The sequence below is a fragment of the Citroniella saccharovorans genome (assembly GCF_035481615.1).
GTDB classification, from domain to species: Bacteria; Bacillota; Clostridia; order Tissierellales; family Peptoniphilaceae; genus Citroniella; species Citroniella saccharovorans.
The window spans coordinates 1,038,083-1,153,425 of sequence record NZ_JAYKOT010000003.1; the positions used below are offsets into that span (position 1 = coordinate 1,038,083).

115 protein-coding genes, 1 tRNA gene and 1 pseudogene (2 of these 117 running past the window's edge) are annotated in these 115,343 nt (G+C 29.3%); 11 read left to right on the forward strand and 106 right to left on the reverse strand.

The genetic code is table 11. From position 1 onward, the window contains the following. Positions 1-594, reverse strand: partial view of a GTPase HflX gene (gene hflX / locus VLK81_RS07545; protein WP_324620015.1) — the 5' portion only. The gene continues 24 nt to the left of window position 1, outside the view; the window shows 594 of its 618 coding nt (coding positions 1-594); it begins with the start codon at positions 592-594; the stop codon falls past the left edge of the window. Between the two features lie 135 nt (positions 595-729). Here hflX and VLK81_RS07550 point away from each other — a divergent pair, with 135 nt between their 5' ends. Then, positions 730-3,564, forward strand: a complete 2,835-nt coding sequence (locus VLK81_RS07550; protein WP_324620016.1) for a penicillin-binding protein 1A — start codon at positions 730-732, stop codon at positions 3,562-3,564. 155 nt (positions 3,565-3,719) lie between these two features. On the opposite strand, the gene VLK81_RS07555 is transcribed toward VLK81_RS07550, so the two are convergent. The 9 genes from VLK81_RS07555 to hydE form a co-directional block, all read right to left on the reverse strand. After that, on the reverse strand, positions 3,720-4,019 hold the full coding sequence (locus tag VLK81_RS07555) for a hypothetical protein (RefSeq protein ID WP_324620017.1): 300 nt from the start codon (positions 4,017-4,019) through the stop codon (positions 3,720-3,722). Then, on the reverse strand, positions 4,000-4,572 hold the full coding sequence (locus VLK81_RS07560; RefSeq protein ID WP_324620018.1) for a tetrahydrofolate dehydrogenase/cyclohydrolase catalytic domain-containing protein: 573 nt from the start codon (positions 4,570-4,572) through the stop codon (positions 4,000-4,002). The genes VLK81_RS07555 and VLK81_RS07560 overlap by 20 nt, the downstream gene beginning before the upstream one ends. A gap of 397 nt (positions 4,573-4,969) precedes the next feature. Continuing rightward, on the reverse strand, positions 4,970-6,253 hold the full coding sequence (locus VLK81_RS07565) for a C40 family peptidase (protein WP_324620019.1): 1,284 nt from the start codon (positions 6,251-6,253) through the stop codon (positions 4,970-4,972). A gap of 140 nt (positions 6,254-6,393) precedes the next feature. Then, positions 6,394-8,133 (reverse strand): NADH-dependent [FeFe] hydrogenase, group A6, encoded by a 1,740-nt coding sequence (locus VLK81_RS07570; protein ID WP_324620020.1) that lies wholly within the window; start codon positions 8,131-8,133, stop codon positions 6,394-6,396. Between the two features lie 11 nt (positions 8,134-8,144). Continuing rightward, a complete protein-coding gene (locus VLK81_RS07575) occupies positions 8,145-9,719 on the reverse strand; it encodes an NADH-ubiquinone oxidoreductase-F iron-sulfur binding region domain-containing protein (protein WP_324620021.1) in 1,575 nt (524 codons plus the stop codon). A gap of 1 nt (position 9,720) precedes the next feature. Further along, on the reverse strand, positions 9,721-10,179 hold the full coding sequence (locus tag VLK81_RS07580) for an NADH-quinone oxidoreductase subunit NuoE family protein (protein ID WP_324620022.1): 459 nt from the start codon (positions 10,177-10,179) through the stop codon (positions 9,721-9,723). A 19-nt stretch (positions 10,180-10,198) separates the two neighbouring features. After that, complete coding sequence (hydF, locus tag VLK81_RS07585) at positions 10,199-11,335, reverse strand: [FeFe] hydrogenase H-cluster maturation GTPase HydF (RefSeq protein WP_324620023.1); 1,137 nt, start codon at positions 11,333-11,335, stop codon at positions 10,199-10,201. After that, positions 11,332-12,759 (reverse strand): [FeFe] hydrogenase H-cluster radical SAM maturase HydG, encoded by a 1,428-nt coding sequence (gene hydG, locus VLK81_RS07590; RefSeq protein ID WP_324620024.1) that lies wholly within the window; start codon positions 12,757-12,759, stop codon positions 11,332-11,334. The genes hydF and hydG overlap by 4 nt, the downstream gene beginning before the upstream one ends. After that, a complete protein-coding gene (gene hydE / locus VLK81_RS07595; protein WP_324620025.1) occupies positions 12,756-13,760 on the reverse strand; it encodes a [FeFe] hydrogenase H-cluster radical SAM maturase HydE in 1,005 nt (334 codons plus the stop codon). Before hydE ends, hydG begins: the two co-directional genes overlap by 4 nt. A gap of 179 nt (positions 13,761-13,939) precedes the next feature. Between hydE and VLK81_RS07600 the strand changes: the two genes are divergently transcribed. Further along, entirely contained in the window at positions 13,940-14,434 is a 495-nt protein-coding gene (locus VLK81_RS07600; protein ID WP_324620026.1) for a QueT transporter family protein, read from the forward strand. A gap of 55 nt (positions 14,435-14,489) precedes the next feature. Here VLK81_RS07600 and folK read toward each other — a convergent pair whose 3' ends face one another. From folK to VLK81_RS07710, 22 genes and pseudogenes are all read right to left on the reverse strand, one after another. Then, positions 14,490-15,311: a 2-amino-4-hydroxy-6-hydroxymethyldihydropteridine diphosphokinase gene (gene folK / locus VLK81_RS07605; protein WP_324620027.1), complete on the reverse strand. Its 822-nt coding sequence runs from the start codon at positions 15,309-15,311 to the stop codon at positions 14,490-14,492. Positions 15,312-15,322: 11 nt separating this feature from the next. Next, positions 15,323-15,814 (reverse strand): HD domain-containing protein, encoded by a 492-nt coding sequence (locus tag VLK81_RS07610; protein WP_324620028.1) that lies wholly within the window; start codon positions 15,812-15,814, stop codon positions 15,323-15,325. After that, positions 15,815-16,370 (reverse strand): annotated as a pseudogene (gene folE, locus VLK81_RS07615) (GTP cyclohydrolase I FolE). 8 nt (positions 16,371-16,378) lie between these two features. Then, a complete protein-coding gene (locus VLK81_RS07620; RefSeq protein ID WP_324620029.1) occupies positions 16,379-17,236 on the reverse strand; it encodes a ribonuclease E/G in 858 nt (285 codons plus the stop codon). Beyond that, a complete protein-coding gene (locus tag VLK81_RS07625) occupies positions 17,233-17,559 on the reverse strand; it encodes a hypothetical protein (protein WP_324620030.1) in 327 nt (108 codons plus the stop codon). Before VLK81_RS07625 ends, VLK81_RS07620 begins: the two co-directional genes overlap by 4 nt. 40 nt (positions 17,560-17,599) lie before the next feature. Next, the gene (locus VLK81_RS07630; RefSeq protein ID WP_324620031.1) at positions 17,600-17,926 is read right to left on the reverse strand and encodes a TIGR03936 family radical SAM-associated protein; all 327 of its coding nucleotides are present in this window, start codon (positions 17,924-17,926) and stop codon (positions 17,600-17,602) included. Beyond that, a complete protein-coding gene (locus VLK81_RS07635) occupies positions 17,917-19,770 on the reverse strand; it encodes a TIGR03960 family B12-binding radical SAM protein (protein WP_324620032.1) in 1,854 nt (617 codons plus the stop codon). The genes VLK81_RS07630 and VLK81_RS07635 overlap by 10 nt, the downstream gene beginning before the upstream one ends. Next, positions 19,767-20,339: a hypothetical protein gene (locus VLK81_RS07640; RefSeq protein ID WP_324620033.1), complete on the reverse strand. Its 573-nt coding sequence runs from the start codon at positions 20,337-20,339 to the stop codon at positions 19,767-19,769. The genes VLK81_RS07635 and VLK81_RS07640 overlap by 4 nt, the downstream gene beginning before the upstream one ends. Next, complete coding sequence (locus tag VLK81_RS07645) at positions 20,336-23,665, reverse strand: penicillin-binding transpeptidase domain-containing protein (protein WP_324620034.1); 3,330 nt, start codon at positions 23,663-23,665, stop codon at positions 20,336-20,338. The genes VLK81_RS07640 and VLK81_RS07645 overlap by 4 nt, the downstream gene beginning before the upstream one ends. A gap of 9 nt (positions 23,666-23,674) precedes the next feature. After that, positions 23,675-24,169 (reverse strand): rod shape-determining protein MreD, encoded by a 495-nt coding sequence (gene mreD, locus VLK81_RS07650; RefSeq protein WP_324620035.1) that lies wholly within the window; start codon positions 24,167-24,169, stop codon positions 23,675-23,677. Continuing rightward, complete coding sequence (mreC, locus tag VLK81_RS07655; RefSeq protein ID WP_324620036.1) at positions 24,162-25,013, reverse strand: rod shape-determining protein MreC; 852 nt, start codon at positions 25,011-25,013, stop codon at positions 24,162-24,164. Before mreC ends, mreD begins: the two co-directional genes overlap by 8 nt. A 6-nt stretch (positions 25,014-25,019) precedes the next feature. Then, the gene (gene mreB, locus VLK81_RS07660; RefSeq protein WP_324620037.1) at positions 25,020-26,042 is read right to left on the reverse strand and encodes a rod shape-determining protein; all 1,023 of its coding nucleotides are present in this window, start codon (positions 26,040-26,042) and stop codon (positions 25,020-25,022) included. Positions 26,043-26,051: 9 nt separating this feature from the next. Continuing rightward, entirely contained in the window at positions 26,052-26,879 is an 828-nt protein-coding gene (gene radC / locus VLK81_RS07665) for a RadC family protein (RefSeq protein ID WP_324620038.1), read from the reverse strand. After that, the gene (locus tag VLK81_RS07670; RefSeq protein ID WP_324620039.1) at positions 26,857-27,393 is read right to left on the reverse strand and encodes a Gx transporter family protein; all 537 of its coding nucleotides are present in this window, start codon (positions 27,391-27,393) and stop codon (positions 26,857-26,859) included. The genes radC and VLK81_RS07670 overlap by 23 nt, the downstream gene beginning before the upstream one ends. 1 nt (position 27,394) lies before the next feature. Continuing rightward, positions 27,395-27,787, reverse strand: a complete 393-nt coding sequence (locus VLK81_RS07675) for a NusG domain II-containing protein (protein WP_324620040.1) — start codon at positions 27,785-27,787, stop codon at positions 27,395-27,397. 219 nt (positions 27,788-28,006) lie between these two features. After that, on the reverse strand, positions 28,007-28,576 hold the full coding sequence (locus tag VLK81_RS07680) for a GNAT family N-acetyltransferase (protein WP_324620041.1): 570 nt from the start codon (positions 28,574-28,576) through the stop codon (positions 28,007-28,009). A gap of 90 nt (positions 28,577-28,666) precedes the next feature. Further along, positions 28,667-28,921 carry a hypothetical protein gene (locus VLK81_RS07685; RefSeq protein ID WP_324620042.1) on the reverse strand — a complete coding sequence of 85 codons (255 nt, stop codon included), beginning with the start codon at positions 28,919-28,921 and terminating at the stop codon, positions 28,667-28,669. A gap of 440 nt (positions 28,922-29,361) precedes the next feature. Next, a complete protein-coding gene (locus tag VLK81_RS07690; protein WP_324620043.1) occupies positions 29,362-30,174 on the reverse strand; it encodes a putative ABC transporter permease in 813 nt (270 codons plus the stop codon). A 123-nt stretch (positions 30,175-30,297) separates the two neighbouring features. Then, complete coding sequence (locus tag VLK81_RS07695) at positions 30,298-31,392, reverse strand: ABC transporter permease (RefSeq protein WP_324620044.1); 1,095 nt, start codon at positions 31,390-31,392, stop codon at positions 30,298-30,300. After that, positions 31,379-32,116 carry a hypothetical protein gene (locus VLK81_RS07700; protein WP_324620045.1) on the reverse strand — a complete coding sequence of 246 codons (738 nt, stop codon included), beginning with the start codon at positions 32,114-32,116 and terminating at the stop codon, positions 31,379-31,381. Before VLK81_RS07700 ends, VLK81_RS07695 begins: the two co-directional genes overlap by 14 nt. 155 nt (positions 32,117-32,271) lie before the next feature. After that, on the reverse strand, positions 32,272-32,490 hold the full coding sequence (locus VLK81_RS07705; protein WP_324620046.1) for a hypothetical protein: 219 nt from the start codon (positions 32,488-32,490) through the stop codon (positions 32,272-32,274). Further along, positions 32,483-33,415 carry an ABC transporter ATP-binding protein gene (locus VLK81_RS07710; protein ID WP_324620047.1) on the reverse strand — a complete coding sequence of 311 codons (933 nt, stop codon included), beginning with the start codon at positions 33,413-33,415 and terminating at the stop codon, positions 32,483-32,485. Before VLK81_RS07710 ends, VLK81_RS07705 begins: the two co-directional genes overlap by 8 nt. Positions 33,416-33,542: 127 nt before the next feature. Here VLK81_RS07710 and VLK81_RS07715 point away from each other — a divergent pair, with 127 nt between their 5' ends. Continuing rightward, complete coding sequence (locus tag VLK81_RS07715; protein ID WP_324620048.1) at positions 33,543-34,601, forward strand: sensor histidine kinase; 1,059 nt, start codon at positions 33,543-33,545, stop codon at positions 34,599-34,601. Beyond that, positions 34,598-35,215, forward strand: coding sequence for a response regulator transcription factor (locus VLK81_RS07720; protein WP_324620049.1), 618 nt, complete (start codon positions 34,598-34,600; stop codon positions 35,213-35,215). The genes VLK81_RS07715 and VLK81_RS07720 overlap by 4 nt, the downstream gene beginning before the upstream one ends. A 205-nt stretch (positions 35,216-35,420) precedes the next feature. On the opposite strand, the gene tnpA is transcribed toward VLK81_RS07720, so the two are convergent. The 16 genes from tnpA to pepT all read right to left on the reverse strand — a co-directional run bounded on the left by tnpA (position 35,421) and on the right by pepT (position 49,111). Then, a complete protein-coding gene (gene tnpA, locus VLK81_RS07725) occupies positions 35,421-35,894 on the reverse strand; it encodes an IS200/IS605 family transposase (RefSeq protein WP_324618628.1) in 474 nt (157 codons plus the stop codon). A gap of 188 nt (positions 35,895-36,082) precedes the next feature. Next, positions 36,083-36,394, reverse strand: coding sequence for a YerC/YecD family TrpR-related protein (locus VLK81_RS07730; RefSeq protein WP_324620050.1), 312 nt, complete (start codon positions 36,392-36,394; stop codon positions 36,083-36,085). Between the two features lie 18 nt (positions 36,395-36,412). Continuing rightward, positions 36,413-38,083: a formate--tetrahydrofolate ligase gene (locus VLK81_RS07735; protein WP_324620051.1), complete on the reverse strand. Its 1,671-nt coding sequence runs from the start codon at positions 38,081-38,083 to the stop codon at positions 36,413-36,415. 51 nt (positions 38,084-38,134) lie between these two features. Beyond that, complete coding sequence (gene purD, locus VLK81_RS07740; protein ID WP_324620052.1) at positions 38,135-39,415, reverse strand: phosphoribosylamine--glycine ligase; 1,281 nt, start codon at positions 39,413-39,415, stop codon at positions 38,135-38,137. A gap of 9 nt (positions 39,416-39,424) precedes the next feature. Then, positions 39,425-40,948 (reverse strand): bifunctional phosphoribosylaminoimidazolecarboxamide formyltransferase/IMP cyclohydrolase, encoded by a 1,524-nt coding sequence (gene purH / locus VLK81_RS07745; RefSeq protein WP_324620053.1) that lies wholly within the window; start codon positions 40,946-40,948, stop codon positions 39,425-39,427. After that, complete coding sequence (gene purN / locus VLK81_RS07750; protein ID WP_324620054.1) at positions 40,938-41,516, reverse strand: phosphoribosylglycinamide formyltransferase; 579 nt, start codon at positions 41,514-41,516, stop codon at positions 40,938-40,940. Before purN ends, purH begins: the two co-directional genes overlap by 11 nt. After that, positions 41,507-42,532: a phosphoribosylformylglycinamidine cyclo-ligase gene (gene purM, locus VLK81_RS07755; protein ID WP_324620055.1), complete on the reverse strand. Its 1,026-nt coding sequence runs from the start codon at positions 42,530-42,532 to the stop codon at positions 41,507-41,509. Before purM ends, purN begins: the two co-directional genes overlap by 10 nt. Continuing rightward, positions 42,516-43,874, reverse strand: a complete 1,359-nt coding sequence (purF, locus tag VLK81_RS07760) for an amidophosphoribosyltransferase (RefSeq protein WP_324620056.1) — start codon at positions 43,872-43,874, stop codon at positions 42,516-42,518. Before purF ends, purM begins: the two co-directional genes overlap by 17 nt. Continuing rightward, the gene (gene purE, locus VLK81_RS07765) at positions 43,875-44,363 is read right to left on the reverse strand and encodes a 5-(carboxyamino)imidazole ribonucleotide mutase (RefSeq protein ID WP_324620057.1); all 489 of its coding nucleotides are present in this window, start codon (positions 44,361-44,363) and stop codon (positions 43,875-43,877) included. 86 nt (positions 44,364-44,449) lie between these two features. Continuing rightward, entirely contained in the window at positions 44,450-44,764 is a 315-nt protein-coding gene (locus VLK81_RS07770; RefSeq protein ID WP_324620058.1) for a hypothetical protein, read from the reverse strand. 7 nt (positions 44,765-44,771) lie between these two features. Continuing rightward, a complete protein-coding gene (locus VLK81_RS07775) occupies positions 44,772-45,830 on the reverse strand; it encodes a cation:proton antiporter domain-containing protein (protein WP_324620059.1) in 1,059 nt (352 codons plus the stop codon). Then, a complete protein-coding gene (locus tag VLK81_RS07780) occupies positions 45,809-46,318 on the reverse strand; it encodes a cation:proton antiporter domain-containing protein (protein ID WP_324620060.1) in 510 nt (169 codons plus the stop codon). The genes VLK81_RS07775 and VLK81_RS07780 overlap by 22 nt, the downstream gene beginning before the upstream one ends. Positions 46,319-46,363: 45 nt before the next feature. Next, positions 46,364-47,227 carry an NAD(P)/FAD-dependent oxidoreductase gene (locus VLK81_RS07785; protein WP_324620061.1) on the reverse strand — a complete coding sequence of 288 codons (864 nt, stop codon included), beginning with the start codon at positions 47,225-47,227 and terminating at the stop codon, positions 46,364-46,366. Continuing rightward, a complete protein-coding gene (locus tag VLK81_RS07790) occupies positions 47,184-47,690 on the reverse strand; it encodes an FAD-dependent oxidoreductase (protein WP_324620062.1) in 507 nt (168 codons plus the stop codon). Before VLK81_RS07790 ends, VLK81_RS07785 begins: the two co-directional genes overlap by 44 nt. Then, entirely contained in the window at positions 47,671-47,898 is a 228-nt protein-coding gene (locus tag VLK81_RS07795) for a hypothetical protein (protein ID WP_324620063.1), read from the reverse strand. Before VLK81_RS07795 ends, VLK81_RS07790 begins: the two co-directional genes overlap by 20 nt. A 1-nt stretch (position 47,899) precedes the next feature. Further along, positions 47,900-49,111, reverse strand: a complete 1,212-nt coding sequence (gene pepT / locus VLK81_RS07800) for a peptidase T (RefSeq protein ID WP_324620064.1) — start codon at positions 49,109-49,111, stop codon at positions 47,900-47,902. A gap of 106 nt (positions 49,112-49,217) precedes the next feature. Here pepT and VLK81_RS07805 point away from each other — a divergent pair, with 106 nt between their 5' ends. Both VLK81_RS07805 and VLK81_RS07810 read left to right on the forward strand, forming a co-directional pair. Then, positions 49,218-50,231 (forward strand): threonine aldolase family protein, encoded by a 1,014-nt coding sequence (locus tag VLK81_RS07805; protein ID WP_324620065.1) that lies wholly within the window; start codon positions 49,218-49,220, stop codon positions 50,229-50,231. Positions 50,232-50,368: 137 nt separating this feature from the next. Further along, positions 50,369-51,277: a DMT family transporter gene (locus VLK81_RS07810; RefSeq protein ID WP_324620066.1), complete on the forward strand. Its 909-nt coding sequence runs from the start codon at positions 50,369-50,371 to the stop codon at positions 51,275-51,277. Between the two features lie 50 nt (positions 51,278-51,327). Here VLK81_RS07810 and VLK81_RS07815 read toward each other — a convergent pair whose 3' ends face one another. From VLK81_RS07815 to lepB, 15 genes are all read right to left on the reverse strand, one after another. Next, positions 51,328-51,804, reverse strand: a complete 477-nt coding sequence (locus VLK81_RS07815; protein ID WP_324620067.1) for a hypothetical protein — start codon at positions 51,802-51,804, stop codon at positions 51,328-51,330. A 26-nt stretch (positions 51,805-51,830) separates the two neighbouring features. Continuing rightward, entirely contained in the window at positions 51,831-52,817 is a 987-nt protein-coding gene (floA, locus tag VLK81_RS07820) for a flotillin-like protein FloA (protein WP_324620068.1), read from the reverse strand. Then, positions 52,802-53,629 (reverse strand): NfeD family protein, encoded by an 828-nt coding sequence (locus VLK81_RS07825; protein WP_324620069.1) that lies wholly within the window; start codon positions 53,627-53,629, stop codon positions 52,802-52,804. The genes floA and VLK81_RS07825 overlap by 16 nt, the downstream gene beginning before the upstream one ends. A 116-nt stretch (positions 53,630-53,745) precedes the next feature. Further along, complete coding sequence (gene rpsU / locus VLK81_RS07830; RefSeq protein WP_324620070.1) at positions 53,746-53,925, reverse strand: 30S ribosomal protein S21; 180 nt, start codon at positions 53,923-53,925, stop codon at positions 53,746-53,748. Positions 53,926-54,007: 82 nt separating this feature from the next. Further along, positions 54,008-54,352: a histidine triad nucleotide-binding protein gene (locus VLK81_RS07835; protein ID WP_324620071.1), complete on the reverse strand. Its 345-nt coding sequence runs from the start codon at positions 54,350-54,352 to the stop codon at positions 54,008-54,010. A gap of 10 nt (positions 54,353-54,362) precedes the next feature. Then, positions 54,363-55,655 carry a tRNA (N(6)-L-threonylcarbamoyladenosine(37)-C(2))-methylthiotransferase MtaB gene (gene mtaB, locus VLK81_RS07840; protein ID WP_324620072.1) on the reverse strand — a complete coding sequence of 431 codons (1,293 nt, stop codon included), beginning with the start codon at positions 55,653-55,655 and terminating at the stop codon, positions 54,363-54,365. 1 nt (position 55,656) lies between these two features. Then, complete coding sequence (locus VLK81_RS07845) at positions 55,657-56,370, reverse strand: RsmE family RNA methyltransferase (protein WP_324620073.1); 714 nt, start codon at positions 56,368-56,370, stop codon at positions 55,657-55,659. Further along, positions 56,363-57,271, reverse strand: a complete 909-nt coding sequence (locus VLK81_RS07850; RefSeq protein ID WP_324620074.1) for a 50S ribosomal protein L11 methyltransferase — start codon at positions 57,269-57,271, stop codon at positions 56,363-56,365. Before VLK81_RS07850 ends, VLK81_RS07845 begins: the two co-directional genes overlap by 8 nt. An 8-nt stretch (positions 57,272-57,279) precedes the next feature. Next, positions 57,280-58,395 (reverse strand): molecular chaperone DnaJ, encoded by a 1,116-nt coding sequence (dnaJ, locus tag VLK81_RS07855; protein WP_324620075.1) that lies wholly within the window; start codon positions 58,393-58,395, stop codon positions 57,280-57,282. Between the two features lie 150 nt (positions 58,396-58,545). Beyond that, entirely contained in the window at positions 58,546-60,387 is a 1,842-nt protein-coding gene (dnaK, locus tag VLK81_RS07860) for a molecular chaperone DnaK (RefSeq protein ID WP_324620076.1), read from the reverse strand. Positions 60,388-60,406: 19 nt separating this feature from the next. Then, the gene (grpE, locus tag VLK81_RS07865; protein WP_324620077.1) at positions 60,407-60,985 is read right to left on the reverse strand and encodes a nucleotide exchange factor GrpE; all 579 of its coding nucleotides are present in this window, start codon (positions 60,983-60,985) and stop codon (positions 60,407-60,409) included. Then, positions 60,982-62,004, reverse strand: coding sequence for a heat-inducible transcriptional repressor HrcA (hrcA, locus tag VLK81_RS07870; RefSeq protein WP_324620078.1), 1,023 nt, complete (start codon positions 62,002-62,004; stop codon positions 60,982-60,984). The genes grpE and hrcA overlap by 4 nt, the downstream gene beginning before the upstream one ends. Before the next feature lie 294 nt (positions 62,005-62,298). After that, positions 62,299-63,468 (reverse strand): radical SAM family heme chaperone HemW, encoded by a 1,170-nt coding sequence (gene hemW, locus VLK81_RS07875; protein WP_324620079.1) that lies wholly within the window; start codon positions 63,466-63,468, stop codon positions 62,299-62,301. Beyond that, positions 63,461-65,272 carry a translation elongation factor 4 gene (gene lepA, locus VLK81_RS07880; RefSeq protein WP_324620080.1) on the reverse strand — a complete coding sequence of 604 codons (1,812 nt, stop codon included), beginning with the start codon at positions 65,270-65,272 and terminating at the stop codon, positions 63,461-63,463. The genes hemW and lepA overlap by 8 nt, the downstream gene beginning before the upstream one ends. A gap of 10 nt (positions 65,273-65,282) precedes the next feature. Then, on the reverse strand, positions 65,283-65,885 hold the full coding sequence (gene lepB / locus VLK81_RS07885) for a signal peptidase I (RefSeq protein ID WP_324620081.1): 603 nt from the start codon (positions 65,883-65,885) through the stop codon (positions 65,283-65,285). Positions 65,886-66,019: 134 nt separating this feature from the next. On the opposite strand from lepB, the gene rpsT reads away from it, so the two are divergent. Then, positions 66,020-66,289 carry a 30S ribosomal protein S20 gene (rpsT, locus tag VLK81_RS07890; RefSeq protein ID WP_324620082.1) on the forward strand — a complete coding sequence of 90 codons (270 nt, stop codon included), beginning with the start codon at positions 66,020-66,022 and terminating at the stop codon, positions 66,287-66,289. A gap of 85 nt (positions 66,290-66,374) precedes the next feature. Here the strand turns inward: rpsT and holA are convergent, their stop codons facing one another. The 3 genes from holA to VLK81_RS07905 are packed head-to-tail and all read right to left on the reverse strand — an operon-like array spanning position 66,375 to position 69,707. Next, positions 66,375-67,394 (reverse strand): DNA polymerase III subunit delta, encoded by a 1,020-nt coding sequence (gene holA, locus VLK81_RS07895; RefSeq protein ID WP_324620083.1) that lies wholly within the window; start codon positions 67,392-67,394, stop codon positions 66,375-66,377. Next, complete coding sequence (locus VLK81_RS07900; protein ID WP_324620084.1) at positions 67,363-68,880, reverse strand: DNA internalization-related competence protein ComEC/Rec2; 1,518 nt, start codon at positions 68,878-68,880, stop codon at positions 67,363-67,365. Before VLK81_RS07900 ends, holA begins: the two co-directional genes overlap by 32 nt. A 29-nt stretch (positions 68,881-68,909) precedes the next feature. Continuing rightward, on the reverse strand, positions 68,910-69,707 hold the full coding sequence (locus VLK81_RS07905) for a ComEC/Rec2 family competence protein (protein ID WP_324620085.1): 798 nt from the start codon (positions 69,705-69,707) through the stop codon (positions 68,910-68,912). A gap of 80 nt (positions 69,708-69,787) precedes the next feature. Here VLK81_RS07905 and VLK81_RS07910 point away from each other — a divergent pair, with 80 nt between their 5' ends. Continuing rightward, positions 69,788-70,924: a hypothetical protein gene (locus VLK81_RS07910; RefSeq protein WP_324620086.1), complete on the forward strand. Its 1,137-nt coding sequence runs from the start codon at positions 69,788-69,790 to the stop codon at positions 70,922-70,924. A gap of 107 nt (positions 70,925-71,031) precedes the next feature. Here VLK81_RS07910 and VLK81_RS07915 read toward each other — a convergent pair. The 19 genes from VLK81_RS07915 to VLK81_RS08005 form a co-directional block, all read right to left on the reverse strand. Continuing rightward, positions 71,032-71,128: transfer RNA gene (locus VLK81_RS07915), tRNA-Sec, on the reverse strand. Positions 71,129-71,188: 60 nt separating this feature from the next. Then, on the reverse strand, positions 71,189-71,905 hold the full coding sequence (locus VLK81_RS07920) for a response regulator transcription factor (protein WP_324620087.1): 717 nt from the start codon (positions 71,903-71,905) through the stop codon (positions 71,189-71,191). Between the two features lie 10 nt (positions 71,906-71,915). Next, on the reverse strand, positions 71,916-73,817 hold the full coding sequence (gene selB, locus VLK81_RS07925; protein WP_324620088.1) for a selenocysteine-specific translation elongation factor: 1,902 nt from the start codon (positions 73,815-73,817) through the stop codon (positions 71,916-71,918). Positions 73,818-73,820: 3 nt separating this feature from the next. After that, positions 73,821-75,206: an L-seryl-tRNA(Sec) selenium transferase gene (gene selA, locus VLK81_RS07930; RefSeq protein WP_324620089.1), complete on the reverse strand. Its 1,386-nt coding sequence runs from the start codon at positions 75,204-75,206 to the stop codon at positions 73,821-73,823. Positions 75,207-75,215: 9 nt separating this feature from the next. Further along, positions 75,216-76,262, reverse strand: coding sequence for a selenide, water dikinase SelD (selD, locus tag VLK81_RS07935; protein ID WP_324620090.1), 1,047 nt, complete (start codon positions 76,260-76,262; stop codon positions 75,216-75,218). Positions 76,263-76,284: 22 nt separating this feature from the next. Further along, on the reverse strand, positions 76,285-76,968 hold the full coding sequence (locus VLK81_RS07940) for a DUF655 domain-containing protein (RefSeq protein ID WP_324620091.1): 684 nt from the start codon (positions 76,966-76,968) through the stop codon (positions 76,285-76,287). A gap of 86 nt (positions 76,969-77,054) precedes the next feature. After that, a complete protein-coding gene (locus VLK81_RS07945; protein WP_324620092.1) occupies positions 77,055-77,945 on the reverse strand; it encodes a diacylglycerol/lipid kinase family protein in 891 nt (296 codons plus the stop codon). A 170-nt stretch (positions 77,946-78,115) separates the two neighbouring features. Continuing rightward, positions 78,116-78,490 carry a Rid family detoxifying hydrolase gene (locus VLK81_RS07950; protein ID WP_324620093.1) on the reverse strand — a complete coding sequence of 125 codons (375 nt, stop codon included), beginning with the start codon at positions 78,488-78,490 and terminating at the stop codon, positions 78,116-78,118. A 1-nt stretch (position 78,491) separates the two neighbouring features. After that, positions 78,492-78,818: a ribosome silencing factor gene (rsfS, locus tag VLK81_RS07955; RefSeq protein ID WP_324620094.1), complete on the reverse strand. Its 327-nt coding sequence runs from the start codon at positions 78,816-78,818 to the stop codon at positions 78,492-78,494. After that, complete coding sequence (gene yqeK, locus VLK81_RS07960) at positions 78,815-79,393, reverse strand: bis(5'-nucleosyl)-tetraphosphatase (symmetrical) YqeK (protein WP_324620095.1); 579 nt, start codon at positions 79,391-79,393, stop codon at positions 78,815-78,817. Before yqeK ends, rsfS begins: the two co-directional genes overlap by 4 nt. Continuing rightward, positions 79,383-79,979, reverse strand: a complete 597-nt coding sequence (nadD, locus tag VLK81_RS07965) for a nicotinate (nicotinamide) nucleotide adenylyltransferase (protein ID WP_324620096.1) — start codon at positions 79,977-79,979, stop codon at positions 79,383-79,385. Before nadD ends, yqeK begins: the two co-directional genes overlap by 11 nt. Further along, positions 79,972-80,175 carry a hypothetical protein gene (locus VLK81_RS07970; protein WP_324620097.1) on the reverse strand — a complete coding sequence of 68 codons (204 nt, stop codon included), beginning with the start codon at positions 80,173-80,175 and terminating at the stop codon, positions 79,972-79,974. Before VLK81_RS07970 ends, nadD begins: the two co-directional genes overlap by 8 nt. Before the next feature lie 20 nt (positions 80,176-80,195). Further along, a complete protein-coding gene (locus VLK81_RS07975; protein WP_324620098.1) occupies positions 80,196-80,498 on the reverse strand; it encodes a cysteine hydrolase family protein in 303 nt (100 codons plus the stop codon). Next, on the reverse strand, positions 80,491-81,420 hold the full coding sequence (msrB, locus tag VLK81_RS07980) for a peptide-methionine (R)-S-oxide reductase MsrB (protein ID WP_324620099.1): 930 nt from the start codon (positions 81,418-81,420) through the stop codon (positions 80,491-80,493). Before msrB ends, VLK81_RS07975 begins: the two co-directional genes overlap by 8 nt. A 13-nt stretch (positions 81,421-81,433) precedes the next feature. Beyond that, complete coding sequence (locus tag VLK81_RS07985) at positions 81,434-81,877, reverse strand: threonine/serine exporter family protein (RefSeq protein ID WP_324620100.1); 444 nt, start codon at positions 81,875-81,877, stop codon at positions 81,434-81,436. Position 81,878: 1 nt separating this feature from the next. Next, positions 81,879-82,664, reverse strand: coding sequence for a threonine/serine exporter family protein (locus VLK81_RS07990; protein WP_324620101.1), 786 nt, complete (start codon positions 82,662-82,664; stop codon positions 81,879-81,881). A 161-nt stretch (positions 82,665-82,825) separates the two neighbouring features. Beyond that, entirely contained in the window at positions 82,826-82,990 is a 165-nt protein-coding gene (locus tag VLK81_RS07995; RefSeq protein WP_324620102.1) for a FeoB-associated Cys-rich membrane protein, read from the reverse strand. Beyond that, the gene (gene feoB, locus VLK81_RS08000) at positions 82,991-85,381 is read right to left on the reverse strand and encodes a ferrous iron transporter B (RefSeq protein WP_324620103.1); all 2,391 of its coding nucleotides are present in this window, start codon (positions 85,379-85,381) and stop codon (positions 82,991-82,993) included. It abuts the gene before it with no gap. 2 nt (positions 85,382-85,383) lie between these two features. Beyond that, positions 85,384-85,605, reverse strand: a complete 222-nt coding sequence (locus VLK81_RS08005; RefSeq protein WP_324620104.1) for a FeoA family protein — start codon at positions 85,603-85,605, stop codon at positions 85,384-85,386. Between the two features lie 139 nt (positions 85,606-85,744). Here VLK81_RS08005 and VLK81_RS08010 point away from each other — a divergent pair, with 139 nt between their 5' ends. Then, positions 85,745-86,113, forward strand: a complete 369-nt coding sequence (locus VLK81_RS08010) for a metal-dependent transcriptional regulator (protein ID WP_324620105.1) — start codon at positions 85,745-85,747, stop codon at positions 86,111-86,113. A gap of 86 nt (positions 86,114-86,199) precedes the next feature. On the opposite strand, the gene VLK81_RS08015 is transcribed toward VLK81_RS08010, so the two are convergent. The 13 genes from VLK81_RS08015 to ypfJ all read right to left on the reverse strand — a co-directional run bounded on the left by VLK81_RS08015 (position 86,200) and on the right by ypfJ (position 107,927). Continuing rightward, positions 86,200-87,600, reverse strand: coding sequence for a sensor histidine kinase (locus VLK81_RS08015; protein ID WP_324620106.1), 1,401 nt, complete (start codon positions 87,598-87,600; stop codon positions 86,200-86,202). Beyond that, on the reverse strand, positions 87,597-88,292 hold the full coding sequence (locus tag VLK81_RS08020) for a response regulator transcription factor (protein ID WP_324620107.1): 696 nt from the start codon (positions 88,290-88,292) through the stop codon (positions 87,597-87,599). Before VLK81_RS08020 ends, VLK81_RS08015 begins: the two co-directional genes overlap by 4 nt. A 126-nt stretch (positions 88,293-88,418) precedes the next feature. Next, positions 88,419-90,197 (reverse strand): ABC transporter ATP-binding protein, encoded by a 1,779-nt coding sequence (locus VLK81_RS08025; RefSeq protein WP_324620108.1) that lies wholly within the window; start codon positions 90,195-90,197, stop codon positions 88,419-88,421. Between the two features lie 17 nt (positions 90,198-90,214). Beyond that, complete coding sequence (locus VLK81_RS08030) at positions 90,215-92,410, reverse strand: zinc ribbon domain-containing protein (RefSeq protein ID WP_324620109.1); 2,196 nt, start codon at positions 92,408-92,410, stop codon at positions 90,215-90,217. After that, positions 92,400-92,651 carry a hypothetical protein gene (locus VLK81_RS08035; RefSeq protein WP_324620110.1) on the reverse strand — a complete coding sequence of 84 codons (252 nt, stop codon included), beginning with the start codon at positions 92,649-92,651 and terminating at the stop codon, positions 92,400-92,402. The genes VLK81_RS08030 and VLK81_RS08035 overlap by 11 nt, the downstream gene beginning before the upstream one ends. A gap of 5 nt (positions 92,652-92,656) precedes the next feature. After that, positions 92,657-92,986, reverse strand: a complete 330-nt coding sequence (locus VLK81_RS08040) for a zinc ribbon domain-containing protein (protein ID WP_324620111.1) — start codon at positions 92,984-92,986, stop codon at positions 92,657-92,659. Between the two features lie 9 nt (positions 92,987-92,995). Further along, on the reverse strand, positions 92,996-94,738 hold the full coding sequence (gene pepF / locus VLK81_RS08045; RefSeq protein WP_324620112.1) for an oligoendopeptidase F: 1,743 nt from the start codon (positions 94,736-94,738) through the stop codon (positions 92,996-92,998). Further along, positions 94,731-96,221, reverse strand: coding sequence for a hypothetical protein (locus VLK81_RS08050; RefSeq protein WP_324620113.1), 1,491 nt, complete (start codon positions 96,219-96,221; stop codon positions 94,731-94,733). The genes pepF and VLK81_RS08050 overlap by 8 nt, the downstream gene beginning before the upstream one ends. 130 nt (positions 96,222-96,351) lie before the next feature. Further along, entirely contained in the window at positions 96,352-101,832 is a 5,481-nt protein-coding gene (locus VLK81_RS08055) for a lectin like domain-containing protein (protein WP_324620114.1), read from the reverse strand. A gap of 444 nt (positions 101,833-102,276) precedes the next feature. Beyond that, the gene (locus VLK81_RS08060) at positions 102,277-103,476 is read right to left on the reverse strand and encodes a toxic anion resistance protein (protein ID WP_324620115.1); all 1,200 of its coding nucleotides are present in this window, start codon (positions 103,474-103,476) and stop codon (positions 102,277-102,279) included. Positions 103,477-103,498: 22 nt separating this feature from the next. Next, on the reverse strand, positions 103,499-104,152 hold the full coding sequence (locus tag VLK81_RS08065) for a 5-bromo-4-chloroindolyl phosphate hydrolysis family protein (protein ID WP_324620116.1): 654 nt from the start codon (positions 104,150-104,152) through the stop codon (positions 103,499-103,501). A gap of 237 nt (positions 104,153-104,389) precedes the next feature. Further along, entirely contained in the window at positions 104,390-106,957 is a 2,568-nt protein-coding gene (locus VLK81_RS08070; RefSeq protein ID WP_324620117.1) for a heavy metal translocating P-type ATPase, read from the reverse strand. A 115-nt stretch (positions 106,958-107,072) separates the two neighbouring features. After that, positions 107,073-107,927, reverse strand: a complete 855-nt coding sequence (gene ypfJ, locus VLK81_RS08075; RefSeq protein WP_324620118.1) for a KPN_02809 family neutral zinc metallopeptidase — start codon at positions 107,925-107,927, stop codon at positions 107,073-107,075. A 124-nt stretch (positions 107,928-108,051) separates the two neighbouring features. On the opposite strand from ypfJ, the gene VLK81_RS08080 reads away from it, so the two are divergent. Beyond that, on the forward strand, positions 108,052-108,735 hold the full coding sequence (locus VLK81_RS08080) for a glycosyltransferase (protein ID WP_324620119.1): 684 nt from the start codon (positions 108,052-108,054) through the stop codon (positions 108,733-108,735). Continuing rightward, a complete protein-coding gene (locus VLK81_RS08085) occupies positions 108,692-109,288 on the forward strand; it encodes a glycosyltransferase (RefSeq protein ID WP_324620120.1) in 597 nt (198 codons plus the stop codon). Before VLK81_RS08080 ends, VLK81_RS08085 begins: the two co-directional genes overlap by 44 nt. A 70-nt stretch (positions 109,289-109,358) precedes the next feature. Here the strand turns inward: VLK81_RS08085 and VLK81_RS08090 are convergent, their stop codons facing one another. The 8 genes from VLK81_RS08090 to VLK81_RS08125 all read right to left on the reverse strand — a co-directional run. Then, the gene (locus tag VLK81_RS08090; RefSeq protein ID WP_324620121.1) at positions 109,359-109,577 is read right to left on the reverse strand and encodes a rod shape-determining protein; all 219 of its coding nucleotides are present in this window, start codon (positions 109,575-109,577) and stop codon (positions 109,359-109,361) included. 13 nt (positions 109,578-109,590) lie between these two features. After that, positions 109,591-110,424, reverse strand: coding sequence for a rod shape-determining protein (gene mreB / locus VLK81_RS08095; protein ID WP_324620122.1), 834 nt, complete (start codon positions 110,422-110,424; stop codon positions 109,591-109,593). 15 nt (positions 110,425-110,439) lie between these two features. Beyond that, positions 110,440-111,621, reverse strand: a complete 1,182-nt coding sequence (metK, locus tag VLK81_RS08100; RefSeq protein WP_324620123.1) for a methionine adenosyltransferase — start codon at positions 111,619-111,621, stop codon at positions 110,440-110,442. After that, a complete protein-coding gene (gene ispF / locus VLK81_RS08105) occupies positions 111,614-112,102 on the reverse strand; it encodes a 2-C-methyl-D-erythritol 2,4-cyclodiphosphate synthase (RefSeq protein WP_324620124.1) in 489 nt (162 codons plus the stop codon). The genes metK and ispF overlap by 8 nt, the downstream gene beginning before the upstream one ends. Continuing rightward, a complete protein-coding gene (gene ispD / locus VLK81_RS08110; protein ID WP_324620125.1) occupies positions 112,089-112,787 on the reverse strand; it encodes a 2-C-methyl-D-erythritol 4-phosphate cytidylyltransferase in 699 nt (232 codons plus the stop codon). The genes ispF and ispD overlap by 14 nt, the downstream gene beginning before the upstream one ends. A 3-nt stretch (positions 112,788-112,790) precedes the next feature. Continuing rightward, positions 112,791-113,873 (reverse strand): PIN/TRAM domain-containing protein, encoded by a 1,083-nt coding sequence (locus VLK81_RS08115; RefSeq protein WP_324620126.1) that lies wholly within the window; start codon positions 113,871-113,873, stop codon positions 112,791-112,793. A 22-nt stretch (positions 113,874-113,895) separates the two neighbouring features. Next, positions 113,896-114,387: a CarD family transcriptional regulator gene (locus VLK81_RS08120; protein WP_324620127.1), complete on the reverse strand. Its 492-nt coding sequence runs from the start codon at positions 114,385-114,387 to the stop codon at positions 113,896-113,898. A 99-nt stretch (positions 114,388-114,486) separates the two neighbouring features. Next, positions 114,487-115,343: the 3' portion of an ATPase domain-containing protein gene (locus tag VLK81_RS08125; protein ID WP_324620128.1), read on the reverse strand. The gene runs 538 nt beyond the window's last position; the window shows 857 of its 1,395 coding nt (coding positions 539-1,395); the start codon falls outside the window, past its right edge — the gene reads right to left on this strand; the stop codon is at positions 114,487-114,489.

Here is a 115,343-nt window from a genome sequence, read left to right on the forward strand (position 1 = left end):
AAGTGAAACAACTTTTTTGTCAGTTCTATTTCTATTTCTTCTCTTGTTGTCCCTCGTCACTTCATCTTTTTGAAGTCTATCCTTAAGATAATTAATCCTAAGTAAAATATGCCTCCTATCTGTTTCCATCAGAGTTTCTCCACCGCCTCTTGTACCAATACCTCCACCTTGTCTATCAAATGATTGGAATGATCCTTTAAGTCTAGGAAGCATATATTTTGCTTTTGCAAGCTCAACCTGCATTTTAGAAATAGGTGTATGAGCCCTATTTGCAAAAATCTCAAGAATTAGTTGAGTTCTATCAATTATATTCTTTTTAATTATTTTTTCTAAATTTTTTTGCTGAGAACCTGTAAGTTCATTGTTGAAAATAATTGTATCAACATTCAAATTTTCACTGGCTTCTTTAAGCTCCTCAGCCTTACCTTTACCTATATATGTTTTAGAGTCTATTTTCATATTGTTTTGAACTAAAGTTCCGCAAACTTCTGCTCCAACAGACTCTGCTAATCTTTCAATTTCTTTTAAAGAAGACTCAAAATCTTTATTATCCTCGTAATTATTTAGTGCTGCAATTATAACTTTTTCTTTCAATTTATCACATCCATTGGTTATATTATACAATAGCAATACTTATTTTACAAATAACTGTATGTTAGATAAGATAATATTAACTAAGCTTACAATTATATGTTATAATAAAATATATATATTTAATGGAGGTATGATATGAAAAATCCTTTGAAGATATTCTTCAAATGCCTACTTACTTTGATTCTAATAGTATTTATGTGTGCAGCAATTTTTGTAGGTGCAGTTGGAGGATCAACAATTGATGTAATTAAAGAATCACCCGATATAGATTTGTCTAAAGTTTCCAGTGCCTTAACTGAAAACTCTGAAATATTTGATAATAAAGGAAATTTAATTGAAAAAGTAGAGTCATCAGAATATAGAGAGGTGCTTTCTATCAATGATATGCCAAAAAATTTAAAGATGGCTTTTATTGCTGTTGAAGATGAGCGTTTCTACAAACATCCTGGCGTTGATATTATAGGTATTGGAAAAAGTGCACTTGATAATATTACAGCTGGGGGATTTGTTAGAGGAGGATCAACAATAACTCAACAACTTGCCAAGGATCTATATTTAAATAGTGAAAAATCCTTAGATAGAAAGATAAAAGAAGCTTATATTGCTCTAAAAATGAATAAGGCTTTAGAAAAAGATGAAATCCTTGAACTATACTTGAACAAAGTTTTTTTAGGACAAAATGCCTATGGAGTTGCAGCTGCAGCAGATACTTATTTCTCAAAAAAAGTGTCCGATTTAACATTAGCTGAGTGTGCTGCCCTAGCTACTATACCTAAGGCTCCAACGGACTACTCCCTATACTTTACCCTATATCCTGAAGATGTAGGAAAAGATGATAAAGTGCTAGCTGAAACAGAAATTTCAGGTAGCAAATATGTAATAGTATATAATCCAGCTTTTGAGGATAGAAAAAATTATGTATTATCTAAAATGGCTGAACTCGGTTATATTAATGAAAATGAAAAAAATGATGCTCTTAAAGAAGATATATCAGCAAGTATAAATCCTCCAGAAAGAAAATTAAAAGATGTTTCATCATATTATACAGCCTATGTAAAAAGAGATGTAGTAAAATCACTAATGAATAGTTATAGTTTAAGTGAAGATGAAGCTTATGAAAAATTATATCATGGTGGACTTAAAATTTATTCTAATTTAGATGTAGACTTACAAAAAAAATTAGAATCAGTATATTCTAACTTCAACCAAGCTATTTTAGGCGAAGGTGGAGAAGGCAGTTTAAACTATTTAACAGTTAGAACAAACGATAATGGAGATATAGTAGATAACGCTGATGGTGTTATATTCTACAAAAAACCAAACATATTAACTGAAGATAACTCTATTTACCTATCAAATGGAGAATTTGAAGTATTAGATAATGGACTTAAGATAACTAGCCCTAAAGCCTACTATCAGGAAGGCTCTTTAATGTTTAGACCATTTTATACTATAAATGAAAATGGAGACCTTTATAGTCATGACTGGACTGTAATTCCATTAGAATCTAAATTTATTCAAAAATCAGATGATGGTTCTATTACAATAAATAAAGAGTTTTTAGATAGCAATAAAGATTTTTACTCTGTTGATGAAGTTTTAACTTTTAACAAATCATTCTATAAAGTTGACACAAATGGACTAGTTCAGCCGCAGTCTTCAACTGTAGTTATGGATCAAACGAATGGAAATGTCCTAGCTATGTTAGGCGGAAGGGGAAAAAGTCTTGGAACTTCTTTAAATAGAGCTGTAGATTCAGCTAGACAACCAGGTTCAAGTATAAAACCAATAGCAGTTTATGCTCCAGCTTTGGAAAAAGGAGACACTCTTGCAACAGTAATTGATGACCTTCCTCACTACAATGACAAGGGAGAATTGTGGCCACAAAACTGGTATGGAACTTATAAAGGACTGATTAGTCTAAGAGAGTCAATAGAAATCTCAGCCAATGTAAATGCAGTAAAAAAACTAGAAGATATTGGAATAGATTATTCTAAAACTTTCCTATCCAAATTTGGACTTATTGATAAAGGCCATCCCGCTAATGATACATTTATTAGTAGAGCTGAGAATAATAGTATAAATGATGAAAATACAGCTGCTATGGCTTTAGGCGGTATGACTTATGGCTTTACTAATTTAAAGATGACTACAGCATATTCTGTATTAGCAAATGGTGGAAAATATAACTCACCAAAATCTTTTTCAAAAGTTTTAGATTCTAGAGGTAATATTGTTTTAGAAAATTCTCAAGAGAATAAAGAAGTTTTGAAGCCAGGAAACGCATTTTTGATTACAGATGCTCTTCATTCTACAACAAACCATGGTGTTGCAGCTAATGCTCAAGTCGAAGGTTTTGATGTAGCTGGTAAAACAGGAACTTCTGGTACCGTAACTTCTAACCAAGACTCTTGGTTTATGGGATATTCACCATATTATACTGTTGGTGTTTGGATAGGTGCAGATAATCAAAACCTTAAACTATCAGAGGTTTCAGTTTATTCAACAAAACTATGGGGAGCAATAAATAAAGCTCTTTTAGAAGGACATACAAGTAAAAAATTCCAAAAACCTTCAGATATAGTAGAAGTTGAGGTATGCGTTAAATCTGGTGATCTTCCTTCAGATGCATGTAGAATTAAAGGAGAAATAAAAAAAGAATATTTTGTAAAAGGAACTGAACCTAAAACTGAATCTAAAGCTTATGTATGGAAAAAAGTTGATTTAAAAGATGGTCTTTTAGCTCCCGATGATGCTCCAGATGAATTTGTAGAAACAAGAGCTTTCTTAACCAGAGATCCAATATATGATCCTAGTAAAAACAATGGCATCGTTCCAGAAGATTGGGATCAAATGGTTCCGAGTCAAAAAACAACTACAGACTATGAAGAGTTAGCTAAAAAGAAAGAGGAAGAAGAAAAGAAGAAAAAAAGAAGAAGAGGAAAAGAAGAAAAAAGAAGAGGAAGATAAGAAGAGAAGAGAAAATGGAGAAAATCCACCAGAAAATCCTGATGATCAAGAAGACGATGGAAATATCCTAAACTCTATTCTAGATCTATTTAATTAATCACATAAAAATGGCTTACCAAATTTGGTAAGCCATTTTATTTATAATAATGTATATTTTATTTGTTTTGAATTTCAGCTGCCTTTACAACTTGATCAAATAATAGAGATGTTGTTATAGATCCTACTCCACCTGGAACAGGAGTAATCTTATTTACATAGTCTTCAAGTTCATCAAAGTTAGCATCTCCTCCAACCTTTCCTTCACTATTAGCTGAAACACCAACATCAATTATTATAGATTTTTCATTAAAGAATTTCTTATCTAAGCTGCCCATTCTTCCTATTGCTACAATAACAACATCAGCCTTGTTAGTTAATTCTTCAAGATTTTGAGTTCTAGAGTGAGCAATAGTCACTGTTGCATTTTTTTCTTAAAAGCATCATTGCTATAGGCTTTCCAAATACTAAAGATCTATTGATAACTAAAACATTTTTACCCTCAAGTTCAACGCCATAGTGTTCAAGCATCTTCATAGCAGCCATAGGAGTTGCAGGAACCATAGAAGAAAAATCGCCTTCAAATACTTTTGCAAGATTATAAGGATTCATACAGTCAACGTCTTTACTTGGATCAATTTTATTTCTTATAAGATTTTCGTCTATATGTCTTGGAAGAGGTCTGAAAAGAAGTATTCCAGAGATCTCTTTATTAGCATTTAATTTATCGAATAAGTCTAAAAGATCTTCTGTAGTCGAACTTTCTTCCATTTCAATAACTTCTGTTAAAATTCCAAGCTTATCAGCATTTTTTAATATTCCCTTTTCGTATGAAATATCATTTGGATTTGCTCCAAGTCTTACAACACATAGCTTAGGATTTACTTCCCTATCTTTTAACTTATTTACTCTTTCAACAATATCAGCCTTTATAGCATCTGCAACAGGCTTTCCCTTTAAAATTTCAGTCATTATATACCTCCATAATTTTATATATATATTTTATCATCTAATTGAAAAAAATAAAAGTATTAATCCTAGCTAAATAATTATTATATAATATAGTTTATAATTTAATCTATATAAATCTAACTAACTAGTTTATCAATTATAAAAAGTTTAAGAATGAAATTATTTCTACTATATTACTTTTTTACCTTAGTTTTTGCAAAAAAAGCATTTATAATCTTAAATATTATAAATAAATACACTTATTTTACTTTTATATTTATAAATTATAAAATAATCTTCTTATATTATAAATTAAACTAAAAAAATAATGTTTTTATCTAAACGGATAATATAATAATTTTTCCCATTAAAAAAAGGTATAAAGATAATTATCTTTATACCAATTAAATTATTTTATTTAATTAAATATTCTTCTAAAACCAACAGTTTGGTTTTTAAAATATGATCCCTCTACAGAATCAATAACTACTCCTCTATCCTCTGTAGCAGCATGAATATATTCTCCATTTCCTAAATATAAAGCTACATGATCAATATAGTCAGACCATGAATTTTGGAAAAGGATAATGTCACCAGGTTCAAGTTCTTCTTCAGTAATTGCAAAACCGTTGTTAGCTTGACCAGTTGTAATTCTATTTAAAGTTACTCCTGCATATTCTTGATATAAGTAGTATATAAAACCTGAGCAGTCAAATCCAGTTTCTGGAGAAGCTCCACCAAATAAATAATTTGTTCCTAAAAAGTTTCTAGCATTTGTAACAACTGCCTTAACCTTGTCAGATAAATTAGGATCTATCTCTATGTCTTTAATATCTTGCTCTTTTTTTGCTTCTTCAGCTTTCTTCGCTTCTTCAGCTTTTTTAGCTTCTTCAGCTTTTTTTGCTTCTTCAGCTTTTTTAGCTTCTTCTAATTTCTTCTCTTGAGCTATTTTTTCTTTAGCTTCTTTTGAAATTTCATCTTCTGTTAAGGATGTTCCTGTTTCAGAAACAAATGATTCAGATATGTATCCTATTTGACCATTATAGATGATCTTTACCCAACCATCCTCAACACTTCCAGAAATTTCACTACCTGAGGCAAGTATTCCTAGAATTTCTGAAAATTCTCCCCTCTCACTCCTTACATTTATGTCGTCTGTAGTGTAGCCTATAAGTGAAAGTGAAACTGTATTGTCACTTTCCTCACTAGCAATTTCTGTAACTTCTTCAGCTTCATAAAGATCATTTTCTTCTACATTTGAATTGTTAATAATATCACTTTGACTTTGAGTATCTTGGACTTCAGGAATTTCTTCTAAAGTTTCAGAATTTTCTTTTTTAACTTCTAGATATTCTGATTGAATAGATTCAGCCTCACTAGTAGCGGAAGTAGAAATTGTAGTCCTATTTTCTTTTAATTCCTCTTCAGTATTTTTTGCATCTGCAATCTTTACTTCCTTAAGATTGTTTTTATCAGATACTCTTACTTCTTCAGTCCTATTTTCTTCTTTTGCTACTTTTGCTACTTTTGAATTTATATAATTTATATTTTTTACTTCAGTAAATTTTTCACTTGAATTTGATACTATTTTATTTTTTAATTGTATTTTTTGAATGTTATAATCTCTCTCCGCAATCCCTTTAGATTGAATCGAAGCTATTGCCATTAGACCTAGGGCCAAGGCAAGCTTGTACCTTTTCATAAATAAAACTCCTCCCAAATTCATCTTATTTATAGGTATATAATAATGTAACCAAATTGTAATGTCAATAAATTAGTTACAATTTGGTTACGATTTATGTCATTTATTACATTTTTGTAATAATTGAATAGTACTTGGTTTTATTTGTCAATTCTCTCTATATATGATGTATGAAGTAATTCGTGAGCTTTACTGCTTCCTGGCTCTCCTAAAAACTCTTTATAAAGCTTTTTAATTGATTCATTTTCATAGGACTTTCTAAGTGGTTTATTTCTATCTTCTTCTCTTATTGCATTCATCCTTTTTATAAGTTTATCAGATCTTCCTCTTAAGAAAGGTTGACCTCCTCCACCTACACATCCTCCAGGACAAGCCATAATTTCAATTACATCAAATCTAGATCTATCTTCTGATGCCATCTCAAGTAATTTTCTAGCATTACCTAATCCGTTTGCAGCAGCAACCTTAACATCTGTACCTTGAATATTAACAACAGCTTCTTTAATCCCTTTAATTCCTTCTAAATCATGAAACTCTACGTTTTTAAGGTCTTCACCTGTAATCATATTGTAAGCTGTTCTTAGAGTTGCTTCTAATACTCCACCGCTTGCTCCAAAAATTACAGCAGCTCCAGTTGATTCTCCTAAAGGATCATCAAATTCTGCATCTTCTATATTTTTGAAATCTATATTCATATCTTTAATCATTGTTGCAAGTTCCCTTGTAGTTACAACATAGTCAACATCAGCATAACCTGTAGATGAAAGTTCTTTCCTATTTGCTTCATATTTTTTAGCAACACAAGGCATTATCGATACAACAACTATATCCTTAGGATCCAAGTTCATCTTCTTAGCAAAATATGACTTTGTTATTGAACCAAACATTTCGTGCGGAGATTTACAAGTTGATGGAATATCTAATAGATTATTAAACTTATGCTCAATAAATTTAACCCAGCTAGGACAGCAAGATGTAAGAATAGGAAGATTTTTCTTAGTTTTAAATCTTTCTACAAATTCAGTTGCTTCTTCCATAATTGTAAGGTCAGCAGCAAAATTTGTATCAAAAACATAATCAAAGCCCATTTGTTTAAGAGATGCAACCATCTTTCCTGTTACTATTGTTCCCTCTTCCATATAAAACTCTTCACCTAAAGCTACTCTAACAGCAGGCGCAGTTTGAACGACAACAGTCTTCGTTTCATCCATAAGTGCTTTGTAAACTTGGCTAATATTCGAAACTTCACTGATAGCTCCTGTTGGGCAAACGGCTAAACACTGCCCACAAAATGTACAGTTTGTATCTATCATTGGTCTATGCATAGCAGTTGTAACTACTGTATTAAATCCTCTACCAACATCAGTTAATGTTCCTACCGTTTGAACATTATTACACATAGTTGTACATCTTTTGCAAAGAATACACTTATCAGGATCTCTAATTATTGAATATGATGAATTATCAGTTGGAAAAGTCATTCTTTCTCCATCATATTTAATTTCTCTTACATTTAGTGCGGCAGCTAATGACTGTAATTCGCACCTGCCATTTTTATTACAAACAAGACAGTCTTTTGGGTGGTTAGAAAGTAGTAATTCTAAATTCATTTTTCTAAAGTTAATAGCTTTTATAGAATTAGTTTTTATATCCATACCTTCTTTTACTAGAGTGTTACAAGCTGGTACCATCTTTTTGCCATTTTCAACCATACAAATTCTGCAGTTAGCTTCTTCATTTACAAAACCTAAATCATGAAGGTCTAGATGACAAAGTGTAGGTATATGGATATTTACCTTCTTAGCAGCTTCTAGAATTGTAGTTCCATTTGGAACGCTTACCTCTTTATTATTTATTTTTAGATTAATCATATTTTCCATTATATACACTCCTACTTAAGAATAATTGCATGTATTGGACAGACGTCGAAGCAGTTTCCACATTTTATACATTCAGCTTGATTAATATGATGAACTTCTTTTCTTTCACCTTCTATACAAGAAACTGGGCACTTCCTACTACATAAACTGCATCCAACACATTTATCAAGAATTTCATAATTTAATAAATCTTTACAAACTTTTGCAGGACAGTGTCCGTCAGTATGAGACTTGTATTCATCATAAAAATAATGCATAGATGAAACTACCGGAGTTGTTGCTGTTTGACCTAGTCCACATAAAGATGTTTTAGTAATAAGTTCTGAAAGGTCTTTTAACTTTTCAAGATCTTCTTCAGTTCCTTTGCCCATTGTGATTTTTTGAAGAATTTCATAAACTCTTTTATTTCCAATTCTACATGGAGTACATTTTCCGCATGATTCATCAACAGTAAATTCCATAAAGAATTTTGCAATATCAACCATACAGTCATCTTCGTCCATAACCACCATTCCACCTGAACCCATAATTGATCCTATTTCTTTAAGGGATGCAAAATCTACTTTTGTATCAAATAAATTCTCAGGTATACATCCACCAGAAGGTCCTCCAGTCTGAACAGCTTTTACCTTTTTACCTCCACTTGCTCCACCACCGATATCATAAATAATCTCTCTAAGAGTTGTTCCCATAGGAACTTCAACTAACCCAGAATTTTCAACCTTACCAACTAAACAGAATACCTTTGTTCCACTTGAATCCTCAGTTCCGTATGATAGGTACCAATCTGCACCCTTATCTATAATTTGACCAATATTTGAGAAAGTTTCAACGTTATTTAAAACTGTAGGTTTATTAAATAATCCTTTTTCAGTAGTCCTATACACTTTTTGTTGAGAAAGACCTCTGTTTCCTTCTATTGACTGAATAAGTGCAGTTGATTCCCCGCAAACAAAAGCGCCAGCTCCAAGTCTAATTTCAAGGTCAAATGAGAAATCAGTTCCCATAATGTTTTCGCCAAGCATATTATATTTTTTAGCGCTCTCTATTGCCTTCCTAAGCATTGATACAGCCTTTGGATACTCTGCTCTAACATACACATATCCTTTATTGGAACCAATAGCATATGCAGCTATTAACATTCCCTCTATAACGCAATGAGGATCACCTTCTAGTAAAGATCTATCCATAAATGCACCAGGGTCACCCTCATCTGCGTTGCAAACTACATATTTGGGATAATCTTCTACTTTAAAAGCCCCTTCCCACTTTCTTCCTGTAGGAAATCCAGCTCCACCTCTTCCTCTTAGATTCGATTTTTTAACTTCTTCAATGACCTCTTGTCTTGTCATCTCAAACAATGCTTTATAAAGTCCTCTATAACCACCTAGTGCAATATACTCTTCAATACTTTCTGGATTTATTATCCCATAGTTTTTAAGAGATATTCTTGTTTGATTTTTGTAAAAATCTCCAATAAGCTTTATAGTATCTCCTTCAATTAAGTAATTTCCATTGGAAGATAATCTATCAAATAATTCTTTTTTAGCTTCTTCCTTTATTTTATCAAGTTTATCCTTAAACATTTTACTCCTCCTCTTGAGATAATTCATAGATTATGTTTTCTACATCTTTAGGAGATACTTTTTTATATACCTTGTCATTTACAGTTACTACGGGAGCATTTGCACAGTCACCGACACATCTAGTTTCAACAATCGAAAAAAGTCCATCATGTGATGTTTCACCAACGCCTATTCCAAGTTGCTTTTCAAACTCTTCTAATACTTTATCTCCGCCCTTCACATAACAAGCTGTACCCATACAAACACTTATTTCAAATTTTCCCTTAGGAACTAAACTAAACCTAGAGTAAAATGTACATACCCCATAAATTTTAGAAACAGGAACATTGAGTTTATCCGAAATTCTATCAATTACTTCTTCTGGTATATAACCAAACAAATCTTGAGTTTTATGAAGAACTTCAATTAGGTCTTCACTTGTTTTCCCTTTTAAAAAACTATCAAATTTACTTGTGCCCATACTATCTCCTCCGCTCATTTTAAGGTAAGGCTACCTTTTCTAATATATCTGTAAGACCAGCTATTGTAATGCCGAAATTAGTCATATAAACTCCATTTTCTTTTGCAAAGTTTATTAGATCTAAAACTTCACTACTGGTCTTTGTACAGCTACCACAAATTATTGCAAGATCATTTCCTTTTAAATCATTTCTATTTCTTGTAAAGGAAAAATTTTTGTCTCCAAATTTTTTTCTTATAAGATTTGGAATTTTAACCCTAGCAATATCATCTTCTCCAGGGTGATGGAAGCACCCCTCATATATTACGATATTTTTTGAATCTTTTATTTTATAAAAAGACTCTATAAAGTAATCTAAATCTCCTTTAAAAGCTGCAAAAAGAATTGAGAAACTTGTAATCTTAATTTCGTCCTTAGCTATCTTGTAAACCTCTTTAAATGCTTGAGAGTCTGTAATTATTAAATCAATTTTATCTAGTGATGACTTTAATTCTAAAATCTCTTTCGGCCCGCAAATGCTAATTAGAGCTTTTTTGTCAAGTAAGCTTCTAATAACCATCTGCTGAGGCAAAATTATCCTATCTTTTGGAGATTGATCATCAATAGGTATAACTAAAACAACCCTATCACCTTCTTTAACTAGGTCTCCTAAAAGATGTTTTTTGCTATCACTATTTAAGAGTTTTTTTATTATTTCAAAAACCTTATAATTATCTTCTTCTCCTCTGTAAATTAGAGAAGGTAGGTAAAAATCTTTTTTGAAATCCTTGTTAACTCTAGCTATATAAATTACTTTTTTTTGAAGACTTTCAACTCTTTCAAGAAATCCTTCATCAATAGGGTCAATTGATTCTTTTCCCTTATTTAATGTTAAATCAATTACATATATACATAAGTCACACTTATCAAGAATTTCAAAGCTTCTTTCTTCCCTTACCTTTCCAAGTTTTGACTTGTCACCAAAGCCAGCTGTATCATAAATAACAGTCTTTCCTAAGTTTTTTATTTCATAATAAACTTTAACTGGGTCTGTGGTAGTTCCCTCTTCACTTGATACAATAGATGCATTTGATTTGGTAAGATTATTAATAAATGTTGATTTTCCTGAATTAACCTTGCCGAATATCCCAATTATCTTTCTTTCACCTGTAATCATACTCTTATATCTCTCTTGCCTAATTCAATTTCCTTTAGCCATTTTGTTAGATTATCTTTTAATTTTATATTTTCTATCTTTTCTAATTCTTCTTTTAAAACTCTTTCGCCAATTTCTTTGGTCTCTAGGCTAGCATAATCTAACAGATACTCTTTTAGAGTTAAAAGAGCATTTGGTGTGCATATATATCCAATATTACCTTCTTTTGCAAGCTGCATAAACCTATCGCCAGTTCTACCTTGTCTATAGCATGCTGTACAAAATGAAGGGATATACCCAAGCTCTAATAACCATCTAACAATCTCATCTAAACTTCTAGTATCTGAAATGTCAAATTGCTGAGAGTTTTCTGCCTCTAATCTGTCAGACTCAGAATATCCTCCAACAGTTGTTTTAGATCCTCCCGAAATTTGACTTATACCTAGCTCTAAAACTTTCTTTCTAACTTTTTCAGATTCTCTAGTAGATATAATCATCCCAGTATAAGGAGTAGAAACTCTAATAATAGCAACAATTTTTTCAAAAATATTATCTGGAACAGCATTAGTAAATTCATCTAAATCTATGTCATCAGCTGGGCAAATTCTTGGTACTGAAATTGTATGAGGACCAACTCCAAACCTAGCTTCTAAGTGGTCTCTATGCATAAGTAGCCCTATAAAATCATATTTGTAACTATTTAGACCAAATAAGACCCCAATTCCAACATCATCAATTCCAGCTTCCATTGCCCTATCCATAGCTTCTGTATGATAAGCGTAATTAGACTTTGGTCCAGTTGGATGAAGCTTTTCATAATTTTCCTTGTTGTATGTCTCTTGAAATAAAATATAGGTACCTATGCCTGCTTCTTTCAATTTTTTGTAATTTTCAACAGTAGTCGCTGCTATATTTACATTAACTCTCCTTGTATCTCCATTTTTATGGTGAACGCTATAAATTGTTTTTATAGCGTCTATTATATATTCAATTGGATTATTTACAGGATCTTCACCTGCTTCAAGAGCTAACCTTTTATGGCCAATATTTTGAAGTGAAATTGTTTCTTCTTTAATTTCATCCAATGAAAGTTTTCTTCTAGGAATTGTCCTGTTTTTTGCATGATAAGGACAATATGTACAACCATTTATACAGTAATTTGATAAATAAAGAGGTGCAAACATTACTATCCTATTACCATAAATCCTATTTTTGATTTCCCTAGCCAGTTTAAATATTCTGTCGTTAATATCATGGTAATCGGAAACTAAGAGTAAATAAGCTTCATCATAAGAAAGGCCCTTTTGTGCTTCAGCTTTTTTTAAAATTTCAACAAGCATTTCTTTATTATCTTTATTTTCCTCAGCCCAAGATATAGTTCTTTTTATTTCAAGATCATTAATAAATTCTTCGGCTTTCATTGAATCTATTTTAAATTCTGTCATTTATTGTCCCCCTTTGAATAATCAATTTCATATCCATATTCATTTAAAAGTTCATCTAGGGCTTTAAGACCATAAAGCGACTCAAGTCCAGTAGAATTTTTGTTATCATAAAGTTTATAATTTTCCTTTGCAACATCTGGGCTTATATTTGGCATAACAACATTTGCTCCTGCTAAAATTCCTTTAATTCTTCCATCCTTATCAATGGTGTTTAGAGCTGTAGTTGATGGAATTAAGCTATGTGGATTTTCAATTCTTAAAATTGATAGTATTTTTAAAGTGTTTTTAACAGAGCCAGCAGGATATTTTTCAAAAATAGTTCCCTTAGCTGGTATAAATGGTCCAATGCCAATCATTTCAGGCTCTAGCTCTCTTATAAACTTTATTGAGTTTAGAGTGTTAATATGATTAGTAAATGGAGGATCAACTAAAAATCCTGTTCCGATAACAAATCCAACTTCCCTTAAATCAAGTAAAGCTTTTTTTCTTATATTTAAAATTTGAGATGATTCATGTAGTTTCTTAAATATTTCATCTTCAGCTTCAAATCTAAGTAAATATCTATCAGCGCCACTTTCTTTAAGAATTTTATAGGATTTTTTAGATCTTACTCCTAAGGATAGAGTGATTCTGGTATCTGGAAATAAATTTTTTATTGAGTAAATTATCCTAGACAAAATATCATCAGTAAAAAAACTATCTTCTCCTCCCTGTAATACGAAAGTTCTAAAACCTTCCTTATAGGCAAGTTTGGAAGAGGCTATAATTTCATCACTACTAAGTCTAAATCTTTTGATTTTCATTTTATTATTTATTCCGCAGTAGAAACAATTATTTTTACAATAATTTGAAATTTCTATAAGTCCTCTTATGAAGATTTTATTTTGATAGATACTATTTGTAATCCTCCTAGCTTTTTCATTTAAAGATATGATAACCTTTTCATCGTTTGACTTAAAAATATCTAAAATATCTTCATCCGAAAAAAATTCCCTAAACATAATATAACCCCTTTTATATTATAGCATATCAGATTTTAATTGTAAATTTGTAAAAAAACGATTTTATGAAATAAAAAAAGCACTATTAATTTTATAAAATATAATTATAAATAATGAAAATTATTAGAATATAGTATATAATAGATAGGTTAGAGAATTTATTTAGAAAGGATGATTAGATGAATACAAAGAAACTAACTAGAATAGGACTTGTTGCTGCTATATATGTAGTTCTTACTTGGATTCTTCCAATGTTTTCTTATGGTCCTATTCAATTTAGAATTAGTGAAATTTTAACACTACTAGCGTTTTACAATCCTATATATGTATTATCTATTACTATTGGAGCTTTTATTTCAAATATTATTTCTCCATTAGGTATTATTGATATGTTTGTTGGGGCTTTACACTCATTTTTATCTGTATACGCCATGACAAAAACTAAAAATATTTACTTAGCATCAATTTTTCCTGCCTTATTTTCATTTATTATTGCTATAGAAATTTTAATTGTATCTGATGAAAAATTGTCATTTTTCTTAATTACCGGTCAAATTATGCTATCAGAATTTATTATAGTAAGCCTAATTGGTGTAAGTGTTTTTAAACTGCTTGAGAAAAATAAGACTTTTAAAGATTTTGTATTATTAGATGGTACAAATAAAGTAAAATAAAATGATTAATTTCATAAATTTAGCCCAGGATTTATTCCTGGGCTTATTTTTTAATTTAATCATAAGATTTTTTATTTTTTAAATTTAATAAAAGCTCTCTAATTGGAAGCCTATAAACTGGATGGATAAAATTAGGGGCTAGTTCATTTAAAGGTTTAAGCACAAATTCTCTTTCTCTAATATATGGATGGGGTATAATTAGCTTATCAGAATAAAAAATTTCATTATCGTAAAATAAAATATCTATATCAATTAGTCGAGGACCCCATTTAACTGTTTTCTCCCTTCCAATTTCTTCCTCTACTCTTTTTACAAAATCTAAAAGTTCTTCTTTTGAAAGGTAGGTATAACCATAACAAGCTGAATTTAAAAAATCATCTTGCTCAACGCCTCCCCAAGGTTTCGTTTTAATATAAGAAGCTGTTTTAATATTTGAGATATTTACTGAAAGTTTTTCTAAAGCTAAATCAATATTTGCTTTTTTATCTCCTAAATTACTTCCTAGTCCTAAAAAAACTCTTTTTAGTGTTCTTTCAGATGAAACTACAACTGTATCTAATGCTAAGCCTATAGGTGCCCATGGTTTTTCCACTTCAACTCTACAATATTTAATACTCTTGTATTTATCCATAATTCTTTTGCAAAGATTATCTGAAACATTTTCTATGAGGTCATATCTTTCACTTTCAAATATTTCTTTAGCAAAATGACTTAATTCTCCATAATTAACTGTATCTTCAAGATTAATAGCTTTATTGTAATTTATATCGCTTTTTAGATATATATTAAGATAAAATTTTTGTCCTAGTGTTTGCTCTTCTTTAAATACACCATGTTTAGCAAATATTTCTAATCTTCTTATTTCTATATCTGTCAATTTATTCTCCTTTAAATTTTTATCTTTAAATTTTTCTTTTCATCAGACCACTTGCAAAGTCCTATAGCTTTACAGTTAAAGCATTCTCTAGAAAGCTTGTCAGCCTTATAAAACAAGCTCTCTAAGCTATTGGTATATGTTTTATTTCTATGATTTTCAATTAGAGAAATAATAATTTTTATTTCTTCTTTTGTAAAAGATGTTTCTTTAAGAAGCTCTTTTGCAATTTGAATAGAAGCTAGGTCATGACTAATTCCATCTTTATACTCTAAAGCCCTTCCTATATCATGAAGAAGGGCTGCTGAGTAAATAATATCAAATTTAATATCTAATTTTTCTCTTTGAATAAGAATTGTAAAAATTCTTGCTACATCTAGAAAATGACTTAAATCGTGCCTGCAAAAATATCTTTCTTTTTCAAAATTTTCAATTTCTTTTAGGTGCTTTTGATAAGTCTTATTGGAGAAAATTATATTAGTATTTTTTAAATCTATATCTAACATTTAAATTCCCATAAGTCTTAATGCGTCTTGTTTGATTTTTTTCATCTTCTAAGAACTTACCAGTCATATGCATAGTTACAGTCTTAGCTCCAGGTCTTTTTATTCCTCTCATATTCATGCAAAGGTGTTCAGCTTCTACAACTACTAAAGAACCTTCGCAATCTAGAAAATCTTTAAGTGCATTTGCTATCTCTTCTGTAAGTCTTTCTTGTAACTGAGGCTTTCTAGAATATAAATCTACAGTTCTAACTAGTTTTGAAAGTCCTGCAACTTTATTAACTGGTAAATAAGCAAGGTGGACTTTACCATAAAATGGTAATAGGTGATGTTCACACATTGAATAAAAAGGTATATCTTTTTCAACAACAATATCTGAGTTTTCTATTGTAAATGTTTTAGATAAATGCTCACTTGCATCCCTTCCTATTCCATAGAAAATCTCTTCGTACATTCTAGCAATTCTTTGAGGTGTTTCCAAAAGACCTTCTCTGTTTGGATCTTCCCCAACAGCTTCTAAAATCATTTTTACGGCTTTTTCTATTTTTTCTTTGTCCATATTATCTCCTAATTTCTTCTAATTAATATTTCTATGAGTTTGTTTTTTGTATAAGAAATATCATATATTATTTTTCTCAATTCAAACTCTCTTTTAAATATGTCAATAAGTCTGAATAAACTTTTATTATCAGTTCTTATAGCATCGATTATAATTATACCCTTAATTTCATTTATTACAAGTGCATTCAATATATGTTTAACACAAAATTCATTTACATACTTAGCTGTTTTAATTTTTGACTCTAATTTAAAAGATCCAGAATTGATGTCAACTACACTTAAGGCTTCTAATCTATCAAGATAAATACTTATGCCACTGTCTAAATCTATTTTTCTCTTATCTTTAATAGAAAATAAATTTGAAATCTTGTAATCATAAAATGGATTATAGTTTTTATCAAATTGAATATCAAAACTATCCTTTAGCTTATTTTTTAAATCTAAAGAATTAGTTTTTATAAATTTTATATCGAATTCCTTAGCTTTTTCCTTGACCAATTTGAATTTATCAGAATATAAAATAGCTGGACTTGGAGTAAAATTTACCTCATCTTTAAACTTTTCTACCATCTGAGTTTTTTCGGATAATCTTAATGCTTTTTGCAGGTTTGCTTCATGAGTTATTTCTAATATTTTCTGCCCAGTTATAGGTAGTGAATCCTTAAAAGGTAGAATTCCCTTTACTCCACTTGGAAGAATAACCTCATACGAATCAAGTGCTTTTAATTTTCTAAAACTATTTGCCCTAACAATAGTCCCTTTTGCTAAGTTATTTACTATAGTTTTAAAAAATAATAATCTTTCATCTCTTACTATACCAAAATATGATTTACTATCTTCAAAATAAAAAGCAAATTCATTCATATTAAGCTAATTTCTTTCATGTTTTCATCAAGTTGAGATAATTTAAGAACACTTAATATAGATCTATCAAAATCTAAACCCATAAGTTCAAAAAGTCCCTTAAATAAATCATCATATCTTAAATAAACCTGGTCATCCACCTGACTTGTATAATAAAATGAAGCATCTTTTTTATCAAGGTAACAATCAGTCAAGTAACTTCTAATATTGAGATTAGTTTCTATATATTTAGGACCTTTTCTCTTTTTATTTATTTTTACCTTTTTTATAAAATAACTTTCACTTTCTAGTAAAATTTTAATTGCTTCTTCTAATTTATCCATATCAAGATCTTGATAAAAATTAATTCTATATTTTTGAAATTTAATTAAATTTACAAGTCTTTCTTTTTTTTTCAGAGTAACATAGATAATAAAATCTAATTCCATTTGGAAGTTCAGAGTTTATTTTGTCTATGGCTTTTTCTAAATCAATTTTTTCATTAATCTCAAAGTCTACAAATTCTTCTAAAGACTGAACACCTAAAGGAAGACTTTGAGAAAGTGCTAATTTAGGAGACTTATTAAAGCCTTCAGAATAAGTAATAGGAAGACCAGCCCTATTAAAAGCTCTAATTATAATCTTCATTGTATCAAGATGTCCAACTAGTCTTATATATCCAATTTTTTTAAATCTTCCCCTTACATACATGGACAATAGTCTCCCTTATAACCTTCTGAAACTCCGCAGTAAATACAGCCTTCTCTACAATCTTTAGTTGTAATTTCCTTGTTTGAAAGTTTCTTTTCCTTAATTAAAAACTTTTTACTAACCCCAATATCTATAAAATCCCATGGCAATATTTCATCAAAATCTCTTTTTCTCTTTGCATAAAAATCCATATTTAAGCCTAATTCTTCTGCCGCACTTGTCCAAGCATCAAATTTAAATTGATCTTTCCATGAATCAAATTTTGCTCCATTTTTAAAAGCTCTATAAATTAGCTCGCCTACCCTCCTATCTCCTCTTGATACAACAGCCTCCAAATAAGATAGTCTAGGTTCATGATAATTATAATTAATTTTTTTATCTCTAATAATATCTTTTAAAAATTTAACTTTTTCATAAAGATTTTCTAAATCATCCTGCGGGTCCCATTGAAATGGAGTAAAAGGTTTAGGAACAAATAAAGATGTAGAAACAGTTATTTTTAAATTGCCTTTAATATCTTCCTTATCTCTATTAAAGAACTTTTCCTTAATATAATAAGCTATTTCTTTTATTCCCTGAACATCCTCCATAGTTTCTGTTGGCAGTCCAAGCATAAAATAAAGCTTAATAGTAGAATATCCCTCTTTAAAAGCATAGCTAACTGCTCTTTCAATATCTTCATCTGTAATATTTTTATTAATTACATCCCTTAACCTTTGGCTACCCGCTTCAGGGGCAAATGTAAGTCCAGTCTTTCTAACTTTTTCAATATCCTTTAATACTGATAGAGAATCTGAATCAAGCCTAAGTGAAGGAAGGGAAATTGAAACATTTTCTTTCTCATATTTCTTTAAAAGCTCCTTTACAAGTTCTTGCAGTTCTGTATAGTCGCAAGTAGAAAGTGATGATAAAGAAACTTCATCATAACCCGAGTTTTTCAAGTTAGAATCAATTATATCTAAAATTGTAGCAGTTGATTTTTCCCTTATTGGTCTATAAATCATACCTGCCTGACAAAATCTGCATCCTCTAGTGCACCCTTTAAAAATTTCAGTCACCACTCTATCATGCACAGACTCAGTATTTGGAACGATTGGTTTTGTAGAAACATAAACATCATTTACATTTTCTATATATCTTTTTTTAATTATATCCTTAGCTTTATCATATAACTTAATTCTTTTATCAATAGTCTCATCTTTCTTATAAGTTATTTCATAAAATTTTGGAACATAAACACCCTCGATATTTTCAGCAGCCATTTTTAGAAAATCATCTTTAGTTAAATTATTATCTTTTTTGTTTTGATAAAGTTTTAAAATTTCTAAAATTCCTTCTTCTGCCTCACCAATATAAAATAGGTCTATAAAATCAGCTAATGGCTCTGGATTAAAAGCACATGGACCTCCAGCAATTACTAAAGGTTCTTCTTCCTTTCTATCAATTGACTTAATACTAATCCCAGAAAGCTCAAGCATATTTAAAATATTTGTATAACTCATCTCATATTGAAGAGTAAATCCAACTATATCAAATTCTTTAACAGCTCTTTTACTCTCCAAGGTAAAAAGAGGAAGATCATTTTTCCTCATTTCTTCCTCCATATCTACCCAAGGAGAAAAAGCTCTTTCAAAGCTAAATTCTTCTTTATCGTTTATTAAATTGTAAAAAAGGTTGAGTCCATTGTAACTCATGCCAACTTCATATACATCCGGAAATAAAAATGCCATTGATACTCTTTCATTTGAATCATCTTTTAAAATAGTATTTATTTCATTTCCAATATATCTTGATGGTTTTTCAACCCTATTTAAAATCATATTTAACTTATTTTCAGAAATCACTTTATAAATATTCCTCTAATTCTTTCTAAGACCGATTCTTTTTTTACAAATGATTTATTTAATAAATTATCATATATTTTACTTACAGGATAGTCCCAAAATCCTAAAATATTTTTCATGCCAACTTGAAATTTAGGTCTATCAATTACAAAATATATACTATCATCTTCTAAATAAGTATCACTAATAATATAATCAAAAAAATCGGTTCCAAAATTTATATTTTCCTTGCTTATAATAAAAATATCATCAAAATTTGTTAAATACTCATCATTTATAAATTTTCCGATATTTTCCTCATTTTTCTTTGCCTTATCTTTTTTTATAGAAGCAGCAACAACAAAAATATTTTCATTCCTCTCAGATTGAACTGCTACATCCTCTAAGTCAACCACATCATTTAAATAATCGTCAAAGTCATAAATAGAATCACTTAAAGTATCAAACTTTTCAGATAAAAGTCTTCTCTCTCCAAAATTATCAACTATTAAAGATTTACTTGACTTAGCTAAAAAATACTCAGCTAAATCTAATAAAAAAGAAGACTCCCCCATAAATAGATAAATCATTCTAACGTATCCCCTTGTCCAGTACTTTCAGTACCATTTTCATCCAAATTACTTTCGCCTGTAGCTTCATTTTTAGGTTGAAGTTTTAGATATTCTCCAGCTACTTCTCTAATAATTGGAGCACAATTTGCCCCAGATCCTCCTTGAAAAATAACTGCAGCTATAGCTATTTTTGGATCATCATAAGGAAAATATGAAATCATCCAACTATAGTCATCATAAGCTTCACCTGTAACTGGATTAGTTGCTCCTCTTTCAGCAGTTCCAGTTTTTATGGCAAATTCTCTAGGAAAACCACCAAAAATATTTTCTAGTGACCCAAAGTGAGAAGCCATATTCATACCTTCACCAATATATTTTAAATTTTCCTGATTGTTTAACTGAACTTTAACATTAGATGGCTCATTTTTTAATAGAACTTTACTATTATCATGACTTTTTACTTCTTTTATTAATGAAAGCTTGTTCCTATAACCATTATTTCCAAAGATAGATACATAATTTGCCATTTGTATAGGTGTATATGCATTTTGTCCTTGGCCTATAACTACATTCATCATATCTGAAGTGTTCCACTTTGCACGATCTATATAAGTGTATTTTAAAATCTCAGCTAAATTTTCTCCTCTATCATTTAACATTTCCAAATTAAATCCTTTTTCTACTAAGTCATTAGTTAGATCTTCTAAACTAATGGAATCGTTAAATTCACAGTTGCTAGCTATTTCATCAATAATCTCACTTCTTTTTTTAGGATTAATCTTGTCGTTTGAAATTAAATATCTTTCAAAATTTTCATCTAAAAAATTCGCTGTTAATGCTTTAATAGTTTCTTTCTTTTCTTCTGGATTTGGAATTCTTCCTCCTGCCTCATATGGAATATTAATTTCTATTCCTGTTTTTTGATCAAGCCCAAGAAGCATACAGGACTTTCTTATATCATCAACTGTAGATTGAACACTTATAGTTTCATTAGCATTTGGATTTCCGCCAAGAGCTGTAGCATAAAAATATACATTACAAGAATCTCTAATAGCTGTAAACAAGTTTTCTGGTCCATGGGCTCCACCATATTGGTTATATATCCAGCATCCAAATCTTGTATCACCAATATCAATATAGCCTGTACAGTCGACAGTTTCATTAGGTGACATACCCTTTTCAAGAGCTGTTAAACCGGAAAGTAATTTAAAAGTTGATCCCGGCGGAATCATAGACTGAGTTGCAATATTTGTAAGAGGCCTATCAGCCAGTGGATCATCCTCGTTTTTAGGAAATAGAGATTCCCAGTCATCATCTGAAATTCCAGTTGCAAAAAGATTGGGATCATATGATGTCTCGCTTGCCATTGCTAAAACTTCACCAGTTTTAATGTCAAGTACTACAACAGCTCCAGCATTTGCATTCTCATAAGGTCTACCCTTGCTTTCATTAGTCCTAAGCTCAACATTACCCCATTTAGATTCAAATTCTCCACCAACTCTTATTTTTTCGATTGCTTGCTTTAGAGAACTTTCAGCAACTTTCTGTAAATTTAAATCAGTTGTTAAATAAACATTCGAACCAGGAACTGGTAGTTTTTCATCAATAGTCTTAGTTCTATTTCCCATAGAGTCTATTTCAACTACTCTTTTCCCATCCACTCCTCTTAAAGTAGATTCAAATGATTCTTCAATTCCAGTTTTGCCGATTAAATCATCTGGACGGTATTTTTTTTCATCAATATATTTTTTTATCTCGTCTGGCTGAGAAATTCTTCCTAAATAACCCAAAGTATGTGCTGCTAGACTTTGATTAGGATAAAATCTTACAGGAATATAGGAAATTTCTATTCCCCTATTATTGGAAATTTGTTCCTTAATTTTAGATACAGTTTTTTCCTTTAACCCATAGGCAATATTTATTGGTTCATAACCTAAATGTCCACTTTCCTCAATTTTTTTATAAAAAGAAACTAAAGCCAACTTTTCATAGTTAGAACTACTATTAATTCCATAATATTTAACCATTTTATCTAATAAATCTGTAGCTTTTACATCTTTTTTTAGGTCAAATCTTTCAAGTAAATCAGATTTATTTTTAACAAAAATATACTCCCACCTATTAACATCAATTTTTGGAATTATACCAGCTTTTGTATTTGACTCTTGAGCAATATATTTAATCCTATCATCTTTTACAAAATCTTTAATTAATTTTTCTTCTTTGCAAAGTCTTATTAATTTCTGTTTAGCAGTTTCAGAAGTTTTTTCACCCTCATCCTTATAGTCAATATATACTTTTTCATTATTAAGATCGATATTAGAAACTATTCCAATATCATGACCAAGCTTCTTTTCAAGCATTTCAATTAATATTTGTGAAGGATTAATAACTTTATTATCTTCTGAAAAATCAATACTATCTAATAAGATAGGTAGCGAAGCATTTTCTACTAAATATGAAAAGTCATCTAAGGCAGAAGACTTCATAGTTATAGCTTTGAAATTTTTACTTAATTCAACTTTATTTAAAAAATAATTTCTATCGTCTTCAAATTCTAATTCATTAAGTTTTAAATTATCATCTAATCCGCTAGATTTTAAGTAATCATAAATAAGTTTTCTAGCGCTTGGATGAGAAATTATAGTATTTATAATAGTTACGTCATTATTAATAAGTTCATTTAAAATATCAAGTGGCTGATCAGATTTTAGTTCATATTTTTCCCTATACTCCTTAATTTTTTCATCTGAAAGATTAATATGAACTCCATTATCATAAGTAATATCAAATTCTACAAGTTTTCCTTTTTTTTGAAGTCCACTTATAGCCTTTGATGCAACAGTAAATGAAGGAGAATTTTCATCTTGTTTTAATCCAAGTTCTAAAATATCCCTTAATAAATTTTTTTCTATAATAATATCAACTACTTTTTTATTTGGTAATTTATTTTCTTTTTTATAATCTTCAACACTATTGTAGGCAAATTCATTGATACTAATTGGAGTGTTAGCTAAATAGTTTACTCCATCCTCTTCTAATAGATAAAATAATCTCTTAAAAAGCTCATTTCTCATATTATTATCTAAATCCATTAGTTCATCTTTGATAAATGAACAAGTAAACATAGATCTAGATCCAGCTAAAAGCTTTCCATTTCTATCATAAATATTTCCTCTTGAAGCTGGTATATGGATATCTTTCAATCTTTTTTCTTCAGAAATTTCTCTATATTTGTTACCTTCAACTATCATTAGTTTAAAAGTAAATATAAAAAGTATGCCCATCATTATAAATAGGATAATTTTAATATCTTTAAATCTTTTAAAAGTTTTATCCTTCATATTTATCACCTAATAAAATCTAATATTTGGAAAAATAAAAAATTTATTGAAAAATTTCATCATAAAATAATAAATTAAAGAATTTAATACTATTTCTATAAATATTGGACCGAATAGATAGCTAGCTATATTTAAACTGCCTGAAAAAACTAATTCTCCCAGTAAGATGAATAAAAAATTAAGCATAGTAAAAAGTGCTGTAAGTCCAATACCAATTCTATTATTTTTTGTACTAATCCTATATTCGAAATGTCCCATAATGTAGCAAATTACAAAATATATTAGGGCTCTTGGTCCAAGCATATTTGAAAAATATACATCTTCGATTAAGCCTAAAAATAGGCCCGAAAAACCACCTTCAAAAGATCCAAAGCCAATTGAAAGCATTACTAGAACTGGTATAGAAAATGAAGGAGTCACTCCAAATATTGAAATTCTTGGAGCGAGTGCTATTTGAAGTATAGACGTTAAAAAAACAGTTATTATTATTCTAATCTTATTCATAGTCTCCCTCATCCTTATCTAATATCAAAACTCTATATAAATTTGTAAAATCTACTTTAGATTCTACAATTATCTTTTCAATGTTTTCATTTTCCACTATTATTTCAGTAATATCTCCGATATAAATATCTCTAGGAAATATTCCTCCAGTTCCAGAAGTTAATAGTTTATCTCCAACTTTTACATCTGCTGCTTCATCAAATAAGTTGCCCGAAAATCCATTTTCAACTCTTCCATCTAAAACTCCTCCAGCTCCAGTTCTTGCAGTTTTAAATGATATACCCTTGTCTTCATTTATTACAGCACTTACCTTTGAATAAGAGTTTCCAACTGTATCTACTGTGCCAACTAAGCTCTCAATATATTGCTTGTTTCCAATTTCTTTTCCTATCACAACAATATCTCCAGCTTTTACTCCATCTTTTTTCCCCTTATCAATAGTAAAGCTTAAAAAATAAGAAGAAGGATCTTTAGCTATAATGTAGCTAGGCTTTAGTTTATATTTCGTATTTGCAATTAAGTTTTTTTCTTCTTCTAAAAATTTTGCATTTGAAATTAAATTTTCATATATTGCTATATTTTTTTTAAGTTCATTATTTTCTAATTTTAAGGCTTCGTTTTCATTTCTAAGTTTTTCTGAAGCAAAAATAGTTGAAAAAAGATCCATAAATTTATCACCTGCAAAACTAAATCCCTTTAGAGCAGGATTATAAACCTTAGCTATTATATTTTGTACTGTGGAGAAGCTATTATTTTCTTCTTTTGTTACAAACATTATTGACAATATAATTACTATCGTGCTTATAAAAACAATTATTTTTGACTTTAAACTAATCTCTTTCATTTAAAATCACCTTGTTCTCTTTCTTCTTTCTTTTAGACTATTATATCTTTTTAGTAACTGTCCAATCCCCTCAGCTGTTGATGTTTCAGGGTTCTCATCAAAATTTAACCTATAATTTAAATATTTTGATAAGAAAGGCTTTAATCCATTGATTCTTGATAGGCCACCTGAAATATAAATTCCATTATCCAAAATGTCCTTGGATAGAGATGGTGGGGTTCTTTCAAGAACATCTCTTACCAAATCAACAACAACTAAAAAAGCTTCTCTAATTTTCGCATTTAATATGCTAGAATCTACTTGTTTTATAGTTGGTAGATAGGTAACCTTGTCCCTACCAGATACATCAAAACTTACATTTTCTTTATATTCTTCAATACTGATTATTTCTTTTTTTATTCTTTCCTCTTCTTCAAAACTAATTTGAAGCGAATAAAAATCTTTAATTTCTTGATTAATTATAGAGTTAATCTTTTCAGATCCAAAACCAATTGACTTAGAAGACACTACCCCTCCTAAAGATACAACACTGCACTCACAGGTCCCAGCACCTAAATTTAATACAAGGCTTCCCTTTGCGGAAAAAGCATCGAGCCCCATCCCAACTGCAGTTGCTAAAGTTTCAGGAACAAGAACTATGTCTCTTGCTCCCGCTTGAAGAGCTGCATCTTCAACCGCTCTTTTTTCAACATCTGTAATAGATGCTGGAATTGTAACAAGGGCTCTTGGCTGAAGTAGTGACACTCCATTTCTTGACTTGTCTAAAAAATACCTTAACATTGTTTGAGTTATTTCATAGTCTCTAATAACTCCTTCTTCAAGAGGTTTCATAATTGTAATATTTTGAGGAGTTTTACCAAATAAAATAAAAGCTTCTTCTCCAACGGCAATTATCCTTCCCGTATTCACATCTATTGCGACCATACTTGATTCATTGATAGTAATTCCTTTTCCATCAACATAACATAAGGTATTCATTGTGCCTAAATCTATAGCAATATCTTTTTGTAAAAAATTAAAAATAGCCATTTATTACTCCTAAATAAGATTTTCTCTTTTTAAACTAACATAGTTATCATATCCAATAATTATATGATCTAAAACTGTTATCCCTAAAATATTTCCAGCATCTATAAGTCTCTTAGTTACTAAAACATCATCCTTTGACGGTTCTGGATTGCCACTTGGATGATTATGTACAAAAATTATAGACTCAGCACTTCTTCTCACAGCAAATTTATAAACCTCTCTAGGAGAAACCAAAGATCTTGAAAGATCTCCAATAGATATTTCTTGAATCCCGATTAGTTGATTTTTAGTATCAAAAAGAAGAGTTTCAAAAAACTCTCTATCTTCATATCTATATTTTTCAACAAAATAATCTTTTATTGACTCTGGTGAATTTACAGTAATTTTTCTAATAGTATTTTTTCTCCTAATTCTGGAAGAAAACTCTAAACAAGCAACGATTGTAGTAGCTTTAGAAAGTCCAACTCCTTTGAACTCTTGAAGTTCCTCAACGCTTGCTTGCATTAGCTGCTCAGGATTAGTATATTTAGAAAGTATCTCCTGTGCCAAAGAAATAGCAGTTTTTTCCTTTGAGCCAGTCTTTAATATAATTGCTAAAAGCTCAACGTCTGATAATGATCCCTTACCTGAAAAAACAAGCTTTTCCATTGGCCTATCTTCTTGTGCTAATTCTTTTATTTTTTTATGGATATAAGTTTTATTAATTTTTGAGTCTATATAATCACTATCAATAAGTTCAGAAGGGAGCCTATTCCGACTTTTTTCTTTTAAAATATTAGGCTCAATAATCTTTATATTTTCATTAACTATATCTTTATCTAAGTTGTTTTTTTTCATTATTATCTACCATCAATTCATTGAAAATATTTATTTTTTTAAGTTTTTCACATGTGAAAATTGAACTTATACCTACAAAATAGCCTGAAAAAATTCCAACTAAAAGAAGGATAGGAAGGTAGTTAAACATTTTAATATTTTCAAGCATTATACTTGCAACTAAGAGCTGACCAATTGAATGAAAGCTTGATCCAATAAGGCTAACTCCAATTAAAGACAGGCTCTTAATTTTCTTATATGCAAAATTCATACTTATTACAGATAAAAGGCTTCCTGCCAGTGAATAAAAAAATGATGTAACTGCACCAGTTACCAGCATAAGTAGTATTGACTTCAAAACCCCTACAATAAGTGAATCCTTAAAGCCAAAAAAAACAATACATATCAAAATAACAATATTTGATATACCAAGTTTCACTCCAGGGGCAATAAATGGAAGCGGAATTAAACTTTCAATAACTGATAAAGAAAGTGCCATTGCAACCATTAAAGATAAGAAAGAAAGTTTTTTCATTTTAATAATTAATGTGGTCTATATAATTTCCACCCTCTCCTTCTTCTTTAATTTCAATAACTAACCTATGTGGAAGACATACCAAAGTTTCGCCAGTATTTTTAATATAGCCCTGTTTTACATCGACCTTATCCTTGCAATCTGCCTCAAGCACCCTGACTTTATCTCCAAAAACTTCTATAATGTTGTATCCATATTTTGAATCAATTCTTTTTTCTTCTTTAGTATTTTCTTCTAAAAAATCAAGCTTCATTATTTCTTTTCCTTCAAGCTGAACTGATATATATTTTTTTCCATTATTGTTTTTTGGTTTATTAATAAAAATAATACCAACAATAGAAATAAAAAAAATAAATAAAAAAACTATCATATCAGCCTTGTTTAATTTATACATAAATTCCCCTTATATTTTGTATCTTCTTTTTAAGTTTATCATTAAAACGATCAATAGACAAGCTTTTATTTTTTAAGTTAAATAAAAAAAATCCATTAATAAATATCGTACAAATGGATTTTTAAAAGCGAGTAAAAGTCTTAAAAATAGGTCTTTACATCTTGTATTATATTAATTTTTAAAATATAGACATCAGTTAAAAGTATAAAATTTTTAAGCCTAGCTAACTTTATGAGAATTTAAATAATCTTCCCTTTTGATAATATTTGTAATAAGGTTTACTTTTTCTCCTAATCTAGTATCTTCGAAAGTTTTATAATATTTAAAATTAAGTTTTTCTTGGACTCTTTTTGATCTTTTGTTGAAATCAAAATAACCACAAATTATAATATCTAATTCTAAATCCAGAAAAAGATAATCAACAACCCTAGTTAAAACCTCTGTCATAAGTCCCCGTCCCCAGTAATCTTTTGAGAGTACAAAACCAATTTCTCTAGCCTTTTTCTCATTAAATTCTGGTAGCCTTTTCTCATTATATTCTTTTATAGCTATAGACCCAATTACCTTATTCCCATATACAATTGCAAAGACTTTTTTATGCAAAATTAAATTATTTAAAATAACTCTACTTTCATTAATTGAACTATGATGTTTCCAGCCAGCCATCTCACCAACGCCTTCGACTTTTGCAAATTCGTAAAAATCACTTAAATCACTGATTTGAAATGGTCTTAAAGTAGTTCTTTCCGTTTTTAATATACAATTACTTATATCAATATTTACATTCATAAAAATGCCCCTTAATTTTTTGTAGTAAAAATAATGTTAAATTTCTAAAAAATATAAAAAGCTCTAGTAAAAATACAAGAGCTTTAATACTTATGAACTAATACTAGCAGAATAAAGCTTACCATCTTCTATTTCTAAAACTAACCCAAGTCCAGAATTTTCTACTTCTTTAAAATATTTTTTAAATTCATCTGCCTTCATTATAGTAGGCTTAGACAGTCCTCCAACTAAGCTAAATTTTGTATTTTCTTCTAGTTCTACATAATAAATATCATTTTCTAAAGTTTTTTCGATGCTAATGGAATCTTCCTTATTCATTTTAGCTAAAGATCCATAAATAATCATAAAATTATCTTGAAAATCTATTTTATAAACACTTGGAAAGTCATTATTTAACTCCCCATTTAAATCAGCTATTATTGAAGATGTGAATATTCCACTTTCTAATTCTTCACCTTCAGATGGCTTTTTTTCTTCTTCTCTAATATTTATATCTTCTTTTTCAACTTTTTCATCAGGAAGTTTATTCTTTTTTGGCCCATCTTTTGAATTATCTTTGTTATTATCATTTTCTTTATTGCCTTTTAATGAATCTTTATTTTTCTCATTATCTTTTTCTTCTTTAATTTTGTCCTTTTTCTCTACAAAACCATTATCATTATTAGAAGTATTTGTAATTTCTTCTACCGACTTGTCATTTGAATCATCTTTTTTTTTGACAACTAGTTTGAAAAACTAGTAAAAATACAAAAGCTGCAATTATAAGAAAACTTTTTTTTGACATTTTATTCTCCTTTAATTTTTTCAATAATATTTACCTTTTTTTCTTTCAAATTCTCTCTAAATTCTTTAATTGATAAAGCTTGATCCTTAAAATAAGCTGTAGGATGTTTCTTACTTAAATTTTGAAGTCTACTATTAAGCTTTTTACTTAAGTCATCAAGTTTAAACTCTTCTAAACTTAATTTTTCTTTTAATTCGCTTAAATCATTAATGCCCTCACTCAAATCCTTGTTAAGTTTCATAATCTTTTCATTTATAGAGTTTAATACCACGCTATTTTCCTTAAATTCTTCAAGTATCCTTCTTAAATCAAGAGCAGATTTTATAGATATAGTACTATCCACTGCAAATGCAGCTAGAAGAATATGACTAAAAGTATCTATAATTTTTGATGGTATTTTTAAAACAAAAGCCTCGACTGGTCTATGAAACACTCTTACTAAAAGTATCGAAAATGCTCCCCAACACAAAGAAGCTAATAGACAAATATATCCATTTAGATTAACTTTTTTGTCACTATAGTCCCAGTATCTAACTTTGAATATTTTCTCCATAAAATATCCTGTTATATACTCGAGAACACTTGCACCAATCATTCCATATATAAAAATAAGTGCTAAGTTATCCCTAACTCCTAAAGTTAAATGCAGAATAATAACTGCTCCAAATCCATAAATTGGAATCCACGGTCCAAATAAAAATCCTCGATTAACCCATTTTTTACTCCTTAAAGAAACTAAGCTGGTCTCCCAAATCCATCCAAACAGGGAATATATAAAAAAGAAAATAAGCCACTGATCGATAGAATATGACATATACTCCTCCCAAAAAATTATATATATTTATTATAACATTAAAATTCACAAAAAATTAATTAAAATAAAAAAAAGAGACAAATAATGTATTTGTCTCAAATAATAAATCTAAGAATTTTTATTTTAAAAGCTCTTAAATAACTTTTTTCTCCCTGAAATTAACAAATATAGAGCTAAAAAAACTATTGTTTGAAGAATCATAATACTATATGGTCCAGTTAACTTTTCTATACCTAAATTGTTATCTACAATTTTATTTGCTTCTACTAACCAGTATGTCGGAAAAAAGCTAGCAAACTTTAATATCTTACTAGATATCATTTCTTGAGGTATAAAAGCACCGCTTGTAAAGGACGTACCCAAGGCAAAAAGCTGAAAAGCAGCATTTACAGCTTGATCATTTCTTACTAATAAACTTATAATTTCTCCTAAGGCTATTATAGGGAATATGAAAATAAATTGATTTAAAGCATATAACATCCAATTTTTTGTAAATAAAACTTTAAAAAATGCTCCTATAGTAATGTTTATACCAATCCAGAGGATCAATATAAAAAAAAGAGAAGCAGCAAATATTTTAATAAAAAAATCTTTTTCTCTTAGCCCAGATACAACAATTCGATCCATCATATTTTTATCTATGAAATTTTTTAATCCTAAATAAACTGCATTAAAAATTAGAGCCATAAAAGAATAAGCTATTACCTTGTACATGCTTGAAAGACTAATTTCCTTAACTTCCTTTCCTTTTTGATTAGCGTAAGAATATTCTATATCATCATAAATAATCTCTTCTATCTTATCAAGGGATAAAAAGTCTTTATAATTGTCTAATCCATTTAAATAGGACTCAATCTTTTCTTTAATTATAAATGAACTAGCATTATTTTCTTTTGCATAATATCTTAATTTGTCCTTATCAATAATTAAAAAGAAGGCAATTTTATCAAAAAATATCTGATCTTTAATTTTATTTTCATCAAAATTATCAACCAGGTCTACATTTGTTGTTTTTTCTAAATACTTTATTAATCTTTTTGATTGTTCATTATTTAAATTATCTAAAATTGAAATATCTTTTTCTATAGAAAGTATATCTTTATTATTAGAATCTTCAATTTTAGCTATAAAAAGAAATAGCATAAAAATTCCAATATAAATAAACAAGGATTTTCTATTTTCTTTTAAGATTTTAAAATATGATTTAAATAGACTCATGCTCTTTCCTCCTAGTTAAAACAAATGTAATTGAAATTACAAACAAAATTACTATAAACGCATTAAATATGTTTTCTTTAAACATTTCACTTGAGTCGAAGTAATAAATTGAAGCATATAATCTATATATAATACTAGCTGGATTAAATCTATCAAGTAGAGGCAATTTTTCTGCAACAAATAATCTAATGCTAGCCTGCATCATTCCAGCTAAGGCTGAAGATAACATATATACACCGACACCTATACCAAGTTTACTTTGAAGATCTAATTTGCTAGAAACAGAAATTAAACTTCCTAAACTAACTCCTAAAAGAGTTGAGATAATAAACGTAATTATAAAATAAAGAGGTTTTGTAAATATTCCAGCTTTTAAAACCAAATCTATATAAATAGTTACAAGGATAAGCTGACCAATTGTAATTAAAAAAGTACTTAACATAACAGCTGCTAAAAAAGAAAATCTCGACTTTGGAGCAGACATCAGTCTCCTTGATATTCCATGTTTGCTATTTATATCGAGTAAATCTAGATTGTTAACTACATAGCTCATAGAAGATAAGGAAACCATTCCCAGCACTGTATAGAAAAAGCCATTAATATAATTTTTATTTGAAAGATCATGAGCATTTTCTAAATGTGACTTATAATTAGATGAACTATCTATTATTTTATCTATATTTTCTCCTCTATTAGCCTCAATGGCTAATTCAATAAGTTTCATATTCTTATTTATAGCATTTGAAATCTGATAAGCTATTAGATCCTCTACTATATTATCGCCTAATATTATTTTTAGATTCTTTTGTCCTTTTACTATTGCATCTATTTTCCCATCTAAAATATCCTTTTCAGGATTATTAGAATTTACAATATTTATTATATCTTCATTTCTAGATATATTTTGATATATATTTTTTTTATTTCACTATTCTCAACATAGATATTAGTTTTTCTAATCTTATCTGAATTTTGAATACCATTTAATGCTATAGATAAAAAAGTAGAAAGAACAATCGGAAAAATCAAATTCCAAAAAATGACTGTTTTTATTCTTAAATTATCTTTTAAACTATAAAAAAGCAAATGTTTAAACATTATCTCTCAACTCCTTTCCTGTTACTTCAAGAAATACATCATTGAGATTTGCCTGTTTAATATTTAAGTCCTCATAATATATATTGTTTTCTTTCAAAAATGTTATAATTGTTCCAATAGCCATATCAGAGCCTAAACTTATACATAGAGTTTTATCCTCATAAGTAATACTGTCAATATATGGAAGTTTTTTTATTTTATCTACTTTTTCCCTATCAATATTAATTTCATTTATTATTAATTTATCTTTTAAGGAAGTTTTCTCAGTGATTTGTTTTTTTGTTCCAGTTATTAAATTTCTTCCTTTGTCAATGATTGTTAGTCTATTACATAGATATTCAACTTCTTCCATGTAGTGAGATGTATAAACTATAGTAGATCCATTACTATTTAACTCTTTTATACCTTCAAGAATTTTATTTCTAGATTGAGGATCAACCGCTACTGTTGGTTCATCAAAGAAAATAAGTTTTGGTCTGTGGCAAATTCCGCATGCAATATTAAGTCTTCTTTTAAGACCACCTGATAGTTTATTAGGCCTAAATTTTCTAAAATTTTCAAGTCCACAAAAATCTATCGCCTCTTCAACTAATTTCTTTCTTTCATTTTTGTCGTAAATATATAGACCTGCAAAAAAATCTATATTTTCATAGACGGTAAGTTCATTCATAAAGGCTAGTTCTTGAGGAACATATCCAATATTTTTTTTAATTTCAAATTTGTTTGGTGACATTTTTTCTCCAAATAAATAGATTTCTCCACTGTCGTATGGAATTATTGAAATTATAGAGGAAATTGCTGTAGTTTTACCAGATCCATTAGGCCCTAATAATCCATATATTTCCCCGTCCTCTACTCTTAAGTTAAAATTGTCTAAAGCTACAATTTCTTTATACCTCTTAATTAAATCTTTAACTATAATCATATCTACCACCTCTAACTATATTTTATATAAAATTTTTTTAACTTGTAAGTGAAAAATATCATTAATTTAGTTGACATTTGTAATTTTAATTAAGAGAATTGTGTTATCCTATAAATAGGGGGATAAAATGAAAAAAAATTTTTCTATTATAGTTGTTTTTATGTTCTGTTTTTATTTTATAGATAAATTTAATAATTTTTTTGAAAGTCAAATTTACTTTGCACTAGGAATTATTATTGCACTCCTAGCTTATTTGATTGACAAAAAAAGAGTTTATATTAGCATATATGTATTTTTATTAATACTTAGTCTAAAATTCCAATCAATTCTTTTTTTTAGTCCTCTTATTTTTTTGCAAGCAGAGAAATTCGATGATATAAGCTTACTAACATTTTTACCAATACTAATAATAAACTTTTTTATTTACTCTGATATGTTTTTAGAGACATGTTTAATGAATATGCTTGCCATATATTTTTTCTATTCAAATAGAGAAAGAAATATACTATATAATAATTATAAAGAATATTTTAAGAAAAATTCTAAGGCAGCACAGGAACTTAATAGAATAAATTTAAGTTTAATTAGTCTGAGCAATGATAAAATTGAATCCGCAATCTTATCTGAGAGAAATAGAATAGCTAGAGATATCCATGATGGAATTGGACATAAAATTACTAGAAGTATAATTCAGCTAGGTGCATTACAAATTCTAGAGAAGGATAAAGAAAAGAAAGCCCAGTTAGGACTTATTAATTCAAACTTAAAAGAAACAATGGATGATATTAGAAAATCTGTCCACTCTATAGTGGATGAAGATTTAGATTTAGAAAATGAACTTAAAAAAATAGTTAATGGTTATATAGATTTGGAAATTGTTTTTTCATATAAAAGCACCTACTCTTTTAGCTTAAATGAAAAATATAGTATAATATATATAATAAAAGAAGCTCTAAACAATGTAAGAAAACATTCAAATAGCAATTTTGTTACGCTATCCATAAGGGAAGTCGAACTTTTTAATTTTATACTAATAAAAGATAGTGGAAAAAATATAAAAATTAAAGATGAAGGAATTGGCCTTTACTCAATAGCTTCAAGAGTAGAAAAAATGGGTGGTTCTTTTGAATATACTATTGAAGATGGATTTAGAATTTTTATAGCACTAAAGAAAGGTAGAAAATGAAAATACTTATTGTAGATGATGATAAATTAATTACAAGTGCCATGTCAACCATTCTTAAGACTGACTTAAGCATAAAGGAAATTTATACAGCAAATTCATTTATTGAGTCCATAGAAAAATACAAAAATTTTAATCCTGATATAGTTTTAATGGATATTAGAATGGGTGAAAAGTCTGGCTTAGATGCCTTAGAAGAAATAAAAAAAATTGATAAAAACGCAAAAATAATTATTCTTACTACTTTCTCAGATGATAATTATATAAAAAAATCCATAGATCTAGGATCATGTGGATATCTTATTAAGTCAGATTTTGAAAATATTATACCCGCTATACATTCAGTATATCGTGGTCAGCTAGTTTATGATAAAGATGTATTTCAAAGAATTCCAAAACTATCAGAAGACAAAAATAATTTTTTGAAAAGCCTTACAAAATTAGAAGTAGATATTTGTAATCTAATATCTGAAGGAAAATCTAATAGAGAAATAGCAAATATATTAGCTTTTAGTGAAGGAACTATAAGAAATTATGTTTCTAAAATCCTTGCAAAACTTGATATCTCTGATAGAACAAAACTAGCTATATATTTAATTACTGGTAAAAAAGAATAGTTTATAGAATAATTTATGATAATTATAATTGCTTTTACATAAAGTATTTTATTTTTTATTTATTTGTTTTTAGAAAAAAAACAATCATAACCACCGGCTAAGCCGGTGGTTTGTTTTGCCCCTATAAGGGGCTGTTACCGGCAGCATTTCATGCTTCGAACTTTCTTTCTCGTGCACCAATTTTCACAGCTGGTGCTAAAGCACCTTACTTTTTGCTTTTGTTTACTTGCTCTCCCGTAAACGGGTCTACAAATTCTTTAATGCTTATTTGGTCTGCCATGTAATCTTCTTTTAATTGATTTTTTATATATTCTTGTATTTTTTTCGCATTTTTTCCTGCTGTATCTACATAATATCCTCTGCACCAAAAATGTCTATTTCCGTATTTGTATTTTAAGTTTGCATGTCTATCAAATATTATCAAACTACTTTTTCCTTTTAAATAGCCCATTGTTTGAGATATGCTGTATTTCGGTGGAATTTCTAACAACATATGAATATGGTCTGGACAACATTCTGCTTCTATTATGCTTATTCCTTTTCTATCACATAAGTCCCTTAATATTTTTCCTATATCTTGTTTTAACCTTCCATATATTACTTGTCTTCTATATTTTGGAGCAAATACTATATGATACTTACAATTCCATGATGTATGTGATAAACTATTATTATCCATTTAGGATACCTCCCTTTTCTGTCTATGCTACTGCCAGTAACATAAATAGTTTATCATGGGAGGTTTTTTGCTTGAAGCTAAAGCTTATTTTTTCTACCACCAGCATAGCTGGTGGTTTATTCATGCTAAAGCGCACAATAAAAAACTACCTCCTTAAATAAAGGAGGTAGTAATCTTATCTTTATATTTTACTTATCTTTTTTAAGTCCCTTAGCAATTAGATTATCAAGAACTATATCATATCCATCTGCTCCATAGTGAAGAGCTCTATTTACTCTAGAGATAGTAGCAGTTGATGCTCCTGTTTCCTTTTCAATTTCAGAATATGTTTTTCTAATCTTTAATAGCTTAGCAACTTCAAGCCTTTGAGAAATTGAGTTAAGTTCTCTTACTGTACAGATGTCTTCAAAAAATTTATAACAATCTTCAAGTGTTTCAAGCATTAATACTGCTTCAAAGAATTCTTCTAATTCATCTGATTTGTATTTTGGATTAGTCATATATAATCTCTCCTTTTACTAAAATAGTCCTACAATTTCTCCATCTTCTTTAATATCAATATTATTAGCAGCTGGAACTTTTGGAAGTCCTGGCATAGTCATTATATCCCCAGTAAGTGCTACAATAAATCCAGCTCCATTAGATACTTTAATGTCAGAAATTGTTAATTCAAATCCTTCTGGTGCTCCTAATAACTTAGGATCATCTGAGAATGAATATTGAGTTTTAGCCATACATATTGGCATTTTATCTAGTCCGATAGCTTCAATATCTTTTATTTTCTTTTCAACTGATTTTGTATAAACAACACTGCCTGCTCTATATATTTCTCTTGCAATTGTTTCTATTTTTTCTTTGATTGATAGATTTACATCATATAGTGGTTTATAATTAGATTCTTTTTCTTCAATTGTTTTAATAACAGCTTTTGCTAAATCTTCTCCACCTTCTCCACCTTTTGCAAATACTTCAGTTAAAACTGCTACTGATCCAAGTTTTTCAGTTTCTTCTTGAACGTATTTTAATTCAGCTTCAGTATCAGTTGGAAATCTATTAATAGCAACTACTGCAGGTACTCCAAATTTATGAACATTTTCAATGTGTCTTTTTAGGTTTACAAAACCTTTCTTTAATGCTTCAAGATTTTCAGCTTGTAATTCTTTCTTGTCAACTCCACCATTATATTTAAGAGCTCTAACTGTTGCTACGATAACAGTTGCATTTGGTTTTAAATTACCAAATCTTGACTTAATATCGAAGAATTTTTCAGCACCAAGATCAGCACCGAATCCAGCTTCTGTAATTACATAATCTGCTGTTTTAAGTGCCATTTGAGTTGCAATCATAGAGTTACAGCCATGAGCTATATTAGCAAATGGTCCACCATGAACGAATGCTGGTGTGTTTTCTAGTGTTTGAACTAAATTTGGCTTTATAGCATCCTTCATAACAAGTGCTACAGCTCCTTGAGCATTTAAATCTTTTACAAATATTGGTTTGTTTTCAGTAGAGTAAGCAACTAAGATATTACCAACTCTTTCTTTTAAATCCATTAAATCTTTAGATAAGCAAAGAATTGCCATAATTTCAGAAGCAACTGTAATATCAAATCCATCTTCTCTAGGAACGCCGTTACTCTTTCCACCTAATCCAATAACTATATTTCTTAAAGCTCTATCATTCATATCAAGAACTCTCTTCCATATAATTCTTCTAGTATCAATTTTTAGAGCATTTCCTTGTTGTATGTGATTATCTAGAAGTGCTGAGATTAAGTTATGAGAAGTAGTAATTGCATGCATATCACCTGTAAAATGCATATTAATATCTTCCATAGGAACAACTTGAGCATATCCGCCACCAGCAGCTCCACCCTTAATACCAAAGCTTGGTCCAAGTGATGGTTCTCTTACAGCAGTTACAGCATTGTAACCAAGTCTATTAAGTGCCATTGATAATCCAATATTTACAGTTGTCTTTCCTTCTCCAGCAGGAGTTGGGTTAATAGCAGTTACTAAAATTAGTTTACCATCTTCTTTATCTTCTCTGTCTGTTAAAACTTTAAGGTCAATTTTAGCCTTGTCTTTACCATAAGCGGTAATCTCTTCTTCTTTAATTCCTAATTTGTTAGCTATTTCAATAATTGGAAGCATTTTTGCTTCCTGTGCAATTTGTACGTCTGTTTTCAAACTATCCCTCCTTAAAATTAATACTTTACAACAGTATAATATCACTTATTTCTATTTTTTGCAAATATCATTGCCAATGTCATCTCTATAGTACACATCGTTAAAATGTATTTTAGATATATTACTATAGATTGCCTCTCTAGCTTCTGACATAGTATCTTTCATAGCAGAGCATGAAAGAACTCTTCCACCATTTGTATAAAGTTTGTCAGAAACTATTTTTGTTCCATTATGGACTAAATATAAATCTTTATCTGATTTTAAAAACTCTTTAGTTCCACTTATTTCATACCCTTTTTTATAACTTTCAGGATATCCTCCAGAAGTTAAAATTACAGTCATAGTAATTTTTTCAGAAAATACTATATCTTCTTCCTTAATAGATTCTTTGTCAGAACTTGCCTTATAAAGTAAGTCGAATAAATCTGACTTAAGTCTAGGTAGCATAACCTCTGTTTCTGGATCACCAAATCTTACATTAAACTCTAATACTTTTGGACCATCTTTAGTTATCATAAATCCTACAAATAAAATTCCGCTAAAATCCATTCCTTCTTTTTCAAGTCCTGTTTCTAACTTTGGAACAATTTTAGCTAGTATCTCATCTCTAGTTTTATTATCTAACAAAAGGTTAGGTGAAAAGCAACCAACTCCGCCTGTATTAAGTCCCTTATCACCTGTGCCAATTTTTTTATAGTCCTTAGCTGTTGAGAAAAAGTGTAATTTGTTATTTGAAGCTATTAAAAAAACGCTCGCTTCATAACCCTCTAAAAATTCTTCAACTATTAGCTTTTCACCTTGATCTTTAAATTTTTTTTCAACAAGAATATCCTTTAAAGCATATAAAGCTTCAACTGGACTATTGCATATAATTACACCCTTACCTGCACAAAGTCCATCAGCTTTAATAACAAGAGGATAAGAAAAATCTTTTATTCCCTCAACAGCCTTGTGGTAGTCGTTAAACTCTTTATATTTAGCTGTAGGAATATCATATTTTAGCATAAACTCTTTTGAAAATGCTTTTGATCCCTCTAATTGAGCAGCCTTTTTATTAGGCCCAAAAATTAGTAAACCATCTTTTTTAAATTCATCTACAATTCCATCAACTAAAGGCTTTTCTGGACCAACAACTGTAAGATCAATCTTATTATCTAAAGCAAATTTTTTTAAAGACTTTATATCATCTGGATCAATGTCTACATTTTCTGCAAAATCAGAAGTTCCAGCATTTCCAGGTGCAACAAAAATCTTATCAACCTTTTTTGATTCACTTAGTTTAGAAGCGATAGAATATTCTCTACCACCACTACCAATAACTAAAACTTTCAAAAAAACCTCCTAGTGTCTAAAATGTCTCATATTTGTAAAAATCATACTTATTTCATGCTTATTTGCATAGTCAATAGTGTCTTTATCTTTAATTGATCCGCCTGGTTGAATAATAGCCTTAATGCCTTTTTCATCGAAGGCTTTAATAGAATCTGCAAAAGGGAAAAATCCATCTGAAGCAACAACAGCACCTTTTGCATCATCCTTTGCCATATCAAGTGCATGACTTGATGCAAAAAATCTATTAACATCACCTAGTCCAACGCCCAAAGTCCTCTTGTCCTTAACTATACATACAGAATTTGATTTTGTACATTTAACTACCTTATATGCAAAAATTAAATCTTCAAGTTCTTTATCACTTGGTTTTCTATCAGTGACTACATCTAAGCTATCATATAAAGATAAATCTTTTTCCTGAAGTAAAATTCCTCCAAAGACTTCTCTAATCTCAGTCTTCTTATTATTTATACCCAATTCTTTATATTCAATAACTCTTAGGTTTTTCTTTTTAGTAAATACTTCAATCGCTTCTTCAGTAAAAGATGGAGCTATTACAATTTCAAGGAAAAATGAAGTCATTTTTTCAGCTAAAGACTTTGTGACCTCTCCATTAAGAGCAACTATTCCTCCGAAGATAGATTCACTATCTCCTTTTATACACTTGTCATATGCAGTTTCTAAATCTGAATCACTTGCAATTGCACATGGATTTAAATGCTTTATACCTATGACTGTGTTCTCATCAGTAAAGTTTTTCATAAAGTCTATTGCAGAAGAAATATCAAGCATATTGTTATAAGACAATTTCTTACCCTGGATAATATTTAATTTTTCAAATTCATCATCATTGATAGGTTTATAAAAAGCTGCTTTTTGATGAGGATTTTCCCCATATCTTAACTCATCTTCTTTTTCATATCCAAGTAGAAGATTGTCCTTAAAGTCTCCTTCATCTCTCATGAAATAATTACTAATAGCTATTTCATATTTACAAGTTCTAATAAAAGCTCTTTTAGCAAGTTCTTTTCTATAATTGTAGTCATCTTTTCCACTAGATATTTTTTCTATAACTTCGTTATAATCTTTATTAGAAGTAACTATGATAACATCCTTATGATTTTTAGCGGCTGCTCTTATCATAGATGGACCACCTATATCAATTTTTTCTATAATTTCTTCTTCTGTTGAATCCTTATTTGCCACAGTTTCTTCAAATGGATAAAGAACATTTACAACCATATCGATTGGTCTAATATTTTTACTTTCAACAGTTTCAACATGGTCTTTTTTATCTCTTCTATATAAGATTCCAGCAAAAATTTGAGGAGCTAAAGTCTTTACTCTACCGTCTAGTATTTCTTCAAAGTTAGTTAATTCAGTTACATCAATGGCATCTATTCCATTTTCTCTAAGCATTTTTAGGGTTCCGCCTGTTGAAGTTATATCGTATCCTAATTTAACTAGACTTTTTGCAAAATCTACAACTCCTTCTTTGTAGTAGACGCTTATTAGTGCTAATTTATTTTTCAATTATATCTCCCTCCAATAAAGTCTTAATAATTCTTGGATAAATTCTATGTTCAGTTTTATGAATTCTTCTCTCTAAATCCTCAAGTTTATCGCTATTATATACTGGAACAAAATCTCTAGCAATTATAGTTCCATGATCAATCTTATCATCTACAAAATGAACTGTAACTCCACTTATTCCTTCCTTGTTTTCTAGAACTAATTCATGAACTTTTGATCCATACATTCCCTTACCGCAATATTTTGGAATTAATGAAGGGTGGATATTTAGAATATGCCCTTTAAAAGAGTCAATAAAATCTTTAGGAACAATACTTAAAAATCCAGCTAAAACTATTAAATCAATCTCTCTTTTATCAAGCTCACTTAAAAGTTCCTTATAATTTTTTTTAACTATAAAAGTATCTATCTTGGCATTTTTTGCCCTCTTAAGTCCATAGGCATTTTCATTGTCACTAACTACAAGTTTTATGTTAGCTTTTAAATATCCATTTCTACTTTTATCTATTATCTCTTGAAGATTTGTCCCTGATCCTGATATAAATATGGCTAGATTCTTTATCTCCATATTTTAATATTTCCTGTTCCTTTTACTACCTTACCAACTTCAAGGTATTCTGTATTATTTTTATCCAGTATTTCCTTAGCCTTATCGATATTCTCCTTAGAAACAAACATAATCATTCCAAGTCCCATATTGAAAGTAGAAAACATTTCTTTTTCTTCAACATTTCCAAGCTCACCTACAAAATTAAAAATTTCTGGAATTTCATAATTTTTTAAGTCAAATTCTGCATCTAAATCATTTGGCAGAATTCTTGGAACATTTTCATATAATCCTCCACCTGTAATATGAACCAAGGCATTTACATAGTCTAATTCGAGTAAATCTTTAACATCATTGTAGTAAATTTTTGTTGGTGTTAGAAGTTCTTCAGCAAGTGGCTTATCTGAAAAAGATAATTTATGATTTGGACTAAATTTCCCATCTTCAAATACTAATTTTCTTATTAGAGAATATCCATTTGAATGAAATCCTGAAGATTTTAATCCTATAAGTATATCTCCTTCTTTAATTTTAGATCCATCTAAAATTTTATCCTCTTCTACAACACCTACAGCAAATCCAGCCATATCATATTCACCATCGTCATAAAATCCAGGCATTTCAGCTGTTTCTCCACCTATTAAAGCACATCCTGACTGAACGCATCCATCTGCTACTCCCTTTACAATTTCAGCCATTTTATCTGCATCAAGATGACTACATCCTATATAATCTAAGAAAAATAAAGGTTTTGCACCTTGACATAAAATATCATTAACACTCATTGCAACAAGGTCAATGCCAACTGTATCGTGAATTCCAGTCATAAAAGCAAGTTTAAGCTTTGTTCCAACGCCATCTGTTCCAGTAACTAAAATTGGATTTTTATATCCTTGTAATTTATATAGGCCTGAAAATCCTCCAATTTTTGAAAGTACATTTTCATTATTAGTAGCTTTTACTATTTCTTTAATTTTTCTTACTTCTTCATAGCCAGCTTCCCTATCTACACCAGCAGCCTTATAATCTATCGCCATTTAATTCCTCCAAATTTTCTGGATATACATTATTAATACATCCTGTACAATAGTGACCTTCACCGCCAAAAGCCTCAACCATGTCTCTATATGTTATATATTCAAGTGAATCTGCTCCAATAGCTTGTCTAATTTCTTCAAGTGAATGATCCATTGCAAGCATTTTACCGGTTACAGACTTATTAACACCAATTTTACAATTATAAAATACCATAGGGGAAGCAACCCTAACATGAACTGATTTAGCTCCAGCATCTTTTAACATTTTTACCGTTCTCATCATAGTAGTTCCTCTAACAATAGAATCATCTACTACCAAAACATTTTTTCCATCGATTATTTCTTTAAGAACATTTAGTTTTATTCTTACCTTATCAACTCTTGTTTTTTCTGTTTTTTCTATAAAAGTTCTACCTATATATCTATTCTTAATTATTCCAATTCCATAAGCTACTTTAGAACCTTCAGCAAATCCTATTGATGCAACTGTACCAGAATCTGGAGCTGCTATTACAACATCAATTCCTTCTGGACAGGTCTTAGCAAGCTTTCTTCCAGAGTTTCTTCTCATTTTATAAACAGACATTCCATTAATTATAGAGTCAGGTCTTGAAGTATATATGACTTCAAATATACAAGATTTGTTGCACTTTTTATCAAGTATTTGTTTGCTTTCAATTTTGTCTCCTTCAGCAACAATCATCTCGCCTGGTTCTAGATCTCTAACATATTCAGCTGAAAGAGCATCAAAAGCGCAAGTCTCTGAAGAAAACATACTAGCGTAATCATTTTTGCCATAGACTAAAGGCTTTATACCATATCTATCTCTAATAGCGTAAATTTTATTTTTCTCCATAATTAGAATTGCAAATGCACCTTCAAGCATTTTAATAGTCTTAACGATAGCTTCTTCAATATCGCCATTATAATTAATAGCTATTAAATTTGCTACAATTTCAGTATGTGTGTCATTTTCAACCTCACAGCCATGATCTAAGGTTATTTTTTTTAACCTATCATAGTTTAATAAGTGACCATCAAAATTAACTGCAATCGTACCATCTTCATAACCTATTACCTTTGGGTCAATTTCATTTTTTTCAATATCTACTTGAGAGTTAGAAACATGACCTAATGAAACTTTTCCTCTTAAGATCTTAAGCGTTTCTTCTTCTATAACAGAACTTGCTAGACCATAACCTTTTTTATAATCAATATAACCACTAGTATTTGTTGCTATTCCGCATGCATATTCTCCCCTATGTTGAAGAGCATATAGTGCATAGTAGGTAAGCATCTGTGAATGACTGTTGTTAGATGTAACTCCGAAAATACCACTCATCTATTTTAATTCCCCTTGTAAGCTTAAATCATCTTCTAAAATTTTATCGTTCATACTTTTTTTATAATCTTTTAATTTAACTTTTAACTCATCATATTTTACAGCCAAAATTTGTATAGCTAATATAGCTGCATTTTCTGCTCCATTTATTGCAACTGTTGCTACAGGAATACCTGAAGGCATTTGAACTACAGATAATAGTGAATCAAGTCCATCCATAGTTGAAGATTTTATTGGTAGACCAATTACTGGTAATGTAGTTATCCCTGCCATAACTCCTGCTAAGTGCGCAGCTTTTCCTGCAGCACAAATTAAAACCTCACTTCCAATATCTTCAAGTCCCTTTGCATAGTCATGTGCAAGCTGAGGAGTTCTATGAGCTGAAATAATTCTAAAATCAACTTCTACTCCAAATTCCTTAAGCTTATTGACAGTCTTTTGTACTACTTCCCTATCTGACTTACTACCCATTACAACTGAAACTTTCATTATGATACCTCCCTAATTATAATTTCTAAATTTATTATATCATATTTTGATAAGTTAATTTAAAAAAGAGACATGTAGTCTCTTTTTTATTTTTTTGAAAGAACATTTATTCCTAAGCATAAAAGCATAAAATTTGTATAGTAGTACAAATCCTTTTTCCCAAGGTACTCTTTCAATATGACCTTTTTGTCATAGTCTATTCTATTGTCTGTATCAATTTCTTTACAGTGATACTCTTCATTTGGAAATTCTTCTATAAAAATAGGGCTACTATCTGTTAATTTAAATACAAGTATATTATTCTCACTTTTTTCAATCCAAAACTCATCAAATTTTAGAGCTTCAGACTCTATATTTTTAATGAAAATCTTATAAAAGGATTTTAATTTTTTATTTAACATAAAGCACCTACTTTTCTAGGGTGATTATCTTTTCTCCACCCTTAATTAAAGTTTCTCCATTTGGGGCTACAACATTTCCCTCAGAATCCTGTAACATTACAATTAAGATATCTTTTGAAATATCTAATTCCTTGATTTTCTTACCCTTCCAACTGTGAAAAGGACCAACAGTAAATTCTTTTAAGTCATGGTTGCTATCTCCAAAATAGCTCTCACCACCGATAATTATTATATCATTTTCTTCAAAACTTGTATCACCTTTTGGAATAATTGTTTTATTATCTCTAATAATTTTTGCAACAATTACATTAAAAGATAGATTTAAGTCTTTTACTTTTTTATTAATTAGGTTAGTTGATTTTTCAACTTTAAATTTTATAAAACCAATTGGAGTTTTATCCATATAATAATTAAAAGTATTTAAAACAGTGTCATTTGGATCAATCATATCCATCTTTTTAGAAAAAGCTGGCAATAAGAATCCTTGAACAAGACTAGAAATAAGGCAGACCCCGAAAACAATATGGAAAACATCACTTTCTAAGGCGAGTCCTTGATTTATTGCCATTATTGCAAATGCTATGGCAGCAGCTCCTCTTAAACCAGCAAAGGAAACAACTGCAATTTGATTTAAAGGTTTTTTAAATAATTTCATAAATATATAGACAGCAATCGGTCTAGCAATAACCATTAAAAAAATAGCAACAAAAAATGAAGTAAGCAAATTTTCCACTATCATTTTTGGATTAGAAAGAAGGCCTAAAAGAAAGAATAAGCCAATCTCCATAATATTTGTTAGACCATCAAAAAAGAATATAACTTCCCTCTTTCCTTTATAAAACTGATTTCCAATACAAATTCCTAGTACATATATAGCTAAATATCCATTTCCTGAAATTAGGTTTGTAAATGAAAATGTAAAAGTAACTATAGCAATTATAAAAATTGTGAGTAGTCCATCATCGTTAAAATCTAACTTTTCAATAATCTTATATGTTATATATGAAAATATTAGTCCAATCAAAAGCCCTATTAAAACCTGCTTTAAAAGAAAAAAATCCAACATTGATTTTTTTCTCCCTTAAGTAGAGAAATAAAAACAAATGTTAATGTAAAAGCTGTTGGGTCATTAGATCCAGACTCTACTTCCAAAAGAGGAGCTGTATTATATTTTAAATTAAGGTTTTTGCTTCTTAGTACATTTGATACAGAAGCATAGTCGGTGGATCCTACAATTGAACCTATTAACATTCCTTCTAGCAAAGAAAATCCTAATACATAATGAATAAATAAACCAGTTAAAAGTGCTGTAATAATTACGCCAAAAAAGCTTAAAACACTTGCTTCTTTAAAAACAGGTTTAGCCATAGACCACCTTGTACCAAATCCACCATAAAACATTATTACAACTAGGGCAATAGAAGATAAGCTTTCAATAAACTCAAAGTTATTAAAATCATATCCAAATAAATTGAAACTCATACCAAAAAATATAAACAAAAGTAGAGATGGAATTCCAGACTTATTTGAAAATTTTATTCCAAAAAGCGCCATTATTAAAACAAAAGATACAATTATATATGCTATTATAATCACCTCCTAATTTTTTGTTATATTTTCAAAAGCCCTTATACCATCTATAGCCGCTGAAACAATTCCTCCACTATATCCAGATCCATCTCCAATAACATATAAATTCTCTATTCCAATGGACTTCATCTCTTCATTCCTATCTAATCTTACAGGCGAGGATGTTCTACTTTCAACTCCCGTTAAAATAGCATCTTTGTAGTCAAAGCCTTTAAGTTTTTTCCCCATAGATAAAATACCATCTTTTATTCTTTTATTTATTTGTGAAGAAAAAACCAAGTTTAAATCTGTAAGAGTGTATCCTGGTAAAATGCTTGGCTTAATTTTTCCTATAGAAGAAGATTTTACTCCATTTATATAGTCTTCTAATCTCTGGCAAGGAGCAAAATAATTCCCTCCTCCAAGTAAAAAAGCTTTTCTTTCAATTTCTTTTTGATAGTTAAGAGCGGATAACTCACAATCTCCATAATCTTCCTCGTTAACGCTTGTAACTATCGCACTATTAGAGTTAACAAAATCTCTTTTATGATAGCTCATACCATTTACTGAAAGGCATCCCTCATAAGATGATGAGTTAATAACATAACCGCCTGGACACATGCAAAATGTATATACACCCTTATTGCCTTCAGCCTTATATGATAGATTATATGAAGCTGATGGAAGATTTTTATAATTTTCTTTGTATTGTGCCTTATCTATATCTTCTCTTAGGTGTTCAATCCTAAAACCAACAGCAAAGTTTTTATTGGAAATTTTAATTTTACCTTTTAAATTTTCAATAGTGTCCCAGGAACTGTTTCCTATAGCTAAAACAAAATCATCAGCTTCAAATTCTTTTTTCTCCAGCGAAAACTTTAATAAGTTTTCCATCTTTAAATACAAAATCATCAGCCTTAGTTGAGAAATAAAACTTTGTTCCCAAATCTTCTAAGTGCTTTCTCATTTTTATAATTATCTCTCTTAAAATATCCGTACCTACATGAGGCATTTTCTTGTGTAGAATTTCACTAGGAGCACCAAATTCGGTTAAAGTCTTTAAAACTTCATATAATCTTGGATCCTTAGATCTTGACGTAAGCTTTCCGTCAGAAAAAGTGCCTGCTCCCCCTTCTCCAAAAGAAATATTTGAATTAAAATTTAGACTTCCCTTTTCAAAAAATTTTCTTACAGATTGAGTCCTATCTTCAATCTTTTCTCCTCTTTCAATTACAGTTACTTTTACACCACTTTTACTTAAATAGTATGCAGCAAATATACCGCTAGGCCCAAATCCAATTATAACAACGCTCTTTTTAGTGTTTGTAGGCTTGAATTCATATTCTTTTTTTTTCAAAAATTTGTACCGATTTGTTTTTTAATAAATGTTTTGGAATATCTCCGTCAATTAAAACACTATAAACATATTTAATCCCACATCTCGCGTCGATTGAAGATTGAAAAATTTCAAACTTAGATTTTTTAGTTCTAGTTAATGAATCGACTTTTTCTTGTAAAGAATTATAAGTTGAATCCTTTAGTTTTATTTCTCTAATAATATACATATTACTTTGAAAGTTTTGCAATATTTACAATAGTTTCAACAGCTTTTTTCATAGAATTTATAGATACATACTCATATTTTCCATGGTAATTCATACCACCTGTAAAAATATTAGGAGTAGGTAGTCCCATAAATGATAGCCTAGCTCCATCAGTACCGCCTCTAATTGCTTGTACCTTTGGCTCAATTCCAGCTTCTTCCATAGCACTTAGTGCTAAATCGATAATATCCTTTCTATCCTCTATTTTTTCTCTCATATTATAATAAGAATCTTTTATTGAAAGTTCAATTATCTTACCGTACTTTTTATTTAAAAAATCTACCACTTCTTCTAGTAGAATTTTTTTAGCTTCAAATTTTTCCCTGTCATGATCCCTAATAATATAGTTCATTTTAGTTTTTTCTACGCTGCCATAAATGTCACTTAAAAGGTAAAAGCCTTCGTAATTTTCCGTAAATTCAGGCCTATCGAAAGTAGGAAGCATTGATTGTAGTTCCATAGCAATTAAAATTGAATTGAGCATCTTTCCTTTTGCTGAACCAGGATGGATATTGTTTCCACTTATGCAAATATCTGCACTAGCAGCGTTAAAGTTTTCAAATTCAAACTCCCCTTCATATCCACCATCTATAGTATAGGCAAAGTCAGCCTTAAATATATCAAGATCAAAGTGATCAGCTCCCCTTCCAATTTCTTCATCTGGAGTAAAGCCAACATAAATATCTGGATGAGGAATATTTTCTCTTATAATAATCTCAAGAGCAGTCATTATTTCAGCTATTCCAGCTTTATCATCAGCTCCAAGTAGAGTTGTTCCATCTGTTACAATAATATCGTGGCCCTTAAAGTCTAAAAGTTCTGGGTAATCAGTGGTCGATAATATAATATTTTCTTTTTCATTTAAAACAATATCCAAACCATTATAATTTTTTATTATTTCAGGTTTAACATTTTCTCCTGAAAAATCTGGAGCTGTGTCCATATGAGAAATAAATCCAATTTTATTTTTTTTGTCAGAGTTAGATTTTAAAAGTCCATAAACATAACCCTTGTCATCCAGAACTACATTTGTAAGTCCTAGTTCAATAAGTTCATCTTTTAAAATTTTTGCTAGATCTAATTGATCTTTAGTTGAAGGAATGCTCATACTTTCTGGATCCGAAGTAGTCTTTACCTTTACATATTTTATAAATCTATTAATTAAATTATCCATATTTCACCTCTTTTATAATAATACCATAATTTTAAGGAAATATTAATATTATATTGCAAATTGATTCTTATAATGTTAATATATTTTCTGGAAAGAAGGTATAAATATGATAAATTTTAACTGTGACTACCTTGAAGGTGTCCATCCTAATATTATTAAAAAAATTTCAGAAACAAATATGGTTCAACAACAAGGATATGGATTTGATGACTATACAATAGAAGCAAAGAAAATGATTAAGCCTCTAGTTGAAGGGGATATTTGGTTTATTCATGGATCAACTGCTATAAATAAACTAATAACAAAAACTGCTCTAAAACCTTTTGAATCAATTATTGCATCATCAAAGGCTCATATTAACACACTTGAAACAGGTGCCATTGAAGATGCTGGTCATAAAATAGAAACTATAAGAGATGAAGATGGTCTTTTAAACGCAAAAGATATTGAAGATTTTATAATAAAAAAAGAAAATGATCCATCTAAATTTCACAAACCAAAGCCAAAAATGGTTTACATAACCAACGCTTCAGAAACTGGAACAATATATACAAAAAAAAGATTAACCGAAATAAGTGAAGTTTGTAAAAAACACGGACTATTTTTATTTATGGATGGGGCAAGACTACCTTATGCTATTTCAGCTTCAAATAATGATCTTACCTTAAAGGAATTAACTTCTTTAGTTGATGCAACATATATTGGCGCTACAAAATGTGGAGCAATGTTTGGAGAAGCACTTATTATCAATAATGATTACCTGAAAGAAGACTTTAGATACAATATTAAATGTAGTGGAATGCTTTTTGCAAAAACAAGATTTATGGGCATACAATTTACCGAGCTTTTCAGAGATAACTTAATCTTTAAGCTAGCAAAAAAAGCAAATGACCAAGCTGATAGGATAAGAAGACGTTTAGTTGAAAAAGGATATAATCTAACTTCAGCCTCAACATCAAACCTTATATTCGTAGACATACCTGTAGAAAAATTTCTTGAACTTAGAGAAGCTTTCAATATGTGGGTTATGTCCTATGATGATAAAATATGTAATGTGCGTATATCTACATCTTGGTCTACAAATGATGCATATGTTAATGAACTAATTGATAACTTATAAAAAAAATCTTATTTTAAATTTATCTACCGTTAAAATAATGTTATTTATTCGTTGATTTTTTTAATAAAATAAAGTAAAATATACTTAGTTAAAAATTCTAACTTTTTAATAAAATATTATTTTATAAGGAGAAAAAATTGAAAAAAGATTTATTGCCAAAGCTTGCACTCTTAATTGTAGCTATTCTTTGGGGAACATCTCTAACTGTTGTAAAAAGCGCATCAGATGCTTTTAATCCAAACTTTATTTTGGGTATGCGTTTTACAATTGCTGCTATTATATTGGGGATAATTTTTCGTAAAAGATTGATTAAGGCAAGAAAAGATGAAATAGGTGCTGGAATTATTATTGGCTTTTTTTTATTTATTGCTTATTCCAGTCAAACTTTAGGAGTTACATTTACAACTCCTGGTAGATCTGGTTTTTTGTCAGCATCTTACTGTGTTATTGTCCCTTTTATTTATTGGTTTACAAATAAAGTTAAACCGGATAAATACAATATGATAGCGGCAATTTTTTGTGTAGTAGGTATATTTTTTATTGCTATGGCTGGAGAAAGTGGATCTATATTTAAATCTTCTACTGAAGCTATAATTGGAGACGGACTTGCACTTTTGTCTGGAATTTTATTTGCAAGTCATATAGTTGCAGTTACAAAATTCGGTGTAATGAAAGATCCTTTTGTACTTACAATCATGCAATTTACTGTTTCAGCTATCCTATCTTGGATTACAACTCTTATTTTTGAAGACAATTCAAATTTAGTTTTTAAATTAAGGCCCATGCTAGAAGTCATTTATTTGTCTGTTTTTTGTACAGCTATAGCACTACTACTTCAAAATATAGGACAAAAATATACAGATCCAAATTCTGCTTCCATTATTTTAGGGTGTGAATCAATATTTGGCGTAATACTACCTGTTTCACTTGGTATAGAGTCTCTTACTTTTAAATCACTTTTAGGATTTATTTTCATATTTTTTGCAATAATAATTTCAGAAACAAAACTTGCATTTCTTTTTAAAGGAAGAAAAATAAAAAGTTAAATATATTTATTTTTTTAAATTTAAAAAGGTCGGTAAATTACCGACCTTTTCTAGTGCCTATTTTTTCTAATAGAAAGAGGTTTGTCTAAAAGCTCTTTGAAAATAAATATTTCTCTAATATCCATATTTTCAAATTTATCTAATCTTTCTTCACTTTTTTCACCCTCATCTAAATTATAATTTAATTTTAAATTATGATAATCAGTATCCTCATTAAGATTAGTATCTGAGTATGAAGATGCTGCTTTTGAGAGTTCACTTTCCATAATAACTTTTTCTTTTTGTGCTAAATGTTCTTTTATATATTCCTTTTCACTTATATAATCATTAGACTTATGCTTCTTATTCTTAGAGATAAATAAGTTATTGTTTTTATGTTTTATTTTTTCTTTATTTTTACTACCATCTTTTTTCTTATTAATATTTTGAAGAGTCTTTCTTTCATTGACTGATAATGTTTTATTTTTTAATTTAAAAGCTTGGAAAATAATCCATAGTATTACTATAGCTATAAATTTTTGAAACATCCTAGTCCTCCTAAGAATTTAATAAGCTAATCATTTTTACTTTGATTTTTTTCTTTATTTGAAAAAGACTCTCTCATATCTGTATCAGCTTTAATATTATTTAGATTATAATAATCTAAAACTCCTAAATTCCCACTCTTCAAAGCCTCTGCAATAGCTAAAGGCACTTCTTTTTCAGCTTCAACAACTTTTGCTCTCATGCTACGAACTTCAGCAATCATCTCTTGTTCTTTTGCAACAGCCATAGCTCTTCTTTCTTCTGCTTTGGCTTGAGCAATTCTTTTATCAGCTTCTGCTTGATCTGTTTGTAATTTAGCTCCAATATTTCTTCCAACATCTACATCTGCAATATCTATTGATAATATTTCAAATGCAGTACCAGAATCTAATCCCTTACTCAAAACTGTTTGTGAAATTGAGTCTGGATTTTCTAGAACTTCAGTATGACTCTTTGCAGAACCAACAGTTGTTACAATTCCTTCTCCTACCCTAGCTATTATTGTTTCTTCTCCAGCACCACCAATAAGTCTATCTATATTTGCTCTTACAGTAACTTTCGCTTTAACCATAACTTCAATACCATTCATGGCTACAGCCGAAATTAAAGGAGTTTCTATAACTTTAGGATTTACAGAAACCTGTACAGCTTCTAAAACATTCCTTCCTGCAAGATCTATTGCAGCTGCTCTTTCAAATTCAATGTCAATATTTGCTCTTTGTGCTGCAATTAAAGCATCAACTACCATATTTACATTTCCACCAGCAAGATAGTGAGCTTCTAGTGTGTTTACATCTATATCAATTCCAGCCTTAGTTGCTTTTATAAGTGGATTTATGATTCTTGAAGGAACTACCCTTCTAAGTCTCATTCCAACTAGAGTAGATATCTTTACCTTTACTCCAGAAAAAATAGCAGTTATCCATAATCCTACTGGAACCATGGTGAAGAATATGGATAGAAATATTATGATTATTAAACCAATCAAACCAATAAAAACTATATTATTTGGCATTTTACCCTCCTGACAAAAATTTTACTTCCAACAATTCTTGAAACAATAATTTCTACATTGCTTTCAATAAATTCACCTTCTGTAAGTGCATCATATCTTTTTCCATCTATTTCAATTATACCAGATGGTCTAAGGATTGTGACAGTTTTTCCAATTTTGTTGTAAAGATTTGTAAAGTCCTCAGCTTTTTTATCTTTAACTTCTAAGCTCTCATTTAAAATTACCTTGCCAAAAAGTTTACTTTTCATACCTTTTTTAATCAAAATGTATGAAACAATAATGGATATGAATATGGCTATAGAAACAGAAACAATTCCATGACTAATATTTTGGCTGGATAGAATTAGTCCAGCAATTAGTGAAAATATTCCTGTGACTCCTGCAACTCCAAATCCTGGGATTAAAAGTTCAATAAATAACAAAACCAATCCAAGTGCAAACATTGACATAGATATTATATCAACACTACCTGTATTGATTCCCCCAATAAAAAACAATATAAAGGAAAATAGGCTTAAAAATCCAAAAACACCAAATCCTGGAACAAATAATTCTACAACTAAAGATGTAAAAGCTAAAATTAATAGAATAGTATTAACTAAAGGACTCGATATAAAGCTAAGAAAAGCATTATCTGAATTAAGAGTTTTTCCCTCATTTGTATCATTTATACTTAGACTTTCCATGTTAATGCTAACTGGAAAAATACTTTCTGAATTATAACTATCAGCTTTTACAGAATTAGTAATTTTTAAGTTTAGCACTGATAAAATCAAAATGAGGATTAATATAAATTTACTACATCTTTTCATGTTCACCACCCTTTCTAATAAAATTATACCCTCATTTATTCTATAAAAAATAATCTTAATAATTTTTTTATAATTAAAACAAAAAACCACCTGTAAAACAGGTGGTAGTAAGCATACTAGAATTTTCTTTTCTTTCTTCTTGCTGCTTCAGATTTCTTTTTCTTCTTAATAGATGGTTTTTCGTAATGTTCTCTTTTTCTATATTCGGATAAAACTCCTGAACGAGCACATTGTCTTTTAAATCTTTTGAGGGCATTTTCTAACGATTCATTTTCCCCAACTTTAATTTCTGTCATAATATCCCTCCCCTCATTTTCAGCTGTATTAATAGCTTTAATACATATAGATTATAACCTATTTTTTTAAATTATGCAAGTATTAACCAGCAGGCCAAGCTAATTTTTTACCAGCCAACACATGAAAATGAATATGTTTAATAGATTGAAGTCCATCTTCTCCGCAGTTATTAACAACCCTATATCCATTTTCTGCAAAGCCTTCTTTTTCTGCATATTCTTTAATCTTAAATAAAATTTCTCCAATAAGATTTAAGTCTTCTTTTTCAAGTTCGTTAAGTGATCTTATATGTTTCTTTGGAACAGCTAAAAAATGAATTGGTGCTGTTGGATTTAAGTCGTTGAAAAAAATCATCTTATCATCTTCATAAATAATATCTGACTTTATTTCACCAGAAGCTATTTTGCAAAAAATACAATCTTCCATATTATTCCTCCTAGATAATTTTACTAGTAATTAATGTGTCATTAATAGTATCTTCTATTATAACACTAACTATCTTACCTTCCAAATTTTCATTGGAAATAATTTTAACATGAGAATAATTTTTAGAATAGCCATAATTTTTCCCATCTTCAAACTTTTCAACTAAAACTTCCTCTAGCCTACCTATTTGCTTACTATAAATTTTATTTTGAGCCTTTTTAGATACTTCTTCAAGAACTTTTAACCTTTCATTTTTTATCTTTGGATCAATTTGATTTTCAAACTCTGCTGCAGGAGTCCCTCTTCTTCTAGAATATTTAAAAAGATGCACTTTTGTAAATTCAATTTCTTCGATTGCTTTTTTGCTTTCTAAAAAGTTTTCTTCACTTTCTCCTGGAAAACCAACTATTATATCTGTAGTAATTCCTGGATTTTCATAGTATTTTCTAATTAATTCTATCTTTTCCTTATATAAATCATAGTCGTATTTCCTATTCATCTTCTTTAATATTTCACTGGAACCTGATTGTAGAGAAAGATGGAATGATTCACAGAATTTATCAACCTTTATTAGTCTATTTAAGAATTCTTCAGTAATAATCCTAGGCTCTAAAGAAGATAATCTTATTCTTTCTATTCCTTCAATTTTTCCAACTTCTTCAATAATATCTATTAACCTATATTTTTCTTTTTTATCTATCCCGTAACTTGAAGCGTGAATTCCAGTTAATACAACTTCCTTATATCCATTATTTCTTAAATCTATAGCCTCTTTTATTATGCTATCAAAATCTCTAGATCTAACTGGTCCTCTAGCATAGGGAATAATACAGTAAGTACAAAACATATTGCAGCCTTCTTGAATTTTAATATAGGCCCTAGTTCTACCTTCATTATCTCTTAGTGATAGGTTCTCAAATTCAGAATCTTTTGAATATTCTTTTACGGAAATAATTCTCTTTTTAGATTTATAGCTCTCTTCCATAATTTCAACGATTTGTTTTCTATCTTGAGTTCCTAAAATCACATCTGCTTCTTCTATTTCTGTAACTTTATCTTTAGAAACTTGAGGATAGCATCCAACTACTGCAACTACTGAGTTAGGATTCGTCTTTTTGCTTTTTCTTATAAAACTTCTAGATTTTCTATCAGACATTTGGGTAACTGTACAAGTATTTACAATATAAAAATCTGCATAGTCATCTTCTGTTATCTCATAATTTTTTTGAATAAATAATTCCTTCATAGCTTCTGACTCATACTGGTTTACCTTGCAACCCAATGTCATAATTTTTACCTTCAAGTTATTCCCCCATATCTCCTAATTCATATTGACTAATAGCTATTGCTGCAAGTCCTGCAGTCTCTGTCCTAAGTATTCTTGGACCTAAAGATAATATTTCAGCTCCTTTAGATCTTAAGATTTCAATCTCTTCTTCTGAAAATCCACCTTCCGGCCCAATAATAATATTAATTTCTGTAAAATTTTTATTATAAAGAAAGTCTTTTAGAGATTTTTTACTATTTTCATAAAAGCAAAATAAATTTTCTCCCTCAATTTCTTTAATATCTATTCCACCTTTAACTAGAGGAATTTTATTCCTTTTACACTGCTTTGAGGCTTCTATAGTAATTTTATTTAATCTTTCAAGTTTTTTCTCTAATCTTTTTTTGTCTAATTTTACAACCGTTCTTGAGCTTTCAAAAATAATTATCTCATCAGCTCCAAGTTCCGTAGCCTTTTGGCAGATGAAATCAAGCTTTTCACCTTTAGCAAGAGCTTGAAAAAGTCTTATCTTCAGTTTCTTATTTGTAAGATTCTTTTTTTCTAAAATTGTAAGTTTTACCTTATCTTCTAAAAATTCATCAATCTGGCAGGTGAAAAGTTTATCGTAGGAGACAACTTCTAATTTATCTCCCAGATTTAACCTTAAAACATTTTTTATATGGTGAAAATCACTACCACCTATAAATAAATCTTTATCATCATCATTAAAATTCAAAAAATATCTACGCATCTAATCTACCATGAATTATAACCCAATTATCGAGTTCTTCTCTTTTTAGTAAAGTAAGTTTTTCTTTTCTTAACTCTTCTACAACTAGCTCTTCTTTGCTATCAATTATTCCTGTAAATAGGAACTCTCCTCCAACTTTTAAGTGGCTACGAATTGTTTTTATTTGAGGAATAATAAGACTTGCTAGAATATTAGATACATAAAAATCACACTTTTCCTCAATTCCATTTTGAAGGTCAGTTAGTCTAAATTCAATCTTACTACAGGAATTAAGCCTAGAATTTATCTCAACTGCCTTTTGTGAATCCTCTGAAATATCAGCAGCATATACTTTTTCTGCTCCCATTTTTTCAAGTAAAATTGCTAAAATTCCTGATCCAGTTCCTATATCGTAGCAAACTCCACCTTTAAAATTCTTATATATATATTTAATCATAAGTTCTGTTGTTGCATGATAGCCAGTTCCAAAAGACATTCCAGGATCTAATTCCAAAACTATTTCATCATCTTTTTTTTCATATTCAATCCATGATGGTTTAATAACAACTTTATCTAAAAATTTTTTAATATCATAGTGTTTCATCCACTCTTCATTCCAATTTTTATTTTGAACCTTAAAAAATCTATAATTAATAATTGAAAGTTTTTTTAGAGCTTCCTTTATTTCTTCACTATGATTATTAAAATAATCCTCTTTAAAATGAGTTGTTATTCTAATATTTTTATCATAACTACCATCAAAATCTACTAGTTCGCTTTTATCTTTTAAAGATTTTTTTAAATCATATAGAAGCTTTTCATCTTCTATTTCAATTCCACTTATTTCAAAATTATAAAGTGAGTCTGTAATTAACTCTTCAAACATACTATCTGTTATTATTTCAAGACCAATATAATCCATCTTTACCACTACTCAAACAAATCTTTAACTTTATCAAAAAATCTACTTTTCTTATCGCTTACTTCTTCTCCAAAACTTTTGTCTAATTCTCTTAAGAGCTCTTCCTGGTCCTTGTTAATATTTGTTGGAGTTACAATATTTAACTTAACATAAAGGTCTCCTATTTTTTTACTCCTTAAACTTACAAATCCCTTATTTCTTAAAGTAATAATTTCTCCAGACTGAACTCCTTTAGGAATAGTGAATTTTTCTATACCATCCATAGTAGGAATCTCAATTTCATCTCCAAGAACTGCTTGGGTAAATCTTATAGGAAGCTCTAAAAGTAAGTCGCTTCCTTCTCTTTTGAAAATTTGACTTGGATTAACTGTAACCCTTACCAGTAGGTCGCCATTTTCTCCGCCTTTTAGTCCTTCGTGTCCCTTGCCGCTAACCCTTACTGCCATTTGGGAATCAATTCCAGCAGGAATATCTACTGAAATTTTTTCATTCTTATAAATAAATCCTTCACCAGAACACTTAGAGCACTTCTTTTTTATAATTTTCCCAGAACCATCGCAGTTATGGCAGGTAGTAACCTGCTGAAAAAGACCAAAAGCCGTTCTTGATGAAATTGTTTCTTGACCTGATCCGTGGCAAACAGGGCAAGTTTCTAAATCTTCTTCACTTTCTGCTCCACTTCCATGGCACTTTGTGCAAACAGTTTTCCTCCTAACTTGGATTTCTCTTTTTACTCCCTTGTAAGCATCTTTAAAATCAATAGTAACTTCCTTTAATATATCATCTCCAGGAACACCTCTTGAGTTGGATGAATAAGTAGAATATGAGCCTGAAAAGAAATCTGAAAAAATATCAGAAAACAAATCAGAAAAACCTCCATACTCACCTCTACCAGAAGCTGCGCCTTCAAAAATTTTATCTCCAAATCTATCATAATCTCTTCTTTTATCTTCTTTTGATAAAACTTCATAGGCAAGATTAATTTCTTTAAGTTTTGCTTCAGCTTCCTTATCTCCTGGATTTAAATCTGGATGAAATTTTTTAGCTAGTCTTCTATAAGATTTTTTAATCTCTTCGTAGCTAGCCTTACTATCCACTTCTAAAATTTCATATAAATCTTTCATTTTTCCTCCAATAATTTAATACTAATATATTTTATCTATTACTATAATTTAAGTCAAATAAAAAGGCGAGCATAAACTCGCCTTCTATTATTCCATTAATAGAATCTAAATTACTTTTTTGCTATTTTTTCGCCCTAAAATAATTTATATCTATTTATCCTCATCTTCATCTACAACTTCATAATCAGCATCTACTACATCATCGTCAGCTTTAGTTTCTCCTTCACCAGAAGCATTAGTACCAGCTTGGTTAGGATTTACATTTTCATATAGCTTTTGACTAATCTTGTAGAAGTCATTTGTTAAATCTTCACTCTTAGATTTAATTTCCTTAGGATCATCTGAATTTAACGCATTCTTTAAAGCATCAACCTTAGAAGTGATTGAAGATTTTTCATCATCACTAATCTTATCTCCTAGATCTTTAAGTGATTTTTCAGTTTGATAAATTAGAGATTCTGCACTATTTTTAGCTTCAATTAATTCTTTTCTCTTCTTATCTTCATCAGCAAATTGCTCAGCTTCTCTTACCTTCTTTTCAATTTCGTCATCTGACATATTCTTTTGAGAAGTAATTGTAATATTTTGAGACTTTCCTGATCCTAAGTCTTTAGCTGATACATTTACAATACCATTTGCATCGATATCAAAGGTTACTTCAATTTGTGGAATTCCTCTAGCTGCTGCAGGTATTCCAGTTAATTGGAATCTACCAAGAGTAGTATTGTCACTTGCCATTTCTCTTTCACCTTGTAGTACGTGAATATCTACAGAAGTTTGTCCATCAGCGGCAGTTGTAAATACTTGAGATTTCTTTGTAGGAATAGTAGTATTTCTTTCAATAAGTTTTGTTGATACTCCGCCTAGTGTTTCAATACCTAATGATAGAGGAGTTACATCTAATAATAGTAAATCCTTAACTTCTCCAGCTAATACCCCACCTTGAATAGCTGCACCAACAGCAACACATTCATCTGGATTAATATCCTTTTGAGGATCTTTTCCTATAAGTTTTTTAACAGCTTCTTGAACTTGAGGAATTCTTGATGATCCACCTACTAATAAAACTTTTTCAACTTCATTTGCACTAATTCCAGCATCTTTTAATGCTTCTCTAACTGGTCCAAGAGTTTTTTCTACTAAATGTTCAGTTAATTCTTCAAATTTAGCTCTCTTAATATCCATATTTAAGTGAGCTGGAACTCCATTGATAGCAGTTATAAAAGGAAGATTTACATTTGAAGTAACAGTTGTAGAAAGCTCTTTCTTAGCCTTTTCAGCAGCGTCTTTTAATCTTTGGTGAGCAGTTGGATCTTCTCTTAGATCAATACCAGATTCTTTTTTATATTCTTCTGCTATATAGTCAATTAATTCCTTATCAAAATCATCTCCACCAAGTCTATTATTTCCTCTAGTAGCTAATACTTCAAAAACTCCATCTCCAACTTCTAGAATTGAAACATCAAATGTTCCACCACCAAGGTCATAAACCATAATTTTATGTTGATCAGTTTCCTTATCTACACCGTAAGCAAGAGCTGCAGCAGTTGGTTCATTTATAATTCTCTTAACATCAAGACCAGCAATCTTACCAGCATCTTTAGTAGCTTGTCTTTGAGCATCTGTAAAATAAGCAGGAACTGTGATAACAGCTTCAGTAACAGTTTCTCCTAAATATGATTCAGCATCCTTTTTAATTTTTTGAAGAATCATAGCTGAAATTTCTTCTGGAGTATATTTCTTTCCATCAATATCAACCTTGAAATCTGATCCCATTTCTCTCTTAATAGAAGAAATAGTGTTTTGAGGATTTAAGATTGCTTGTCTTTTAGCAGTTTCTCCAACTAATCTTTCTCCATCTTTAGTAAATGCAACTACTGAAGGTGTTGTTCTATTTCCTTCAGTGTTAGGGATAATAACAGCTTCCCCACCTTCCATAACAGCAACAGCTGAGTTTGTAGTACCTAAATCAATTCCAATAATTTTTCCCATAATAATTTCCTCCTAAAATTTATTTACTTACCTTTACATAACTAGGTCTAATGACCTTATCTCCAACTTTATATCCTGTTTGTAGTGTTTCTATTATAATTCCTTCACCTAAATCAGAATCTTCCATCACAACAGCGTTGTGCAAATTAGGATCAAACACCTTTCCATCAGACTCAATAACTTCTAGTCCATTTTTTTGTAAAATATCAAATAATTCTTTTCTAATTAACCTAAAACCTTTATTATACTCACTTTCATCTTCACTTTCAGGTCCTAAAGCCCTATCAAAATTATCCAAAACAGAAAGAATATCTGTAATCATACCTTCAGTAGCATATTTAACTAAGCTTTGCTTTTCCTTATTTACCCTATTTCTATAATTGTTAAAATCTGCTTGAAGCCTTACTAATGTATTTTTTAAATCTTCATAATCATTCGAAACATCATTTTCTAAGGAAGAATCCTCAATGTTAGAATCATTTTCAACAGACTCTGCTTCAAATATTTCTTCTTCTACACTATCCTTAACTTCATTTTGGTCTTCAGATAAATCCTTTTCTTCATCAGAAAGCTTTTTTTTGTTTAAATCTTCATTCACTTTCTTCCCTCCTTACTTTTAGAGCTAGTATTTAATTCATTTATTAAGCAAAGTAAATAATGAATAGCACTATCATAATCCATTCTTGTTGGTCCCAGTAGTCCAATTTTGCCATGAAGACCATTTTCTAACATATAAAATGAATCAATAATTGAAAGTCCTTTAAAACTATTGTCTTCATTTTCTTCTCCAATAGCAATATTTATCTTTGCATCTCCACTTACAAGAGCTTTAATTATTGTTTCCTTACTCTCAATAAGACTTATAAACTCTCTTACCTTATTAATGTCACTATATTCTGGAAATTTAAAAATGCTTGAAACCCCATCTAAAATAAGATCATATTTTTTTAGCTTTCCTATGTCATCTTTTACTGCTTCTTTTAGCTTTATCTTGAAATTATCTAAGCTTTCACTACTTTGAGTATCCACCATATCTAAAAACGATGGAATTTTTTCAATATACATACCAGAAATCAGATCATTAAAAATATAGTTAATCTTTATAAGGCTTTTAATATCACTTGTAAAGTCTTTTTTAATATGATGATAGTAAATCTTATCATTATCATAGACCATCACAAGTAGTAAAGTCTCTTCGCTTTCTTCTAAAATATATATTTTTTCAAGCTTTATATCTAAACTTTTATAAATTATGGCAAGTGTTGTATAGCCAGTTAAATTAGATAGCTTATTAATTGCCTCTTCAATAAGGGACCTTCCATTTAATGATCTATCTAAAAGATCTTTATAATCAGAAAACCCCATCATAGAACGCGATTCAATGAGATTATTTACATACAGCCTATATGCTTTATCTGACGGAATTCTTCCAGAAGAAGAATGTGCCTTAGACAAAAGGCCCAAGTCTTCAAGATCACTCATCTCATTTCTAATGGTAGCTGAACTGACTCCTAAGTTATAATTTTTAGATATAGTTCTTGACCCAATGGGCTCAGCATTTAGTAAATAACTTCCGATAATAGCTTCCAAAATTAGCTTTTTTCGTTCGTCTAACATAACTTTACCCTTCTTTGTTTTATTGTTAGCACTCTCACTCCTTGAGTGCTAACAACATTATACCCTCTATTTTTTCTTTTGTCAACATTTTTTGAATAATTTTATTTTTTCTTAGATAGATTAAAATAATTAAGTATATCTACCTTTGAATTAAAGAATCTTATTATGCAAATAAATATTTGAATGTTAAAGTTGTTTTTTATGTAAATTTTAATTTTAACTTTTATAAAATATTTTCAAACTAAAAAATATAGTTACTAAATAATTGATAATAAAAAAAGAAGCTAAAAGCTTCTAAATTAAGTCTACTAATATATGATTAGAAATATCTACTCCATCTAAAGAAAAAAATAAATTATTATCCATTAAGATTAAAAAACCTTCATCTAAATATTCTTTTATTTTTCTTTCTCTTTCTTTAAGTAGACTTATTCCAAAAATCTCCTCATAATTTTTAAGATTTATGCCTTCTTTTAACCTCATATTTGTAATTATATAATCTGTTCTAAGTTCTTTTAAATTATATTCACTATAATCACCAATTGGTAATACTCCATCATTTATCATTTCACCATATTTTTTAAAATTACAGACATTTTTATATCTGGCTTTTTTGTAAAATCCAGATGCTCCCATTCCAATTCCAAGTACTTCCTTCATTTGCCAATACTTTTTATTGTGAACTGATTCGTAGGATTCTTTTGCAAAATTTGAAATCTCATATCTTTTTAATCCAATTTCTTCTAAGCTCGTAACTATTTTATGGTAGAAGTTCCTGTCCATTTCATCATCATTTAAAGAAATTTTATTTTCTCTTACAAGCCTATGTAGATAGGTGTTTTCTTCTAATATAAGCGAATAATAAGAAAGATGGTTGGGACTTAAATAACTTATTATTTTTAGATCATTTTCTAAGTTTTTTTCTTCTTGTAATGGTAGGGAGTAAATCATATCTAGGTTTATATTAGCAAAAGAATTTTTATTTAGTAAGTCTATTGCTTCAATTACATCACTAGACTTATGAACCCTTCCTAATATCTTTAATATATTTTCATCAAAAGTTTGAACTCCTAAAGAAATTCTATTTACTCCGTAATCTTTAAGAATTTTTAGCTTATCTTGCCTAACATCTTCTGGATTCATCTCTATAGTAAATTCTATTTTTGAATTAAGATTAAAATTTTCATGAATTCCCTTTAATAGTTTATCTAAATTATCTAAGCTTAAATATGAAGGACTTCCACCGCCCAAAAATACTGAGTCAATTAAGATTTTCCCATATTTATTTTGATAAATTTCCATTTCCTTCAAAAGATTCGATATATATGAATCCATTCTTTTTTCTTGTCCAGGAAAAGTTAAAAAATCACAATAATAACATTTCTTATGACAAAAGGGGATATGGACATAAAGTCCCTTAGCCCCTTTTTCTTCTTTTTCAAAATATTTATCTAATCTATTCATCGTCGTCATACTTAAGTACGGCAAGAAAAGCATTTTGTGGAACTTCTACATTTCCAATTTGCCTCATACGTTTTTTACCTTCTTTTTGCTTTTCAAGAAGTTTTTTCTTTCTGGAAATATCTCCACCATAACATTTAGCAAGTACATCTTTTCTAAGAGCTGATACAGTTTCTCTGGCTATTATTTTAGAACCAATTGCCGCTTGAATAGGAATTGCAAATTGCTGTCTTGGAATTTCTTTTTTAAGCTTCTCAACAATAGTTCTAGCTCTTTGAGCTGCTTTTTCCCTATGAACAATAAGTGAAAAGGCATCAACTAACTCTCCATTAATTAAGATATCCATCTTTACAAGATCTGATTCCTGATATCCTTTTAAATCATAATCTAAAGAAGCGTATCCTTGTGTTTTAGATTTTAATGTATCAAAAAAGTCGTATATAACTTCATTTAAAGGCATTAAATAATGAATAGTCACTCTTTTTTCATCTAGATATTCCATATTTTCAAAGACGCCACGCTTATTTTGACAAATTTCCATAATAGGACCAACATAAGTTTTTGGCGTCATTATTTCACATGCAACCATAGGCTCTTTCATATAATCTATTTCTGTAGCTGGCGGCAAATTAGATGGATTTTGTATTTCTAAAAATGTTCCATCATTTTTCATAACTTCATAAATTACTGATGGAGCTGTGGCAATTATATTTAAGTCAAATTCTCTATCAAGCCTTTCCTGAATTATTTCCATATGAAGTAAACCCAAAAAGCCGCATCTAAAACCATATCCAAGTGCTTGGGATGTTTCAGGCTCGAAAACTAATGAAGCATCATTAACCTGTAATTTTTCCAAAGCTTCTCTAACCTGTGTAAATTCTTCGCCCTCTGCTGGATATATCCCGCAGTAAACCATTGGCGTTACTTTTTTATATCCTGGTAGGGCATGCTCAGTTTTATTTTCAACTTCTGTTATTGTGTCCCCAACCCTAGCATCTCTTACATTTTTAATAGATGCACAAATATATCCAACATCTCCTGCTGTTATTTCTTTAGATTGAATTCTTTCATTTTGAACGTATCCTACTTCTGTAACTTCAAACTCTTTTTTTGTATTCATCATGTAAATATTTGTTCCTGTTTTTACTTTTCCTTCAAAGACTCTTATAAAGCAAATTACTCCCTTATAAGAATCATAGTAGGAGTCAAATATTAGTGCTTTTAGCGGCTTACTTACATCTCCAACTGGATGAGGAACATTATATACAATATCTTCTAAAACATCTTCAATATTTAATCCACTTTTAGCAGAAACCAGAGGGATCCCCTCTGTATCAAGTCCGCAAGTATTTTCAATTTCACTTTTTACATACTCAACATCACTACTAGGTAGGTCAATCTTATTAAGAACAGGCAGAATTTCCAAATCTTGCTCTAAAGCCAAATACAAATTAGCTAGGGTTTGAGCCTCAACCCCTTGAGTAGAATCAACTACTAAAACCGCTCCTTCACATGCAGCTAAAGATCTAGAAACTTCGTAGTTAAAATCTACATGGCCAGGTGTATCGATTAAATTTAAAATATATTCCTCACCATCTTCAGCTTTATATATCAATCTTACAGCTTTAAGCTTGATAGTAATACCTCTTTCTCTTTCAAGATCCATAGAGTCAAGAACTTGCTCTTTTAATTCTCTCTTTTCAAGCATGCCAGTTTTTTCTATGAGCCTATCAGCAAGTGTTGATTTTCCGTGATCAATATGTGCAATTATTGAGAAATTTCTAATTTTATCTTGTGAAACCTTCATTAAACACCTCTTACAATTTTCCTATTCTATTAAAAGGGAACAGTCTAAAAACAGAAATACCCTTAACTCTACTCTTTTCTATCTTTCCAAATGCTCTTGAATCATTAGAGTGAGCTCTATTATCTCCCATAACAAAGTATTCCCCATCATTTAAAACCCATGATGTTTCACCATTAAGTGAAAGAGTTGGATCATAGTTAGTATAATCTTCATCTAGTTTCAAATCATTTACAAAAACTTCTCCATCTTTTAATTCTACCCTATCCCCACTCTTAGCAATGACTCTTTTTATATAATTATCTCCAGAATTATCAGGAGCTTTAATAACAACTACATCACCTATTTCAGCTTCTTTAAAAAATAAACTAACTCTTTCAGTAATAAGTATATCCCCATCATTTAAAGTTGGGACCATAGACATACCAGAAACATGGGTGATATTGAAAATAAAAAATCTAATAAATAAAGCAATTGCAACTACAATAATAAGTTCAAAAATAAATGGCATTTCTTTTTTATTATTACCTTTCTTATTGTTTTCTTCAATCTCTATTTCTTGACTTTCTATATTGTTTTCTAATTCGCCCTTATCTTGATTGTTTAAATCTTGCATTCCTATCATCCTTTCAAAAAATACATATTAATTATATCACAAATAAGTTTTTCCATCATTATTTTTTTAAATATACTTGCAAATATAGTCAATAAATGATAAAATATTTTTTGTAATATTTAGGGGGTGAGAAAATGGCAAATATTAAATCAGCACTTAAAAGAATTAAAGTTAACGAAACTAAAAGAGCTAGAAATAAAAGTAAAAAATCTGAACTTAAGACTTATATGAAAAAATTAAATATAGCTATTGAAGAAGATAGATTAGATGATGCAGCTGAACTATTAAAATTAGTTGATAAAAAGCTTAAAAAAGCTGCAAGCAAAAACTTAATCCATAAGAATGCAGCTTCAAGAAAATTAAGCTCATTCCAAAGAAGACTTAATTCTGCTAAAGAAGCCTAAACTTCCTATTCCTAAGGAAGTTTTTTTATTTGAAATATTCTATTTAATTTTTACACGCCTTAGAAATTTAAATTCTAAGGCGTTTTTATATGCTAGTTAATTTAATAATAAGTTTTTCAATTTCAAGTTTTGTGTGGTTACTATTAATTCTCATGTTTTTTTCACATTCATAAAGTAGATTAATAGAGCTTCTGATTTTATTTTCTCCCAGATCAGAAATGGCTCTAAAATTTTTATCATATTCAAATTTTTTAATACCAAGAATATTCATAATAGCTTGGTTTGACCTTCCATTATTTAGAAGATTTTTTATATAAAACAAATTATTGAAAGTTCTAGCTATCATAAAAAAGACTTTTTCTACAGGTTCATCACTTAAATTATAGAAAACTTCTAATGATTTAGCCGTGTTTTTTTTTAAAATATTATCGGTTAAATCAAATATATTTTCATTAATGAATGGAGTAATGAATTTATCGATTAATTTTTTTGTAATTTCCTTATTATTTATCTTTACTCCCTCAATAAGAGCTTCAAGGTCATTGTTTATAAAGTTTAAATTAAGCTCTGAATCCCTATCTAAATATCCTGTTCTATCCATAATATAACTAATTTCACTATTTTTTATTGAAAGTCCATCTGATATAAATTTTTTTCCAATAAAATTTTTAAGCTCCATGCTATTTAGCCTATTCATTTCGACAAAACTAGCTAGATTTAAGAAATTTTTGTAAAGTTTTCCCTTAAAAAACCCAGCTTTTAAATCAAAAATAATAGTGGTGAAATTAGGAATATTAGAAGCATAGTTTAATATATTATTTAGTTCATTTTCAAACTTAGAAATCTTATCCCTAGAAAAATCTAAGTGCTCTATTAAAATAACTCTCCTATCTGACATAAAAGGTAGAGACTCACTATTATCAATTATACTTTGAGAATTAAAATTTTCATCATTGAACTTAGTAAAATTAAAAACATCATCTTTTAAGTCTCCAGCAATTTCTTCAATAAATGTTTTTTTTAGAAAATCCTCTTCTCCATATACAAATATTAAATTTTTCAAAGTTTTATTTCTAAATTTTTCTATAGCCTCTATATAATTCATAATCATTTTCCTTAAATAAATCCTTCAATAAAAGTGTAAAAGTTCCAGTTAAAACTATAATATATAATAAATCTCCTAGTAAAAAACTAGCTAGGCTTTTTTTATTTCTTAATTTATGTTTTATTTCATTTCCAAAAACACTTGATGTTATCCTAACTTCTCCATCTCTATCTGTTCTAAAGTACCTAACACCATATTTTTCAAGTTTTTCAATAGTTTCTTTATGTGGATGAGAAAATTTATTTTTATATCCAGCAGAAATAAGTGCAATTTTAGGATTTACCTTTTTTAAAAAATCATCTGATGTTGAAGTCATTGAACCATGATGACCTACTTTTAGTATATCATGTTTTAAGTCCATGCTTAAATTCTTTTCCTTATCAACTTCCATGTCTCCTGTAAATAAAGCTGAAAATCCCTTTTGTTTATAACTTAATACCAATGATGTATTATTAGATTCATCATATTCCTTGCCGTCATCTAAAACTTTTATAGAAAATCCTGTAGATTTTATTATATCTTCATTTTTAAGAATTTTTCTTTTAGGACTTGAAATTTTAGATTTTTCTGATGTAAAAATAATTGGATCATAATCCCTAACAATATATTTTAAATTTCCAGAATGGTCAATATCATCATGACTAATAATTACAAAATCTAGTTTTTTTACCCTCTTTTTTAAATAAGGACCTAAAATAAATTTATAAGTAGATCCTTTTATATCTCCACCTGTATCTATCATACCTGTAAGTTTTCCATCACTTATTAGAAAAGCATCTCCCTGTCCAATATCAATCATGGATAGGCTTGTATAAGATGCAATTTCAAATATAAAACTAAAACTCAATATAAGTATTGCAATAATTTTAAAGCCTTTAATTTTATCAGTAAGAGATAATCTAATATAATTTCTTTCAAATATAAAATATAGAACTAATAGAAATAATACTATTACAAAATAGTAATTCATATTTTTAATTGAAAATTTGAAAAAGTCAATGCCTGAAAATAAATCTACCACAAAGTAAATAATATCTAATAAAAAATCTATTAAAAAAGAAATAAAATAAGCTAATGGCCTTATTGTAAAATATAAAATAATTTTCAAAAAGACCAAGGCAAAGGTAGCTGAAAATATAGGAACAACAATCAAATTTACCGGTATTAAAAGTAGGTTTACACTTCCATAATAATATAAAATAAGTGGTAAGAGAGAAATATTTACAGTTAAAATCGTTTTAAATGCCTTTATTAAATTTGAATCTTTTTTTACATTAATAAATAAAATATCTTTTAAGTAAAATAAAGAAAGTATTGATATAAAACTCAGAGTAAGTGATAAGTCAATTGCCCTATATGGCATAAATAATAAAATTATAAAAAAAGCCAGAAATATGAGTTTTAATCTATTTAACCCCAGTTTATATATTCTTGTCATTTCAACAAAAAAAATAATTAAAAACGCCCTTAATGCAGAAGATTTCATCCCCGTTAGGTAAATATAGGATATGGTTATCAAAAAAGAAAAAAAAAGATTCTAATCTTATAATTAATAGGAAATATGCTTAAAAAGCCGCATAAAAATAAATATATTATTCCTATATGCATCCCTGAAACAGCCAAAATATGTGAAAGTCCGAGATCTTCCACCTTATCTTTATAACCATCATCCATAAAGTTTTTAGCAAAAAATACTGTATTTACAAAATCTGCATTTTGTTTTTTTAATGCCCATGAATTAATATTATTTAATTTCTCAACTACATTATTTTTGATATAGAAAAACTTATTATAATTTAAGTCCAAAATTTTAGGACTTGTTTTTAAGAAAAGACTAGCAAAAATCCCCTTAGATCTCATGAAGTCTTTACTGCTAAATTGTCCAAAGTTTCCAGAGTCTCTAAAAGGTTCTAGTTCTCCTTTAGCTTCAATTAGACTTCCAACTTTTAACCTATCCTTATAGGTTAAAAGTATATTTTCATTTATAGTATCATCGCCCACTTTTATAGCCTTAGCTTTATATGTATAATAATCTTCAGAAATAGAATAAACTTCTGTTATAAGAATCTCTATCTTGTTAATTCCTTCAATTTTATCTACTTTTATATTTTTTTCACTTATTGTAATTACAAGTAAGCCTAAAGAGAAAAAAAATAAACTTAAAAATATATATATCCTATTTTTTTTCTTAATATCTATAAAAAATGACAAGAAAATGAAAAGGACAGAAATAAAGATATTAACATCTACCCTATATCCAAAATTTATTCCTAAAAAATAAAAAAGGCCTATAAAAATTATCCCTAAAAACATTTTCAATCACCAAAAATATTATAACAGTTCTTTATTAAACTTGCTATAAATGATACAATATATAAAAAAGGAGTGATAATATGCTTTACTATATGGACTACCCTTATATGTTTGAGATAGAAACAACTCTAAAGTCAAAAAAGGGTTCAAGAAATAATTTAAATTTAGTATTAACAAACTCAATAGCTAGTCCTAGCTCTAAAAATATACCCACAGACTTAGTTAAGTTAAATGGGATTAAAGTAAATAAAATTACAAGGCAAGAACAAGACTTTGTTTATGAAATAAAAGGTAGTCTATCAACTGATAAGCTTACTATTGAAATAGATAAAAAAACAAGAATAGAAAATATGAAAAATTATTTAGCATATATTATTCTTTCTTTACTTTTTAAAAAAATATATGCTCTTGATTGTAAGATAGTTAGTTTTAATGAAGACTTTTTTAAAGTTATTGTTCCAGCTGCTGGACTAATTAATGTTGAAAGAGATCTTAAGGATATGGAGTTTACATTAAATCATATAATAAATTCATCACTAGATGTTAAGGTAAATCAAAATAAAGATAGCTACACTATAAATATTCCTTCTGTTGGACAAGGTAAAATTTTCTACCCAGTTCCATCAAATACTGCTGAGTTAAAACTTGCTATCATTAAAAGTTTTGAGAAAACTGATAAAGGGCTTGAAATTACTTTTCAAACAGGAGATAAAGCATATAACTACCTTCTTTTGAAAAATAAAGAAATAATTGAAATAAAAAATCTCATAAATTATGAAGGCGAAAATATAGTAGATGAGATTAACTTTACAAAAAGAAGTCTAGAAGATTTAAAAGATGAGCTATATGATCTTAAAACAAACGTATATAAATATTACCTAGATTTGATTAATGAGGATGTCTATGAAATAGATGGAAAAAAATTTTTAACCCACAATATCAAAGAAATCTTTATAAAGGATTTAAAGTTAATGATTGATAGTTTCGATGCTGATTTTAAATTTATTACCAATCCAAAAGATGAAAATAGTGAATTTATTTTGAAAAATAGCCTAGAAGAAATTGATGACTTAGATTTAATAAAAGAGCTTCAAAATATATATCCTTTTAATTATGAAATTAAAAAGCAATATATTTATGGAGAAATAAAAGATGAGTATAGAGAAAGATTAAAGGAGCTTATTGATAGATATATTTACTCCAAATTAAATAAATAGCTTAATATAAATTTAAAAAGCTTCCTGTTAGCAAAGTAATTACTAATAGGAAGCTTTTTCTGTAAAAAAATAATTTTCATAAAAATCTAATTTTCATTATTCATTATTGGCGGGAGTACGTGAGAATCGAACTCACCCAAGAAGCTACAAACCCCTCGCGCTGGTTTTGAAGACCAGAGAGCCCACCAGGACTCATCTACCCCCATAAAACAAGATGCTAAAAGCACCTTGTTTATTATATAATAAAATAATATTAAATTCAAGTTAAATATCATCTACATCTTTAGTAGAAAAGTAATATCCTTTGCCCCATTTCGTTTTTATATAGGACTCTTTTCCTAGTAAGGAAAGTTTTTCTCTAAGCCTTCTAATATGAACATCAACAGTCCTTAAATTGCTTTCATATTCCTTTCCCCATACTTTTTCAGCCAATTCCTTTCTTGAAAAAATTGTATCTGGATTTAATGCCAAAATAAAGAAAAATTCAAATTCCTTTCCTGTCAGATCTAAATTTTCTCCTAAGTAGTTTACTCTTCTAGCAATAAGATTAAACTCAAATCCACTTTCTACTAAATTTTGCTTTTTATTTTTTGACTCTTCTAAAACTTTTTGAGTTTGGATTACACGTCTTAAAATCGCCCTAATTCTCGCCTTAAGTTCAAGTATATTAAAGGGCCTTACAATATAATCATCGCATCCATACTCTAGTGCTAATACCTTCTTTAAATCATTATCAATAGTAGATATTACAATTGTTGGAATATCTTTCTCCTCACTCATAATTTTCTTAAGGTCAAGCCCAGTACCATCTTTATACTGCATATCTATTAAGGCAAAATCAATTTTTCTATTTTTGAAAATTTCAATTGCCTCTTTAATACTTCTAGAAACATATATATTATATCCTTCAGTATCAAAAGCATATTTAAGTTCTTCCAAAATATCATCGTCATCAAAGACTAATAATAATTCAAGATTCATGCTTCACCCCCTATAAAAGGACTCTATTTTCACCATCTCTTTTTGTTATCTTTCTCTTATCGAGATCTTCAAGAATTAAAAGTGCATTCTTCCTATTTGAATTTGTTATATCTCTAGCTTCACTAAGGGAAATTTGTCCCTTATCTTTGATATATGATATAACTTTTTCTTCAAAAATTTTAATATCTTTGCTTCTTAAAACTGTATCTTCAAATTTAGTAAGCTCCTTTTTTGCTATTAAAGAATTTACGACTTCATTTATTTCTTGAGGATTAAAGTTACTATTTTTGAAGATTTCTGAAAATCTAGGTGCTTGCATTTTATATTCTTCTAGAGAGGATAAAAGTTTATTTTCTATCTCTTTTTGAGTCTCGCTTTGGCTTTCTTTAAAAGATGAAAGTCTTATAAATTCCTTATAGGTTTCTAGTTCAGTTCCATAACTAATAACACTTAAGAAAATATCGCTAACATTTTTTGGTAGTTTTGGAAAAATTTTACTTTTTATTTCCTCTTTAGTTATACCTGGTCTCAAGCTATATTTTTTATGATAATCCTTTGTTATTTGTATTGTCCTATTTGATAATTCCTTTAAATAATTATTATGAATAATATATCTATCTTTTTGAACTGAAGCATAAGTTATTTTTCCCTCTTCTTCAAGCTTTTCTAAAAGACTTATAATCGACTCTTCATCAATGTTTCTTAGCTTAACTAAATCATTTAAAGTAATAAAATTCCCTTTAGCTTCCTTTATAGTAGCTTCAAGTTTGTCTTTTTCAGATGATGATTCAAAAAGACTAATTAGTTTTAAGTCTTCTTCATTAAATCTTTTTTTCTTTTTTGGATTTGCATCTAGTACTCTTCCACCACCAATAGTTACAACTGGAGAAAATAATCTAATTATAAATCTATCATCTTCTTTACATACAATTTCTTCCTCAAGTCTTAACTGAGCTAGATATTCTTTTCCTCCCTCGCAAGTATCATCTTCAAGAAGAATGAGTCTTGCGAAAACTTCATTTGATCCTATATATAATCTAACCCTAGTCCTATTGTTTATCGTATATGGACTATCAATAATTTTAACTTTTACATCAAGCATGCTTGTAGGGATTAAAGAGTCTACTGGAGCAATTACAGAACCTCTTTCTACATCTTCCTTCTTTACTCCTTGTAAATTTAATGCAACTCTTTGACCCTTTTCAGCTTTTTCACTAGCTTTGTCGTGAACTTCAATACTCCTAACCTTTGTAATAATATTGTTAGGGTAAATTTCTACTTCTTCATTTACAGATATAGTACCTGAGATAAGTGTACCAGTTACAATAGTACCAATTCCAGATATTGAAAAAGATCTATCAACAGGAAGCCTAAAGATTCCACTTGTTACAGTTTCTTCCATATCTTTAATAATTCTATCTATTTCATTCTTTACTTCATCTATCCCAATATTTTTAACAGAATCCACTTTCAAAATATCTGCATTTTCTAAAAATGTGCCTTTTAGCTCTTCTTTTACATCAGATTCTACCAGTTCTAACCATTCTGGATCTACCATAGAGGTTTTTGTTAATGCAACAAAACCCTTTTTAATTCCAAGTAAATCTAAAATATGAAGGTGTTCCTTAGATTGAGGCATCATCCCCTCATCACAAGCAACAACAAGTATTACAAGGTCAATTCCAAAAGCGCCTGCAAGCATATTTTTAATAAATTTTTCATGTCCTGGAACATCAATTATTCCTGCTCTAGTTCCAGATGGAAGATCGAAAAAGGTAAAACCAAGATCTATTGAAATTCCTCTTTTTTGCTCTTCTTTTAATCTATCAGTATTTCTTCCAGTAAGAGCTTTTATTAAGGTGGTTTTACCATGATCAATATGTCCTGCAGTACCTACAATAATATTTTTCATATATTACGCTCCTAATAAATTTAAAGCCTTTGCAATTATTTCAAATTCATCATAAGATACAGTCCTTAAATCGATAATAACTTTTTCATTTTCAATCCTAGTTATTATAGGTATCTCATAGCCCCTCAAAAATCTTTCTATTTCAAAATCCTTATATACATCAGAATTGATTGCAAGAGCGCTGGATTCTAATTTTTCCCCTGGCATAGATCCTCCACCTACTTCAGATAAGGTATCAATAATATCCACATTTAAATTATTATTATCTATCATTGAGGCTAATTTTTCAGCTTTTTTTCTAATAAAATCTCTCTTTTGAATAATCATATTTAGTGTAGGTATTCTTTGAGTCGCAATATTTTCATCAAGATATAATCTTAAAGTTGCTTCAAGAGCAGCAATTGTAAATTTATCTACTCTTAAAGCTCTAGTTAGTGGATGAGTTTTTATCTTATCTATAAGGTCCTTTCTACCTACAATTACTCCAGCTTGAGGCCCTCCTAATAGTTTATCACCAGAAAAAGAAACGAGGTCTACCCCACTTTGAATTGAGTTTTGGATCGTTGGCTCATAACTCAGTCCATATTTTGAAAAATCTACCAAAACTCCACTACCTAGGTCTTCTATAATTAAAATATCATGATCTTTTTTTAGGCTTGATAAAGTTTTGTTGTCAACTCCCTCTGTGAATCCAACAATTTTATAATTACTTGTATGAACTTTTAATATAGCAGCCGTATCTTCATTGATAGCTTCCTCGTAATCTTTTAAGTGAGTCTTATTGGTAGTTCCTACTTCTATAAGACTACTAGCACTCTCTTTACAAACATCTGGAATTCTAAATGCACCACCAATTTCTATTAACTCTCCTCTAGATGTAATTACTTCTTTTCCTGAACAAAGAGCACTTAAAATGAGAAGAACTGCTGCTGCATTGTTATTAACAACCATGCTTGCCTCTGCTCCAGTTATTTTGCGAACTATTTCATCTAAGTGAGAATATCTAGAACCTCTTTTACCTTCATCCAAGTCATACTCCAAATTTGAATATGATGATGCCAAGGAAGTTAGAGAATCTACAGCTTCTTTAGCAAGAGGACTTCTTCCAAGATTTGTATGAATAACTATACCAGTTGCATTTATTAGTTTAACTAAATGATGTTTCTTTTTATTTAATATAGATTCTTCTACTAAGGAGTTAATATTTCTTATATTATTCATAAGAATATCTTCGTCTATACCAGATTTAATTTCTTGTCTTAAATCATCTAATACTTCTCTTATAGAATCTACTACAATTTTTCTAGAATTAAGCTTAATTAAACTTTTTATTTCTTCTTTTTCTATAACTTCATCCACTTTTGGAATAAGTTTAAATAAATTTCCCATTTTTCCCCTTTAATTTAAAATAATTTTCTTATCTCTTCCCTCAACTATCCTTCCAACAATAGCTGCTGGAAGCTTTGAATTCTTTAAATTTTCCATTGCCTTTTTCGCCTCTTCTTCAGGAAGAGATATTAGTAGCCCCCCTGAAGTTTGAGGATCAAATAATAGATCTATTACTACACTATCTACTGATCCAAGATCAACTAAACCCTTGCAATATTTTTTATTTGCATAGGTTCCCTCTGGTACTAAACCCATTTCCGCAAAAGACATAGCTTCTTCAAAATATGGAACCTTATCAACATCTAAAATACAGCTGACATCTTTTTGTAATACCATTTCCTTTATATGACCTAAAAGTCCAAATCCAGTTATATCCGTACAGGCTGATACTTTAAGGTCTTTAATAGCCTCAAATCCAAACTTATTTAATGTTTCCATGCTGAGTACAAGTTTTTTATAAGAGTCTGAATTTTCTTCAATTAATCCGCCCTTTAAAGCTGTATTCATAACTCCAACCCCAATAGGTTTAGTTAAAATCAAAACATCTCCAACATTTGGAGTATTATTTTTCAAAATTTTATCTGGATGGATAAAAGCTGAAACTGAAAGTCCAAACTTAGGTTCATCATCCTGAACAGTATGACCACCAATCACTAGGCACCCAGCTTCATCACACTTGTCATGAGCCCCGTGAAGTATTTGTTTTAATACCTCAGGCTCTAAACAATTTGGAAAGCAAACAATATTCATAGCAAGCTTTGGCTCTGTTCCCATAGCATAAACATCAGAAAGAGAATTTGCAGCTGCAATTCTTCCAAAAGTATATGGATCATCTACAATAGGAGTAAAAAAATCTAAAGTATTTACTAGGCAAATATCATCAGTTATTTGATAAACAGCGCAGTCATCAGCACCATCAATTCCGACAATTAATCTTTTATCTGTAATTTTTGGTAAATCTTTTAAAACCTCTTCTAGAACCTCCGGTCCAACCTTAGCAGCTCAGCCTGAAGTTTTAGTCATTTGCGTTAATTTAACATCTTTTAATTTCTTCATATCCTACCCTCTATCTTTTATATTATATCTGAATTAGATCTTTAAGCCTTTCAAAAGTTTTATCCCCAATTCCATTAATATTTTTAATATCCTCAATAGATTCAAACTTATTCTTTTCTCTATATTCTATTATTTTATCAGCCGTTTTAGGACCAACTCCTGGAAGGGTCATTAGCTCTTCCTTGCTTGCCCTATTTAAACTTACCTTTCCATTTTTATCTTTTGTATCATATAGGCCAGAAATTTGAAAATTATCTGAACTATTTTCATCTAAACCAAGTTTTTTGTATTCTTCTAGTGTATAAATAGTTACCTTCATCTCATCTCTTAACTTTAAAGCAAGATTAATTCCATCCTTATAAGCATTCTCGGTTAAACCTCCAGCTTTTTCAATTGCATCATTAACCCTATCACCATCTTCAAATTCGTAGATTCCAGGATTCTTAACCTCTCCAGATACGTGAACTATAATTTTTTCATTTTCATCTTCATCTGAACTTTTCTTTATGTTAATATCATTATCCTGAGTATTTTGATTTTTATTCGCACTATCATTTGAATAAAAAAAATTCATATCTTTATCGTTTCCATCAGTTAGAATATTTTCAGAATAATTATTAAATCCACCCTTAAACAAAAAGACAAGTAGGAATAAAACAAGCACGAAAAAAACTAAAATCTTATCACCATATTTCTTAAAATTCATAGCTTACTCCCAAACATAAATTTAAATGTTAAGAAAATTTAATATATTAATTATACCATAAAATAACTAATCTTCAAATATTAAAACTAACCTTGATAATATACTTTTAGAGCTTTTTCCTCTACCTTTATTGAAACAGGAAGATTTTCGCCCTTATCTCCATCTATATCAGTTTCTACAGGCTTCTTAGAAGAGATTTTTAAACTTTTAGCTTTGCGGTAAATTAGATTTTCATTATCTGAACTCTTTTTAAATGCCATATCAGAAAGTAATCCTACCTTTTCAGTTAATGAAGCTTCAGGCATAAGGAAAATATGAAGAAATCCATCGTCCATAGCCATCTTATACTCAGTTAATTCAAAATTTTCAAGTTTATCTGAAAGTAGAATTATAACATGGTGGAATAAGCCAGAAAATTCTTCGCCATCTATATCTATATCTAAATCATAGACTGAGTCATCTGCTATTTTTTCTATAATATTTTTTGCGTATGCAAGCATTTTAAATTTTGATTTTTCTTCATTTGAAACACTGTGAATAGCTTCTGGAACATCTCCTATAGAAAAAATCAAAGAAAACACAGAATCATTGACTACTCCCATATCCATTTCTTTTATTTTATCTAGGCTAAAATTCTCAATTGCTTTATCTTTAGCTTGATTAGACTGAAGAACTCTTGCAACTGCATTGAAAGTACCTCCAGGAATTACTCCTAATATTGGTCTATTTTCTTTTTCTATTGAAAGAATTCCTTTAAACACTTCATTTACAGTTCCATCTCCACCAATTACAAAAACAGAATGATAACTATCATAGGTGGAATTTTTTGCGAAAAGAGTAGCATCACCCTTTTCTTTGGTTCCCTTTATATCAATTTCATCAAAATCTTTTTCTAATCTTTCTTTAAATAAATTTGCAAGTTTTTCTCCATTTTCGCTACCTGCCATTGGATTATATATAATTAATGCTTTTTCCATTTCCTATCTCCTTAATTTTTTTCTAATATAATTATACCCATAATTGTAGGTTAGTAAAATAATATATTATAAATTTGATAATCAAAAAATAAAAAAGAACTAAACTTCAATTGGAATTCTGAAAATCCAATTAAAATTTAGTTCTCAACTTAAATTTTCTAAAAATAATCCTAATATAAGCAAGTTGCTTCAATCTCAATAACTGCATCTTTTGGTAATTTAGATACTTCTACTAAAGCTCTAGCTGGTTTATGATCCTTAAAAAAGTCAGCATAAACTTCATTAATTTCTCCAAATTGTCCAATGTCTTTTACAAAAACTCCAACTCTAGCAATGTTTTCTAATTTCAAGCCAGCTCCTTCAACTATCGCAAGTACATTTTCAAGAGATCTCTTTGTAGCTTCTCTAATATCAGTAACTAATTCTCCTGACTCAGGATTTATAGGAAGCTGTCCTGAAACAAGTAAAACTCCTGAAGCTTTAGTAGCTTGTGAGTATGGTCCGATTGCTGCTGGTGCGTTTTTAGTTTCTATAAATTCTAACATATTATTTTTCTCCTTCTTTATTTTCCCAAAGTCTTTCTAAATCATAGTATTCTCTTTGTTCTTTAGTGAATACATGAACTATTATATCACCATAATCCAAAAGAATCCAAGTACCTTCTCTAATTCCTTCAATTCCTACATGCTCATATCCTTCTTTGTAAAGTTTATCCTCTATCTCTTCTGCAATTGCCTTAGCATGATTTTGATTATTAGCAGTAGCTATAACAAAATAATCACATATAGCAAGATTTTTATCAATTTCAATAATTTTTACATCTTCTGCCAATCTATCTTGGCAAGCCTTTTCTACAATATCAATTTTTCTCAAATATTTCCCTCCAGTTTTTTTAATAAATAATTTCTTGACTCCAATGCCAAAGGATGTATAGTTCTATTTTCCTCTATTAAGTATATAATATTTGCATTTAAAGTCTCTAGCGTACCTAATGCTAAAGAAGTAAAAGCAGCTTTTTCAAGCTTTTCTCTCTCTTTATAAGTCCTTCCTGGTTCAAGCTTATCAGCTAAAAAAATAATATTTTCTAAATCAGAAGCCATTTGTCTACTAGTAGTATGAAATTTAATAGCATTTAAAATATCCTCATCATAAATATTAAATTTATCTCTAGCTAGTATAACTGCAAACGCTGCATGGCTAAGTTTTGGATAATTTTTAAGGTCTAAAATTTTAAATTCTTCAGTTTCAACTAAAGAATTTGAGAAGTTATCTTCTATTCCTTTTGCACAGTCGTGTAAAAGGGCTGCTATCTCAGCCTTATCTTCGTTTAATCCATAATATTTAGCAAGCTTTCTAGCGTATTCACTAACTCTAAAAATATGAGAAACTCTGGATTCTTTAATATTTTTTTTAAGAAAAGATACAATTTCTTCTTTTTTATCTACCATATAAACCTTCCTTCAAAATGAAATTAAAAACTTCACTAGGAACTTGATACCTTACCAAATTTTTATTAATTTTTAAATCACTTCTAATTTTACTTGATGAAATATCAATAAATGGAATTTGAACTAGATCAATTTCCTTTGAAAATTTCAATTGTTCCTTTTTATTTTCAATTCTGGACTTACCATCTAGGCTTCTATTTACAACTACAATTTTATTTTCTAGTAAAAAGTCTTTATAGTTATACCATTTTTCAATCTCCAAAAAAGAATCTTCACCCATAATGAAATAAAAATCGTAATCATACTTTTCCTGTAAATACCTCATAGTAAAAAGCGAATAATTTGGTTGTTTTAAAGAAGCTTCAATATCTAAAATCTCAAATCGTAAATCATCTCTAATCGCTAAATTTACCATTTTATACCTATTCTTAAAGTCTACCTGTAAACTGTCTTTATGGGGAGGATCATAGCTAGGAATAAAGAAGATTTTATCTAAATTTGTTTTTTCATATACAATTGAAGCTACTATAAGGTGACCAATATGGATAGGATTGAAACTCCCTCCATAAATTCCAACCTTATTCATCTAATACTTCCATGTGTAAATTTTTTATTACATCAAATGCTTTCTCCTGAATTTCTAAATCATTAGATCCTGTTAATTTTCTATTAACATAAATTCTTGACTCAGGAGAAAAAGCCTTAGCTAAAACCATATTTGAAATTACACAAATATTTGATACTAGGCCGCAAAACTCAATTTCATCATATTTTTTTTTCACCAATATATTCTGCGAGTTCTTTAGATCCAAACGTATATTTTATAAATGATTTTTTTCTCCTTTAGTAAATCTTTTATAGATCCATATAATTCATGGCCTTTAGTCCCAATTATGCAGTGTTCAATTGGTAGATTATGTCCTTCATTTGACTGTAAATAATTATCCTTGTGGGTGTCTAATGTATATACAACATCATCTCCAGCACTTAAATATTCTAACACTCTATTTTTTATAGGATCCTCTAATTCTTCTGCACCATCAAAACCTAAACTACCACTTACAAAATCATTCTGATAATCTACTACAACTAAAAGTTTACTCATCATTTTCTCCTTTATCGAAATATTTTAAATACTCCCCATAACCTTCTTCTTTCATCTTATCAAGTGGAATAAAATCAAGAGAAGCACTATTGATACAGTATCTTAAACCACCAAGTTCCTTTTTACCATCACTAAAAACATGGCCTAAATGGGAATTAGATTTTTTCCCTTTAACCTCAGTTCTTTTACGTGATAGCTTGTAATCATCTTTATATTCAAGAATGTTTTCTTCTATTGGTTTAGAAAAAGCTGGCCAACCACATCCTGATTCAAACTTATCCTTAGAAGAAAAAAGAACTTTTCTCGAAACTTTATCTACATAAATTCCTTCCTTAAAATTATTATTATATTGGTTTTCAAATGGTCTCTCGGTAGCACCCTTCTGAGTTACATCATAGCTTAATTTGTCTAATTTTTCAATATTTTCTTGTATTTTTAATTCCTCTGTTGTTTTAAAATCACTCAGATTAATATGGCAATATCCACCAGGATTTTTTTCTAAATAGTCTTGATGATAATCTTCAGCTTCTACTAGGTTAGAAATTTTATAAACCTCTGTAACTATAGGTTTATCATATTTATTTTTTATAGATATTATATAATTTAGTATTTTTTCCCTATCATTTTCATCTTCATAAAATATTGCTGACCTATATTGCCTTCCCCTATCATTACCTTGTTTGTTAATGGAAGTTGGATCTACAATTCTAAAAAAATGCATTAATAGATCCTCTAAAGAAACTTTTTTTTCATCATAAACTACTTCTACAGTTTCTGCATGGTCCGTTTTATAAAGGTTTCTATATTCAGTTTCAGAAGTTGTTCCATTTGCATAAACAGCTCTTGTAGCCAAAACTCCTTCAACTTTTTTAAAATATGCTTGTGTTCCCCAAAAGCATCCTGCTGCAAAATAAATTTTCATCTTTATCCTTTCTTTAATTTTTCCTAAATCTATTTAAAATTAAATCTACATTAGATTTTATACCCATACTAACTATAATTCCACAAGCTAAGAGTCCCGCTGTTGCTATAGCATAAATTCCTCTTAGAAAAGCTTCGTTATAATTTTCCATAACAATGTTATACATAGTAAAGTATAAACTCATTCCAGGAACAAGTGGAATTATACTAGGAATTATATAAACAGTGGATGGTAATTTATGCTTTTTAGAAAAAAATATAGCCATAGTTCCAATAGTTAGTGAGGCTAAAAATACTCCAAGATATTCTTTATCAATACTTCTTAATAAGGAATAAATAATCCATGAGACTCCACCAGTTAATCCAACTGCTAGAAGTGATCTAGGCGGAATATTATAGGCGTAAGCAAAAGAAACAACAGAAATCGCCATAATAACAAATTCAAAAATAATATCCATTTTATGCTCCAAAAAATACATTTAGTTTAATCATTATACCAACACCAAGGGCAAGAGCAATAGCTACAAAAATTGCATGAATAAATCCCACCATTCCACTAACCATATCCCCATTCATTATATCTCTTACAGCATTCGTCAAAGAAAGGCCTGGAAAAAGAATCAAAATAGAACCAACAATTACATTTTCTACCTTATCAATTAAGTTAAGTCTAGAAAATATAAGAGCGAAAATTGTAGCAATTAGACCACCAATTAAAGTTTCCATAAAATATTTTCTTCCACCAGCTCTTGTAACTCTTAAGAAAATTTGGCTAATAATAGTTGCAAAAAAGGCTGCCAAGAAGTCTTTAAAGCTTCTGCCTATAGTAAGTGTAAAAAGAGAGCAGCCTAATGCAGACATTATAGTTTTTTTATATTCACTAATTTCTTCAGAATTAATAATTTTTTCAAGTAAACTTTCTGCTAAATCTAGATTCATACTTGAACTTACAAATTCTCTTGATAAGCTATTTATTAGAGAAACCTTTTCTAGATTAACCTTCCTATCCTTAACTTTTTTTATAGCTGTGTAGGCCTTATTTTCATAATAAAATGTAATTAGTATAGATGAGTAAGTAAATACACACTCAGCTTCAGAAATATTTTTATTGGAATTTAAAATTCTTTCAACTGTATCTTCCGCCCTATATATTTCTGCTCCATTAATTATCATCTCGTTTCCAGCTTTAATTGAAAGTTTCATAAGTTTTTCTGCATCTTCAACTGATAATACTCTAATAGCCATTTTCCTCTCCTTTCCTATATAATAGCATATTTTATGCCTAAAAATAAATGGAAATTCAATAATGTAATTATAAATAAATTTTTTATTAAAAAACTGACCTCCGTTAGTTAGTTTTTTGGTCTAACTTTTGGGGGTCAGTTCACTAAGCCCGAGTTTAAATTTTATTTTTTCCCTTGACAAGAATTTTTATAAACGCATCCACTACATCCACAAGAGCAGGAATTATTCTTTTTATCTTTTCTTATTTTTCTTATAATTAAAAATATAATAAGAATTAATATACTAATAACTAAAATATTTCCTAAATTGTCTAAAATAAAATCCATTTAAGCCTCAACTTTCTTTAAAACTTTTCTTTCTCTTCCTCCAAAAGCTATGAAAAGTGCTGTAATTAAAACTACTGCAATTGCAATAACAGTCAAAGCATCAAATCTGCCCATAGTAAAGAATAGTCCTAATCTATAGAAAGAGAAAGCTACCAAATATGCAAAAGTCGTTTCATATAAAACTGCAAATAGTGTCCATCTTAAGTCGTTCATCTCTCTTCTTATAGCTCCAACAGCAGCAAAACATGGTATGCATAGAAGATTAAATATTAAAAATGAATAAGCTGCAAGTGGTGTAAATATATTTCTAACATTTTCCCAAACTTGCCATCCATTTTCAGCAACCTCATCAAAACCTCCAAAAACAACTCCGAAAGTTGATACAATGTTTTCTTTTGCTATTAAACCAGTTATTGTAGCTACAGCTCCTTGCCAATGTCCCCATCCAAGAGGTTTGAATATAAATGCAATAACTTTACCAAATTGAGCAAGAATTGAATTTTCCATTGCTACTTCTCCAAAACTTCCATTTTCAAATCCAAAACTTGTACCAGCCCAAACTAAAATAGTAGCCAGCATAATTATAGTTGCTGCCTTTACAACAAAAGCTTTTGATCTATCTATAGCTGATTTTATTACTCTTGTTAACTTAGGAAGATGATAATTAGGAAGTTCCATTATATATGGAGCTACTTTTCCCTTAAATCGTCTAGTATTTTTAAGAATTAGGCCCGAAACAACTACTGCTAAAACGCCAAGAATATAACTTGAAATTGCAACCCAACTTGATTCTCCAAAAACTGCACCTGATATTAAAGCAATAACAGGAAGTTTTGCTCCACAAGGAATAAATGATGTTGTAATAATAGTCATTCTTTTATCTTTTTCATTCTCTATTGTTCTTGAAGCAAGAATACCTGGAACTGAACAACCAGTACCTATTAACATTGGAATAAATGATTTTCCTGAAAGTCCAAATTTCCTAAAAATTTTATCCATTATAAATGAAATTCTAGCCATATATCCACAAGCTTCTAAAAATGCTAAGAATAAAAATAATACAAACATTTGAGGAAGAAATCCTAGTACAGCACCAACACCAGCTACAATTCCATTTATTACTAGATCTCTTAAAACTTCTGATACATTAATTTTTTCTAGAAATCTACTTAATACAATTGGAATACCTTCAATAAATGTTCCATAATCTTTAGGATCAGGCTCACTTACTTCTTTCATTTTTTCATAATCTTCATAAGAATAGGATTTTACTTCTTCTATCTCACCCTTATCATCACGGTGATTAACATCTAATTTAAGATTATTTTTGTTAGCTTCACTTAAACTATTTTTTTCAAAATATTCTTCAAAAGTGCCAACAACTTCATCCGCTCTAGTAAATTCTTCGCTAGCATCATCATATGCTTCTCTGCCTCTTCCAAATAGGAAAAATCCATCCGCAAATAGTCCATCATTTACGAAATCAGTCGCTCTTGTACCAACTGTTGAAATAGAAACATAATATACTAAAAACATTATAATAAAGAATATAGGTAAAGCTAAAAATCTATTCATAATAAACTTATCTATTTTTTCGCTAAATGTACTTTTTCCATTATTTGAATATACCAAGGAACCTTTTACTAATTGTTCAATTTGATTATATCTTGAGTCTGCAATTAAAGCAGCTGAGTCGTCATCGTATTTTTTTTCAATTTTACTTATTAAATCTTCAATATTTTTATAATCTTCGCTACTTAGATTTAATTTTGGTCTAATTTTATCATCATGTTCAATTAATTTAATTGAATAATATCTTTTTAATTTTTCCTCTTTATCGATAAATTTAGATATTTCCTCAATTAAATTTTCAATATCGTCATTAAATGTATGAATTCTCTTATTCTCTGTCCCTTTTAAAGATATCGCAATATCCATAAGTTTATCTATGTTTTCACCATTTAATGCTGATATTTTAATCATTGGATAAGATAATATTTTTGATAATTTTTCTTCATCTATACTAATCCTATCTTTAATCATCGCATCGTGAAAATTAATCGCAAGTACCATAGGCACGCCTAGCTCAGATAATTGTGAAGTTAAGTACAAGTTTCTCTCAAAATTAGTTCCATCTATTATGTTAATAACTACATCGGGTTTTTCTTCAACTATATAGTCTCTTGTTATTATCTCCTCTGATGAATAAGGAGAAAGTGAGTAAATGCCTGGAAGGTCAATAATTTCAACGCTGTGATCTGTTTTTAACTTTCCTGATTTTTTTTCAACAGTAACACCAGGCCAGTTTCCTACATATTGGTTTGAGCCTGTAATTGAATTAAATAAGGTAGTTTTCCCAGAATTAGGATTTCCTACTAATGCAATTTTCATATTTATTTCACCTCAATATTCTCAGCTTCTTTTTTTCTAATACTCATAGAGTAGTTTCTTAATTTTAATTGAATTGGATCACCAAGTGGAGCAAATCTTTCAATTTTAATTTTTGTTCCCTTTGTAATTCCCATGTCCATTAATTTTCTTTTATTGGCTCCCTTGCCGTGAAGCCTTATAACCTCAGATTCAGAACCGACTGAAAGTTCGGATAAAAATTTCATATAAACACCTTCTTTCTAGTTAGGCACACATAGCTGTTTCTAGTTTACAAAATTTAAAATAAAAAGTCAACACTTTTGATAAATATTATCATTAAATATGAAATATATATGCTATACTCTTTTTAAGGGAGTGAAAGCATTGAAAAGAAATGAGTCAAAAGAAGATTATCTAGAAGCGATTCTAGTTCTAAAAGAGCAAAATAAAGAAGTTGGGCAGATAGATATAGCTAAATATCTTGATTTTTCAAAACCAAGTGTTTCATTAGCCATGAAAAACTTATCAGAAGGCGACCTAATTGAAATTAAAACAAATGGAAGTATTGACTTTAAAGAAAAAGGTTATGAAATCGCAAAAGAAGTCTACGAAAGGCACACTATTCTAAGAAGCTTTCTAATAAAACTTGGAGTGAGCTTTAAAAATGCAGATACAGATGCTTGTCAAATTGAATATGTAATAAGTAATGAAAGTTTTGAAAAAATAAAAAAACTATACAAATCGCTTGAATAAAAAAAATTATCCCCTAGAAAGTAATAATTTTACTTTAGGGGAAGTTTTTTTATTTATAATCTGTTCTCTAATAAAATAAAAAACATCTAATTCTCATCAATAATAATAATTGAACATAAATAACCATCTTCTTGAAAAAGCTCAAAATGTCCATTATTTTTTTGAGCAATAATAGATACTATAGAAAGACCAAGTCCCAGACCTTCTGTAGATCTTCTTGCCTTATCAAGTTTATAAAAAGGAGATTTTATTTTTTCTAATTTGCTCGGATCAATAATTTCAGCTCTATTTACAACTCCTATGTATAGAGCTTTATTTCCCGTTGAAATCTTTCCTTCTAGAAAAGGAAATTTAGAAAGTAAATCTTCTTTATTAGAAAAAGCAAATACTGTAATTATTGAATCCTTAATAGAATATTTAATAGCATTCACTATTAAATTACCTAAAGCCCTATCAATAGATTCAACATTAATTTCAAACTCTCCATCTAAATTCTTATAAAACTTAATCTCCCTATCAGAGCTTATCCCAATATCTTCATATCCATAAGATATGGTATCCCAAGCCTCATCAATATCAACTAGTTCAAGATCTAAATCTGCCTTAGATGAAAGCATATTATAATTAAGTAAATCATCCAGCATCTTCTTCATAGAGTCAACCTTATCAATAACGGACTTTAATCTATTTTCATCATACTCTTTATTTAATATCATAAGCTCATTCATAGCCCTTATTGAAGTTAGTGGCGTCTTTAAATCATGATTAATGGCAAGTTGAAGGTAATTTTTTTCCTGATACTCTTTAGAAAGCTCTGCATTTTTTTCATTAATAGTTTTCTGAAACACATTAAATTTCTTAATAAGGTCTCCAATTTCGTCATTTTCGTATATTTTTATGCTTGCATCTTCATTAGTTGTAAGCTTCTCAAAAGATTTAGAAAGAATACTTAGCCTTGATAAAATTCTATCATCCACAAACCTACTAATTAGCTTATAAATTAACCTGATGTAAAAAGTAGTAAAAAATAAAATTAGAATATATATAAACAGCCTATTTGAAAAAAAATCTCTTTTATAATTTATTTCGTATATTGCTTTTATATTTTCACCTCTTTTAATAATATTCTTATAAATAAAGAAATTATCTTTTTCAAGAACTTCATCTAAATTTTTAAAATCTATAGTGTCATTTCTTTTTACTTCAAAATTTTCCTGATTGAAAATTAAATCTCCTCCTCCACTATAAATATAAATATTTAAATTTTTGTCTTGCTTAAAAGTACTTTTATAATATTCTATATTATTTTCATTTATAAGCCCTTTTTCAACAAGCTTAACATAACTATCTATTTTATCCATAGCACTTTTTTCATTCCTTCTTTTAAGCTCAGGGCTAGTAAACCACGCAAAAAAGCTTAAAATTAGAACAATCGGTATAAGTATAATGGCAAAATAAGAAAGCATTATAGTTTTTTTAAGTTTCAAATTCTCTCTCCTATAAATCTATAACCCTTGCCCCAAACTGTTTCAATTAGCTTAGGCTCTTTTAAATTTTCTCTTAATTTTTGTCTTAAGCTTTTCATGTGAACAGTAACAGTACTATTACACAGTTCACTATCATCTGCCCAAATAATCTTATATATTTCTGACTTATTGAATAGTTTTTTAGGATTTTTCATCAAAAGTAAAAGAATCTTTTCCTCAATTTGAGTTAAGTGTATCTCCTCATTTTTTATAAAAAATTGTGATGTATCTTTTATATACTTTAGGTCTCCATCATAGATTACTTCATTTTCTTCTTCACTATTAGTTAACTTGCCTGCATTTTTTAGGTGGTATTCTATTCTAATTCTAAGCTCAAGCAGGCTAAAAGGTTTAGTTAGGTAATCATCAGCTCCCAAATTAAAACCCTCAACTTTATAAGATGTTTTTGTATTAGCAGATATAATAATTACTGGAATATTTGAAAATTTCCTTAACCTATCTAAAAATCCATAACCATCTAGCTCTGGCATCATAATATCTAAAACTACAAGATCTACATCATTATTTTGAAAATCTTCTAAAGCTTCATACCCAGTAGAAGACCAAATAACTTTATATTCAAATTCTTTTAAATATTCTTTTATAAGTTTAGCAATTTCATAATCATCTTCTGCTATAAGTATAGTCTTCATAATATCACCTCTCTTTATTAAATTATACTACAGAAAAGAAAATTTAAAAAAAGATATATTATTTCTTAATATTTAAAAATTTATAGAAATAAAAAAAGCCATGAGAAAGACTCATGGCAAAATTTATTATAGTAAATATTCCATTGTATCTATTGAACTATTACCCATATCATAGAGTTTTCTATAAACTCCATTTTTATTCATAAGATAATTGTGACTGCCAGATTCAACTATTCCATCTTCTGTTAATACAATTATTTTTGAAGCATTTCTAATAGTTGATAACCTATGCGCAATAGTAATTGTAGTCCTATCTTGAGCTAAAATTTCAATAGACTTTTGAATTATTTTTTCACTAGTATTATCTAGTGCACTAGTAGCTTCATCTAGGATTAATATAGGAGGATTTTTTAAGAAAACTCTTGCTATAGAAATTCTTTGTTTTTGTCCTCCTGAAAGTCTAATTCCTCTTTGACCAACATTTGTATTAAATCCATCCTCTAGTTCCATAATGAAGTCATAGCATCCAGCTAATTTTGCAGCTTCTTCAATCTCTTTTTTGCTGGATCCAGGCTTACCATACTCAATATTTTCATAGACTGTTCCTGAAAATAAATAAACATCTTGCTGAACCATTCCTATGTTTTCTCTTAAAGATTTTAAGTCCAGATCTCTTACATCTTTTCCATCAATTAGTATTGCGCCGCCCGTAACATCATAAAATCTTGGAATTAAATTACAAATTGTTGTTTTACCTCCACCACTAGGTCCAACAATTGCAACTGACTCTCCAGCCTCAACCTTTAAAGAAATGTTATCTAATACTAATTCACTACTATCACTATAGGAAAAAGAAACGTTTTTAAGTTCTATATCTCCCTTAGGATCTTTTAAAATCTCAGCATTTTCTTTATTTTTAATATTTGGCTTTTCATCCATTATCTCAAAAAATCTTTCAATACCTGTAATTCCTCTTTGGAACTGTTCTGTGAATTCTACAATTCTTCTTACGGTATTTAAAAGAGTTGTTACGTAAAGGACATATAGAACAAGGTCTCCAGCTTCTATTTTCCCCTTATACATCAAATATCCACCAAGAACTATAACTGTAAGGTTCATAAGTGCATCAAAAATTCTATTTACAGAATGAAAACCAGCCATATATTTATAAGTTCTTTTTTTGATATTTAAAAATTCATTATTATCCTTTTCAAATTTTTCTCTTTCTAAATCCTCATTTGCGAAAGACTTAACTACCCTAACTCCAAGCAGTGAATCTTCTATAGAAGAATTAAGTTCTCCTATATGAGCCCTTTGATCCATAAAACTCCTTTTAAGTTTTTTTCTAAAGCTTGTAGATAAGATAATCATCAAAAATATAAGAATATAAATTATAAGAGTTAAAACTATATTTGTCCTGATTAATATTATAAAAGATATTACAATTTTTATAAAACCAATAAAAAACTCTTCAGGACAGTGATGAGAAAATTCTGTTATATCAAAAAGGTCTGATGTAATCCTAGCCATTATAGACCCAACCTTAGTGTGATTATAAAAATTATCATCTAGAGTTTGTAGATGCTCAAAAAGATCTCTTCTCATATCCTTTTCAATCCTAGCTCCCATTACATGCCCTATGTTTTGCATATAATATTGAGCAAGTATTTCAACTAATCTTAATAAAAGGTAAAGAAAACCGAGCTTACCAATTAAATTAATGGTAAGCTCCTTAGTATTATTTAATCCAGTATTAGTTAAAAATCTAAAAATCATAGGAAAAACTAGTTCGCAGACTGTTGTTAATGCTGCAAGTAGTAAATCCAAACTTAGAACATGTTTATATGGTGAAAAGTATGGAAGAAATCTACGAATTGAATTTTTATTATTTTTTTTATCCTTCAAAAAATTCCCCCTTAAAACTAATTAAAAACTTTTTCAAGTAAATTATTATAATTGATTTGATCTTCTGCAAATCCCCATGAATTTACATACCATTTACCATCTTCAGGTAAATAAGTTAAATTAAAACCAGTTACTTGTTCAAAAACTTGTGGTTCGTATCCATCTTCTACACTGCCACCTTCAGGATATTCAGATGCTATATAAGATAATACCCCAACAATTCTAGCTGTTTTTGTTCCGTCTTCGTTTGCACTAACTTTAAATGTATCTCCATCATATTTTACATATTTATATTGTCTAAAATAATGAAGTCCACTTTCTATACCATTATTTATAATTCCCCTGGTTGTAGAAATTTCAGGTTCAATAATTGTAGTAAATCCATCCATTGACATAGAATTCCTAGCAGCCTCATCTTCTACGAGCATTTTATTTATTAGACCCATAACTTGATCCATTTCTGGCTTATTATTTTGGTCATCCTTAACTATCTCTAAATTTTGCTCCTTATTATCTCCAACTAAAACCTCTTGAGAAAAATAAACTTTGCCATCAATTTCTTTTCCTATTTTGATTTTAGTATCTGCTTTGATGTTTTTTCTTTCAATTTTATTAAAATCATCAATAGTAAGACCGCTTGACTGACCATCAATATATACAATAGAGCTAGTATCGCTACTAGTTATTATATACTCTATTCCTTCTGTATCTGTGGATTCAGCTGTTGGCTTATCAGGCTTATTAGTATTACTACTAGTCTCACTAACATCAGTAGAATTATCAAATTCAACACTGTTAAAATCTAAACTTAAAGTGCCGTCCTTGTATAGAGGGCTTAGACTTGAAAGACTTAGTGTACCCTTCTTTCCATTTCCTTCAAAAGAATAAATTCCAGGTAAAAGTTTTAGGTTTGCTGATAGCTGTTTATCACCAATCTTATATCCATCAAAATTTGTAAACAAAATATTTACTGGATCTACAACTACCCTATATTTATCAAAAAATATAAATTGTTTTCCAACATTTTCTAACCTATATGGTCTAGTTGATTTATAAGATTTATCGATTGTAAGTTTGTTAGAATCTTCTTTTAAAGCCCCTACAACATTTGATCTATAAATTTGGTCCTTATTTAATAGTGATTTAAAGGCTAGAATCTCACCATCTTCTATTTTTGAATCTTCACCAGATTTTACTAACAATTTTTCCATATCGGCAATCTTCTCACTTTGTATAGCACTTTCAAAATTTGTGATTACCCTTTTCTTATTTGAAACTGAACTAAATGTTGCAAATAATATTGAAATAACTGCTAAAAAAGTAAGAATAGGGATTAGAAGTTTATTTAGAATAGAACTAGATTCTTCCCCATCACTATCTGAACTATCTGAAAATAAATTTTTTACAAAATGTTTATTATTAGTTTCTTTTTCATTTTCACTTTCTTTTTCATTTAAGCTGTAATTAGACTTTTTATTTTGATTTTTAGCAGCTTTTTTAGTCTTAATAACTTTTCTTTGCTCAAATTTTTCATTATCTTCATTAAATAATTCATCTTTATCATAGAGCTTACTTGAAGTATCTTCTATATCAACTGACTCTTCAACTACATCTTCTACATGATTAAATGTGTCGTTAATATTCTTAGAGTTATTAATTTGATTTTTTTTGTCTTCTGAAAGAATATGTCTAGATTCAAAATCTTCTTCGTAAGCTGAGAGGTCAGGCAAAAAGGCTGTTTCATCATTTTCTAAAGCTTTTTTATTATTTGATTCACTCTTTTGTTTTTTTAAGCTATCCTTACCTTTTTTTATGCTTTCCTTTTTGTCTTCAGTAATTAAACCTTCTCCCTCTAATTCTTCATCAGATCCAAAGAAAAGTGATTTAAAAAAAGATTTTCCCTTTTTTTGTTCTGTTTTTTCATCTAAGTTTTCATTATATAGCTCACTATATGGCTTGCTATAATCAAACTTTTCCTTGTCAAATTCTTCATTTTGAATAGGAGGCTTCTTTTCTTCCTTAGATTCTTCCTTAGTAGAAAGTCCAGTTTCAGGTAATTTTGTGCCACATTTTTTGCAGAATTTGTCTTCGGCCTTATAGTGATAACCACAAGATGGACAAATTAATGCATCTCTTAGCTCATTTTTCGCCCCGCAAAATTTGCAGAATTTATCCTCTTTATTAATTTCTTTATTACAATTACTACACTTCATCCCCATCATCCTCTTCATCTAAAAAAAGATTTTTAATTTTTCCTAAAAATCCTTCTGTTTTAGGCCCTTCTCCACTATCAAAAAGGCTAGATTTTTCAGCAATTCTTAGCATGTTTTCTCCACAATGAGAACAGTAATTACCCTTAATATCTTTACCTGTTTTACTGCAAAATCCTTCATGATAATAATCTATATTTAAATCTAAATTCTCTCTACTTCCGTCTTTTGTGTTATAATTCATAAAACTTACCTCTTATATCCACAAATAGAGCAGAACTTATCGTCAGCTTCCATTCTATTTCCACATTTTTCGCATACAACTTGTTCTTTAAAAAATTTATCCAAATTTAAACCACAGTTAGAGCAAAAATTAGAATCACTATCAAATGAGTAGCCGCAGTTAGGACAGCTGCAGTCTTCTCTTTTAATTGCTTCTTTATATTCAGGAGAATTTTTTTCAATTTCTATTATGCTTTCAGAAATCTTATCAAATTCTTTTCCTAGGCTTTTATGATCAAGATAGTATCTGTGTGCAAGTTTACCTATTTCAAAATATTTTTCAACTAATTTATCCATGTTTTTCTCCTATTTTTTGTAAGTTTCTTTAAAATCTTCTACTAATTTTTTGAAAACATCTAAAGCAAGTCTCAAATTATCTTTATTAGCTATATCACATCCAGCACTTCTTAATTGATCTAGAGGGTAATTGTTTGATCCATCCTTTAAGAAGTTAAGATAGTTTTCAAGTCCATTTTCATTTAAAATTTTATGAGAAAGAATTTCTGCGCTGGTAAATCCTGTTGCATATTTATAAACATAAAAATTAGAATAAAAATGAGGTATTCTTGCCCACTCAAGTTTTATATATTCATCTGACACAACGCCATCACCAAAGTATTTTTTATTTAAATCATAGTAAATTTCATTTAGTTTATCTACTGTTAAAGACTCACCATTTTCTACAGTTTCATGGGTAATCTTTTCGAACTCAGCGAACATTGTTTGTCTAAAAACTGTTGATTTAAAACTATCTATATAGTGATCCATAAGATATAATTTTTCATTCTTATCTTTAGCATTTTTAAGAAGGTGCTTTAGCATCAAAAGTTCATTTGTAGTTGATGCAACCTCAGCTACGAATATACTATATTCTGAGTAAATTCTATCATTATTTTTTCTTGAGAAATAGGAATGCATGGAGTGTCCAAGCTCATGAGCAGTTGTAAATAGAGAATCTAAGTCATCGGTATAATTTAAAAGAATAAAAGGATCTGAGTCATAATCTCCCCATGAATATGCTCCATTTTTCTTGCCATCTTTTGGATACACATCTATCCAATTATTTTCAAGCCCATGATTTAATATTTCTATATATTCATCCCCAAGAGGTTTTAGGGCAGTTTTTATAGTTTCCTTAGCTTCATCAAACGGAATTTTTTTTGCAAATTCACTTACAGTTGGTAGGTAGACATCATACATGTGTTCCTTAAACCCAAAAATCTCATTTCTAAAATTATAATATTCATGTAGATATGGAAGGTACTCATGAACAATATCTATAAGATTATCATAAACTTCTAAACTAACATTATCTTTGTATAGCTCCATAGATCTAGCAGAATCATAGCCTCTTAACTTAGCTTCTGTTACTAGTTTATTTACGTTATTATACATTAAACTTGCAAAAGTATTATCAACAAAGTCCATAGTCTTATAATATGAATTAAATGCCTCTTCCCTTACTTTTCTATCTGGATCTTTTAAAAGTGAGATATAATTTGCATTTGTAAGCCTAATATTTTCTTTAGATCTAATCCTAGGAAACATCATATCTGCATTTGTTAGGAAATAATAAGCACTTTGAGGAGCATTTAGGGACTGACTAAAAGAAGAAATTACCTTTTCAGCCTCCATTGAAAGTGTATATTCCTTAAATCTAAAAATTTTATCTAAATGTCTCTTGTAATGCTCTAAGCCATTATCTTTAATTAACTTAACATACTCATTTTCTTCAAGACTAAGTAAGTCTGGCTCAAAAAAAGCGAGCTTACCAGAAATATCTGCTTCTAGAGATTCTATTAATAGGGCATCCTGTTGTGATTTAGTGATTTTAGTATTTTCATCTTGTTTCATATGAGAATATGTGTATAATTTACTCAAAAGTCCCATTATCTCATCTATTCCTATAACAATTTCTTTAAAATTCGCTCTAAAATCGTCCTTTATTGTCTCAATTTTATCTGCAAGTTTTTTAACTTTTTCAACATCCTCAATAAATTCAACGTTACTTTTATATATTTTACTTAAATCCCATGAATATTTATCCATTTATTCTTCCCATCCTTTCAATATGTTTTTGTGCACTATCTAGAAATATTTTCATTACTTCTATTCTAGCATACTTTTTATCGTTTGTAGGGATAAAATTCCACTTTGTATTTTTTTTAGAAGTATAATTAAGCATATCATTATAGGCTAAAGCATACTCGTCCCATTTTTCTCTATTTCTCCAATCCTCATCAGTAATCTTATACCTCTTATTAGGGTCATTTTCCCTATCTTTAAATCTACTTAATTGAGTATCCTTATCTATACTTAAAAAATACTTAATAATTAGAAAGTCATTATCATAAAGATATTTTTCAGTTCTGTTAATTTCATCATAGGCATCCTTCCACCTATCCTCACTAGCAAATCCTTCTATTCTTTCTACTAAAATTCTGCCATACCATGATCTATCAAAGACAATCATTTTTCCCTTTTCAGAAAGCACATCCCAAAATCTTTTCATATAGTGGTAATTATACTCATAATCTGTTGGCTTAGAAATAGGCACAACCCTATAAAGCCTTGGGTCAAAATTTCTTACAAGCCTTTGAATTGCTCCGCCCTTTCCAGCAGCATCAACTCCTTCAAATATAAGTATAGAAGGTATTTTTTTAATGTATAACTCATACATTGTTTCATGTAACTTATTTGAAAGATTATCCTTTTCTTCTTTATACTCTTTTTCACTTAAAAATTTAGAATAATCTGCTCCATCAAAATAATCTATATAATTTTTTTTATCTATATTTTCTTCTTTAAAATTATTTTCTTTAATTAAAATATTAGGACTTTTACTTTTCAATAATTTTTCTAATGCCTTATTGGACCTAGCTATGATTTCTTTAGCTGCATTTTTTTTATCTTCAGCATCCACTATCGTCCAGTTTGCAAAGTCAAAATTTGTTTTTTCAAGTATTTTATCATAATAATCAAAATATTTTTTAAAATTATCTATTTGATCTAAATCTCTTTGGCTTATTAAAGCTCTCTTGTAGCTATCTAGGTAATCCTTAATTCTCTTCTTTTGTTCATCCTCTGAAATATTAAGGAAAAACTTAAGGATTATAGTAGAATCTTTAACTAAATCTTTCTCAAAATTATATATAATATCAAGTTGATTTTTTATAAAATCGCCACTCACATTAAACTTTCTCATAAGATTATAGTAATAAGACTTATCAAAAATACTAATTTCTCCTTTGCCTGGAATATTAGCCCAATATCTATAAAGGGCTGGATATATTTTTTCAGAAGTCTTTCTTTCCAGATATTCATTAACCTTTACATATTTATGGTTGACATCATTTACAAGTTCACTAATTACATAGCCTTTTCCAGAAGCTTCAAATCCCTCTATAAGTATAAGAACCTTACATCCATTTAGATTTATTTTTCTTTGTAAAATTCCAAATTCTTTTCTTAGGTCTTTTAGTTTCAAATCATCATATTTTGAATTTTTACCTAGTTCAAATTCCTTAAGCATAAAGTTCTCCCCCTTAATTAAATTATACCCGAAAGCTATATATATTTAAAGTTAAGGTAAAAATAATATAGAATATTAGAGTAAAATTATGTAAAAAAGTCCCAGCTATTTGCTGGGACTTTTAAAATAACTATCTTACTGAAACTGTTCCCTTTATTGTTCTTACAATATTTAGTACTTCGTCAGTTGAATTAAAGTAACTTACGTTAGAAACATTTCCGTCCTTATCTAAATATAATAGGCATGGAACATAATTTGAACCGATAATATTAGATAATCCTCTTGCATTTACATAGAAATATGATTGCATTTCACTTAGTCCAAGTCTTTGAAGAATATTAATAACCTCACTTTGACTAGATGTTGTCATTGCTTCAATCATATTAAATTCAGATTTATCCATTCCTTTTAAACTTCTCCATGAAGCTTGGCAAGCTCCACAAGTTGGATAACCCATAGCTATAACTGTTGGTCTCTTACCATCTGTAATGTCAGAGATAGTATAAGATCCACCATTAACTGATGTTAATTGGAAATTATTAACATTTGTAGAGTAAGCGTTTCTTAATTTTGATCCAAGGTCATTATTTAATATATGATTAAACTCGCCTCTATTATATCTATCATTGTAGCTTAATTTGTTTAGAGGTGTAGGATCTGGGTTAGGGTTAGGGTTTGGATCTGGATTAGGATCTGGATTAGGATTTGGGTTAGGATTTGGGTTAGGAGCATCTTTAGCTCTTACTTCAAATGAAGTTGTAGTAGTTGCCTTATCATAATCTGATCCAGTATAGCTTGTTATAATTTTGTATTCACCAAGTGTAGCTTCAACATGAGTTGGAATATTAACTATAGCGATTCCGTTATAATTTATAACTCTAGAGAATTTGAACTCTCTTCCAACTGGATTTTTAACTATTATATCAATTGGTGCATTATAAGCAGCTTGTCCCTTATAGTTTGTAGCCTTAACTTCTAAGTTAACACTTTCCCCTTGTTTAACAACTCCAGGTTCAACCTTGCTTGTTAAATTTAAAGCTCTTTCATTTACTACATTATCTTCTTTAAAAGTCTTATCAAAATAAGCCTTAAGACCAGCAGCATCTTGTTCCTTACTAATATTAACAAGTCTACCTTGTTCATCTAATAGAACTGTATTTGGAGTAGTTAAGAAGTCTAATCTTGAACCCCAAATTGTATCAACTGCATCGTAGAAAATATGTGGTTTTAAATTTTCAATATTTAGATCCTTTAAAACTCTTTCAGCAAAGTCTATTGTAGTTTTTACATCTTCTTCTACAGAAGTAACAACTTCAATAAAGTTGTATCCATCATGTGATAATGGAGCCATAGCTTTCCACATTTCTACACAAGCTCCGCATCCTGGATAACCAAATACTAAAACAGTTTTCTTGTTTGGATCAACTAAATCTTTAAGTTGAACTGTTTTTTGATTTCTATCTTTTACAAAATATTTAAGAATATTTCTACCATAATTTTGTTCAAGTGATTCATATTCAAAATCAGTTTTTGCTAAGTGATCAAAATCTCCCCTAGCTTTTCTATCTTGGTAAGACATTAAATTTTCTTTTTCCTTTAAACCTACTTCAAAGAAAGTGAATCCATTTCCGCTAACATAATTTGTGTGGTTACCTTTTGCTTCAGCATAGTATTTTCCACTTGGTGCATTTTGAGGAAGAGTAAATGTTATTTCTTTATTTCCATAATCATTCATCTTAACTGTTTCAGTATAGATTTCTTTTTTGTTTGAATCATATACCTTTACCACAGCTTCTCCCTTACGAATTCCATTATGGTCTAAGTCTTCTATATTAACATTAATTGTTACAGCTTCTCCTGATTTATAAGAAGTTTTATTTGTTGCTAGATTAACATCTAATGTTTTATCATATTCAGGGAAAATTGATGGTCTATTTTCTCTTAACCACTTAGTCATTCCACCATTCATATAATAAAGTTTACCAAATCCAAGTTCTTTTAATCTTTCAGCTGAAGCCTTTGATCTAACTTGGGTACGGCAATATAATAGATATGTCTTATCTTTGTCTAAAGTTTTTAGGAAATCCTCAAAGTCTTTTTTGTAGAAGTCATGATGAACAGCACCATCAATATGTGATTCCATATATTCAGCGTCTGTACGAACATCTAGAAGTACAAAATCCTTGTTATCCTTATTGTCTTTAATCATTTTTTGTGCTTCTTCTGTTTCAATCATTGTTAAGAAGCCTTCATCAGCTGGTTTAGATTCTTTAACTATAAATGAAATACTAGAATCTTTACTTACAAAGCCATTTTTCTTTACGCTTACATTTACAGTATATCTTCCATCTACTAATTCTTTTGCTAAAGCATAAACAGCTTGTCCATTTGCTGAAGTAGTCATAGTTTTTCTTTCTACTTCTCTAGAATTTTGGTCTAAAACTACAAATGTAGCTTCTGCACCTGAAATAGCCTGACCTTTTACTGATTTAGAAATTAAAGTAAGTTTAGGGTTTTCACCTACTGAATATTCTTCCTTATCCTTAGTAAGTTCAAGAACCATTTCCTCTTCTTTAACTTCGCCAAATTGAATTTGGTAAGTTTCTTTTACTTTTCCATAATAGTAGGAATTTGCTTCAATTGTTATAGTATAAATACCTTCAGCCATGCTTGCATCAGGTCTAATATATAGTGAAGATTTTCCATAGTAGTTTGTACTTTTATTTAAGCTAGTTTTAAATCCTTCTGGTCCTTCAACTAAAATGTTTAAGTTAGCATTTGAAATATTTCTATTATAAAGATCTGTAAGCTTGATATCTATATTAGCTCTTTCTTTTGCTGCATAAACTTTTTTACGTGAAGTTATTGATAAATTCATATTCTTAACTTCTTCTTTTTTGATTACCTCATAAGTTGTCTTTGAAACCCCTGTTGGATAACCATTCTTGCTAGCAGTCACAACTACTTCATAAGTTCCTGTTTCATCATTTGTACTAGGAATGAAGTTAATATATGTTTGTCCATAATATCCAGAAGAAATATTTTCAGTATAAACTTTTCCATCTGGAGTTTTAGTTTCAATTTTTATATTTGCGTTAGATAGTCTACTATTTGAATAACTTGTTCTAATATCATATCTAATAGCTTCGCCTTGAATAACGCTATCTTTAGCAGTAGATAGCTCAACAGCTATTTTTTCTGCAACTTCTTTTTTTACAGTAAGTTTAAGTTCTTTTGTATCAGAATTATAGCTATCTCCGCTCGCTTCAACTAATACTTTATATTCACCAGCACCATTTAATTTATCTGTGTTAATAGTAAATTCAGCTTTACCATAAGCATTTGTATAAGCTGAGTCGCTTAGTATATTACCATTGCTACCAGAAACTGTATACTTAACATTTGCGTCCTTCATATTCCAGCCATTAATATTCTTAACGATTGTACTAAGAACTACTGATTCTCCTGCTGAAATATTTGTTTTTGAAAGAGAAGCAGTTAGATATAGGTCTCTGTTATTTTTAACTGTAAGAGTAAACTCTTTAGAATCAGACTTATATCCATCTCCACTTGCTTCAACTAAAACTTTATAATTTCCGCCTTCTTTCAAATTAGTTCCTGGTATATTAAAGCTTATTTGACCAGATTGATTTGTATATCCATTAGCATTAAATGTTCTACCACTTGGTGTAGTTATTTGGTAGCTAACTGTTGCATATCTCATGTTCCAGCCATTAATGTTTTTAACTATAGCAGAAATAGAAATACTGTCTCCAGGGTTAATACTTGTTTTAGATAGTGAGGCTGTTAAAAATAGTTGTTTTTCATCTGAAGGGTTAGATGAGTCAGTAACTGTAACATTGAGTTTAGCTGAAATATTTGAGCCATCTGTTGATCTTACAGTTATAACAGCATTACCTTTTCTTAATCCAGAAACTAAACCATTTTGGTCAACTTTTGCAACATAACTATTTGAAGAAACATATTCAATATTTCTAGATTGAGAGTTTGGAGTTACATTTGCATTTATTTGGTAAGTATTACCTTGAACTAAAGTAACGCTAGTTCTATCAAGTGAAATATTTGTTATTTTTTGATCATCTGGATTTGGGTTTGGATCTGGATTTGGATTTGGATCTGGATCAGGAATTACTCCTGTATAAGGTTTTGTCATAGCCTTTAAGCATACATTAGTATTTGCATTTCTATATGCTAAGTCTGTCCAGTTGTATCCATCGTAAGATATATAAGATTGTCCTTGAGCGGCAGTAGCTCTAGAAGTGAAACCCCATTGTCTACTTTCTACAGGAATTGGGTAGTTATATCCAGGTGTAGTAATTTTAACTATAGGTGCAAACATTGCTCCTCTAGGAATAACTTGTCCTTTAAAAGTAACTGTTTGGTAACCAGCAAAAGTTGAAGTACCTTTTGCTACTAAAACTCTATTGTTAAATCCGCTATTTTGTCCAATATTTGTATTTACATAAACTTCGTAGGAAGCATTGTTGGAAGGTACAAAAAATCCTACTTCAGAAATTACACTATCTCTATTAACAGGTCCAAATACATTTGAAAAATAACCTGTTTGACCATTACCTATACTATTAGTCATTCCAAGTGGGTCATGGTACCATACAGATTTGCTATTGTCCTTTGATTTTAATACAAATATAGTATTGTTCCTAGCAATAAATCTATCATAGTAAGATACATAGTAGTATCCTCCCATTCTTCCCCAGTTAGTTCCCCATGAGTTTTTTACAATCCATGCTCCATCTCCTGGAGGTGTGATTCCAAAATTGTATCTGCTGAAATTGTCATCCCAACCTACAATTGTTACCGCATGGTTTGCATAACCATATCCAGGATTATAAAGACCCATAGTATTAAAATTAGTATAAGCATCATTTCCACAAACTGTAGTATAAGAAGCACCATATCTCATAATATTTTCTTTTAAAATATCACGATCTCTATTATTGTTAACATCTGGGATGTAAATTGCTTCTTTTAATTCCTTAACTGGTCTTAAACCACTAGGTGATCTGAAATCGTATGGAGAATAAGGCTCGTCTCTTTCATCAATTGGACCGCTAAATCTAGATAGATAAGCTGCAGCTATATCTCTATTTCCTCCTTGGTCTGGAGCATAGTCAAAGCCATGAGTGTTTCTTAAATTCTTTTCAGAAAAGTCTCTAAGTTCATTTGGAAGAAGCACAGACTCTGCTGATCCATAAGTTGCAAAAGCCCAACATGATCCATTCGGACCTTGATCCTTCATAGGACTAACTCTATTATGTTCTCTAAGGTCAAATCTAGCAGGAATTCCAGGAGCTCCCACTCTACCAAAAGGATCTGGCTTGTCGTTTTCTTCGTAAAGTAAATCATAATTTGTGTTGATATAGGCTGTAGCTTCTTTTAGCCCAAATCTTTTGTCAGTAATTCTTGAAGACCTAACTGCTTTAAAAGCAGGATTAATAGGTGCTTTATCAATCTCTAAATTTTTAGTTATTTCATTTGCTGGAAGCTGTACTTTTTGACTAGCAAAAGCTGTAGCAGAAAATAAAGAAGTAACTAAGAGAATTGATAATAATGTTTTCTTAAATCTCATACATTTTCTCCTTTCAAAAATATATTTAATAATCTCGCTCGCTTCTTTCCCCCTCCTGAAAAAAAGCTATAGACCAACAAAATAAAATTCCTCGCACTTATATTAGTCTATACTTATTTTATACCATAAATGTCCAAATATTACAATAGAATTTATTAAAATATTTTTTTCGTTTTACCTTTTCATAATAAATTATTTATTCTGTTAATTATTATCAATTAGTAATCTTATTTATGTAAAAATACAAGAAAAGATTGTTGATTTTGGGGGTTTTAAGAATTAATTTTTATAGGCTCAAAAACTCATTTAAAAATTTATAATTACAAGGGCTAAATTCAATTTAGATAAAAATAAGTGAATTTAGATAAATTATTAGTAAATTTTATCAAAAATAAAAAACCTGGATAATTTATCCAGGTTTAACATCTTTTGAATTTTTATTTTTTATACTAATCTATCATAAGAATTATTATTTTGTTCTTCTCCTACATCAGCTCTAGAGTTTACACTTTCAAGAAGTGATTCCTTAAGTTTATTTTCAAGTTCCCTAAGCTGTGCTTCAGCTTGAATCCTCTTTTGTCTACCTTCTTTTTGAATTTGAATTGTCTCGCTAATTGTAGATATAAGGTCTTCATTTACCTTCTTAAGTGTTTCTATCTCAACAATTCCCTTTTCACTTTCCTTAGCAACTCCAATAGTATTGGATTTTATAAGCTCACTATTTTTCATAAGTAGTTTATTTGTAGTTTCTGATACTTGAGACTGCATTTTTAATGCCTCTTGCTGCTTATTTAGTCCAACTGCTATTACCATTTGTGATTTCCACAGAGGGATGGTATTTAAAATTGCTGTTTGAATTTTATCTACTAGAAGCTTATCATTATTTTGAATTAGTTTTATTTGAGGAGCAGTTTGAATAGCTAAGGTTTTACTAAGCTTAAGATCATATAATTTTTTTTCAAAACGATTAAGGCTCTCTTCAAAATCATTTACTAGCTGTGCATTCATTGGTTCTCCAGAGTCTATAGCTTCTTGTCTTAATCTTGGAAGCTCATTTTCCCTAGTTTCTTTTAATTTTTCTTCCCCTGCAACTATATAGAGCTGAAGTTCATTAAAATAATCCAAATTTTTCTCATAGAGAGAGTCGAACATAGATATATCTTTTAAAAGTCCAATTCTTGCACTGTCTAGCTTTCCTTCAATCTTATCTATTTGAACTTCAACAATATCATACTTACCCATAAGTTTATCGATTGATCTTTGAATATCCTTGACAAAAGGAATATTATCTAAAAATCCTTTTTTTTCACCAATGTTTTCAATATCTAAGGAACTAACCTTCTCCATAAGGTCAGTCATTAATTCGCCGACTTCCCCTGTATCCTTAGTTCTGATATTGTTTAAAATTGTATCAGAAAATGTAGAAAGATTTTTTTGTGCGGCTACACCATAAGTTGTAGAAACTTCAGAGTCAAGAAGATTTATATTGGTTTTAAGTGAATTTATTTTATTTCTATCTTCTTCAGAAATCGTCTCTACCTTTTTATTTATTTCCTCTACTTCTTCAACTTGCTTACTTTCTTCAATTTCAGTTTGCAGCTTCTTTTTTCTCAAAGCGTCAAGTGTAATCTCATTTTGATTCATATAAATCTCCTTTCAGATGTTATTATAATTTTTCTTTTTTTAGTGATTCTAAAACTTTAATATCAGATTCAATATCTAAAAATTCGTTTTGAAATAGGCTTTCTAAAAAGTTTTTGAGTATAACATCTAAAGACTTTAAAGCTTTAATAGTATTATCTCTAGCTTCTAATTTTTTTGTATCAGAAATGTTTTTATCTAAAAACATCTGATAAGTCCTGCTTACCTTGCTCGCAGTTTCTAAATGGTGATCAAAAAATTTTCTTGACCTATTAATCTTATTTGGATTGTCTTTTAAGTGATTGAAAATACTGTAGGAAGTTTGGAAAACATCCTTTAGAAGAGATTTTACTTCTAAATCTTTTGTCTTAATATAAACTTTATTTATTGTGTTTAAGTCTTCATAAGCCTTATTCATAAGCGCCAATTCATCAGAGTCTTTAAACATTTGTTTAAAGCTTTCTATTTCTTCTAATTCTTTCTTTTTCATCTCATCTATTCTTTTATTTTCCTCTAGCATTTTTTTCTTCTGATCCATCTTAATCATCGTACTCTTAGCTTTTTGATATGCTAAAAAAGATAAAATCATACTTAAGAAAAAATTTATATCTAAACCAGCACTTAAAACAAACATGCAAATAAAGCCGATTAAAATTGGAAATAACTCTTTAGCCTTCATACAATCTCCTCCTAGCTATATATTAACACAAAAACATATATTTTAGAAGACTTATATTAAAATAAATATATTTAATATTTTTTTAATTTTTTTTAAATATATTGAATAAATATTTTATGTTTTTTAAGATATAAATTAACTTTGTCTTTGTATTCATATTTCTAATTTGTTTGAAGGATTTCAATTAAAATAAAATTTACTAATAATTTTCTAGAATTTTCCAATAAACAATGAATTTTATTTTATTACTTTATAACCAGCTTCATTAATAGAATTAACTAACTCATCTTCTCTAAATGAATCATTAAATTCGATATAAAGCTCTTTTTTATCTAATGTAACCTCAGCCTTATCTACGTCTTTAGTATTTAAAGCTATTTTTTCTACAGTTTTTTTGCAATGGTCGCACATCATATTTTCAACAGTATAAGTTTTTTTCATTTTTCCCTTTTCTCCTTCAATTTTTTTATTAATTTTAATTTGATCTTTATCATTTTCTATGTTTTTTAAATTGTATTTTTTGTCTCTTTCTTCAATTTGTTCTTTCATAGACTTATGAAGCATCTTATAATTGTTTAACCTAAGAGCGTTGCCAACAACAAAAAGAGATGATAAGCTCATCGCTAAAGACCCTAACATTGGATTTAGTACAATCCCAAAACTAGAAAAAGCTCCTGCTGCGATTGGTATTAGAATAATATTATAAATGAAGGCCCAGAATAAATTTTCTTTAATATTTCTTAAAGTAGCTTTACTTAAGCCTATTGCATTTACAACATCGAGTAAATTATTATTTAAAATTACCATATCAGCAGATTCAACAGCTATATCAGTTCCAGATCCTATAGCAATTGAAGACTTTGCCCTAGCTAAGCTAGGTGCATCATTTATTCCGTCTCCAACCATCAAGGTATTATAACCTTCTTCATTTTTTGAATTAATATATCTTTCCTTGTCACTTGGAAGAACATCTGCCTTAAATTCTTCTATATTTAAATCTCTTGCAAACTTGCTAGCTGTATTAAAATTATCCCCTGTAAGCATCAAAACTTTTATCTTCATATTTTGAAGACTTTCAATAGCCTCTTTAGAGGATGGTTTTATGAGGTCTATTACAGCAATTAGTCCCAAAATCTCACTATCATCTGCAAGTCCCATAACGGTCTTCCCATCCCTTGATAAGTCATTCATAAGCTTAGAAGCTTCTTTATAATTAGCCCTATTTTCAAGACTTGATATCTTGCCTAAAAAATATTTTTTCCCTTCTATCTCTCCTATTATCCCGCTTCCACTTAAATTCCTAAAGTTGTTTATTTTATAAAAACTATCTGATGATTTCATATATTCATCTACAACAGCTTTTGCAATTGGATGCTCAGAATGTTTTTCAAGTGAAGCAGCTAACTTTAGTAACTCTCCATTTGTTTCTTTTATTTCTAAAATATCAGTAACAGCTGGATATCCATAAGTTATAGTACCTGTCTTGTCAAAAATTGCTAGATCTGTTTTACCAATACTTTCTAAGCTTTGACCTGATTTGATTAAAATAGAATTTCTTGCAGCCTTACCTGTAGCAACCATTATTGCAACTGGTGTTGCTAGTCCTAGTGCACAAGGGCATGATACAACTAAAACCGAAATTGCATATATTAAAGACTTTTCAAAGCCAATTCCAATTATATTCCAGATTAAGAAGGTTACTAATGAGATTAGTATTACAATTGGAATAAAAATTCCAGAAACTTTATCAGCTAATTTCGCAATGGGTGCTTTAGTTTGGTTCGCATCTTCAACTAGCCTGATAATCTTTGAAATCTCAGTATCGCTTCCAACTTTTTCAGCCTTTAACTTAACAGTTCCAGTAAGAATAATACTAGATGAAATAATTCTATCTCCAACTTTTTTATAAATCGGAAGAGATTCACCGCTAATACTTGAGGTGTCAACATCTGATCCACCTTCCATAACTATCCCATCAACTGGGGCCTTTTCTCCAGGCTTTATTAAAATTATATCGGAAACTCTTAAGTCATCTACAGAAACTTTTTCTTCCCTTCCATCTACAATTCTAACTGCAAATTTTGGAGCTAAATCCATAAGGTCTCTAATTGCCTTAGTAGCCTTGTGCTTGCTTTTATCTTCTAAATATTTACCGATACTTATTAAAGTTAGAATCATTGCAGCTGACTCAAAATATAGTGAGTGTCTTAAATGGCTTACACTATTAAAGTCCATATACATCAGACTATCCAAGATTTTAAATAAAACATATACACTATATATAAAAGAAGCGGAAGAACCAAGCGCTATTAAAGAATCCATATTTGGATTTTTATAAAAAATAGCCTTAAATCCTCTTGTAAAATATTCATAATTTATTAACATAATAATTGCTGATATTAACATTTGGCTTAGTGCAAAAAGTCCAGAAGCTTCAATTTTTTCAAAATTAAATGGTAATTTTAGTCCCAGCATTTCCCCCATAGCTATATACATTAAAATAAGCATAAGTAAAATAGAAAAAATAAGACGAATTTTTTTAGACTTTAATTTCTTATCACTTTTGATATCATTTTGTTTTTCTTTTGTAATCTCTTTTGAAGCTAAACTTGCCCCATACCCAGCTGCTTCGCATGCCTCAATTATCTTCTCAATATCACTAGAATTTTTATGCCTTACGGTCATTTTATTAGTAAGAAGATTAACAGCTACAAATTCTACTGAGTCCAAATTTTTTACTGCTTTTTCAATTCTAGCCTGGCAAGATGCACAGGTCATTCCCTCTATATTAAATTCTGATTGCATAATTCTCCTTTTATTAAAGTTAATAACATATCTAAATAATACAACTGCTTAAATTATTTATTTAAAGTAATCTTTTCTTTGCAAAAGCTAGTCAATTGACTAGCTTAAAAAACAATTAAAATGTATTTCCATCCTCAATAGTTCCATATTCAAATCCCTTATTAAACCATTTCATTCTATCTTCACTAGTTCCATGAGTAAAACTATCAGGATTTATTGTACCTGTATTTTTCATTTGTAAAGTATCATCTCCAACTGACCTAGCTGCTTCCATAGCCTCCTCTATATCCCCTTTTTCCAAATATCCCTTATCCTGAACATATCTTGCAAATACTCCAGCAAAATAATCGGCTTGAAGTTCCAATCTTACAGATATTTCATTGGCTACCTTTTTTGAGCTAGAGGCCATTTGTCTGTGAGCATCATTTAAAATTCCAAGTTGGTTTTGAACGTGATGTCCAATTTCATGGGCTATAACATAGGCAAAGGCAAAATCTCCCTTTGACCCCAAATCCCTTTTCATTGTATTATAAAAACTGAGGTCAATATATATTTTCTCATCAGCTGAACAGTAAAATGGGCCAACGGCAGAAGAAGATACTCCGCATCCAGATTTAATTCCTCCAGAATAAATAACTAAGCTTGGCTCCTCGTAAGTTTTTCCAATTTCTTTAAATTTTTCATTCCATACATCTTCTGTGTCTGCAAGCACAACCCCAGTAAATTTTTTTATATCTTCACTGTCTGAAAAATCTTCGTCACTTATAATATTTGTAGATTGACTTTGACTTTGAACTCCACTTAATATATAAGGTAAGCTGCTAAGTTTTCCTCCAAATAATAAATAGGCTACGGCTAAAAGAACCATTGCTCCTCCCGAAAGCCTAATGCCTCCAAGCCCGCCTAGTCTACCACCAGAGCCGCGTCTATCTTCTATATTAGAACTTGATCTTCTATTTTCCCATTTCATATACATCACTCCAATAAATATTTTACATATATTATATACCCATAATATTGTAAAAATAAATTCAAGCTTGAAATAATATAATTATGTATGATAGAATTGAGTTACTTAAATTTAGGAGGATATAATGAAAATTTTATTAACTTCTGATTGGTCCATTGGAAATATCAACGGTGTAGTAGTTTCAATAATGAATCTGTATAATGAATTAAAAAAAGACGGTCATGATGTGAGAATTCTTACTCTTTCAAAAAAAGATGAATCCTATGTTGATGGAGACTTCTATTTTGTGAGATCTTTTGGAATTAAATTTTATCCTGACCTTAGAGCTACTTTCGCTATAAATAGTAGAATATTAAAAAAACTCATAGAGTGGAAACCTGACATTGTTCATTCTCAGTGCGAGTTCTTTACTTACTATTTTGCCTATAAAATCGCAATTGAATCTAGTGCTCCCTTAATTCACACCTATCATACACTCTATGAATACTATACAAAATATGTAATACCATCTGAAACAGTTGGTAGGCTTATTGTGCAAAATTATATGAGGGTTAGATTAAGAGACTGCGACGCTATAATTGCACCAACAAACAAGGTTAAAAAATCACTTGAAAATGCTAAAGTATATGGAAAAATAAAAGTAATTCCAACTGGAATTGATTTAGATAAATATAATAAGAATCTTCCTAGTGAAGAACTTGAAGATTTAAGAAAAAGTTTTAATATAGATAAAAATAAAAAAATAATTCTTTCACTTGGTAGGGTTGCCAGAGAGAAAAAATATAGATCTTTTATTAAAATATATTAAATCAAGTCTATCTCATAGGGATGATTTTGTTTTTATGATAGTAGGATCAGGTCCATATATAGATGAAATAAAAAAACTTACAAAAGAATTAGATCTTGAAAATAAGGTTATATTTACAGGTCTAGTTAAGCCAGAAGAAGTTACAAAATATTATAGGCTTGCAGATATTTTTGCATGTGCATCAAAAAGTGAAACTCAAGGACTTACTTATATAGAAGCCCTAGCAAATGGCTTAGTTGAAATTTGTCTAAAAGATGATGCTATAGATGGTGTTATTGAAGATGGATACAATGGATTTATATTTGAAAATGAAGAAGACTTTTCAATTAAATGCCAAAAACTCCTTGATGATGATAGTTTAAGAATAAAAATGGGAGAAAACGCTAAAAAATCTAGCACTAAATTTTCTACAACAGCTTTTAAAGATAGAGTCTTTTTGCTTTATAAAGATGTTTTAGAAAATTTTAACCCAAATAATAAAAGAGGTGTAACTTACATGACACATAAAATAAAAGTTACTGGTACAGTGCTCATGAAAAAAATCCTAAAATAAAGCTGATTTAAATTTCTAGATAACTAATAGTTTTAAAAAACAAAAATTTATAATATTTAAAAAGGAGAAGCTAATAGCTTCTCCTTAATCTTTGTTTTTCCTCTAATATTTGTCTTCTAGCATCTTCATAAGACTGATTATCCGATTCCAATTTACTAATCCATGAAAGAGCCTTCCCAGTTCCCTTAACTACAGCTGAAATAGCTTCTTCTGAAACTTTAACATCAATCCCAATTCTATCCATTATTCTTTGAGAAAGTCCCTTTACAAGAGATCCCCCACCAGTCATAATAGCTCCTTTTTCAAAAAAGATCTGAAGCGATTTCAGGAGGAGTTTTATCTAAAACATAATAGCATGCATTAATTATTTCATTTATTGGAGATTCCAAGGCTTCTAAAACATCAAGTGGAGTTACAAAAACCTGCATTGGTAATCCATTAATTAAACTTCTTCCTCTTATTTCAAATAATTTATCTGTGTTTTGAATATCTTCTACATCAGATAAAGAAATTTTAATATCTTCTGCTGTTCTTTCTCCAATTAGCATATTATATTTGTTTTTAATATATGACATAATTGCTTCATCAAGCTCGTCTCCAGCAATATTAATAGACTTATTGATAACTATAGAACCCATAGCAATAACTGCAACATCAGTTGTACCACCACCAATATCAATTATCATATGACCACCTGGATCTGAAATATCTATTCCGCTTCCAATAGCAGCTGCAAGAGGCTCTTCTATAAGATATGTTCTATTTGCTCCAGCTTTTCTTGATGCCTGAAGCACAGCTCTTTTTTGTACAGGAGTTATTTGGCTTGGAACGCAAATTATAACATCTGGCCTAATTAGAGATTTTCCAATAGATTTTTCTATAAAATATTTAAGCATTTTTTCAGTAGAATTGTAATCTGCAATTACTCCGTCCTTCATGGGTCTTGTTGCAATTATATTACCAGGAGTTCTCCCAAGCATTTTTTTCGCTTTAGATCCAACTGCCAATATCTTACCAGTAAAAGCATCCATGGCAACAACAGATGGTTCATTTAAAACAACTCCTCTACCTTTTACATAAACTAAAACCGAAGCCGTCCCCAAATCAATTGCTAAGCTTCTTCTTAAAGTTGCCATATTCCCCCCTGAATTTTACTTTAGATATTTTTTAAGATCTTCAACTTTATCTAATTTTTCCCAAGGAAGATCAAGATCGGATCTTCCAAAGTGACCATAAGCAGCTGTTTGTTTGTAAATAGGTCTTTTTAAATCAAACTTTTCTATAATAGCAAGTGGTCTTAAATCAAAGTTTTCTTCAATAATTTTTACAAGTTCTTCATTAGTAAACTTACTTGTACCAAAACTTTCTGCATATATTGAAAGTGGTCTAGCAACCCCAATAGCGTATGAAAGGCCAATTTCAAGTTCTTCAGAAAGTCCTGCGGCTACCATATTTTTAGCAGCATATCTAGCTGCATAGGCTGCAGATCTATCAACCTTAGTTGGATCCTTTCCAGAAAAAGCTCCTCCACCATTTCTTGCAAAGCCGCCATAAGTATCGACAATAATCTTTCTTCCAGTAAGTCCAGAGTCTCCCATTGGTCCACCAATTTCAAATCTACCAGTTGGATTGATATAATACTTAGTATTCTCATCAATTAGATTTTCTGGAATTATCTTTTTAATTAACTTTTCTTTTATATCACTTCTTAAACTTTCTGTATCTATTTCTGGTGAGTGCTGAGTAGAAACAACTACTGAATCAACTCTAACAGGTTTATAATTATCATACTCGACTGTAACTTGACTTTTCCCATCTGGTCTTAGATAATTTAAAACTTCATCTTTTCTTAGCTTTGTTAAACCTTTTGTAAGTTTGTGAGCTAAATATATTGGAAGTGGTAGGTACTCATCTGTTTGATTTGAAGCGTATCCAAATATTATGCCTTGATCTCCAGCTCCAATTTCATCATATCTATCACTAGCTCCGCTTTTCGCTTCAAATGACTTATCTACCCCTAAAGCTATATCTTGAGACTGCTCATTTATAGCTGTAAGAACTGAACATGTTTCAGCATCGAATCCATATTTAGCTCTTGTATATCCAATTTCTCTAACTGTGTTCCTAACAATATTTTGAATATCTACATAAGCACTTGTAGAAATTTCTCCCATAACCATTACAAGTCCAGTTGAAACAGTTGTTTCGCATGCAACTCTTGCATTTTTATCTTTTCTTAATAATTCATCCAAAATCGCATCTGATATTTGATCACAGATTTTATCTGGATGTCCTTCAGTTACAGATTCAGATGTAAAAAAATATCTAGTCATAATTTCCTCCTATTTCCTTTAGAAGACATACACTGTATGCCTCTATGCCCTCCTTTTTTCCTACAAATCCCAGTCCTTCAGTAGTTGTAGCCTTAACTGAGACTCTATCTATTTCTATTTCAAGTATATTGGAAATTTTTTCTCTCATCTTATCAATATAATTTTTTAATTTTGGGCTTTGACAAGCAATGATAGAGTCAATATTTTCTATCCTATACCCCTTCTTCAATATCATACTATTTACTTTCTCTAAAAGCAACAGAGAAGAAATATCTTTATACTTATTATCCGTATCTGAAAATTGGTAACCAATATCCCTTAATGCAAGTGCTCCAAGCATAGAATCCATAATAGCATGCACTAAAACGTCTGCATCAGAGTGACCTAAAAGTCCCTTATCATAAGGAATTTCTACTCCACCTAAAATAAGCTTTCTACCTTCTTTAAACTCATGAACGTCATAACCATTACCTATTCTCATAATAATCCTCCTCTTTTGCAATTAAATCTGCCAAATAAAGATCTTCAGGAGTAGTTATTTTGATATTATTATAATTTGACTCATAAATATATACTTCTTCTCCAAGCTTTGAAACAAAAATAGAATCATCAGTCGCTTCAATTTTACCATAAAATTTATTGTAAGCTTCTTTAATAATCTTATTACTAAAAATTTGAGGTGTTTGAACCCTAAAAATATTCTTTCTAGCTGGTGAAGATATAACTTTCATATTATCGACTACTTTAACAGTATCTTTTTCTCTAACAGCAAAAACTACCGCATTTTTTCCTTTAAAAAAATCCAAAGCCCTAATAATATCATCTTTTGATACAAATGGCCTAACTCCATCGTGAAAAACAGAAATTCCATCGTCATCTAGAAGCTTAATTGCATTGAAAGTAGATTCCTCTCTAGTTTTTCCTCCAATTATTATCTGAATATCCCTGAACTTTTTAGATAAATTTTCTTCAATAAATTTCTTATCTTCTTGTCTGATAACAAGAAATATTTTATCAAAAATATTTAGATCATAAAATTTATTTAAGGTCCTTTCAATTATAGGAATATTATTTACTTCAATAAACTGTTTTGGAGTTTTCATTCCCATCCTATTACCAGACCCAGCAGCAGTAATTATAGCATATATCTTTTCTCCATTATACATAATTTACTCATCAACCCTTACAAAGATCATCTTGCCAGCAGCAGTTTGTAATATGGATGTAACAACTGTGTCTACTCTTTTACCTATATAATTTTTCCCATCTTCTACAACAATCATAGTTCCATCATCTAAATAAGCAAGCCCTTGATTATGCTCCTTCCCCTCTTTTACAACCTCAACGCTTATATGCTCTCCATGTAATACATCAGGTTTTAGGCTCAAGGCAAGTTCATTGATATTTAATATCTTTATTGATTGAAGTTGAGAAACTTTATTTAAATTATAATCAGTAGTTATAATCGAAGCTCCAAGTTCTTTTGCTAGCCTCATAAGTTTTGTGTCAACCTCTTTTATATCTTTATAGTCCTTATCAGTCATACTTATATTAACAGACTTATTTTCTTTAAGTTCATCTAAAATATCTAGTCCTCTCCTACCTTTTGTTCTTCTTATATCATCAGATGAATCTGCAATATTTTGAAGCTCCAAAAGAACAAAATTTGGAACTAAAAGCTTACCATCCAAAAAGCCAAGTTCAATAATTTTCTTAATCCTACCATCAATAATAGATGAGGTATCAAGTAGTCTTATACTTCTATTATCCTTAGCTTGATTTTTATTCTTTTCTTCCTTATTAGATTTTCCAATAAAACCTACAAGTTCGGATGAACTTTTTAAAGCGAATTTAATTCCCAAATATCCTAATACGATGTAGAGAACAATAGTTATAATGAGGCTAAATATACCGCTAATATATGGTATTTGGATATCCTTTATAGGAAGAGAAATAAAATAAGATAAAATAAGTCCAAAAATAAGTCCAAAGCTTCCAAATACAACATCTCTAGCAGGAACTCTTGATAACTCAAGCTCCATTTTAGTAACTAATTTTTCTAAACCCTTTATTAAAGTTGGCGTAATTAAATAAAACAAAATTGCAAAAATTAATGAAAAACCAATTTTTGCAAAAATATTTAAATAGCCCCTAAAATTAATAATACCTGAATGTGATAGTGCTAAATTAAGAGAGAATCCTAAGACTCCTCCTAATAAAGCTATCACAAAACGTAAAATTTTCTTTAACACATTAGCATCTCCTCTTTCTCAACTAAGAATCTTTAAAATTATATATAGCATTATCTATGATTTCATAAACTTCGTCAATATCTTTTCCAGTAGCCATAACAATTTCTGAAACTAGCACTTTTTTAGCACTATTTAGCATTTTTTTCTCACCAGTAGATAATCCTTTATTGTCTTCTCTAATAGATAGATTTCTAACTACAATAGCAATTTCTTCAATGTCACCTGTTTTAATCTTATCAAGATTTTCCTTGTACCTTTGAGTCCAATTATCAGGCATAGAGGAAGATTTTCCTTCTAATATCTCAATAATTAGCGGGTACTTGTCCATGTTAAATATTTCCCTAACGCCCATTTCACCAATCATATCTACTGGAACTGAAATCTTCATACTATGAATTGGCATCCTTAAGATATAATATTTCCTTACTTCTCCAAGGACTTCCTTTTCTTCAATATCTTCAACAACTCCAGCCCCATGGAGAGGATAGACTATCTTGTCGCCTATCTTGAACAATATACTCACCCCTTTTATATTATAAATATTCCTACTATAATTATAAACTAAGTGATAAATTAAGTAAAGCTTATATTATATATAAATATGCTTTTAATGTCAAGAATTTTTCCCTTGAGTATTTTTTAAATAATCAAGAACATGGACAAAATTTTCAAATTCTAAAATTTCAATTTTTGTTGAAGATCGTAAATTAGTAGATGTCCCCTTTGGAACAAAAACTTTTTTAAATCCCATTCTGTCAAGTTCTTCAATTTTTTTATTAGCATCTCTAATTTTTTTAAGCTCTCCAGTAAGGCCAACCTCTCCAATAAATGCCCATCTAGGAGAAATCTTAATTTCAAGTAATGAGGAACTAATCGCAATCAAAATTCCAAGATCAGCTTCTTCGTTTCTTAAGCTTAAACCTCCTCTTGATTTTACAACAATATTTTTATCATATAGTTGTAAAAATGCTCTTTTTTCTAAGATAGCAGTTAAAATTAATAGTCTATCCTTGGACATTTGATCACACGTTCTTAGAGGGTAGGAGTCAAACGATTTACTTACAAGCGACTCAATTTCTACTGCAATATTTCTAGAACCTTCTTTTATAATTGAAATAGAGGATCCTTCTAGTGGTTTATCTTTATCATTTAAAAATTCACTTGAAAGATCTAAAACTTCTTTTAAACCATTTTCCTGCATTCTAAAAATCCCTACTTCTCCACTTCTACCAAATCTATTTTTGGTTGAATATAGCATTCTTAAATTTTGATCCAAGTCCTCTCTTAAAATAATTACAGTGTCCACCATGTGTTCAAGAGTTCTTAGCCCAGCCATTTCATCGTTCTTAGTCATGTGTCCAACCATTATACAAGCTCTGGGCCTTAGTGGATTTTTGCAGATGTCAATTATTTTTGAAGTACATTCCACCGTTTGAACAGGAGACCCTGTCTTAGAATTAAATTCTAAAA

Coding starts and splice junctions, on each gene's coding strand:
- VLK81_RS07580 (WP_324620022.1), bottom strand. CDS start 10,179: ATGGGCACAAGTAAATTTGATAGTTTTTTAAAAGGGAAAACAAGTGAA.
- mreD (WP_324620035.1), bottom strand. CDS start 24,169: ATGAATAAGATTAGAATAATAATAACTGTTTTTTTAACGTCTATACTT.
- VLK81_RS07715 (WP_324620048.1), top strand. CDS start 33,543: ATGAAAAAAAATTTTTCTATTATAGTTGTTTTTATGTTCTGTTTTTAT.
- VLK81_RS07575 (WP_324620021.1), bottom strand. CDS start 9,719: ATGTTTAAGGATAAACTTGATAAAATAAAGGAAGAAGCTAAAAAAGAA.
- VLK81_RS07610 (WP_324620028.1), bottom strand. CDS start 15,814: ATGTTAGATATAGATTTAAAAAATACTAATATAATTTTCTCCAATAAG.
- mreC (WP_324620036.1), bottom strand. CDS start 25,013: ATGAAAGAGATTAGTTTAAAGTCAAAAATAATTGTTTTTATAAGCACG.
- VLK81_RS07640 (WP_324620033.1), bottom strand. CDS start 20,339: ATGATTTATCTATTTATGGGGGAGTCTTCTTTTTTATTAGATTTAGCT.
- VLK81_RS07630 (WP_324620031.1), bottom strand. CDS start 17,926: ATGTATGTAAGGGGAAGATTTAAAAAAATTGGATATATAAGACTAGTT.
- rpsU (WP_324620070.1), bottom strand. CDS start 53,925: ATGACAGAAATTAAAGTTGGGGAAAATGAATCGTTAGAAAATGCCCTC.
- yqeK (WP_324620095.1), bottom strand. CDS start 79,393: ATGGTAGATAAAAAAGAAGAAATTGTATCTTTTCTTAAAAAAAATATT.
- VLK81_RS07690 (WP_324620043.1), bottom strand. CDS start 30,174: ATGTCATATTCTATCGATCAGTGGCTTATTTTCTTTTTTATATATTCC.
- VLK81_RS07720 (WP_324620049.1), top strand. CDS start 34,598: ATGAAAATACTTATTGTAGATGATGATAAATTAATTACAAGTGCCATG.
- holA (WP_324620083.1), bottom strand. CDS start 67,394: ATGAATTATATAGAGGCTATAGAAAAATTTAGAAATAAAACTTTGAAA.
- purM (WP_324620055.1), bottom strand. CDS start 42,532: ATGGCGATAGATTATAAGGCTGCTGGTGTAGATAGGGAAGCTGGCTAT.
- VLK81_RS07905 (WP_324620085.1), bottom strand. CDS start 69,707: ATGTTTTTAGGGATAATTTTTATAGGCCTTTTTTATTTTTTAGGAATA.
- metK (WP_324620123.1), bottom strand. CDS start 111,621: ATGACTAGATATTTTTTTACATCTGAATCTGTAACTGAAGGACATCCA.
- VLK81_RS07645 (WP_324620034.1), bottom strand. CDS start 23,665: ATGAAGGATAAAACTTTTAAAAGATTTAAAGATATTAAAATTATCCTA.
- VLK81_RS07565 (WP_324620019.1), bottom strand. CDS start 6,253: ATGAAAAGGTACAAGCTTGCCTTGGCCCTAGGTCTAATGGCAATAGCT.
- dnaK (WP_324620076.1), bottom strand. CDS start 60,387: ATGGGAAAAATTATTGGAATTGATTTAGGTACTACAAACTCAGCTGTT.
- VLK81_RS07990 (WP_324620101.1), bottom strand. CDS start 82,664: ATGGCTATTAGAGTATTATCAGTTGAAGATGCAGAAAAACTTATGAAA.
- purE (WP_324620057.1), bottom strand. CDS start 44,363: ATGAAAGTTTCAGTTGTAATGGGTAGTAAGTCAGATAGGGAAGTAGTA.
- feoB (WP_324620103.1), bottom strand. CDS start 85,381: ATGAAAATTGCATTAGTAGGAAATCCTAATTCTGGGAAAACTACCTTA.
- ispF (WP_324620124.1), bottom strand. CDS start 112,102: ATGAGAATAGGTAATGGTTATGACGTTCATGAGTTTAAAGAAGGTAGA.
- ispD (WP_324620125.1), bottom strand. CDS start 112,787: ATGTATAATGGAGAAAAGATATATGCTATAATTACTGCTGCTGGGTCT.
- VLK81_RS07730 (WP_324620050.1), bottom strand. CDS start 36,394: ATGACTAATCCAAAATACAAATCAGATGAATTAGAAGAATTCTTTGAA.
- hydF (WP_324620023.1), bottom strand. CDS start 11,335: ATGATTACAGGTGAAAGAAAGATAATTGGGATATTCGGCAAGGTTAAT.
- VLK81_RS07910 (WP_324620086.1), top strand. CDS start 69,788: ATGCTTTACTATATGGACTACCCTTATATGTTTGAGATAGAAACAACT.
- VLK81_RS07680 (WP_324620041.1), bottom strand. CDS start 28,576: ATGAATGTAAATATTGATATAAGTAATTGTATATTAAAAACGGAAAGA.
- selA (WP_324620089.1), bottom strand. CDS start 75,206: ATGGGAAATTTATTTAAACTTATTCCAAAAGTGGATGAAGTTATAGAA.
- VLK81_RS07685 (WP_324620042.1), bottom strand. CDS start 28,921: ATGATTATTTATGGATCTTTAGCTAAAATGAATAAGGAAGATTCCATT.
- ypfJ (WP_324620118.1), bottom strand. CDS start 107,927: ATGAAATGGGAAAATAGAAGATCAAGTTCTAATATAGAAGATAGACGC.
- VLK81_RS07625 (WP_324620030.1), bottom strand. CDS start 17,559: ATGGATAAATTAGAAGAAGCAATTAAAATTTTACTAGAAAGTGAAAGT.
- VLK81_RS07775 (WP_324620059.1), bottom strand. CDS start 45,830: ATGTTGGATTTTTTTCTTTTAAAGCAGGTTTTAATAGGGCTTTTGATT.
- VLK81_RS08050 (WP_324620113.1), bottom strand. CDS start 96,221: ATGCTTAAGGAATTTGAACTAGGTAAAAATTCAAAATATGATGATTTG.
- lepB (WP_324620081.1), bottom strand. CDS start 65,885: ATGCAAGATTTAAACAATCAAGATAAGGGCGAATTAGAAAACAATATA.
- VLK81_RS07550 (WP_324620016.1), top strand. CDS start 730: ATGAAAAATCCTTTGAAGATATTCTTCAAATGCCTACTTACTTTGATT.
- VLK81_RS07900 (WP_324620084.1), bottom strand. CDS start 68,880: ATGAAATCTTCTGCATTAAGGGCGTTTTTAATTATTTTTTTTGTTGAA.
- VLK81_RS08065 (WP_324620116.1), bottom strand. CDS start 104,152: ATGAAGGCTAAAGAGTTATTTCCAATTTTAATCGGCTTTATTTGCATG.
- VLK81_RS07600 (WP_324620026.1), top strand. CDS start 13,940: ATGAATACAAAGAAACTAACTAGAATAGGACTTGTTGCTGCTATATAT.
- floA (WP_324620068.1), bottom strand. CDS start 52,817: ATGCCAAATAATATAGTTTTTATTGGTTTGATTGGTTTAATAATCATA.
- VLK81_RS07950 (WP_324620093.1), bottom strand. CDS start 78,490: ATGTTAGAATTTATAGAAACTAAAAACGCACCAGCAGCAATCGGACCA.
- VLK81_RS07835 (WP_324620071.1), bottom strand. CDS start 54,352: ATGGAAGATTGTATTTTTTGCAAAATAGCTTCTGGTGAAATAAAGTCA.
- hemW (WP_324620079.1), bottom strand. CDS start 63,468: ATGAATAGATTAGATAAATATTTTGAAAAAGAAGAAAAAGGGGCTAAG.
- VLK81_RS07850 (WP_324620074.1), bottom strand. CDS start 57,271: ATGGATTATATTGGTCTTGAAATAATAACAGATAGTATGTTTGAAGAG.
- radC (WP_324620038.1), bottom strand. CDS start 26,879: ATGAAAAAAAACAACTTAGATAAAGATATAGTTAATGAAAATATAAAG.
- VLK81_RS07560 (WP_324620018.1), bottom strand. CDS start 4,572: ATGACTGAAATTTTAAAGGGAAAGCCTGTTGCAGATGCTATAAAGGCT.
- VLK81_RS08060 (WP_324620115.1), bottom strand. CDS start 103,476: ATGAATCAAAATGAGATTACACTTGACGCTTTGAGAAAAAAGAAGCTG.
- nadD (WP_324620096.1), bottom strand. CDS start 79,979: ATGAATAAGGTTGGAATTTATGGAGGGAGTTTCAATCCTATCCATATT.
- purN (WP_324620054.1), bottom strand. CDS start 41,516: ATGGAGATAAAGAATCTAGCCATATTTATATCAGGATCAGGGACAAAT.
- msrB (WP_324620099.1), bottom strand. CDS start 81,420: ATGAAAATTTATTTTGCAGCAGGATGCTTTTGGGGAACACAAGCATAT.
- VLK81_RS07985 (WP_324620100.1), bottom strand. CDS start 81,877: ATGGATATTATTTTTGAATTTGTTATTATGGCGATTTCTGTTGTTTCT.
- VLK81_RS08005 (WP_324620104.1), bottom strand. CDS start 85,605: ATGAAATTTTTATCCGAACTTTCAGTCGGTTCTGAATCTGAGGTTATA.
- VLK81_RS08020 (WP_324620107.1), bottom strand. CDS start 88,292: ATGAAGACTATACTTATAGCAGAAGATGATTATGAAATTGCTAAACTT.
- VLK81_RS07975 (WP_324620098.1), bottom strand. CDS start 80,498: ATGAGTAAACTTTTAGTTGTAGTAGATTATCAGAATGATTTTGTAAGT.
- hrcA (WP_324620078.1), bottom strand. CDS start 62,004: ATGTTAGACGAACGAAAAAAGCTAATTTTGGAAGCTATTATCGGAAGT.
- VLK81_RS07825 (WP_324620069.1), bottom strand. CDS start 53,629: ATGAAAAGATGTAGTAAATTTATATTAATCCTCATTTTGATTTTATCA.
- VLK81_RS08040 (WP_324620111.1), bottom strand. CDS start 92,986: ATGGATAAATTAGTTGAAAAATATTTTGAAATAGGTAAACTTGCACAC.
- VLK81_RS08035 (WP_324620110.1), bottom strand. CDS start 92,651: ATGAATTATAACACAAAAGACGGAAGTAGAGAGAATTTAGATTTAAAT.
- VLK81_RS07945 (WP_324620092.1), bottom strand. CDS start 77,945: ATGGAAAAAGCATTAATTATATATAATCCAATGGCAGGTAGCGAAAAT.
- hydG (WP_324620024.1), bottom strand. CDS start 12,759: ATGACAGAATTTAAAATAGATTCAATGAAAGCCGAAGAATTTATTAAT.
- VLK81_RS07695 (WP_324620044.1), bottom strand. CDS start 31,392: ATGAGTCTATTTAAATCATATTTTAAAATCTTAAAAGAAAATAGAAAA.
- VLK81_RS08070 (WP_324620117.1), bottom strand. CDS start 106,957: ATGCAATCAGAATTTAATATAGAGGGAATGACCTGTGCATCTTGCCAG.
- VLK81_RS08030 (WP_324620109.1), bottom strand. CDS start 92,410: ATGAAGTGTAGTAATTGTAATAAAGAAATTAATAAAGAGGATAAATTC.
- VLK81_RS07920 (WP_324620087.1), bottom strand. CDS start 71,905: ATGAATCTTGAATTATTATTAGTCTTTGATGACGATGATATTTTGGAA.
- VLK81_RS07570 (WP_324620020.1), bottom strand. CDS start 8,133: ATGGAAAATATGATTAATCTAAAAATAAATAATAAAGAGGTAAGCGTT.
- mreB (WP_324620037.1), bottom strand. CDS start 26,042: ATGGCTATTTTTAATTTTTTACAAAAAGATATTGCTATAGATTTAGGC.
- VLK81_RS07805 (WP_324620065.1), top strand. CDS start 49,218: ATGATAAATTTTAACTGTGACTACCTTGAAGGTGTCCATCCTAATATT.
- VLK81_RS07620 (WP_324620029.1), bottom strand. CDS start 17,236: ATGAATGAATTTGCTTTTTATTTTGAAGATAGTAAATCATATTTTGGT.
- VLK81_RS08055 (WP_324620114.1), bottom strand. CDS start 101,832: ATGAGATTTAAGAAAACATTATTATCAATTCTCTTAGTTACTTCTTTA.
- dnaJ (WP_324620075.1), bottom strand. CDS start 58,395: ATGAAAGATTTATATGAAATTTTAGAAGTGGATAGTAAGGCTAGCTAC.
- VLK81_RS07705 (WP_324620046.1), bottom strand. CDS start 32,490: ATGTTTAAACATTTGCTTTTTTATAGTTTAAAAGATAATTTAAGAATA.
- hydE (WP_324620025.1), bottom strand. CDS start 13,760: ATGTTTAGGGAATTTTTTTCGGATGAAGATATTTTAGATATTTTTAAG.
- VLK81_RS07780 (WP_324620060.1), bottom strand. CDS start 46,318: ATGGCGCTTTTTGGAATAAAATTTTCAAATAAGTCTGGAATTCCATCT.
- pepF (WP_324620112.1), bottom strand. CDS start 94,738: ATGGATAAATATTCATGGGATTTAAGTAAAATATATAAAAGTAACGTT.
- VLK81_RS07815 (WP_324620067.1), bottom strand. CDS start 51,804: ATGTTTCAAAAATTTATAGCTATAGTAATACTATGGATTATTTTCCAA.
- mreB (WP_324620122.1), bottom strand. CDS start 110,424: ATGGCAACTTTAAGAAGAAGCTTAGCAATTGATTTGGGGACGGCTTCG.
- VLK81_RS07995 (WP_324620102.1), bottom strand. CDS start 82,990: ATGGATTTTATTTTAGACAATTTAGGAAATATTTTAGTTATTAGTATA.
- VLK81_RS07795 (WP_324620063.1), bottom strand. CDS start 47,898: ATGTATATTATTAGAGAAATAAAACTAAAGGATTCAACTTATAATTCT.
- rpsT (WP_324620082.1), top strand. CDS start 66,020: ATGGCAAATATTAAATCAGCACTTAAAAGAATTAAAGTTAACGAAACT.
- VLK81_RS07710 (WP_324620047.1), bottom strand. CDS start 33,415: ATGATTATAGTTAAAGATTTAATTAAGAGGTATAAAGAAATTGTAGCT.
- pepT (WP_324620064.1), bottom strand. CDS start 49,111: ATGGATAATTTAATTAATAGATTTATAAAATATGTAAAGGTAAAGACT.
- VLK81_RS07785 (WP_324620061.1), bottom strand. CDS start 47,227: ATGGAAAACTTATTAAAGTTTTCGCTGGAGAAAAAAGAATTTGAAGCT.
- selB (WP_324620088.1), bottom strand. CDS start 73,817: ATGAAAAATATTATTGTAGGTACTGCAGGACATATTGATCATGGTAAA.
- VLK81_RS07700 (WP_324620045.1), bottom strand. CDS start 32,116: ATGAAACTTATTGAATTAGCCATTGAGGCTAATAGAGGAGAAAATATA.
- VLK81_RS07770 (WP_324620058.1), bottom strand. CDS start 44,764: ATGTTAAATAAAAAATTAAAATCCTTTTATAAGATTTTCATTAAAAAT.
- purF (WP_324620056.1), bottom strand. CDS start 43,874: ATGAGTGGTATTTTCGGAGTTACATCTAACAACAGTCATTCACAGATG.
- VLK81_RS07845 (WP_324620073.1), bottom strand. CDS start 56,370: ATGCGTAGATATTTTTTGAATTTTAATGATGATGATAAAGATTTATTT.
- VLK81_RS07940 (WP_324620091.1), bottom strand. CDS start 76,968: ATGAATTTTAAGAAATATGGTGATAAGATTTTAGTTTTTTTCGTGCTT.
- VLK81_RS07675 (WP_324620040.1), bottom strand. CDS start 27,787: ATGTATAAATTAAACAAGGCTGATATGATAGTTTTTTTATTTATTTTT.
- tnpA (WP_324618628.1), bottom strand. CDS start 35,894: ATGGATAATAATAGTTTATCACATACATCATGGAATTGTAAGTATCAT.
- VLK81_RS08090 (WP_324620121.1), bottom strand. CDS start 109,577: ATGACTGGTGGGGGATCTCTTGTAAAGGGACTTTCTCAAAGAATAATG.
- lepA (WP_324620080.1), bottom strand. CDS start 65,272: ATGAAGGTTTCACAAGATAAAATTAGAAATTTCTCAATAATTGCACAT.
- VLK81_RS07670 (WP_324620039.1), bottom strand. CDS start 27,393: ATGAAAAAACTTTCTTTCTTATCTTTAATGGTTGCAATGGCACTTTCT.
- VLK81_RS08080 (WP_324620119.1), top strand. CDS start 108,052: ATGAAAATTTTATTAACTTCTGATTGGTCCATTGGAAATATCAACGGT.